Source organism: Xanthomonas sp. F14 (assembly GCF_014199865.1).
Window position 1 is genome coordinate 346,030 of the sequence record NZ_JACHOM010000004.1, and the last position, 110,988, is coordinate 457,017.

Genomic DNA, 110,988 nt, shown 5'->3' on the forward strand with positions numbered 1-110,988 from the left:
AGGCCGGCGCAGCGGCCGAAGCGGCGCATGGCGGTGAGCACGCCGCGTCCATGGTCACCGAAGCGGCGGCCACCACCACCGCCACCGCCGAGCTCAAGCCGACCAAGGGCAGCGACGTCAAAGGCACGGTGAGCTTCAAGATCGTCGACGGCGCGCTGCGCGTCACCGGCCAGCTCAGTGGCCTCAAGCCCGACAGCGAACACGGCTTCCATATCCACGAAAAGGGCGATTGCAGCGCACCGGACGGCAGCAGCGCCGGCGGCCACTTCAACCCGGCCCAGTCCGATCACGGCGCCGTCAGTGCCGATCCGCACCACGGCGGCGACATGCCCAACATCAAGGCCGATGCGCAGGGCAATGCCAGCATCGATGGCCCGGTGTCGAGCAACGTCAATCTGGGCAAGGCCGACCAGTTCGATATCGCCGGCCACGCGGTGATCGTGCACGCCGATGCCGACGACTACAAAACCCAGCCCACCGGCAACGCCGGCGGCCGTCTGGCCTGCGGTGTGATCACCACCGACAACGCCCCAGCTGCAGCCAAGTAAGCAGGACAGGCCAGCAGCCAGGCAAAACGCCGCGGTGATCGATTACCGCGGCGTTGTTGTTTCTGGGCTACGGTGGGGGAGCGATCCGGTCCTGCGGCGTGCCGACGCTAGTGCATCCGGCACGCCGCATGTCGCGCGCTGCATGCTTCCTGTTGAATTGTCGGTACATCTCAAACCGTCGATACACCGCACACCGGGCGCACCGCACAGGCGACCAACGTCGATCGCTTGCGCAAGACCCGCGTCATCGGCACTCAGTAATTCGGCCACAGCCCCGGCGTCGCCAGCTCCAGCAGATGCGCATCCGGATCGCGGAAGTACAGGCTGTGCCCGCCGCCCGGCCATTGCGTGCGGCCCTCGATAGGCACGTCGCAGGCCTGCAGATGTGCCTCCCATCCAGCCAGCGCATCGGTGGCGATGGCAAATGCGAAATGCGCGCGCCCGCTGCCATCGTGCGGCGGAATCGTGCCGCCCAGCAGCGTGACCGTGGCGGCGGTGCTGCCCTGCAGGAACAGCAGCAGCACCTGCCCGGGTGCGATTGCGTACGCGGCCATGCGCGTGTCGCGATACATGGCTGCCAGTCCCAGTACGCGGGCATAGAACGCGCATGCGCGTTCCAGGTCTGCCACATACACGCCGGTTTCCAGTACGCCCTGCAACGCCGGCGCTGTGGAAGCCGGCGTCTGGCTCACGCGGCCAATGCCTGGCGCGGATCCTGGCCCGGTTCCACATGCACGTACAATACCGGCAGGCCATGCGCTTCCAGCACTGCGGCCATCTGTCGCTGACGCGAGAGGAATTGTTCGTAGACGCCGCGCAGGCGCTCGCAATTCTCGCGGTCGTGCGCGTAGTAATCGCACCAGCCGGCCGGGTCGAACAGCGCGATGCGCACTTCGCCCTCGACATAGCGCAGCACCGGCTCGGGCGGCTGTTCCAGCCACTCTTCGGTATGCGGCGCCAGCAGGGCGGCTTCGATCAGCGGCCACAACGGGGCCAGGCCCTGGTTGTCGTACTGCATGGAAATCATCGCCGCCAGATCGTTCGCGGTGAGATACCGCGCGTGTTCGATGCGTGCGCCGAAGCTTTCCTGCGCCAGCAGCGCGGTATCGGCCTGCGCCATGCCCTGGGCCAGCAGCACTTCTTCCATCGCATCGGCCACCGTCGCCACGATCTGCGGATCGCCGGAGAGCAGGAACGGCAGCACGCGCAGGCCGCCGCCGGTCAGCTGTGCGTCGGCCTGGAAGGGCAGGGGGATCTCGCCCTGCGCATCGGCGCCGAACGCCAGCACGCGCGGGCCCTGGTCGCGCCCGGGGGCGCGCGCATGCAGCTCGTCCAGCCGGCGATGCAGCGGCCAGCCCGGCCGCAGCACTTCGGCCGGGTCGAAGTGCGCCATTGCCACGCTGAGCTCGAGCGCGCGGACTTCGGGGATCCACTGCGCCAGGTCGCGGCCGATGCGTTCGGCCAGCATGCCGGCTTGCTCGGGCGCCAGGGCGCCGCGCTCGGGGGCGGTGCCGCCCGTCAATTCCAGCGCCATCACACCCATGGCGGTCACGCCGTGTTCGGTCTTGCTCATGATTCGCGGTTGGCCCATCACGGGGTCGAAGCTACACTGCGGCCATTATGCCTGCCGGCCCTGTGCAGGCCATGTCCCCGAGTCCTCCATGCCAGGTCAACCGATGCCCGCAGCCCGTCCCGTCGCCATTCTGGGCGGCGTTCGTATCCCGTTCTGTCGTCAGAACACCGCTTATGCGGACGTGGGCAACCTGGGCATGTCGGTGCGCACGCTGGGCGCGCTGGTCGAGCGCTTCGGGCTGCACGGGCAGCAACTGGGCGAAGTGGCGATGGGGGCGGTGATCAAGCATTCCTCGGACTGGAACCTGGCCCGCGAGGCGGCGCTGTCGTCCGGGCTATCGCCGCTGACGCCGGGCATCACCCTGCAGCGTGCCTGCGGCACCAGCCTGGATTCGGTGATCACCATCGCCAACAAGATCGCGCTGGGCCAGATCGATTCGGGCATCGGCGGCGGCTCGGACACCACCTCCGAAGTGCCGATCGTCTACGGCAAGAAGCTGCGCGCGCGGCTGATGGCCGCCAACCGCGCCAAGGCCACCGGTGACAAGCTCAAGGCCCTGCTGCGCGGCTTCAAGCTGAGCGAGCTCAAGCCTGAATTCCCCGGCGTGGCCGAGCCGCGCACCGGCAAGAGCATGGGCGACCACTGCGAGGACATGGCCAAGGAATGGAACATCTCGCGTGATTCGCAGGACGAATGGGCGGTGTCCTCGCACCACAAGCTGGCCGCTGCCTATGAGCGCGGCTTCTTCGACACGCTGATCGCGCCGTTCCGCGGCGTCTCGCGCGACAACATCCTGCGCGCCGACACCTCGCTGGAAAAGCTGGCCACGCTGCGTCCGGCCTTCGACAAGACCTCCGGCCGCGGTACGCTGACCGCGGCCAATTCCACCCCGCTCACCGATGGCGCGGCCGCGGTGCTGCTGTCCAGCGAAGCCTGGGCGCTGGCGCATGGCCACACTCCGATGGCCTATCTGCGCGATGCGCAGGTGGCGGCGGTGGATTTCGTGCATGGCGAAGGCCTGTTGATGGCGCCGACCATTGCGGTGCCGCAGATGCTGGCGCGTCAGGGCCTGACCCTGCAGGACTTCGACATCTACGAAATCCACGAGGCCTTCGCCGCGCAGGTGCTGTGCACGCTGCGCGCCTGGGAAAGCGAGGATTACTGCCGCAATCGCCTGGGGCTGGAAGCGCCGCTGGGCCGTATCGACCCGGACAAGATCAACCCGCTGGGCTCGTCGCTGGCCACCGGCCACCCCTTCGCCGCCACCGGCGCACGCGTGGTGGCCACCGCCGCCAAGCAACTGGAAGAACGTGGCGGCGGCCGTGCATTGATTTCGATCTGCACCGCTGGCGGCATGGGCGTGGTGGCCATCGTCGAGCGCTGACGCTGCTGCGCAGCGTGGGATTGGGCATTCGGGATTGGGGATTCGCAAAAGCAGCTGCGGACTCCTGATTTTACGAATCCCCAATTCCCAATCCCGAATCCCCAACCTGCAAGGACGCATGGATGTCGAACGTTGATTCACACGAGCCCCCTACGCTTTATCTGCCTCCGACGCACGGCGCCGTGTGGCGCGAGGGCGATGTGCTGGTGTGCACGCCGGGCGCCGATCTGCCGCCGCGTTGCGTCAAGTGCAATGCGGCGGCGGACATCTCGCCGCGCCGCTACATCTTCCATTGGCATCACCCGGCGATCTATCTGACCCTATTGATGGGGGTGCTGCCGTATCTGATCCTGGCCATCGTGCTGCGCAAGCGCAGTGCGCACGTGCTGAGCCTGTGCGCGTGGCATGAGCGCCGCCGCGTGCGGTGTGTCGCCATCGCGATGGCGTCGATCGTGCCGTTGCTGGTGAGGGTGCTGTGGATCGGTGGTGCGACAGGCTGGCTGACCGGTGCCGGTGTGATGGCGGCGATGCTGTTGATCGGCAGGCGCGGTTCGCGCGTGCTGTCGGCGCAATCGGTCGATCACGAGCAGGCACGTTATTTCGGTGCCTGTGACGCGTTTTTGCGCGCATTGCCAGCGCCGCCCCGGGAATCGCGCGATGGGTGATCTGCGCCGCTATGTTTGCAGATAGCTTTGTAACGTCCATGCGTTGCCATCCCCGCGGACGTGAGGACGGGCCGGCAAACGTTGCCGGCGGCGCTTCTGCCCTGATCTAGAAAACCAAAAGCCCCGGACATGCCGGGGCTGATGGTGAGTCCACGCATCGCCGCAACGGCGATCAGACCTTAGGTCAAAGCACGCGATCGTCCGGTGCGAGCGGATCGGCCGGCGGCGTGGCATACGCCGAGACGATCGGCCCGTGCAGCGATTGCTGCGGCAAGCCCTCGTGCACCGGCTCGCCGCGTGCGGCGCGCAGGGCGTTGGCGTAGCAATGCTGTGCAGACAGCAGATCCCCCGCGGCGGCAAAGCCGTGGCCGAGTTCTTCCCAGGCCTCGCTGCCCGCGCCATTGGCCACCGCGCGATGCAGGAACTCTTCGGCCTGCGACCACTGCTGCTGGTGACGGGCCAGGCGCGCCAGGGTCAGCAACAGGCCCGGGCTGTCCGGGTACTGGGCCAGCCAACGCTGCGCACTGGCGCGGCGCGAATCGTATTTTTCCAACGCCAGCACGCCGTACAGGCGCACCAGCGATTCGTCCCACTGCGTGTCCAGCGCCTGCTCCAGGCTGTGCACTGCCGCGTCGTCCCAATGCAGCGCCGCGGCGCGCTGTGCATAGGCGCCTACCACCGCAGGATAGGTACGCAGCGGTTTGGGCAGCGCTTCCCAGCGTTCGGCCAGGGCATTGGCATCGCCGGCCTGCAACAGCGTCTGCTCGGCCAGCGTCGCTTCCAGGGCGCTGTAGGCCTCCGGTGCCAGTACCGCCTGCTGACGCAATGCGCCCAGCTGGCCGTAAGCCTCGTCGGCGCGGCCGATCTGCGCCAGGGCGTGCGTGCGCAGCAGCAGGCCGCGCGCCGGCAGCGGCTGGGCGTTGGCATGATCGAGCGCATTGATGGCCTCGACCGGGCGTTGCCGCGCCAGATGCCGCTCGCCCTGCAGCAACGCATGCGCGGTGGGGTCGCGCTCTGCCAATTGCTGGGCCAGCGCGTTCGCCGCCACTTCGTCGCCGCGTGCATCGGCGACCCGCACTGCGCTGGCCAGGGCGATGCCGCTGACCTCCGCATCCTCGCTGGCGTTGACCAACAGGCGCTCGGCACGCTGCCACTGGCCGTGATCGGCTGCGCGCAGGCCTTCGATCAGGCGGGCGCGGCCCTTCCTGCGGCGGTACTTGCCCCAGACCCGGAACGGCAGGCTGACCAGCGTCCACACCAGCCACAGCACCAGCAGCGCGATGACCAGGATCAGCAGCGCCTGCGGCATGGCGGCGCGGTAGTCGTTGCCGCCGACGCTGACCACCACATTGCCCAGGTCGTAACTGGTCTGATGCGACAGCCATTGCGCACCGAGCACGCCCAGCGCCACGGCAACCAACAGGATCAAGACGGTACGCAACACTTTCATTGGGTGGATCTCCCTTCACGCATGGCCTGCAGTTGCAGCAGGGTGGTGCCCAGTTCCGGCAGGCGCGGACGCAGTGGCGCTTGTTGCAGCGTGCGCAGGCGGGTACGTGCCTGGCGACGTTGTGGTGAATCCGGCCACAGCCGGGTGGTCCAGGTGTCCACCCGGCGCAGCGATTGCGCAAAGCCGGCGGCATCGCCGCGCTCGGCCGCAGCGCGGGCCAGGCTGACCTCGATCTGCAAGGCGTCGCGCGCGGCGTGGCGATCGCCGCCGGTCAGCAGCGCATCGCCACGGCTGGGACGGATGTCCACCAGCGGTGTGAGTGCTTTCTGCCACCACGGCTGCGCTGCTTCGCTCTCTTGAGCGGTCTGTTCGGGCAGGCGCAGCAGGTCGCCGGCCAACTGGTCCAGGGTGTGGCCCGCCTGCGCCTGCGGACCGGCGCCCAGGCGATCCAGCGCGTCGCGTTCCTGTACCAGCGCCTGGCGCAGGTTGAGATAGCCGGGATCGTCGATGCCATTGAGCGCGGCATTGGCCAGTGCGTAGGCGCGGCGCGCACCGTCGGCGTCGCCGGCGATGCTCAGCCGCTGCTGGCCCAGCCGCAGCAGCAGTTCCACTTCATCCAGCCGCAGCGCCTGTGCACCGTGGCGGTTGGGATCGGCAAGCTTTTGCACGGTTTCTTCGAGCAAGGCGCTGCGTTGGCTCAGGCCCAGCATCTCGTCGCGCAGCACGCGGTTGGTGGCTGCCGCATCCGCCAGGCGTTCGTTGGCCAGGCGTTGGTCGCGGCGCAAGGTCTCCAGCATCTGCTGCGTGCCATCCCAGCGCTGCTGCTGCGCCTCGGCGGCCTGCAGCTGCGCACTTTGATAGCCCTGCCATGCGCGCCAACCGAAGAACAGCGCCACGCCCACGGCGGCCAGGGCGACGACGAGCAGCAGCCATGCCAAGGGAAAGCGTCGCGTGGAAGCGGGCATTTCGGTCATTCGTCCATCCTCGCGCGGTCACGACGGGTGCAGGTGCCGCAGTCATCTGCCACAGCATGGCGTGCAGCGGCAGACAGCCGCAAGCCGTGCTTGAGTTCGAAGTTCAGCAAGGTCGCGATGGTGTCACGATCGCGGCGGCGGCAGCGGCCAATTGCTCGGGTAAGGGACCCGCAGCGCGCACCGCATGCTGGAAGCCGGCGGCGTGTGCGGCTTGCAGCATGCGCTCGCTGGAGGCCACCAGCGGGCGTTGCCGCAAGGCGTCGATCAGCGGTCCGGGCAGTTGCTGCAGCACCAGCGTCAGCGCTTCGGCGCTGCTCAGCGCCAGCACACTAGCGGGCAGCGCGTTCGCCAGGGCACGCACTGCCGATGCGCGCAGGCGCAACGGCACTCGCTGATAGACATCGGCGCGCAGGATGCGGGCGCCCCGCTGCTCCAGGGCCGGCGCCAGCATGCCGCGCCCGCCCGGGGCGGTGATCAGCCCAACGGCCTGCAGCGATTGCCGGAACAGCGGCAATGCGAGCAGGCCCTCGCTGTCCATGCGCGCGGGGCGTATCACCGTGTCGATGCCGCAGGCCTGCAGCGCGCGCGCAGTGCCGTCTCCCACGCTCACCCACTGCGCCTGCGCCGGCCGCTGCAGCGGCGCCAGGCGATGCGCCGCGTGCACTGCGGCCGGGCTGGTGAACACCGCGATCGGCGCATGCAAGGCCTGCCGCAATGCAGCGCGTGCCTGCGGGGTGTCGTTGGTCTGCAGCCGCCACGGCGACAGCGCCAGCAGCCGTCCGCCGTGCCGCGTGGCGGCCCGCCGCAGCGGCGCGTGTTCACCGCTGGGCCGCAGCGAAATCAGGGTCCAGACGTTGGCAGCTGGGGTGGGAGGTGTCATCCAGTGATTATGCGAGAGCCGTGCGTTATCGGGGGCGGGTGTTGCGCGCTGCGCTGGCGCTGGCAGCGATTCGATCCTCGCGCGCTGTCTGGCCTTTGCGTGCCTGCTCGACGCCATGCCTGCGTTTCTGCGGCCAGAACCTCGTCCCCGGGTCTGTGCCGATGACCGCTACCGCCCACGATCCGCCACGACGATCGAGCTGGAGTGGCGCCGTGATCAAGTCCTACCTCATCAACATGCAGCGCAGCGGCGAGCGCCTGCAGGCGATGTCGACGCGGTTCCACGCGCTGGGCCTGCCGTTCGAGCGGATTCCCGCAGTCGATGGCGCCACCCTGACGCCTGCGCAGATTGCCGATTTCGCACGCGAGCGGCCGCTGGAAGGCTCCGGGGATGCCTTCAGCACCGGCCCGCGCAAGTGGACCGCCTCCAACATCGGGTGCTTCCTGAGCCATCAGGCCGCGTGGCGCATCGCAGCCGACTCCGACGACGCCTACACCGCCATCTTCGAAGACGACATGCATCTGTCCGACGCGCTGCCGGCGCTGCTGCGCAGCAGCGAGTGGCTGCCGGGCGGCAACAGCATCGTGCGGCTGGAGCCGTCCTACAACCGCATCAAGCTCGATGCCGAGGTCGCCGAGGTCGGTGGCCGGCAGCTGCGCCTGGTGCGTCCCTCGACCCACCAACACTGCTGGCCGGTCTGCGCCGGAGCGCTGATTCTCAGCCGCGATGCGGCGCGCCTGCTGCTCGCGGCCGACGCACGCTCGCACACCATGGCGGACATTTTCCTGTTCGGCTGGAATGAATCGCCGGTCGCACAGCAGCTGTCCACCTATCAGCTGGCGCCGGCGGCCTGCATCCAGGACAAGTTCTTCCACGCCGCTCCGGAGCAGATCGTGTTCACCAGCACCATCGATGCGCCGTTGACGCACGTGCAGAGGCAGCGCAGCGCGCATTGGAAGGCCAAGGCCACCGCGTTGCTGCGGGTGGCGCAGGGTTATCGCAAGGTCGTGTTCGCGCCCTGAGCCGGGCGAGACCCAGGCGTGCGGCGACGCGATGCCGTACGCGTTCACCATGCGGTACCGCATGTCATTCCAGTGCACAAGACGCTCGCGGAACATTGCGGCATGATGCCGCCCTTCGCCGTCTTTCAGCCTTCGCCGATGACTCCTTCGTGCACGCTCGCATCCGCCCTGCAGTCGCTGCAGCAACAGTTCGTCGCCATGCCGCCGGTCCTGTCGATGGGCATTGCCGTCGACGGCTTGCATGACGGCGCATTGCGCTTGCGTGCGCCGCTGCAGGCCAACGTCAACGACAAGGCCAATGCGTTCGGCGGCAGCCTGGCCTCGTTGATGACGCTGGCCAGCTGGGGCTGGCTGACGCTGCAACTGCAACTGGCTGGGCACAGCGCCGATGTCTACGTGGCCGACAGCCAGCTGCGCTACGTCGCCCCGGTCTACGAGGACCTAGTGGCCAATGCCGAGCCGTCCGAACTCGGCAGCTGGGAGGCATTCCTGGCCACCTTCCGGCAACGCGGCAAGGCGCGCATCGGCATGCGTGCGCAGATCGCGCTGGGGTCCGGGGCGGCGGCGGCCACCCTGAGCGGGCGCTTCGTGGCGTTTCCAAAACGGTAGGATGCGCGCTGGACTTGGGGGAATGCGCATGCGTGCAGTGATCGGGGCAATGCTGTTGCTCGGGCTGGCGATCGTCAGCGGGGTGGCGTCTGCCGGCAGCCGTGCCCAGGCACGCGCGCTGGAAACCACTCAGGCCGCCTACACCGCTGCCGTGCGCTGGAGCGATTTCGATGCCGCGCAGGGCTTTGTCGAGCCGACCTACGCCCAGGCGCATCCGCTCAGCGATCTGGAACGCTCGCGCTACGAACAGGTGCAGATCTCCGGCTACCGCGAGCTGCGGGTGGGCGAGGATGGCAACGGCGACTTGCGCCGAGAGGTCGAGTTGCGGGTGATCAACCGCAATACCCAGGCCGAGCGGCTGGTGCGCAGCATCGAGCTGTGGCGCTGGGACGCCGAGCGCAAACGCTGGTGGCTGGCCAGCGGCCTGCCCGATCTGTGGCAGGGCCAGTAGCCCGTGCCGCCGGTGCCTGGCCGTCGCACGCGCCAGCTGTGCGACAATTCCCGCCCGCTTGACTGACCCTGACCCCGTGAATTTCGAAGAGCTGCAGGCCTTTGTCGGCCGCAACCCCATGTTGTCACTGGCCCTGGTGGGCCTGACCATCGCCCTGATCGTCACCGAGGTCGCGCGCCTGTTCCGTGGGTATCGCGCACTCAAGCCGGCCGAGCTGACCCGTTTGATCAACAGCGAGAACGCGTTGGTGATCGACCTGTCGCCGACCGCCGATTTCGAAAAAGGCCACATCGCCGGCAGCCGCAACGTGGCGCTGGCCAAGTTCGACCCGGCCGGCAAGCTGCTCGCCAACGCCAAGTCCTCGCCCGTGGTGGTGGTGTGCCGCAACGGCAATGCCTCCGCAGGCGCGGCCAAGACGCTGAAGAAAGCCGGTTTCGAGCAGGTCTACTGGCTCGATGGCGGCGTGGCCGCCTGGCAAATGGCCGAACTGCCGCTGGTCAAGGGCCGCGCCTGACCGCACCTTGTGAGGCGCCGGGCAAGTCCCCATTGCTGGCGTGAGAGACTCGCACTTTCACGTCTGCATCATTCAACGCTGCATCCACCGAACCGTTTCTGGAGTTAGGAATGTCCGACGAAATCATCAACGGCGCGGTTGCGCCGGCCGACGCCGCTGCTGGCCCCGCTTTCACCATCGAGAAGATTTACGTCAAGGACGTTTCCTTCGAATCGCCGAACGCGCCGTCCGTCTTCAATGACGCCAACCAGCCCGAGCTGCAGCTGAACCTCAACCAGAAGGTGCAGCGCCTCAACGACAACGCCTTCGAAGTGGTGCTGGCCGTGACCCTGACCTGCACCGCCGGTGGCAAGACCGCCTACGTGGCCGAAGTGCAGCAGGCCGGCGTGTTCGGCCTGGTCGGCCTGGAGCCGCAGGCGATCGACGTGCTGCTCGGCACCCAGTGCCCGAACATCCTGTTCCCGTACGTGCGCACCCTGGTCAGCGACCTGATCCAGGCCGGCGGCTTCCCGCCGTTCTACCTGCAGCCGATCAACTTCGAAGCGCTGTATGCAGAGACCCTGCGCCAGCGTTCGCAGGGCGAAGGCACCTCGCTGGCCGATTCCGAGCCGGCTGGCAACGCCTAAGCCTTGCGTGCGCCGATGAGCGATTCGACGCAGAAGATCGCCGTTCTCGGCGCCGGCTCCTGGGGCACGGCCCTGGCCGCGCTGCTCGCCAGGCACGGTCACCCGACCGTGCTCTGGGGACGCGATGCGGCGATGGTGGATACCATCGACCGCACCCACGAAAACGCACGTTATCTGCCGGGGATTGCACTGCCCGAGAGCCTGCGCGCGACCACCGACCTGCAACTGGCCATTGCCGATGCTGGCTGGATCCTGGTCGTGGTGCCCTCGCATGCATTCACCGAGACGATCCGGTTGATCGCCCCGTTGCGTCCGGCCGGTGCCGGCGTTGCGTGGGCGACCAAGGGCTTCGAGCCCGGTTCCGGGCGGTTCCTGCACGAAGTGGCGCGCGACATCCTCGGTCCCGGCGTTCCGCTGGCCGTGGTGACCGGGCCGTCCTTCGCCAAGGAAGTCACGCTCGGCCTGCCGACCGCCATCACCGTGCATGGCGACGATGCGGCCTTTGCGCAGGTCGTGGCCGATGCCATGCATGGCCCCACCTTCCGCGCCTACACGGGCGATGACATGGTGGGCGCCGAGCTCGGTGGTGCGATGAAGAACGTGCTGGCGGTGGCCACCGGCGTGGCCGATGGCATGCAGCTGGGCCTCAACGCCCGTGCCGGCCTGATCACGCGCGGCTTGAACGAGATGCTGCGCCTGGCGGCGGCGATCGGTGCGCGGCCGGAGACATTGATGGGCCTGGCGGGTCTGGGCGATCTGGTGCTCACCTGCACCGGTGACCTGTCGCGCAACCGACGGCTGGGGTTGGCCTTGGGACGCGGACAGAGCCTGAACGATGCGATCCGCGAGATTGGCCAGGTGGTGGAATCGGTGCAGACCGCCGATGAAGTCATGCGTCAGGCCGAGCATCACGGCATCGAGCTGCCGATCTCCAACGCCGTGCGTGCGGTATTGCATGGCGAGATCACCCCGGAAGCAGGCCTGAAGGAATTGCTGGCACGCGAGCGCAAGCCCGAGTACCCGCAGACCTTGTTCACCTGATCGTGGTATCGCGCGTTGACGCGCTGCGTAGACACCAACAAAAAGCCCGGCATTGCCGGGCTTCTTGTTGCTGCCGATCGCAAAGGTTGGCGGCAAGCTGTAGCCGCTCGAGCGCGCGGGACCGTGCTTCTACAGCAGCCGCATCGCGCACATGCCGCTATAGCGCGATGTGCGCAGCGCCAGCCGATCGCCCAAAAGAAAGAAGCCCGGTCGGGGGACCGGGCTTCCAATGCAACGCGGGAGAGAGAGTCGCGTTGCAGTCAAACGTGCGGCTTACCAGCTGAAGCGCGGGCCGACCGACCATTCCTTGTTGCCGTCGCCATCCATACGGATGTCGCCGTTGATGCCCCAGTTCTGGTTCAACTTGACCTGGGCGCCGAGGCGGCCGTAGAAGTTGTCGCCGATGTCGATGCCGCGCTTCTTGGAGAAGTCTTCGTAGCCAGCCAGGGCGTAGACTTCGAAGTGCTCGCCGAAGGCGTTACGCAGGCCGGCTTCAACGCTGTAACCGTCGAAGCTGATGTTCGGGGTGTCCAGGTCCAGCTTGCGGTAGGCAACGCGGGCAACGAAGTCGGTGCTGGTGGCGATTTCCTGGTTGTAACCCACGCCGACGCCCCACTGCTGGAAGTCGGAGTTGGAGCTTTCGAACACGTTGTCGTTGTCGTCAGCGTTCTGCTTGCTGTAATCGCCGAACACGTGGAAGTTCGGAGCGACGGCGTAGGACGCCTTCACGCCCCAACCATCAGCGTCGCGGCCTTCGGTCGGGGTGCGCACGTAGTCACCTTCGACGAAGTTGTAGGAGAGGTTTTCAGCAGCGGAGGCCGCAAACGGCAGGGCTGCGAGAAGGCCGAGGGCCAGCAGGGAATTCTTCATGATCGATACCTGTACTTATGGTTTGGGCCGGCGCTGAGGCGGATGCCGTTCGCTGCCGAGATGTAAATTCTCCGTTATTCGATGGAACGCGACATGAATTTTGGACTGACTGGTCCATGAATCATCGCGCCCAGTTCAGCTCCGCTTCCTTGTCATCAAATTGCAATGCGCGTAGCGCACGCGCAAAGCGTGATGCACTGGCGGTTACATCGCGTGGATGTGATGCGCATGTATAGGAATGGCTGTTTTCCAGTGATTTCTACGCGTTCGCGGCGTGCAAGCACATTGCGCTGACACTGTGACTGGGAGCATGCCAGGCTTGTCGAACAAGCGTGGAGCTGCATCGTGGCGAAGAAAAAGACGTTGGCGCGGTTTCTGGCCGAGACGCTGCAGAGCGCGGGGGTGGAGCGGATCTGGGGGTTGACCGGCGACAGCCTCAACGGCCTGACCGATGCCTTGCGCGAGATGCAGACGATCGAATGGATGCACGTGCGCCACGAAGAGGTGGCCGCGTTCGCTGCCGGTGCCGAAGCGGCGGTGACCGGCAAGCTGGCGGTGTGTGCGGGTAGCTGCGGGCCGGGCAACCTGCACTTGATCAACGGGCTGTTCGATTGTCATCGCAGCCGCCAGCCGGTGCTGGCGATCGCCGCGCATATCCCCTCGTCCGAGATCGGGCTGAACTATTTTCAGGAGACGCATCCACAGGAACTGTTCCGCGAGTGCAGTCACTTTGTGGAATTGGTAACCAATCCGGCGCAGCTGCCGGAGGTGCTGCACCGCGCGATGCGTGCGGCCATCCTGCAGCAAGGCGTGGCGGTGGTGGTGATCCCCGGCGATATCGCACTGCTGGAAGTGGACAAGCACATCCCCACGGCCTGGCCGCAACTGCGCCAACCGCGCGTGCTGCCGGCTCCCGAAGATGTGCAGCAACTGGCCGCGCTGCTGCAGCAGAGCGAAGCGATCACGCTGTTGTGCGGCAGCGGCTGCGCGGGCGCACACGATGCGGTGGTGGCATTGGCCGACACCCTGGGCGCGCCGATCGTGCATGCCTTGCGCGGCAAGGAACACGTGGAGTGGGAGAACCCGTTCGATGTCGGCATGACCGGCCTGATCGGTTTCAGCTCCGGCTACCACGCAATGCTCAACTGCGACACCTTGATCATGCTGGGCACGGATTTCCCGTATCGGCAGTTCTACCCGAAGGACGCGACCATCGTGCAGGTGGACCGCGACCCGAGCGCGCTGGGGCGGCGTACGCCGTTGCAGCTGGGCATCGCAGCGGATGTGGGCGAAACCATCGCCGCCTTGCTGCCGCAGCTGCAGCGACGCGAGAAACGCGACTTCCTGGACAAGGCGCTGGCGCACTATCGCAAGGCGCGCGAGGGACTGGACGATCTGGCGGTGCCGGCCGATCCAGGCGAGCCGCTGCATCCGCAATTCGTGGCGCGCATGATCAGCCAGATCGCCGACCAGGATGCGGTATTCACCTGCGATGTCGGCACGCCGACGGTGTGGGCCGCGCGCTACCTGCGCATGAACGGACAACGCCGCTTGCTCGGTTCGTTCAACCACGGCTCGATGGCCAATGCGATGCCGCAGGCGCTGGGTGCGCAGTCGGCGTATCCGGGCCGTCAGGTGATTGCGCTGTCCGGCGATGGCGGTTTTGCGATGCTGATGGGCGATTTCATCTCGCTGGCGCAGCTGCGCCTGCCGGTGAAGATCGTGGTGTTCAACAACGCCTCGCTGGGATTTGTGGCGATGGAAATGAAGGCCGCCGGCTATCTGGACACCGGCACCGAGTTGCGCAATCCGGACTTCGCAGCGATGAGCAATGCGATGGGCATCCTGGGCATCCGGGTCGATGAGTCCGCGCAACTGGAGCGGGCGTTGCGGCAGGCCTTCGCGCATTCGGGTCCGGCGCTGGTGGATGTGCGCATCGCCACGCAGGAACTGGCGGTGCCGCCGGCAATCAAGCTGGAACAGGCCAAGGGCATGGGCCTGTATCTGCTCAAGGCAGTGATGAGCGGGCGTGGCGACGAGGTGATCGATCTGGTCAAGACCAACATGCGCTGACACAGTTACCGCGTTCTGAAACTGCACGTCTTTACCGGACCCTCGCATGCCTCGTTCGTTGTTACGCCAGTTGCTGCTGATCTGGGTGGTGATCCTGGCTGCCTGCGTGGGCGTGGCCACGATGTTGTATGGCCTGTACCGACAGACCGAAGGCGTGCGACTGGACGATGCGCGCCAGCAATTGACCGCGCAATGCGCACGCATCGTGCAGCGCTACGCCGGCGCGAGCGAGGCGGCGCGCAGCGGCGACAACGGCGCCGGGTTGGCCGCGGTGGTGGTGCAACTGGTGCTGGCCGATGCGCCCGGTGTGGAGGGCGGGGTGTGGAACCTCGACAAGGGATTCGTTGCCTACGCCTATCCCACCTACGACGGCAGCGATCACAAGACCGATATCCCGGCCGCCGAGTGGACCACGATCGTCAGTACCGCGCGGCAGAGTGCGGTGGGCAACAAGGCCGTGGATTTTCGTCGCGACGGCAGCCGCGAAGTGGTGTTGATCAGTGCCTGCCCATTGGCCGCGGGAACCGCCGCTTGGACCATGTCGCGGGTGCCGGCCAGCACCTCCGATGCCTGGCGGCCACTGGCGATCGGCATGCTGCTGATCTTCGCCATGGTGGCAATGTCGGCGATTGCCCTGGGCGTGGTGGTGCGGCGCTGGAGTCAGCGCCTGCAGCGCATCCAGCAGGCGCTGGCCGCCGATACCGAACTTCCGCAGATTCCGGTCACCGGCGCACCCGAGCTGGACCGGCTGGGCGCTGCGGTCAGCGATTACGCACAGCGCAATGCGCAGGCCTTGGCGCAGACGCGGCGGCTGGCCGACGAGCTGGCACGGCACGAGCGGCTGGCCGCACTCGGGCGCCTGACCGCCACGGTGGCGCATGAGATTCGCAACCCCATCGCCACGATGCGCCTGGCCGTGGAGAACGAAATCGCCACGCGCCAGGGCACGCCGGACGATGCCGCGCACGCTGAGCTGATGCTGGGGCAGATCCGTCGCCTGGATGGGGTGGTCGAAAGCCTGCTCGGCATGGTGCAGCCGATCCGGCTGCAGCTGGAGACGGTGGTGGTGCAGGACTGGCTGGCGAGCTTGCTCGATCCTGCCATGCTGCCGCCGGGCGCGCCGGCGCCACAGCTGCGCGTCCCGGACGCGCAGCTGCAGTGGATGCTCGATCCGCAGCAGCTCGGCCGTGCCGTACACAATCTGCTGCGCAACGCGCTCCAGCACGCCGATGCAGGCAGCGCGGTGACACTGGAGGCCAGCGCCAGCGATGGGTTGCTGCAGCTACGGGTGAGCAATCGTGGCGCGGCCATCGCCGATGCCATCGCTTCGCAATTGTTCGAGCCGTTCGTCAGCGGTCGCGCCGACGGCAATGGCCTGGGGCTTGCGCTGGTGCGCGAGATCGCCCGTGCACATGGCGGGCAGGTGCGTTATGCACACGCCGACGGTATGACCCATTTCATTCTGGAGCTGCCATGGCGCGCATCCTGATCATTGACGACGATGCGGCGTTTCTGGCCACCTTGCAGGCAACGCTGCGCTCGCTCGGCCATACGGTGGTCGCGGTCGACAACGGCGCCGATGGTTTGCTGCGCCTGAACGAGGGCGGCATCGACCTGGCGTTCGTGGACTTCCGCATGCCCGGCATGGACGGAATCCAGGTGCTGCGTGCGCGTGCGGACGATCCCCGCGCGCGCCAGGTGCCGCTGGTGATGCTCACCGCGTACGCCTCCAGCGGCAACACCATCGAAGCGATGACGCTGGGTGCGTTCGATCACCTGGTCAAGCCGGTGGGGCGTGCGGATATCGTCGAGGTGGTGGAGCGTGCATTGGCGAGTCGCGCCGATGCCGATGCCGATGCCGATGCCGCAGCGAGCGGACCACCCGACGACGACGACGGCCTGGTCGGCCACAGTCCGGCGATGCGTACCGTGCATAAACGCATCGGGCTGGCGGCAGCTTCCGATCTGCCGGTGTTGATCACCGGCGAAACCGGTACCGGCAAGGAGCTGGTCGCGCGCGCCCTGCATCGCGCCAGCGCACGCGCAGATGCGGCGTTCGTGGCAGTCAATTGTGCGGCGATCCCGTTGGAGTTGATGGAAAGCGAATTGTTCGGCCATCGCAAGGGCGCCTTTTCCGGGGCGACCAGCGACCGCATCGGCCTGATTCGCGAGGCCGATGGCGGCACGTTGTTCCTGGACGAGATCGGCGACATGCCGCTGCCGATGCAGGCCAAGTTGTTGCGCTTCCTGCAGGAAGGCGAAGTGACGCCGCTGGGCGGGCGCGGCGCGCAGAAGGTGGATGTGCGCGTGCTGGCGGCCACGCATCGCGATCTGGCGGCGTGGGTGGCGGCAGGACAGTTCCGCAGCGATCTGCGCTATCGCCTCAATGTGGTGCCGATCGAACTGCCGCCGCTGCGCGAACGCGGGCAGGACATCGTGCTGCTTGCGCAGTATTTCCTGCGCAGCGGCGAAGGCGCGGCGCGCGCGCTGTCGGCGGACGCGCAAGCGCGGCTGCTGGCCTACCCGTGGCCCGGTAACGTGCGCGAGCTGCGTAACGTCATGCAACGCAGCCAGCTGCTGGTGCGCGGCCACAGCATCGTTGCCGCGGATCTGGACGACGCGCTCGAGTACGATGCCGAGCAGCACACGACGACAGCGCCACCGGAAGGCAGCTTGCCCGAGGCGGTGGCGCGGCTGGAAAAGCAAATGATCCAGGACGCCTTGGCGCACAGTGGCGGCAACCGCGCCGAAGCCGCGCGCCGGCTCGGCATTCATCGCCAGCTGCTGTACCGCAAGCTCGATGAGTACGGCCTGCAGTAGGCGCAGCGATCACCGGACGCGATGTCTGCAGGCTGCCGCTTCGGTCACGACGCAATACGCGCACAGCAGCACGTGCACCTGTTGTCATGCGCACCTGTTGGTTGCATGTCGCCGCTGCCACTCGCAGCATTGGCTACGGCCTTCCACCAGCAACCGGCGCAGCCGGAAAGCGCAGCACCACGCGTTCGAAATCCAGCCCGGACATCGGCACGCGCACCCCGCCGACGAGCGTGCCCGGCACATTCTTGTCTTGCAGGGTCGGACGCACAACCGAGCTGCAAAGTGTCTGCAAAGCGGACAGTGGTGGATGAAACGCAGACGACTGTCCGCGCGCGTGCAGACACAAAACCCTTGTAAAACAACGGATTCGCTGTTGGCACGATTGCTGCTTTATCTCCAGGGCGAGCGGCGCTCCTGCCGCGTTGGAGACATCGCATGATTCGTCAGACCGCACTTGCTTTCGCACTGGCCTGCAGCGTGGCGACCGCTGCCGCGCAGGCTCCCACACCGCCGGCAGCACCGTTGGCGCCGCGCGCGCCGGTCGGCACGCCACCGCCGGCCCCGCCGGTGCCGCCCGCACCGCCCGCGCCGTTGGCCGCCACCCCGGTGCGCATCACCGGCACGGTCGAGCGCTTCATGCTCAATCCCAATGGCGAGGTCGACGGCCTGTGGTTGCGCGATGGCACCCAGGTGGCATTTGCACCGCATCTGTCCGCACAGTTGCAGGCTGCGGTGCGCCGGGGCGATACGGTGAGCGTGCAGGGCTATCGCCTGGGCAGCCTGCCGGTGCTGCGCGCCAGCAGCATCCGCTCCAATCGTGGTGGGCGCGAAGTGGTCGACCAGCCGCCGGCGGGCGCCATGCCGCCGGCGCCGCCAGCGCCTGCTGCGTTGAAGCCGTTGCAGGCGGAAGGACGCATCGAGCGCTTGGTCTACGGCCCGGGTGGCGAGACCAATGGCGCGTTGCTGAGCGATGGCACGCTGGTGCGGATGCCGCCGCATCTGGCGCTGCAGTTCGGTGATCTGCTGCGGGCCGGCGCGCCATTGAGCGTGAGCGGCTTCGGGGTTGCCACCGCCAACGGCCGCGCCATCGAAGCCACCCAACTGGGCCGCGATCGCGCCTCGCAGCGTGCGCTGTTCAGCCCGCCACGCCCGGACGGCCCGGTGCCGCCCGCACCACCGGCCCCGCCTGTCCCGCCGGCTGCACCGCCAGCGCCGGCTCCGGCGCCGCGTTGATCCAGGGCGCCGCCGCCCACGCGGCGGCGCTTACCCGTCGCGTTCCCCTCTACGCGCCTGTTCACACGCCGCATGCGTGGCGACGGGCGCGGCTTGCCGGCATCGGCCGGTTCTCACTTCTCTGGAGTTTTTCATGCATTGGGTCGACCCTGATTTCCTTCCCGAAACCCGCGGCACGCTGGCGCGCTTTCTGCTCAACCCCAAGGCCGATATCGACGGCCTGCTGCTGACCGACGGCACCGAGGTGCACACGCCGCCGCACCTGTCCGCCGCCTTGCTCAAGGCACTCAAGCCCGGCAGCACCTTGAGCGTGCGTGGCCTCAAGCCGCGCGATGTGGACATGCTGGTGGCCCTGGCGATCGATCCGGAAGGCGGCAAGCGCATCGTCGATGAGGGCCCGCACGGGCCGCATGCCAAGCCCAAGCCCAAACCGCCCGCCGGCAAGCCGCCCAAGCCGCAGCTCACCCAGCACAGCGGCACCATCGCGCGCCTGCTGCACGGCCCGCACGGGCAGGTGCATGGCGTGTTGCTGGACGACGAGGTCACGGTGCGGTTCCCACCGCATGCCGGAGAGGACTTCGCCAAGCAGTTGGTGGTCGGCAAGACGCTGGTGGCCGAAGGCGATACCAGGACGACCCCCCACGGGGTGCTGGTCCACGCGCATGCCTTGGGCGCCAAGGCCGCGTCGCTGAAGCAGATCGAGCATCCGCATGGTCCGGGTGCGCATAAGCCGAAGCCGAAGCCGAAGCCGAAGCACTAGCAGCCTGCAATGCGACTGCCGTGCTGGCGCCGTGCGACCGCAATTGGGTCGCACATGCCGCCCAGCATGCGCAGTCGCCTTTCATCGTTTCGTGGAGAGCGCCGATGCGCATGAGCACACCGCGTCCCCGTGGCAGCCGCGCACTGGAGGCGCTGCATTTCAGCGTGGCCGATGTGCAGGACGGGCTGGGGCCATTTCTCAGCGTGTTCCTGCAATCCAGGGGCTGGTCGGTGGCGGCGATCGGCACGGTGATGAGCGTGGGCGGCATCGCCGGCATGCTCGCCACCACCCCGGCCGGTGCACTGGTCGATAGCACCCGGCGCAAGCGCGCCGTGGTGGTGGTGGGCTGCCTGGCGATCCTGTTGGCCACGGCGCTGATCTGGCTGCATCCGACTTCCTCCGGTGTGGTCACCGCGCAGATCGTCTCGGCGTTGGCGGCAGCCGGCATCGGCCCGGCACTCACCGGCATCACCTTGGGGCTGGTGCACGCGCGCGGATTCGATCATCAACTGGCGCGCAATCAGGTCGCCAACCACGCCGGCAACATGCTGGCCGCGGTGCTGGCCGGCTGGCTGGGCTGGCGCTACGGGTTTGCGGCGGTGTTCGTGCTCACCGCCGCGTTCGGTGTGCTGGCGATCGCGGCGGTGCTGCTGATTCCGTCTGCGGCCATCGACCATCGCGCAGCGCGCGGCCTGGGCCACGCCGACGGCGCGGACACCCTCAGCGGCTGGCGGGTGTTGTTGACCTGCCGGCCACTGGCCTTGCTGGCCATCACCCTGGGGCTGTTCCACCTGGGCAATGCGGCGATGCTGCCGCTCTACGGCATGGCCATCGTGGCTGCGCATGCGGGCGATGCGAGTGCGCTGACGGCGACCACCATCGTGGTCGCGCAGGCCACGATGGTGGTGGTGGCGTTGCTGGCGATGCGCTGGATCCGCGTGCACGGGCATTGGTGGGTGCTGCTGGTGGCCTTCATGGCCTTGCCGCTGCGTGCATTGGTGGCAGCGTCGCTGATCCATGGCTGGGGCGTGTTTCCGGTGCAGATCCTCGACGGACTCGGCGCCGGCCTGCAGGCCGTGGTGGTGCCGGCACTGGTGGCGCGATTGCTGCAGGGCACCGGGCGCGTCAATGTCGGCCAGGGCGCGGTGATGACGGTGCAAGGTGTGGGCGCGGCGCTGAGCCCGGCCTTGGGCGGCTGGCTGGCGCACGCCTTCGGCTATCGCATCGCGTTTCTGGCGCTGGGCGCCATCGCCTTGCTGGCGGTGGCGCTCTGGGCAGGCTGCCGCGGCATGCTGCAGGCAGCGACCGATGCCCAGGCGATGCAATGAGGTCATCGCAGCGGCGCGGAGCAGCACGCAAACGGCAACGCCCGCGACTGACATAAGCGCGGAGCACGCGTTGAGTGACAGACCGGTATGGGAACCATGCAGCGGGCCGGGATCGGGGCGGACGGTGCCGCAGTCAGCCAGCCGTCTGCATCGCCACGGTTATCGGCCGCCGCTGAAGTCCCACTGACGCCAGGCTTCGAACACCATCACCGCAACAGTGTTGGACAGATTGAGGCTGCGGTTGTCCGGGCGCATCGGCAGGCGCAGCCGGTGCTGTGGCGGGATCGACTCCAGCACGTCGGCGGGCAAGCCGCGTGTCTCCGGGCCAAACAGGAAGGCATCGCCATCGGCAAATTGCGGTGTGTCGTAACGCACGGTGCTGCGCGTACTCAGTGCAAACACGCGCTTGGGCGCGATCGCGGCCAGGGCGGTGGGCAGGTCGGCATGCACCTGCAGGCTTGCGTATTCGTGATAGTCCAGGCCGGCGCGTTTGAGCTGCTTGTCGCTGAGGTCGAAGCCGAGCGGCTCGATCAGGTGCAGGCGCGCGCCGGTGTTGGCGCACAGGCGAATCACATTGCCCGTATTGGGCGGAATTTCCGGCTGAAACAGGATGACATCGAGGACGGGGGCTGACATGCGCGCAGTGTAGCTGCGCGCGTGCTCAAAGGCGGATGGCGGCGTTGACAAGCGCTTCCAGTTCGACCGGCGACGGCTGCAGCTGCGGCACCGGCAGGTTGACGATGACCTGGCCCATCAGCGCGCCGATGGCGGCAGCAGCCTGGCCGGAGGTGCTCTGCACGCTGGCAGCGGCGTTGCGGGTCACCAGGTCGGCGCGCTGGTCGGCGGACGGACGCACCTGCACCGCAGCGAGGGTGAGGATGCGCGGGCCGGCCTGCTCGGCGGCGAGGGCGGCCAGCTGCTCGGCCGACGGACGCACCTGCACGGCGGCCAGGGTAGGGATGTCGCTGTTGCGCTCCAGCGCCTGCTGGGCGATCTGGTCGGCCGACGGGCGGACCTGCACGGTGTCCAGCGTGGTCAGGCTGGCGGCCTGGGCGAAACCGGCCAGGGCGGTACCGGCAAACAGGGCGGCGGAGAGGGCGATGCGCAGGGTCTGGGTATTCATGGCGAGGTCTCTTGGTGTGGGTGATCAGTGGTGTGGTAGTAAGGTAGTACACCGTTTCGGTAAGTGCAATCACTTTCGCGGCGCAGTTTTATTTATTCAGCTGGCAGTCATTTTCATTGATCGAGGTCGCTTCCCGCTGCTTGCCCATGCCATGCAGCAAACCGCGTGCCAGTTACAGTGGATTGTTTTTAAAGGGATTTATGCGCCGCAGCGGTGTCCGCGTCCGGACACCCGGACGCGGTTGCGGGCGCCGGACACCTGCCGAAGCGAGAGAACACGACGATCTGCTTGGTGTTCAGCGCGCTGAATGCGTGGCATGCGGCGGCGCAGCGCACGCCGATCGCCGCCCGGCAACTGCGGCACAATCCGGCTTCGTCCTCAGGTGTCTAAGACTTATGCGCGTGCTGATGCTGTCTGTTCTGGTTGCCACCACTGCCACGGCCTGCACCTGGGTGCCGATCGAGCAAAGCGGCAAAGGCGTGCAGGTGCTGCCCGCAGGCCCTGTGCCAGCTGGCTGTCAGCAGCAGGGCGAGGTGGTGGTGTCGGTCAAGAGCAAGGTCGGCTTCTACAACCGCAACCCATTGCGGGTGCAGGAAGAGCTGGAAACGCTGGCACGCAACGAGGCGCCGGGCGCCAATGCCAATACGGTCCAGGCGCAGGGTCAGCCGGCCGATGGCAGCCAGCGCTTCAACGCCTTCCGCTGCCCGCCGCGCTGAACCGTTGGGCTGGGGCGCGGCCGCTGCAATTGTAAAGATGCGGTAAAACCAGCCAGCGGCTAGACTAGCGCCCCCTCGCCTGACGCCATGGCGCTACTTCGATGCTCTTCCAGAATGTCTCCATCGCGGGACTGGCGCATATTGATGCGCCGCACACGCTGACTTCCAAGGAAATCAACGAGCGCCTGCAACCGACCTACGACCGCCTCGGGATCAGAACCGACGTGTTGGGCGACGTTGCCGGCATCCATGCACGGCGCTTGTGGGACCAGGATGTCCAGGCCTCGGACGCCGCCACCCAGGCTGCGCGCAAGGCACTGCTCGACGCCGGCATCGGCATCGAGAAGATCGGCCTGCTGGTCAACACCTCGGTGAGCCGCGACTACCTGGAGCCGTCCACCGCCTCCATCGTGTCCGGCAACCTCGGGGTCGGCGACCATTGCGTCACCTTTGACGTCGCCAACGCCTGTCTTGCCTTCATCAACGGCATGGACATCGCCGCCCGCATGCTTGAGCGCGGCGAGATCGACTATGCGCTGGTCGTCGATGGCGAAACCGCCAACCTGGTGTACGAAAAGACCCTCGAGCGCATGACCTCGCCCGACGTCACCGAAGAAGAGTTCCGCAATGAACTCGCCGCGCTGACCCTGGGCTGCGGTGCCGCAGCGATGGTGATGGCGCGCACCGAGCTGGTGCCCGACGCCCCGCGTTACAAGGGTGGCGTGACCCGCTCGGCCACCGAGTGGAACAAGCTGTGCCGCGGCAACCTGGACCGCATGGTCACCGACACCCGCCTGCTGCTGATCGAAGGCATCAAGCTGGCGCAGAAGACCTTCCTGGCCGCCAAGCAGGCGATGGGCTGGGCAGTGGACGAGCTGGACCAGTTCGTCATCCACCAGGTCAGCCGCCCGCATACCGCCTCGTTCGTGAAGTCGTTCGGCATCGACCCGGCCAAGGTCATGACCATTTTCGGCGAACACGGCAACATCGGCCCGGCTTCAGTCCCGATCGTGCTGAGCAAGCTCAAGGAGCTCGGCCGCTTGAAGAAGGGCGACCGCATCGCGTTGATGGGGATTGGTTCTGGCCTGAACTGCTCGATGGCGGAAGTGGTCTGGTAATGCGCGTGATAGTGCCCGGCCGATGCTTTTGCACGCCGGGCAATATCGCTGCTTAAGTAAAAAAGTGGTATCTAAGTTTCCTTGCAGGAACAGTTGCGGTCTGTAAGGAAAGACGATGGCTCAGCGCATTACTGGACACTATGTTGCTGGCGCTCTCGCAGGGAGCCGTTACCAGGCGTTCGTCCCTAATCCGTTGCCGCCAGCGCCGGCACTGGATTTCGCACAGGCCGAACTGGTGGCGCGCAAAGAGCGCGCCGACCAGGCATTGGGGCGACTGGACGGCATCACGCTGATGCTGCCGGACCCGGAGCTGTTTCTCTATCAGTACATCCGCAAGGAAGCCTTGCTGTCGTCCCAGATCGAAGGAACCCAGTCATCGCTCTCGGACCTGTTGCTGTTCGAGATGGATGCGGCACCGGGCGTGCCTGTCGACGATGTCGAAGAAGTGTCCAACTATGTCGCCGCCCTCAACCATGGTTTGCGGCGCCTGCGCGAGGACGATTTCCCGCTGTCGCTGCGTTTGATTCGCGAGATGCATGCGCTATTGCTGCAGGGCGGGCGTGGAGCCGGCAAGCAGCCAGGTGAATTCCGCCGGAGTCAGGTGTGGGTAGGCGGGGCCTCGCCTGCACTTGCACACTTTGTTCCGCCACCGCCAGATGCATTGCCCGACGCGCTGTCGGCACTCGAACAGTTTCTGCATACGCCGCAGGGGCAGATGCCGCCGTTGGTGAAGGCGGCGCTTGCCCACGTGCAGTTCGAAACCATCCATCCTTTCAGCGATGGCAATGGGCGCCTGGGACGGCTGTTGATTACCTTGATCCTGTGCAGCGAAGGCGTGCTGCGGGAGCCCAGCCTGTATCTGAGCCTGTATTTCAAGCGCCGTCGTGCCGATTACTACGATCGCCTCAATGCAGTGCGACTCAACGGTGACTGGGAAGGATGGCTGGGTTTCTTTCTGGATGGTGTGGCAGAGACCGCGCAACAAGCCGTCGACACCGCGCAGCGCCTGCTGGCACTGTTGGCACGTGATCGGGCCCGCATTGCGGCTTTGGGCCAGCGAGCAGGTAACGTCGGCCTGGTGTTTGAGCAGTTCGCGCGGCGCGTGGTATTGGCGGTGCCGCAGGTGGCGCCCGCCCTGTCGTTGAGTGCGCCCACCATCCGTGCTGCGGTACGCACCCTGCAGGAGCTGGAAATCGTCAACGAACTCACCGGCCAGCAGCGGCATCGTATTTTTGCCTATCACGCCTATCTCGACATCCTCAGCGAAGGGGCGCAGCCGCTGTGAGCGATGCGTTTGCGCACGGCTGTTGCCGACGATGCAGAGACATCCAGCGTATTTTCGATACTGTCGTGGCGATGTAGCTGGCGACTTGCCACGCACCCAGCCCAAGCTTCAGCAAATAGAGAGATCCATGAACTACCCCGGCTATCCCTTCACTCCCCAGCGCCTTGAGGTGCGTCCCGGCATTGCGATGTCGTATCTAGACGAAGGTCCGCGCGATGGCGAGGTGGTCGTGATGCTGCACGGCAATCCGTCGTGGAGCTATCTGTGGCGGCACCTGGTCAGTGGCCTGTCGGATCGTTACCGCTGCATCGTGCCGGACCATATCGGCATGGGGCTGTCCGACAAGCCGGACGATGCGCCCGACGCGCAGCCGCGTTACGACTACACGCTGCAGTCGCGCGTGGATGATCTGGACACGTTGCTGCGGCATCTGGGCATCACCGGTCCGGTCACGCTGGCGGTGCACGACTGGGGCGGCATGATCGGGTTCGGCTGGGCGTTGTCGCACCATGCGCAGGTCAAGCGGCTGGTGATCACCAACACCGCTGCGTTCCCGTTGCCGCCGGAAAAGCCGATGCCGTGGCAGATCGCAATGGGGCGGCATTGGGGACCGGGCGAATGGTTCATCCGCACGTTCAATGCGTTTTCCTCCGGCGCATCCTGGTTCGGGGTGTCGCGGCGGATGCCGGCGGAGGCGCGTCGCGCCTATGTGGCGCCCTACAACAATTGGCGCAATCGCATCTCCACCATTCGCTTCATGCAGGATATTCCGCTGTCGCCCGCCGACCAGGCCTGGTCACTGCTGGAGCGCTCGGCGCAGGCATTGCCGTCGTTCGCCGATCGCCCGGCGTTCATCGCCTGGGGCCTGCGCGATATCTGCTTCGACAAGCACTTCCTGGCCGGCTTCCGCAAGGCATTGCCGAATGCCGAGGTCACCGCGTTCGACGATGCCAATCACTACGTGCTGGAAGACAAGCATGAAGTGCTGGTGCCGGTGATCCGTGCGTTTCTGGAGCGCAACCCGCTGTAAGCGCTGCTGGCATGGCCACGCAGGCGCTCGCTAGATGAGTGCCTGTTGCATGCAGAACGCGGATGCACGAACGATGGGATCGGCCATGCCGTCGTTCTGTTGGCCGTTGCGTGGGGATGCCGCGCTCACTCGCAGCGATGGCCGTTACAACGGTGGCAGCGGATTGCGTTGCGCCTCGTCCACGCCCAGCCAGTCGGCCTCGGTCAGTGCGTGCAGGCCGTGCGCCAGCCGGGATTTGTCGCACTGCGCGCTGCGCTGGCCGAATTCCAGCGAGGCCGGCACGGCAGCACAGGAGGAGGGCCGACGATCATGGATGCTGCAACGGCTGTAGCGGCCGATGTCCGCGTCCAGTGCGATGCAGCGCGGCTGCGATTGCGAGGTGCCGCGCATGACGCGTTCGTGGGTGCGCAGCGCATCGGTCAGCTCGATCGGCACCCTGCCGCCCAATGCGGGATCGGCTTCGCTCCAGTGGAAACTGACGCGGAAGTAGGCGCAGCAAGCGCCGCAGGTGAGGCAGGGATGTGCCATGGAATGCCGGGCCTTGCGCGGCGAAACAACGTGGTGAGCGCGGCATTCTGACCGAACCACGCTGCGATACAAGTGGCGCGGCCGTGCGCCGGTTAGCGGTTCATCTGCGTCGCTCGACGCAGCGCGTGTGTGCAAGGCGCTGCGCCTTGCGCGGGCAGGCACCTCGCGCGCGAGCACTGCGCGGTGTTGTTATGGCCCGACGACGCGCAATCGCCGCGTCAGCCATCGCTGCGTTGGGAGCACGCACCAGCGCAGCTGACCTGAGCGCGGTCAAGCGGCCAGCACCGTCGGCGCATGGGTGATAATGCGGCAATGACTACGACGACTCTCTGCAATATCGCCGCCACCCTGCCGGAACTCGCGCGCGAGCGCCCCGAGCAGATCGCCATCCGTTGCCCGGGCCGGCGCGCCGCCAACGGGTTTGCCGCCTACGATGTGACCTTGAGCTATGCCGAGCTGGACGCGCGCAGCGATGCGATCGCTGCCGGCCTGGCCCTGCACGGCATCGGACGCGGCGCGCGCGCGGTGGTGATGGTGCGCCCGTCGCCGGAATTCTTCCTGCTGATGTTTGCCTTGTTCAAGGCCGGTGCGGTGCCGGTGCTGGTGGATCCGGGCATCGACAAGCGCGCGCTCAAGCAATGCCTGGACGAAGCGCAGCCGCAGGCGTTCATCGGCATTCCGCTTGCGCAGCTGGCGCGTCGTCTGCTGCGGTGGGCGCGCTCTGCAAAGCAGATCGTCAGCGTCGGTGGCCGTTACGGCTGGGGCGGGGTGACACTGGCGCGCTTGGAGCGCGATGGCGCCGGTGCCGGCAGTCAGCTGGCCAACACCGGGCCGGACGATGTGGCCGCCATCCTGTTCACCAGCGGCTCGACCGGCGTGCCCAAGGGCGTGGTGTACCGCCACCGGCATTTCGTCGGCCAGATCGAATTGCTGCGCAATGCCTTCGGCATGCAGCCCGGTGGCGTGGATCTGCCGACGTTTCCGCCGTTTGCCCTGTTCGATCCGGCACTGGGGCTGACCTCGGTGATTCCGGACATGGATCCGACCCGCCCGGCCACTGCCGATCCGCGCAAGCTGCATGATGCGATCGACCGCTTCGGAGTCACGCAGTTGTTCGGCTCGCCGGCATTGATGCGCGTATTGGCCGACTACGGCCAGCCCTTGCCAAACGTGCGCCTGGCCACCTCGGCCGGTGCGCCGGTGCCGCCGGACGTGGTGGCCAAGATCCGCGCGCTGTTGCCGGAAGATGCGCAATTCTGGACGCCGTATGGCGCCACCGAATGCCTGCCGGTGGCAGCGATTGAAGGGCGTACGCTGGACGCCACCCGCGCGGCCACCGAGGCCGGTGCCGGCACCTGCGTCGGTCAGGTCGTCGCGCCGAACGAGGTGCGCATCATCGCCATCGACGATGCGGCCATTCCCGAGTGGAGCGGCGCGCGCGTGCTGGCGGCGGGCGAGGTGGGCGAGATTACCGTCGCTGGCCCCACCACCACCGACACCTACTTCAACCGCGACGCGGCCACGCGGATTGCCAAGATCCGCGAGCGCAACGCGGATGGCAGCGAACGCATTGTGCATCGCATGGGCGATGTGGGCTACTTCGATGCCGAAGGGCGCTTGTGGTTCTGCGGGCGCAAGACCCACCGCGTGGAAACCGCCACCGGCCCGCTCTACACCGAGCAGGTGGAGCCGGTCTTCAACGTGCATCCGCAAGTGCGGCGCACCGCCTTGGTCGGTGTCGGCGCACCCGGACAGCAGCAGCCGGTGCTATGCGTGGAATTGCAGCCTGGCGTGGTGGCATCGGCATTTGCGCAAGTGGAAACCGCATTGCGCGCGCTGGGCGCTGCGCACCCGCACACGGCTGGAATTACGCGTTTCCTGCGCCATTCCGGATTTCCGGTGGATATTCGCCACAACGCCAAGATCGGCCGCGAAACGCTGGCGATCTGGGCGGCGCAGCAACGTGGCTGACCTGTCGATGCGTATCGCGCACGCAGCTGGCCGCATCGCCAATTCCGGCCGCGCCCGTTATCGTGTGCGTCCTTGCGATGGAGGTGATGCGTGCGCATCCTGGTAACCGGTGGTGGTGGCTTTCTTGGCCAGGCGTTGTGCCGCGGCTTGATCGCGCGTGGGCATGAGGTGGTGAGTTTCCAGCGCGGCGATTATCCGGTGCTGCAGAGTTTGGGCGTGGGCCAGATCCGTGGCGACCTGGCCGATCCGCAGGCGGTGCGGCACGCCTTCGCCGGCATCGATGCGGTCTTCCATAACGCCGCCAAGGCCGGTGCGTGGGGCAGCTATGACAGCTACCACCAGGCCAATGTGGTGGGCACGCAAAACGTGCTCGACGCATGTCGGGCCAACGGTGTGTCGCGCCTGATCTATACCTCCACGCCCAGCGTGACCCATCGCGCCACCAATCCGGTGGAAGGCCTGGGTGCCGACGAAGTGCCCTATGGCGAGGACCTGCGCGCGGCGTACGCGGCAACCAAGGCGATCGCCGAGCGCGCGGTGCTGGCGGCCAACGATGCGCAACTGGCGACGGTGGCCTTGCGCCCGCGCCTGATCTGGGGCCCGGGCGACAATCATCTGTTGCCGCGCCTGGCCGCGCGTGCGCGCGCCAGCCGCTTGCGCATGGTCGGCGACGGCAGCAACCTGGTGGACAGCACCTACATCGACAACGCCGCGCAGGCGCATTTCGATGCGTTTGCGCATCTCGCTGCAGGTGCCGCGTGTGCGGGCAAGGCGTATTTCATCTCCAACGGCGAGCCCTTGCCGATGCGCGAGTTGCTCAATCGCCTGCTGGCTGCGGTGGATGCACCCGCGGTGACGCGTTCGTTGTCGTTCAAGACCGCGTACAGAATCGGTGCAATCTGCGAGACCATGTGGCCACTGTTGCGTCTGCCTGGCGAAGTGCCGTTGACGCGTTTTCTGGTGGAACAGCTGTGCACGCCGCACTGGTACAGCATGGAGCCGGCACGTCGCGACTTCGGCTATGTGCCGCAGGTCAGCATCGAAGAGGGGCTGCAACGGCTGCGATCCTCATCTTCCAACGACATCGCCATCACTCGATAAAGACCGCCGCATCTTCAGGATACGTCTGCGCCGATTCGGCACGACAACTTCTGGAATCCTTGCCATGCTGCATTACGCCATCATCTTCTTCGTCATCGCCATCATTGCCGCCGTGCTGGGCTTCAGCGGCATCGCCGGTGCGGCGACCAACATCGCCTGGATCCTGTTCGTGGTGTTCCTGATCCTGGCTGTGATCTCGATGTTCCGTCGCGGCAAGGTATAACGCCTAGCTGCGATACGTCACGGCAGCGGCGCTGCCGGTCGACGCTCGCATGGCCCGCTTCCGCAAGGAGGCGGGCCATGTGCGTTGTGGACGCTCCATCGTTGAATCGCTTCTGTTTCAAAGCAGTTTTTCGAGATATTGCACGTGCTTGCCGTTGCCCAGCAGCGCGTCACCGACCGGCTGGAAACCCAGCTGCAGATGCAGCGCCAGCGATGCCGGATTGGGTGGGAGCAGGTTGACCTCGCAGACCAGCCGCGGTTGCCCCGCTGCACGCGCGGCGTGGATGAGCTCGTCATACAGCTGCCTGGCAAGCCCGCGCCGCTGCGCATGCGCGGCGATCACGATACGGTCGATGTAGACAAAGCGCGCGAAGCGTTGCGCCATCCATGCAAAGTTCGGGTTGGCGTAGGCCGCGCCTTGATCCAGCGCGATCAGCAGGCCATCCGCCGGCGCGACGAGGCGTGCGTGCCACGCCAGTTGCAGCAGTGCAGCCAGCCCTTCGGCATCCAGCAGCGACAGCTCGGTGGCATGCGCATTGTTGAGCGCAAGCAGTGCGCCGTGGTCGTGCGGTTGCACCGCACATATACGGGCCTGGCTCATGCGCCTGGCTCGGCCGCGCTGCGCACTGTTCGATCGACGACGTGCCGTTGCGACACCACATCGATCTGCGCCAGCGCCTGTTCCGGCTGGGTCGGGCGCAGCTGCTGTTGCTGCGCGCCCGGCAGCAGGGCCACGCCGCGACCGCTGCGATGCAGGGCGATGCGGGCCGGGTCGTCGGCATTGAGCAGGAAGCTGTCGGGGTCGTTGACGTGCCACTGGCCCTGCTTGTCGATGCCGATCAGCACCGGCTCGAAGCGCTGCGGATCCAGCGCATCGAGAATGTTGCGCGCCGATTGCAGCGAGACCTCGTGCTCGGCCGATTTGCCGCCGAAGATGAGACCGACCCGGATCTTGCGCATTGCCTGCTCCTGCCACCTGCGTGATGAGGTCGCCAGCATGCCCGCGGCAGGCGTGCCGAAGGAAGTCCTGCATGATCGACGCACGCGGCCTGGCCACAAGGCGCCCTGCCATGATCGCCACCCCGGCCTCCGGCTTGCACGTGCCACACCACCGTCAAGCAGTGGCGACATGCGGGGACGGTAGAATGCGCCCATGCCCGGATCCCTGTTCAACTCACTCAAGCCGCTCGCCGGCCAGGCCCTGCAAGCCGCGCTCAACCGCGCGCTGGCACTGGACCCCGATACCCGTGATGCGCTGCTGCCACTGGAAGGCCAACGCATCGCACTGACCCTGGAGGCGCCTGCGCTGGCCCTGCAGATCCGCGTGCACGAGCGCCGCTTGCTGGTCGGCCCGGTGGACCAGGCGCAGGAGCCGGACCTGGCCGTGCGCAGCAGCCTGGCCGGCTTGCTCGGCCAGCTGCCGTTCCTGGCCAACGCGCGCCGCAGCGGCGCACCGGCCGGGCGGCTCAAGGTCTCCGGCGATGCCGAGCTGGCGCGCCAGCTGCAGCAACTGGCCGGCCGCTTCGATCCGGATTGGCAGCTGCCGTTCGTGGCGGTGTTCGGCGAGATCCTCGGCGTGCAGATCGCCAATGCGGTGCGTGCAGCGCTGCAGCAGGCACGCCGCAGCGCGGTGGATCTGGCGCATAGCGCGGCAGAATTCGTGACCGAGGAATCGCGCGACGTGGTGCCGCGTGCCGAACTGGACGCCTTTCACGACGATGTCGACGAACTGCGCGACGACGTCGAACGGCTGGCCGCACGCGTGGCGCGCCTGCGCGCGGCCGGAGGTGCGGCATGAAGGCGCTGCTGCGGGCCAGCCGCATCGGCCGGGTGATCCTGCGCTACCGCCTGGACGACCTGTTGCAGGACACGCCGGCCGAGCGCTGGCTGCGCCTGGCCAAGCCGTTCGTGCCGCGCGCCAGTGCCGAGATCGCCGCGCAATCGCGCGGTGCGCGGCTGCGGCTGGCGTTGCAGGAACTGGGGCCGATCTTCGTCAAGTTCGGGCAGATCCTGTCGACCCGGCGCGACCTGATCCCGGCCGACGTGGCCGATGAACTGACCCTGCTGCAGGACCGCGTCAAACCCTTCGACGGCGAAGCGGCGCGGCTGATCGTCGAGCGCGCGCTGGGCCTGCCGGTGAGCGTGGCGTTTGCCGCGTTCGACACCGTGCCGCTGGCCTCGGCTTCGATCGCGCAGGTGCACGCGGCCACCTTGCCGCCGGATGCCAACGGCGTGCGCCGCGAGGTGGTGGTCAAGGTGCTGCGCCCGGATATCGAGCGCCAGATCGATGCCGATATCGCGTTGCTGCAGTCGCTGGCCACGCTGGTCGAACGCACCCACCCGCGCGCTGACAAGATCCGGCCCCGCGAAGTGGTGGCCGAGATCGAAGGCACCCTGTCGGCCGAACTCGACCTGCAGCGCGAAGGCGCCAACGCCAGCGTGCTGCGCCGGTTCTGGGAAGGCTCGGACGATCTGTACGTGCCCGAGGTGATCTGGTCGCACACCGCCGAGCGTGCACTCACGCTGGAGCGCGTGTACGGCATTCCGTCCGACGACATCGCCAAGCTCGATGCGGCCGGTATCGACCGCAAGGCACTGGCGGCCAAGGGCGTGCGGGTGTTCTACACGCAGGTGTTCCGCGACAACTTCTTCCATGCCGATGCGCACGCCGGCAACATCTGGGTCGACAGCGACCCGGAGCGCCGGCTCAATCCGCGTTTCATTGCGCTGGATTTCGGCATCATGGGCCAGCTCTCGCAGGAAGATCAGTACTACCTGGCGGAGAACTTCATGGCGATCTTCCACAAGGATTACCGCCGCATGGCCGAGCTGCACGTGGAGGCGGGCTGGATGCCCGACAACGTGCGCATCGACGAACTGGAAGCGGCCGCGCGCTCGGTGTGCGAACCGTACTTCACCCGCCCGTTGTCGGAGATTTCGCTGGCCGAAGTGCTGATCAAGCTGTTCCGCGTCGCGCAGCGCTACGAACTGACGCTGCAGCCACAGCTGATCCTGTTGCAGAAGACCTTGCTCAACATCGAAGGCGTCGGCCGCCAGCTCGACCCCAGGCTGGATATCTGGGCAGTGGCGCGGCCGGTGCTGGAACGCATCCTGCGCGAGCGTTACAGCCCGCGCCGCGTACTCGGCGAGTTGCGCAAGCGCCTGCCGGAAATCATGACCCATGCGCCGGACATGCCGCGCCTGGTGCACAGCTGGTTGAAGCAGCAGGTGGAAGGCCGCCACCAGATCGACATCCGCTCGGCCGAGCTGCGCGCGCTGGACCTGAGCCTGCGCAAGCTGCAGACGCGCGTGGTCACTGCCATCACCGGCAGTGGCCTGCTGGTGGTGGCTGCCGTGCTGTATGGCCTGCACCCGGATGGCTGGTACCTGGGCACGGTGCCGGTATGGAGCTGGGTCAGCGGCGGCGCCGGCTCGGTGGCCCTGCTGGTCGCCTGGCTGCGGCGCTGAAGCACTAAGACACTGCGACAGGCGGCCTGCTGCATCCGGCTGGGTAGCGGCAGCGCCTGCAGCGGCACGATGACGAAGCCGTCCCCGGCGAGGTAGTGATGATCGATCTGCAGGCGTTGAAGGACGAACTGGCGCGGTTCGGTAGCGACAACGATGCGCACCAGCCGGAGCGTGGCCGGCGCATGCTCAACATCACGCCCGACACCGGGCAATTGCTGGCCGTGCTGGTACGCGCCACCACTGCGCGGCGCGTGCTGGAAATCGGCACCTCCAACGGTTATTCGACGCTGTGGCTGGCCGAAGCGGCCGCCGCAATCGGTGGGCACGTCACCACGGTGGAGCTTGCGGCCGACAAGGTGGCCCTGGCGCAGGCCACGCTTGCACGCAGCGGCCTGGCCGCGTCGGTGGATGTGGTGCACGGCGACGGCGGCGCGTGGCTGACCCAGGCCGCCAGCGCCAGTATCGATCTGGTCTTCCTGGATTCGGCGCGCGGCGAGTACGTGCGCTGGTGGCCGGCACTGCGCCGCGTGCTGCGCGGCGGCGGCCTGCTGGTGGTCGACAATGCGCTGTCGCATGCCGACGAACTGGCGCCGTTCACCGCGCTGCTGGCTGACGATCCGGCAGTCACCTGCAGCGTGGTGCCGGTGGGCAAGGGCGAATTGCTGGCGGTGTGCGGCGCAGCCTGAGCGTGCGCCGCCGAGCTGCCACGCCCTCAGGCCTCGATGCGCGTGGTCGGCATGCGCCATAGGGCGCGGCGGCGCAGTGGCATGCGGTGTCGACGATGCGGATAATCCGCCGGTGAGCACATCCCCCAAGCACTTGCAGATTCTCTTCCAGGACGAGCTCCTGGCCGTCGTCGACAAACCCGCCGGGCTGATGGTCCACGACAGCAAGCTGGCGCGCGGGGAGGACGACTTCCTGGCCGACCGCCTGCGCGAACAGCTGGGCCGGCCAATCTTTCTGGTGCACCGGCTCGACCGCGCAACCAGCGGCTGCCTGCTGCTGGCGTTCGACCGCGAGGCCGCCAGCGCGCTGGGCAAGGCCTTGATGGCCGGCGAGTTGGAGAAGGACTATCTGACCGTCTGCCGCGGCTGGCCGGCCGAGGAGCGCTTCATCGTCGACCACGATCTGGACGGGGGCCCCGGCAAGCCGGTCAAGAAGCCGGCGGTGACGCACTTCCAGCGCCTGGCGACCGGCGAGCTGGAGATCCCGTCCACCGGTTTTGCCACCTCGCGCTATGCGCTGCTGCGCTGCCAGCCGCAGACCGGGCGGTTCCGGCAGATCCGCCGGCACATGAAACACCTGTCGCACCACATGATCGGCGACACCAGCCACGGCGATGGCCGGCACAACCGCAGCTTCCGCATGCTCGGCATCCACCGCATGCTGCTGCACGCCGAGCGGCTGGGGTTTCCGCATCCGGGCGACGGGCGGCGCATCAGCGTCACTGCGCCGCTGGATGTGGAATTTTCCAAGGCCTGCGCATTGCTCGGGTGGGAGACGGCCGCGCTGGGAGCGGTGCAGACGGCTTGATGCGGTGCGCGCGGCTAACGGTCAACACGCCCACACGATCTGCTGGAAATCCGCACAACCGTACCTCACCCCAACCCCTCTCCCGCAGGAGAGGGGCCAAGCGCTCCCTCGCCGCATGGGACAAGCGGGTTGGCGCAATCATCGTCAACGCCCTCAACGCCACCGTCGCAAGCAGCAACCGCCGCAGCAGGCACGCTGTTCCGATTCCCCAATCCCGATTCCCCCATCCCCGCCCTTCAGGGCTTCTGCGGCGCCGCCGCCGGCGTATTGACGATCTTCTCCAGATCCTTCTGCAGGTCGGCAAACAGCGGCAGCATCTTCTGCTGGATCGCGCCCATCAGGTTCTGGGTCAGTGCCGGGGTCTTGTCCAGCAAGCTCTGGCCGGCCGAGCTCTCGTAGAACTCGGCCATGGCCAGCACGTCCTCGCGTGAGAACGAGCGCTTGTAGATGTCCACATACATCGGCCGCAGCTCCGACCACGACAGCGCCTTGCGCACGGTCTGGCGGGTGCGCTCCTGGATGCGCTGCAGCTGGGCCTGCTGGTCGGCGTCGAGCTGGCGCTGGGCGGTGAGCTGGGCGAACTGTTGCTGCTGCATCGCTTCGATCTGCGGCAGCATCGTGTCCAGCATGGTCTGCGCGCGCGAGGCGGCCAGCAGGCGGTTGATGTCGGCATCGCTGGGTGCCTGCGCAAACGCGGCGGGCGTGGCCAGTGCCAGCGCGGCCAGCACGATCAGGCGGCGTGCCAAGGCGCGGGCGGCGGCAACGGAACGGGGCGGTGTCATCGGAGCATCCTGCACAGTCGGGGAACCGGCCGCAGCATACGGGAAGCCGGCGTTCGCGCGCGCGTCCATGCCGGTGCCGATACAATCGGCCCGATGGCCAGCGACCCGATCCAGATCACCCCCAGCCTGACGATCCCGCCCTGCGAGATCGTCGAGCGCTTCGTGCGCGCCAGCGGCGCGGGCGGGCAGAACGTCAACAAGGTCTCCACCGCGGTGGAACTGCGTTTCGACGTGGCCGGGTCGCCGTCGCTGCCCGAACCCCTGCGCGCGCGGCTGCTGTCGCGGCGCGACCGGCGCATGACCGCCGATGGGGTGCTGGTGATCGACGCGCAGCGCTTCCGCACCCAGGACCGCAACCGCGAGGATGCGCGCGAGCGGCTGGTCGAGATCATCAGTGCCTGCCTGTCGGTGCCCAAGCGCCGGGTCGCCACCAAACCGAGTCATGGTGCCAAGCTGCGGCGGCTGGATGCCAAGCGTGAGCGCAGCCATATCAAGCGTGGACGCTCTGCGTCCCACTGGGAGTAAGCGTGAGTCACACCGACCCGTCGTTGCCACCGGTAACACAGGCCAACATCCTGCTGCAGCCCTCTCCACCCAGAATGCCACGTGCGCACGGCCGCTTCGGCCGCTGGCTGGGGCGCACCGCACTGCGTCTGACCGGCTGGCGCCTGCTCGGGCGGCTGCCCGACGAACCCAAGCTGGTGATGATCGTCGCCCCGCATTCGTCCAACTGGGACGGCTTCCTGGGCTTTGCGGCCAAGTTCGCGTTGGGCTTCGACGTGCGCGTGCTGGGCAAGGCGCAGCTGTTCTGGTGGCCGCTGGGCCCGCTGCTGCGCAAGCTCGGCGCCATCCCGCTGGACCGCAGCTCGCCGCAGGGCACCATCGGCCAGGCGGTGCGGCTGATCCGCAATTCCGAACAGATGTGGTACGTGATTACCCCCGAGGGCACCCGCAAGCGGGTGGAGCACTGGAAGGCCGGCTTCTGGAAGATTGCCTCCGATTCCAAGGTGCCGATCCTGCCGGTGTATTTCGACTACCCCAGCAAGACCGTGGGCATCGGCGAGCCGTTCTGGACCGGCACCGACATGGCCGCCGATATCGCCGCCATCCGCACCTGGTACCGGCCGTGGCGCGGCAAGCATCGCGATACGCTGTGAGAATGCGGCCGCGCGCTTGAAAGGTTTTTGTCGCTGCCGGTCGCCTGCATTTATGACCGGCGCCGCCGGGCACCCTCGCTGCCTCCACCGAGGAAACACCATGATGGGCTTGTCCGCACGCGCACTGTGTTTGTCGCTTTCCCTCCTGCTTGCTGCCGGCCCGGTGCTGGCGGCCACGCCGATGCTGGTGATCCACGGCGGCGCCGGAGTGGAGAAATCCAGCCTTTCCAGCGAGGAACAGGCGCAGGCGCGCGAGGCGATGCAACGCGCACTGCGTGCCGGGCACGCGGTGCTGCAAGGTGGCGGCAGTGCGGTGGATGCGGTGGCCGCCACCATCTCCGTGCTGGAGGATGCGCCGCAGTTCAACGCCGGGCGCGGTGCGGTGTTCACCCATGACGGCAAGAACGAACTGGATGCCGCGATCATGGACGGCGTCACTGGCAAGGCCGGCGCGATTGCCGGCGTGCACACGGTCAGGAACCCGATCCAGCTGGCGCGCAGCGTCATGGACCATTCCAAACACGTGATGCTGGTCGGCGACGGCGCCGAACAATTCGCGCGCGAGCAGGGCGTCACGTTGGTCGACCCGGGTTATTTCCGTACCGACAAGCGCTGGCAGCAGCTGCAGAAAGCGCGCAAGGCCGAAGCCGGCGACCGCCAGGCGCAGGCCGAACTGGACCTGGAAACCGGCAAGCATTTCGGCACGGTGGGCGCGCTGGCGCTGGATCGCGCGGGACACCTGGCCGCCGGCACCTCCACCGGCGGCATGACCAACAAGCGCTACGGCCGCGTCGGCGATGCGCCGATCATCGGCGCCGGCACCTATGCCAACAGCCAGTGCGCGGTGTCCGGCACCGGATGGGGCGAGTTCTACATCCGCGCGGTGGCGGCCTACGACATCTGCGCACGCATGAAATACGCCGGGCAGTCGTTGCAACAGGCCGCCGACACGGTGATCGACCAGGAGATTCCCAAGGCCGGCGGCGACGGGGGTGCCATCGCGCTGGATGCGCAGGGCAACGCCGCATTCCCGTTCAATACCGAAGGCATGTACCGCGGCTGGATCGGCGCCGACGGCAGCCCGCATGTGGCGATCTTCAAGGATGAGACGCTGTAGCGCGCATCCTCAATCGCACCCATCTTCCCAATCCAACGGCACATGCCGACGCTGCGCAAACCCGCTAGCGTGACCGGCTGCGCTACCCACTCAGGAATCACACGCCATGTCGCGTACCGTCGTTCTGGCCGCTGCCATCACCCTGGCACTGGCTGCTTGTTCTGGAAAAGATTCGTCCGGTAAGGAGTCCACCACCGTGCCCGAAAAGACCGCCACCACCCCGGCCGCGGATGCTGCGCCGAACCCGCTGCTGACCGCCAGCACGCTGCCGTTCCAGGCGCCGCCGTTCGACAAGATCAAGGACGCCGATTACCTGCCGGCCTTCGAAGAAGGCATGCGCCTGCACCTGGCCGACATCCGCAAGATCGCCGACAACCCCGAGCCGCCCAGCTTCGACAACACCATCGAGGCGATGGAGCGCAGCGGCGAAACGCTCACACGCGTGTCGCGCATCTTCTTCGGGCTGGTGCAGGCCGATACCAGCGATGCACGCCAGAAGATCCAGGAAGAGATCGCGCCCAAGCTGGCTGCGCACCAGGACGAGATCAATCTCGACCCGAAGCTGTTCGCACGCGTCAAGACGATCTACGACCAGCGCGACACGCTGAACCTGGAGCCGGAGCAGAAGCGTCTGGTCGAGCGCGACTACGAAGAGCTGGTGCGTGCCGGTGCGCAGCTGTCGGAGGCCGACAAGGCGAGCCTGCGCAAGCTCAATATCGAAGAAACCACGCTCTCCACCCAGTTCCATACCCGTCTGGTGGCCGCCTCGGCCGCCGGTGCGGTGGTGGTGGACGACAAGGCCAGGCTCGACGGCCTGAGCGAGGGCGACATTGCCGCTGCCGCCGATGCGGCCAAGGCGCGCAAGCTCGATGGCAAGTATCTGCTGACCCTGCAGAACACCACCCAGCAGCCGGTGCTGGCCTCGCTGAAGGACCGCCAGCTGCGCGCCGACGTGCTCAAGGCCTCGGAAACGCGCGCGGAAAAGGGCGATGCCAACGACACCCGCCAGACCATCCAGCGCCTGGCGCAGCTGCGCGCACAGAAGGCCAAGCTGCTCGGCTTCGACAATTACGCCGCCTACAGCCTGGGCGACCAGATGGCCAAGAGCCCGGACGCCGCACTCAAGCTGCTGACCGACACCGTGCCGGCCGCCACTGCCAAGGCGCGCCGCGAAGTGGCCGAGATGCAGAAGGTGATCGACGCGCAGAAGGGAGACTTCAAACTCGCCGCCTCCGATTGGGACTTCTACGCCGAGCAGGTGCGCAAGGCCAAGTACGACCTGGACGAGGCGCAGATCAAGCCGTATTTCGAGCTGGACAACGTGCTGCAGAACGGCGTCTTCTACGCGGCCACGCAGTTGTACGGCATCACCTTCAAGCAGCGCACCGACATCCCGACCTATCACGCGGACATGAAGGTGTATGAAGTGTTCGACGCGGACGGCACCTCGATGGCGCTGTTCTACACCGACTACTTCAAGCGCGACAGCAAGTCCGGCGGCGCCTGGATGGACGTGTTCGTCGAGCAGGACGGTCTCACCGGCGCCAAGCCGGTGGTCTACAACGTCTGCAACTTCACCAAGCCGGCCGCCGGCCAGCCGGCGCTGCTGAGCTTCGACGACGTCACCACGCTGTTCCATGAGTTCGGCCACGCGCTGCACGGCATGTTCTCCAAGGTGAAGTACCCCTCGATCGCCGGCACCAGCACCTCGCGCGACTTTGTCGAGTTCCCCTCGCAGTTCAACGAGCACTGGGCGTCCGATCCCAAGGTCTTCGCCAATTACGCCAGGCACTACCAGACTGGCGCGGCGATGCCGGCCGAGCTGGTGGAGAAGATCAAGAAGGCCAAGACCTTCAACAGCGGCTACGCCACCACCGAGTACCTGTCGGCCGCGTTGCTCGATCTGGCCTGGCACACCCAGCCGGCCGATGCGCCGCTGCAGGACGTGAGCAAGTTCGAAGCCGACGCCCTGAAGCGCTTCAAGGTGGACCTGGCCGAAGTGCCGCCACGTTATCGCAGCAGCTATTTCGACCACATCTGGGGCGGCGGTTATTCGGCCGGGTACTACGCGTATTTCTGGTCGGAAGTGCTCGACGACGACGCGTTCGAATGGTTCAAGGAAAACGGCGGCTTGAACCGCAAGAATGGCGACACCTTCCGCGCCAAGATCCTTTCGCGCGGCAATACCGTCGACCTGGCCACGTTGTATCGCGATTTCCGCGGCAAGGATCCCAGCGTCAAGGCGCTGCTGGAAAATCGTGGTCTGACGGAGTGAGCGACTGGATGACGCGCCTGCGTCGTTGGCGCATGCGTGTGCAGTAGCTGCAACAGCAATCGAAACGGGATGGCCACGCGCCATCCCGTTTTTGTTTGTGGATGGTGCACCGCACTGGCTAGCGCGGCGCCACCAGGCCATCCGATGCCTGAGTCGCAGCATCCTGTCGCCACCAACGCAGGCGATTGCCGGGCGCATTCAGATCCACCCGCTCGCCCATGCGCGGCGTCGCCAGTGCAACGCCGGCGCTGTCGGCCAAGGCCACGATCCGGTCCAGCGGTTCCTGCCACGCGTGCATGGCCAGGTCGAAGGTGCCGTTGTGGATCGGCAGCAGGGTCTGCCCGCCGACGTCCAGGTAGGCCTGCAGGCTCTGCTCCGGCTGCATATGCACATGCGGCCACTGCTGGTCGTAGGCGCCGTTTTCGATCAGCGCCACGTCGAACGGACCGAGCTGTTGGCCGATGGTCTTGAAGTGCGGGCCATAGCCGCCGTCGCCGCTGAAGAACACGCGCAGTTCGCGCTCCTGGATCGCCCAGGAGCACCACAGCGAACGACCACTATCGAACAGGCCGCGCCCGGAAAAATGCTGCGACGGGGTGGCGGTAAGTTGCAGGCCATCGATGTTGATCGTGTCCCACCAGTCCAGCTGGCGCACCTTGGCCGGGTCCACGCCCCAGCGCACCAGCAGATCGCCCACGCCCAGGGGCGCGACGAACACGCCGACGCGGTCGGCCAGGGCACGGATGCTGGCGCGGTCGAGGTGGTCGTAATGGTTGTGCGACAGGATCACCCCGGCCAGCGGCGGCAGCTCGTCCAGCGCGATCGGGGGCGCATGGAAGCGCTTGGGTCCGGCGAACGGCACCGGCGAGGCGCGCCTGGAGAACACCGGGTCGGTCAGCCACAGGCCACCGGCCAGCTTCATCAGCACGGTGGAATGGCCCAAGCGATACAGGCTGCGATCGGGCGCGGCAAGCAGTTGCGCGCGTGTCAGCGGCTGTACCGGCAGCGGCGCGGACGGCACCGTGGTGCTGGGCTTGTCGAAGAGGAAGGTCCAGATCAGGCCGATCTGCTTGCGCAGGCTGAGCGCGGTGGTCGGCAGCGGCAACGCATTGCGGAACCGGCCGCCGCGAAACTGCGGCGAATCGGCATACGGGGAAGGGCGAGAGGAAGCCATGGGGAGTCCGATCGGGAGCAAGGAACGACAGCAGGAGGAAATTACACTGAGCAGTGTAGTTTCATTCCGCTGAAAGTAAACTGTCGGGTGTAAAATGATCCGATGTCGAGCGCATCTTCCCCCCGGCCCGCGCCGCAGCGGCTGACCGACCGCAAGCGCCACGCCATCGTCGAGGCGGCCATTGTCGAGTTCCGCCAGCATGGCTTCGAGGCCACCAGCATGGACCGCGTGGCGGCCACTGCGGGCGTGTCCAAGCGTACCGTCTACAACCATTTCCCCAGCAAGGACGCGCTGTTCGGCGAGATCCTGCGCGGGCTGTGGCAACGCAGCGCCGACGCGGTGAATCTTGTCTACCGGCCCGACCAGCCGCTGCGCGCGCAGCTGATCCAGCTGCTGCAGCAGAAACTGCACCTGCTCGACGACCCTGCGTTTATCGACCTGTCGCGTGTCGCCATTGCCGAAGGCATCCATTCGCCCGAGCGCGCGCGTGCGCTGATCGCGCAATTGGGCAGCAAGGAAGAAGGCACCACCACCTGGGTGCGCGCCGCACTGGCCGACGGCCGGCTGGCGGGCGTGGAGCCGGAGGTCGGCGCGCAGCAACTGCAGGCGTTGATCAAGGGCTTTGCGTTCTGGCCGCAGATCGCCATGGGCCAGCCGCCGCTGTCGCCGCAGCAACGCGCCCAGGTGGCCGAATCGACGGTGGCGATGTTCCTGGGTTTGTACGGGCGCGAGTGACGGTCTGCGATGCGCGTGCCAGCGCAGCGCCGCCCGCATCGCAGGCCGGATCTTCCTCGCATTGCAGGTCGACCGCAGCGCTGCAGGGCAAGGACTGCGTCTTGCGCCGCGCTGTCTGTGCAACCCATGCCGCTGCAGCCTGCGCATGTTGCGCGCTTAGTCCTTCGACCACACCGCCAGCGCATAGCCATGCGGATCGGTGAAATGAAAACGTCGCCCGCCGGGAAACGCAAAGACCGGCCTGGTGATGTGCCCGCCCGCCGCTTCGATACGTGCCTGGCTGTAGGCGAGGTCGTCGGAGGCCAGGACCACCAGCGCACCACCGGGCTGGGCGAGGCCGTGGAAGAAGCCACCGCTCAGCCGGCCGTCGCGGAATTCGCAGTAATCTGGGCCGTAATCCTGAAACGTCCAGTCGAAGGCCTGCCCGTAAAAAGCCTTGGCGACGGCGATCGAGTTGACGGCGAATTCGAGGTAGTCGATGCGGTGCTGCGGCGTGTTGTCGATCATGGCGTGGTGTCCTCCGCGAGTGGAGGTACAGCATGCAGTCGGCGCGTATGACTGGCTTGGCGAAAACGGCCAACTCAGCGTGCGTGGCGCCGTACCAACACGCGCGGGCTCAGGCCGGTGAGCTGGCGCGCATCGCGCACCAGGTGCGGCGCATCGCCGTAACCGGCATCCAGCGCGGCGTCGGTCAGACTGCGGTGCTGGCCGGCGATACGCAAAAAGCGCTGCAGGCGCAGTACCCGCTCCAGCGTCTTGCTGCCATAGCCGAACGCATCCTGGCAGCGGCGGCGCAACGAGCGCTCGCTGAGGCCCAGCGCCTGGGTCAATTCGCTCAGCCGGGCGGGGGTGCCGGCACTCAATCGATCGAACAGCCACGCCATCTGGCGGTCTTGCGATGTGCCGTGCTGTCGGCACAGCGCCTGTAAGGTGTGTAGCGGGTCGGCGCCGTCTTCCAGGCGGTGTTGCCAGGTGCGCCCTTGCACGCCCCACAGCGATTCCAGTGCAACGCGTTGGTCGGCAATGGCATGTAGTGGGAGCTTCAGCAGGCCGGCTGCCGCACCCGCTGCCAGGCGCACCCCGCTCAGCGCACTGCCCGGTGCCAGCGCTGCCAAGGCGGCGGTGCGATCGGGCCCGGCAACCAACAGCAGCGTGCCATCCCAGATCAGATCGACGCTGCCATCGGGCAAGACCAGCACGGGGTCCGTTGCGGCCGTGCCCTGGCGAAACCGCCAACTGCACTGCAGCTGCGCGTGTAACGCCGGCGGTGCCGGGCTTTCGGCATAACAGGACTCGGAGAGTTCGGACATCAGTGTGTTGTGCGAAGAGGTGGATGCCGTGCGGCTCGGTGGCCGCGGCGATGAGAGTGCATGGCGTCGACCGCATTCGGTCGACATCGCAGGCCCGCGCCGACGCAACCATCGTGGCCGCATCCGGCAGCCTGGCGCTGCCTCGTCAATGCGGGCGGTTGCCCGCGCCCAGCACGTTGGCGGTGACGGCGTGCCGGCCGCGTTGCAACCAGGCCACCATCGGCGAGGCCATCACCGTGGTCACCAAGGTCATGCCAAACAGCAGGGTGAACAGGTCCGGCCCGATCACGCCGCTGTCCAGGCCGATCTTGATCACCACCAGTTCCATCAGGCCGCGTGCGTTCATCAGCGAACCCACGCTCAGGCTATCGCGCCAATCGTGGCCGCTCAGGCGCGCGCCCAGGGTGCAGCCGAGCAGCTTGCCGGTGACCGCCACGCCGACCACCAGCGCAAAGCCGGCCACACCTGCGCCGACGAACACGCCGGGGCTGGTGGCCTGGCCGGCGACCGCAAACAGCACCGGCATCAGCAGGGTGATCGCCAGGGGTTCGATGCGCCCGGCCAGGTGTTCCAGCAGGCGGTCATCGCGCGGTACGCAGATGCCGAACAGGAATGCGCCGAAGATCGCATGCAGGCCGATCCATTCGGCCGCTGCGGCGCAGGCCAGCACACCGATCAGCACCCACACCAGCGCAGTCGGCGCATAGCTTCCATCGCTTGCGCGCGGCTTTAGCACTCGCGCATACACCGGCTTCAACACGCCGAACACCACCGCAATCAGCACCACCGCACCGGCCGCAGTGAACGCAATGCCGCCATGGCTGTTGCCGCGGGTCAGGGTGAGCACGATCGCCAGGAACATCCACACCGTGGCATCGTCGATCACCGCCGCGCCCAGGGCCAGGCGGCCGGCCGGCGTACGGGTCATGTTGCGGTCCTTGAGGATGCGCGCCAGCACCGGAAACGCAGTCACCGACATCGCTGCGGCAATGAACAAGGCGAAGGGCCAGAAGCCGATGCCCTGCGGAGCAAAGCGCGCAAATAACCATGGTGCGGCGGCCAGCCCCAGCAGCAACGGCAGCACGATACCGGACAGCCCCACCAGTACTGACGCGCGCACCTGCGCAGCGGTGCCTTCCGGCGCACGCAACTCCACGCCGACGATGAACATGAAAAGCACCACGCCGATGTTGGCCAGGCCCGATAGTGGCGGCAAGCTGCTGGAGGCGAACAACACGCCATGCAACTCCGGCAGCCACGCGCCGAATGCGATCGGCCCCAGCAGCAGGCCGGCGGCCATTTCGCCGATCACCGGCGGCTGCCCGAAGCGTTGCAGCAGCGCACCGCATGCACGCGCCGCGCCCAGGATCAGCGCCAACTGCACCAGCAACAGCATGGTCGGATTCATTGCGTCAGCCTTGGTTGGTTGAGTCGGCTCGCCCCTGCAGTGCGGGACGGCTGCGCATCTGGTCAGTTGTTTCCCCGGACTGATCAGCGGTGACATGCCGTCCCCACAGCATCGGCCTAGTCTATGACGACAACCGCCGTGCCGTTGCATCGAGCCGACATGCTGCGGCAATGTGGCGTGGTTCGCGCTGCAGGCGGGAACCGTCGTCGGTGCTGCTTGTGTGCGCTTGCACGGCTTGATCGAACGACGCCGTCAACGGCAACCCGCATGTCGCACACGGGATCGCAGATGGAGAGCGCGTGGCGGCCTCATGCGCGGTGCCTGGCGAGCAAGCTCAGGCGCGATGCGAACTCACGCGCGCACAGCCGGCAGCAGACTCACCGCTCCGAATCGCCACTCTCGTCATACCCGCGCGGGGTAAACAGGTCCGGCTGGATCAGCTCGATAAAGGCACGCGCCTGCGGCGACAGATACTTGCCCTTGCGCACCACCACGCCGTAACTGCGGGTGGGGAAGTAGTCCTTGAGCGAGCGGGTGGCGAGTTTGTCGCGGTCTGCATCGGTGACGCAGATCGCGGTGACGATGGAGATGCCCATGTCCATCGCCACGTATTGCTTGATCACTTCCCAGCCGCCCACCTCCAACGCCACGGTGTAGGGCACGCGTGCCTGCTGGAAGATCAGATCGACCAAGCGATAGGTCACCTGCCGGCGCGGCGGCAGGATCAGCGGATACGGCGACAGATCCTGCAGCGTGACCGTGGACCTGCTGGCCAAGGGGTGGTCGGGCGGGGTGATCAGCAGCTGTTCGAAGCGATACACCGGCGCGTAGTTGAGGTCGGCCGGCACGTCCAGCATCGAGCCGATCGCCAGGTCCACCGCGTCCTCGCGCAGCAGGTCGGTGCCGTCGGCGCTGATGGCGTTGTGCAGGGTCAGCCGCACGTCTGGGTGGCGCGCGCGGAAGTTCGCCACGATGCGCGGCAGCAGGTACAGGATGGTGGAGCTGTTGGCGGCGATATTGAGCTCGCCCGCATCCAGCCCGCGCACCTTCTCGCGAAAGCTCGCTTCCAGCCCATCCAGGCTCTCCACCAGCGGCAGCGCCATGTCGTAGAGCAGCTGGCCCTCGCGGCTGGGTGCCATGCGGCGCCCCGAGCGCTCGAACAGGGCCACCCCCAGGTCGCGTTCCAGCGCCTGCAGCTGCAGGGTCACTGCCGGCTGGCTCACATACAGCGCCTCAGCTGCCCGTGAGACAGACCCTAGACGCACCGTCTGGCAGAACGCACGCAGGGGCTTGAGCCGGTCGGATTTGTAGGAAAATCGCGGGGTTGGCGACATCTGGGTGTGTTCTGAAACCCAATATAAGTCAGGCTTATTTACAGCATTGATAAAACTGCTTTGTCAAATAATTTCCGTCGGCGCACGGTACAGGTCCGGATGCACAAGGACTCCCCGACATGTCTGCCACCGCTTTTGCCCCACGTCCCACCGAACGCGCAACGCCCGGGCTGTCGCTGACCACGCAGATCGCAGGCCAGGCAGAACTGCTGCCGGCCGCCGCGCTGGCCTTGCTGGTGTCGTTGCACCGCGCGATCGAACCCGGCCGCCAGCAGCGCCTGGCCCAGCGGCGCGCCCGCCAGGCCGAGTTCGATGCCGGCCAGCTGCCGGATTTCCGCCCCGACACCCGCGCCATCCGCGATGGCGACTGGCGCGTCGCCGCACTGCCGTCGGCGCTGCAGGACCGCCGGGTGGAGATCACCGGCCCCACCGATCCGAAGATGGTCATCAACGCGCTGAACTCCGGCGCCAAGGTGTTCATGGCCGACTTCGAGGATTCCACCGCGCCGACCTGGCGCAACCTGCTGGCCGGCCAGCGCACGCTGGCCGCTGCGGTGCGCGGCGATCTCAGCTTCGATGCGCCCAACGGCAAGCATTACGCGTTGCGCCCGGAAGCCGAGCGCGCCGTGTTGATCGTGCGCCCGCGCGGCTGGCATCTGGATGAGAAGCACGTGCTCATCGATGGGCAGCCGCTGGCTGGCGGCCTGTTCGATGCGGCGGTGTTCGCCTTCCATAACGGTCGCGCGCTACTGGCCAAGGACCGTGGCCCGTATCTGTACCTGCCCAAGTTGCAGAGCATGGAAGAAGCCGCGCTGTGGGAGACCGCGCTGGCGCATATCGAAGCGATGCTGGGCCTGCCGCACGGGCAGATCAAGGTGACCGTGCTGATCGAAACGCTGCCGGCCGTATTCGAGATGGACGAGATCCTGCACGCGCTGCGCGAGCGCATCGTCGGGCTCAATTGCGGCCGCTGGGATTACATCTTTTCGTATCTGAAAACCTTCCGCGCGCATCGCGACCGCGTGTTGCCCGAACGTGGCCAGGTCACCATGACCCAGCCCTTCCTCAAGGCGTATTCGGAACTGTTGATCAAGACCTGCCATCGCCGCGGCGCCCATGCGATGGGCGGCATGGCGGCGCAGATTCCGATCAATCACGACGAGGCCGCCAACGAGCAGGCGATGGCGCGCGTGCGTGCCGACAAGCTGCGCGAAGTCAGCGCCGGCCACGATGGCACCTGGGTGGCGCATCCGGCGTTGATTCCGGTAGCGATGAAGATCTTCGACGAGCACATGCCCACCGCGCATCAGCAGCATGTCTTGCGCAACGACGTGCAGGTGACGCGCGACATGCTGATCGCGCCTTCGCCAGGCACCGTCACCCGCGCCGGGTTCGAAGGCAATGTCGAAGTCTGCGTGCGTTATCTGGCGGCCTGGCTGGACGGTAATGGATGCGTGCCCATCCACAACCTGATGGAAGACGCCGCCACTGCCGAAATCAGCCGCGCGCAGCTGTGGCAGTGGTTGCATCACGGCCAGCACCTGGACGACGGCACTGCGATCGATCAGCCCCTGTTGCAGGCCACGTTGCGTGCGTTGCCGGCACGCCTGGGTGCGACCGATGCACTGCCCGGCGCCGCACGCATCGACGACGCCATTGCACTGCTGGACACACTCAGCCGTGCCGATGCGCTGGCCGACTTCCTCACCGTGCCGGCGTATCGCCTGATCGATTGAGCCAACGCTGCAGCGGCACGCCGGCGCACGCGCGCTGTCGCTGCAATCCATCCGCGTCATGCACCACACCGCCGGTTGCGCCCACGCGCGCAACGACGGCCTTGCCATGCCCGGCGCGTATCAATGCGCCCCTTCCTTTCTCGTTGCATCCGTCGTATCCCTGCCAGGAGAACGCACCATGAGCAGCACACTGCAGACCGCCGAACAGATCCAGCAAGACTGGGCCAGCAACCCGCGCTGGGCCGGCATCACCCGCAACTACACCGCCGCCGACGTGGTGCGCTTGCGTGGCACCGTGCATGTCGAGCATTCGCTGGCGCGGCTGGGCGCGGACAAGTTGTGGAATGCATTGCACGCCACGCCGTTCGTCAATGCGCTGGGCGCGTTGACCGGCAACCAGGCGATGCAGCAGGTCAAGGCCGGGTTGAAGGCGATCTACCTATCTGGCTGGCAGGTTGCCGCCGATGCGAACCTGGCCGGGCAGATGTATCCGGACCAGTCGCTGTATCCGGCCGACTCGGTGCCGGCGGTGGTCAAGCGCATCAACAACACCTTGTTGCGCGCCGATCAACTGCATCACGCCGAAGGCAATGACGAGATCGACTTCCTGCAGCCGATCGTGGCTGATGCCGAAGCCGGCTTTGGCGGCGTGCTCAACGCCTTCGAGTTGATGAAGGCGATGATCGAGGCCGGCGCGGCCGGGGTGCACTTCGAGGATCAACTGGCATCGGTGAAGAAATGCGGCCACATGGGCGGCAAGGTGTTGGTACCCACGCGCGAGGCAATCGAAAAATTGAATGCCGCGCGTCTGGCGGCCGATGTGCTGGGTGTGCCCACGCTGCTGATCGCGCGCACCGATGCCGAGGCGGCCGATCTGATCACCAGCGACGTGGATGCCAACGACCAGCCGTTCACCACCGGGCAGCGCACCGTCGAAGGCTTCTTCAAGACCCGCAACGGGCTGGATCAGGCGATCAGCCGCGGGCTGGCCTACGCGCCGTACGCCGATCTGATCTGGTGCGAGACCGGCAAGCCGGATCTGGAATTTGCGCGCGCCTTTGCGCAAGCCATCCATGCCAGATTCCCCGGCAAATTGCTGGCCTACAACTGCTCGCCGAGCTTCAACTGGAAGAAGAACCTGGATGACGCCACCATCGCCAAATTCCAGACCGAGTTGGCGAGCTACGGCTATAAATTCCAGTTCATCACCCTGGCCGGCTTCCACGCCCTGAACTACGGCATGTTCAACCTGGCGCATGGCTACGCACGCCGCCAGATGAGCGCCTTCGTCGAGTTGCAGCAGGCCGAGTTCGCGGCGGCCGAGATGGGCTTTACCGCAGTCAAGCATCAGCGCGAGGTGGGCACCGGCTATTTCGACGCGGTGACGCAAGCGATCCAGCAGGGCCAGTCGTCCACCACCGCGCTGCGTGGCTCGACCGAGGAAGAGCAGTTTCACGGCGAAAAGGCCGCATAAGCCAGCGCGCAGGCGCCGCGACCGCGTGCCGGCCGGCCGACGGGTGAAACGGAGCAGCGGGCTTCGCCCACCGCCAAGCCCCCGCTAGCACCGCAGAGCAACGCTGGGGGTGGTGGTGGCCTGTTGAAGAGGATGGCGGGCTCTGCTGGGAGCAGGGGAGAAGGGCTCGGGAAACCGAGCCCGATTTTTTTTGCCAATACCCGTCATTTCGTCTCAAGCTCAATGAGAGGGAGTGTGACCTGGTGCTGAACAAAACGCTCCTGTACGATGCTGAGGCAGGCCGGCGCTGCAGGTCGGTCTAAGGGATTTTGGGATGACGTGCCATAACACTGCCGGCGCAGTGGAGCCGACGGGGAGCGTTGCAAAGACGCTGTCGGACGGGCTGCATGCGCTCATGACTGCCGAAGAGCTGGGGTTTTTCGCCCGCTTTGGCCGCGCCCGCGAATTGGCCGCCGGCCAGGCGCTGTTCGAGCGCGGTGCAGTGGGCACGCAGATGTTCATTGTGGTCAGTGGCCAGATCGATCTGGATTTCGGCGAAGACCTGATGCTCAAGCACCTGGGCCCGGGCGAATTCTTCGGCGAACTTGGCCTGTTGATCGGCGACCATGCGCGCAGTGCCGGCGCCAGCGCATCCACCGACACCCGTTTGATCGAACTGGCGCACGAGGACTTCCAGCGCCTGGTCGATCACGACCCGTCGATGGTGGCGCATTTCCTGCGCCGCTCCATTGTGCGAGTGGTCAACAACGAGCAGTTGCTGATCCGCCAGTTGCGCCGGCGCAACCACGATCTGGAAGCGGCGCTGGACAACCTCTACGTCACCTCGCACCAGCTCAACCACACCGAAGAACTCAGCCGCACCGACGAACTCACCGGCCTGCACAACCGCCGCGGGCTCGCCCTGCATCTGCAGGAATGCCGGCGCGCCGGTCGCGTGCCCGGGGTGGGTCTGATCCTGATCGATTGCGACCGTTTCAAGCGCATCAACGACGAATTCGGCCATCTCGCTGGCGACCGCGTGTTGCAGAACGTCGCCCACGCGCTGCGTTCGGTGATCGCCGACGGTGACCTGGCCTGCCGGCTCGGCGGCGACGAATTCTGCGTGCTGGTCGCGCAGGGCACCCGGGAGCTGCTGCACCACATCGGCGAATGCATCGTGCGCGCAGTGGAAGCGCGGCTGTGCAATGGCCAGAGCGAGCAGGGCTGCTCGGTCAGCCTGGGCCTGTGCATGATCGATGCCGACGCGGCATGGAACGATTGGTACACGCTGGCCGACAGCGCGCTGTACGAAGCAAAGCGGCAAGGCGGCAATGTGCTGTGCATGCATGAAGCGCTGGGGTCGGGCAGCACGCAGCCACCCGGCAACGCAGCCACGTCGGACAATCGCTGAGCAATGAGCGCCCGCACCCACGCACGCAAGGATGCGTCGTCGGAAGCGATCCAGGCGCCGCGCTTGCGCACCTTGCTGCTGACCGACCTGTGCGACTCGACCGCGCTGGTCGAGCGCATCGGTGACAACGTCGCCGCTGCGCTGTTTCGCGAGCACGACCGGCTAGTGGTCAAACTGCAGCAGCAATGGCGTGGCCGGCTGATCGACCGCTCGGACGGATTGTTGCTGTTGTTCGACCGCCCCATCGACGGCCTGGGCTTTGCGCTGGATTACGCCCGTGGCCTCAAGGCGATGGGCGATGCCCGTGCGCTCACGCTGTGCGCGCGGCAGGGCCTGCACGTCGGCGAAGTGCTGACCTGGCGCAATAGCGACGAAGCGGTCAGCATCGGTGCCAAACCGCTGGAAGTCGAAGGCCTGGCCAAGCCCACCGCCGCGCGCCTGATGTCGATGGCGCGGCCCGGGCAGATCCTGTTGTCGGCAGTGGCCGAGTCGTTGACCCACCGCGCCGCACGCGAACTGGGCGACCGCGGCGAACGCATCCTGTGGAAATCCCACGGCCGCTGGCGCTTCAAGGGCGTGCCCACGCCGATGGAGATCTATGAGGTCGGCGAGATCGATGTCACGCCATTGCGCGCGCCGAAACATTCGCCGAAGGCATGGCGGGATATTCCGCTGTGGCGGCGGCCGGCGGCACTGTTGGCAGAAACTGCCTTGGTCGTCGCCGTGTGCGTGTCGGCGTGGTTTTTCACCCGTTCCGAGCCAGCCATTGCGTTCTCCGAACGTGGGTGGGTGGTGGTCGGAGATCTACGTAATCTCACCGGCAATACGTTGCTCGACAGTTCGCTCGACCAGGCGCTGCGCATCAGCCTGGAGCAGTCGCGCTACGTCAATGTCCTGAGTGAGATGAAAGTGCGCGACACCATGGCGCGGATGAAGCGCGATCCTGATCGCGTAATCGTCGATCGCGCGATCGCCTCGGAAGTGGCGCTGCGCGATGGTGCAAGCGCTGTGCTGCTGCCGACTGTCGCGGAGATTGGCGGCAAGCTTCGGTTCAGCGTTGAGTTGGTTGATCCGCGGACCCAGACCACTGTCTACTCGGAGTTTGTGCAAGGCGATGGCTTGCCATCGGCACTGTCCTCGGTGGATCAGGTGACCCGCAAGCTCAGGCAGGGCCTGGGTGAGGTGGTGGCCTCGATCGACAAGAATTCCGTGCCGTTACCCGCCGTGACCACGTCAAGCCTGGATGCGCTGCGGGCTTATGCCTTGGGGGTCGACGCGACGGCGAAAGGCCAATGGAAAGAAGGGTTGGAACTGTTCGAGCGCGCGGTGGCCATCGATCCGGAATTTGCGCTCGCGTATCTGGGGGCGGCACGCATCAAGGTGGCGGTCTCCGATCGCCGTGGGGCGCTTCCGTACCTGGAGAAGGCAATTCGTTTCCGTCAGCGTTTGCCTGAGCGTGACCAGTTGTACATGGATGCATGGGCAGCTGAGTTGCTAGCACCCGACAAGGCATTGACGCTATGGAGAACGCTGGCCTCGCTCTACCCGGACAATTTTGCCGGCACCGCGAACGCATCGTGGCACCTGTTCGTTGCCAATCGTTTTGCCGACGCGTTGCCATACGCGCAGGCGGCCGATGTTCCGCAGGATCCGCTGCGCGCGATCGCGACTGATCGGGTTGGACGCATTCTGCTGGCACAGGGAAAGGCCGAAGCGGCACTGCAGCGTTTTTCCATTCCCGGTGATGCCGATCGTGCCGGCCCGCTTCGGCGCCAGGCGAACGCGCTGGCCGTGTTGAACCGCCATGTCGAAGCGAAGCAAACGCTCGACAGGATCGTCGAGAAAGGCTACGCCAACGACGATGTGGTGCCATTGATCGATCGCACCAGCATCGCAATCGATCAGGCCGACTGGACCGCTGCGCGCGCAGCGATCACACAAGGTCTGGCGCGCAGCAAGCAAGGCGACGATTTCAACCATCGCCAGTTCTCGGTCATTGCGGTGACGAGCGATGCTTTGGTCGATCCATCCCTGGCGACGGCGGCAGCGCTCAAGCCGACGTTCGATCGGCTGGTGTCTGCTGTCATTGACGATGGATCGGCAACGGTAAACCTGCAGGACAATGCCGCGATGGTGCTGATCCTCGCAAGCCAGGCGCAGCGGAGCGGCGATGACAGCCTCACCGCCCGCGCACTTGCAGCGATCAAGCCGGCGCTTGTGCATGAAACGCCGGTGCTTGCCGACCTGCGCGCCATTGTCGAAGCCCAGCAGTTGGCGTTGTCGGGCGACCGTGCGGCAGCCATCGCACGCCTGCCGGTCAGCGATGGTGATCTTTTTCAGACACGCGTAACGCTCTACACGCTACTGCACGAGAGCGGTCGGCACGCTGAGGCGTTGCAACAGGCACGTTGGCTGCTTCTCCATCGCGGGCGTGCTTACATCGAAGCAAATGCGTCGCAAACGCTGCAGCCGCTCAATGTTGCCGATGCGCGTCTGGCCCAGCTCTGGATGGCCGAGTCGCTGCACGCACTCGGCCGTACCCAGGAGGCGCGCGAACAGGCGCAGGCGTTTGCGCGCGCCTGGCCTTTACCGAATCTGCCTGCTTATTTACGCAGCAGGGTGGAACGCATGCTGTCCGACTCGAAGGCGAAGATCACGGTGTGATTGGCCTTTTCGGTCAGGTAGCTTTGCAGCTCGGCACGAGCCGCTGCAATGTCCTGCTTGGATGCGAGCTGATTAGTGTTCATGCAGTAATAAGCCTCTCCCACGCCGGGGACGGCGTTGTCCGCACTCACGCCAGGTGCACCGATCTGGGCAAGCGCCTGCGCCGGATTGCATTGAAAGCAGTCGCGGAAGTCGTCGTCGGTTGCCAGTAGCTCCAGCAGCTTGTCGGCTGTGGATGCATCAAACGGAAGATGGGTGTTATTGGCTGCGTCGGTCATGGTGTGGCTTACCTGGAGAGTGAGGGAGTGTGCTGTCGTATGACGTGGGACCTGACACAATATCGACCGTGCTCATGCGTCCTTGAGATGTTCCTATGCAAATTCGTCGCTGTACCACGTTGTTTTTTGAACTGCGCGACGATTCGGTGTTTGATCTTGCACGATTGCTTGCCGGGGGCGATGGCCTGCGTCGCCGCACACGATGGCTGGCGCTCGCGCCTCATCTTGAGGCGGAGGTGGAGGTTTCAAAGGAAGAGCGTGAATGGTTGGGCGAGTTGAGTCCCTCGCGCTTGCAGTCCATCGATCAGATGCAGCCGTTGCCAATCTGGACGGAGCGTTTGATCGAGCAAGGTCTTGTGATCAGCGATCAACCACAACATGTTCAGCACCGCCGCAACGACGAGTGCGTGCAGCAGCAGCGCTGGTGGCCATTGGCCGCGTTGTGGCATCGATCTGCACGCTGGAGCGGCGAAGACAGTGTGGCCACCATGGAAGCGCATGGCCTGACAACTGCAGAAGGCATGGTCGGCCGACTGGGCGCCCCCCCGGCAGAAATCGTAGACCGAGGCGAGGGTGGCATCGAAGCGCGCATTGCCCTGCCGCGGTCAACCCCGGGCACGTTCGATGAGCTGCTGTCGCGTCGCGTCACCTGTCGCAATTTCGATAGGCAGCGTCCACTGTCACCCATCTTGCTTGGCCAGATGCTTGAGCGCAGCGTCATGGCAAGCGCGCGCATCGAAGTGGGGCACGACACCGCGTTCTTGAAGAAGCCGGTACCGTCAGGGGGCAGTCTCCATCCCACCGAAACCTATCTGCTGGTCCAGCGTGTCGAGGGAATGACGAGCGGTCTCTATCACTATCGCCCTGTCGATCATGCTTTGCAGCCATTGCAGTCGCCACCGCAGCCGCTGGTGGACTTCGCGCGTCGTGCCGTGTCCGGGCAGCACTGGTTTGCCGATGCGCCGGTGCTGGTGATCCTGGTGCCGCGGTTTTTACGCAGTTTCTGGAAGTATCGAAACCACGCCAAGGCCTACCGCGCAATGATTCTGGATGTCGGCCATATCGCGCAGACGCTTTATCTGAGCGCAACCGACCTGGGGCTGGGAGCGTTTGTCACCTCGGCGATCAACGAGGTGGATATCGAACAGGCGCTTGGCCTGGACGGCCTGCAGGACGGCCCACTGGCCATCTGCGGATTCGGTTGGCGTGGCGAGGAAATGAACAATACCGAGCTGGATCCCGGCGGGGCAGTGTGGCCGGCTGGTCGTGATCCAGAGGCGGCCAAGGACATCGGATCCCATTAGCGAGAGACCATCACACATCTCTCGATCTGGACCGCTTGGCGAGGGAAGTCAGGCATGCCGGCTAGTTGGAGAACCTCGCTACAACCGTCAGCGCTCGTCGTTGCAGGCGAACGCTGACGTCGATCCAAAGCAAGCACTTCGCAATGGCGTTACCGCCGAATCGCCTGCGTATGCGTCTTCAATGCATCGCTCAGACCGTTCACCTTATCGGCGCCTTCCGGCACGGTGATGCTGGAGCCGGTCAGGTCGTCGCCGATCGGTTGCACGCGGCCGCCCAGGCACTGGCCCAGGAACCCTTCGGTCACCGCGTTGAAGGCCTTGCTGTTTTCCGGGCGGCGGAAGCCGTGGCCTTCGTCGGGGAACAGCACGTAGGTGACCGGAATGTTCTTGGCCTTCATCGCGTTGACGATCTGGTCGCTCTCGGCCTGCTTGACGCGCGGGTCGTTGGCACCCTGGCCGATCAGCAGCGGCTTGCTGATCTTGTCGACATGGCTGAGCGGGGAGCGCTCGGTCAGCCACTGCTTGCCGGCCTCGGTGGCCGGGTCGCCCATGCGTTTGGTCAGCTGCTTGTAGAAGCTGGCCCAGTACGGCGGCACGGTGCCGAGCAAGGTGTTGAGGTTGGCCGGGCCAACGATGTCCACGCCGCACTTGAACGCGTCCGGGGTGAAGGTCAGCCCGACCAGCGTGGCGTAGCCGCCATAGCTGCCGCCCATGATCGCCACGTCCTCGGGCCTGGTCACACCTTGCTTGACCGCCCACTGCACGGCGTCGAGCAGGTCGTCGTGCATCTTGCCGGCCCACTCGCCGTTGCCGGCATTGGTGAAGGCCTTGCCGAAGCCGGTGGAGCCACGGAAATTCACCGCCAACACCGCATAGCCGCGATTGGCCAGCCACTGCTCATACGGCCCGTAGCCGTAGCTGTCGCGCGCCCACGGGCCACCATGCACGAACAGCACCAGCGGCACCGGCTTGTCGGCCTTGCCATCGTGATTGGCGTCTGCCTCGGCGGGCAGGGTGAGGTAGCTGACCAGCTTGAGGCCGTCGCGCGCGGTCAGTTCCTGCGACCACATCGGGACCAGCGGTTTGCCGTCGAGCGCGGGGCGGGCGGAGAACAGTTTGGTCAGCTTGCCGCCGTCTGCACGGTCGTAGCGGTAGTAGCTCAGCGGTGTCTCTGCCGCCGAATACCCCACGATCCAGATGCGATCGTCGAGCGTGCGTGCGGCAACGCTGGCATCACCGCTGCCGAGTGACTTGAGCTTTTGCAGGTCGGCGGCAATGCCGTTGTCCAGCGCCTTCCATTCCTCGCGCAGATAGTCGGTGGACACGGCCTGCACCACGCCGGTCCTGGGGTCGTTCAAGGTGGCGCCGACATCGGTGCGCGGGTTTTCGAACAGCAGCGTCCGCGCATTGCTGACGGTGTCGATGGCATACAGTGCCGCGGTGTCGCGATTGCGCGAATCGTGCATGTACAGCGTCTTGCCGTCGTCGGTCAGTCCGTCGGGCGAGGTGTTGCTGACGTCCTCGAACGGGATGCGGTCCACGCGCTTCCAGCGCTTGCCGTCTGGCACCAGCAGCTCTCTGCCGGCATCGTCGGTGGCGCGCGTGGCGTAGCGCAGCTGGTAGTTGCCGTCGAGCAGATAGGAATCCAGGCTGTCGGTGTTCTGCTGCACCAGGCTGCGCTTGCCCGAGGCCAGGTCCACCCGATACAGGTCATGCCATTTGGGATCGCGGTCGTTCATGCCGACCATGATCGACTCGGGGTGCTGCGCGCTGACGCGATACACCTCGGCGTTGGTCTTCTTGAACGGGGTGAGGTCCTTGCTGCTGCCATCGCTCAGATTCACCGAGAACAGATGGAAGTCTTCGTCGCCGCCGTTGTCGCGCAGGTACAGCAGCGTGTTGGGTTGATAGGTCCAGAAATAAGTGCGGATGCCGCGTGCGGTGTCCTTGGTGATCGCGCGCGCCTGATCCGGTGCATCCACCGGGGCGACCCAGACATTGAGCACGCCCTCGAGCGGCGCGACCCAGCTGAGGTACTTGCCATCCGGACTGATGCTCACGTTCGCCCGTTCCGGGTTGCCGAACAGCGCATCGCGGGTGATCAGTTCGGGTGGCGCCGCGGGTGCTTGCGCAGCGGCCGGGGCTGGCGTGGCAGCCTTGTCGGTGGTGGGCGCGGCGTTGTCGCTGCAGGCGGTCAGCGCGAGCAGCATGCTGGAAACAAGAAGCAGGCGTTGCATGGACGTCTCCGGTCTGGGGCGCGGCCACTCCGGCCGCTTTCCCCCACGCTAGGGTCAGGGCCGGCCCCTGCGGACGTGCCGTTGGTCACGCCACCAGGCGCCGCTACGCAGACGCGGACACAAATTCCACCAACGCGACACCCTCGGCGACCAGCTCGCCCTCGGCCACCAGGTACGCCGCCACCGTGCCGTCGCCGGGCGCGTGCAAGGTGTGCTCCATCTTCATCGCTTCCAGCACCACCAGGGCCTGCCCGCGGGTGACCGACTGCCCCACCGGGGCGACCAGCGACACGATGCGGCCCGGCATCGGTGCGGTCAGGCCACCGGTGTCGTGCGCGGGCTGATCGGCTTCGGCCAGTGTGTCATGGTGGCGGAAGGTCGCCCGCTGCGTGGCACCGCGCAATGTCAGGGTGTCGCCGTCGCGCAGGACCTGCATGCGCCATTGTCGGCCATCCATTTCCACGCGCAGTGCATCGCCCTGCAGGTGGTAGCGCAGCGTGTGGGTATCGCCTGCAGTCGTGACCTGCCAGCCATCGCCAAGCGGGCGCACGCCGAACTGGCGGCGCTCGCCTGCGGCCTCTAGCGTCATGGCGTGCGTGGCATGCGCACCGATGCGCCAGCCATCGGTGTGTTGCCATGGCGAAAACGGGTCGGCCGGATCGGCAGCGGCCTTCGGCAACGCGTCGGCAATCAACGCCGCTGCCAGGCACCACCAGGCATTGGCCGGACTGACCGCATCGGGAAACAACACGGCCTGCTCGCGTTCGATCAGCGCGGTATCCAGATCGGCAGATGCAAACGACGCGGTGCCGATCAGGCGCGCAAGGAACGCGCTGTTGGTGGTGACGCCCACCGCATGGAATTGCGCCAGCGCCTCGCGCATGCGTGCCAATGCGGCGGGGCGATCCACATCCCATACGATCAGCTTGGCGATCATCGGGTCGTAGTAAGGGCTGATGCTGTCGCCTTGCTCCACCCCGGCATCGATGCGTACATGCGCACCGGCTGCGGGAAACTGCAGTTGCCGCAGCATGCCGGTCGACGGCAGAAAGCCGCGGTCGGCATCTTCGGCATACAGGCGCGCTTCCAGCGCGTGGCCATGGATGCGCAGGTCCTGCTGACGCAGCGGCAACGGCTCGCCCGCGGCGACATGCAGTTGCCACTCGACCAAGTCGGTGCCGGTGATCAACTCGGTGACTGGGTGCTCGACCTGCAGCCGGGTGTTCATTTCCATGAAATAGAAATCGCCATCCGGGCCGGCGATGAACTCCACCGTGCCGGCACCGACATAACCCACGGCGCGCGCGGCATCCACGGCTGCCTTGCCCATGGCGGCGCGGCGTTGTTCGCTCATGCCGGGAGCAGGCGCTTCTTCCAGCACTTTCTGATGCCGGCGCTGCACCGAACAATCGCGTTCGAACAGATAGACCACCTCGCCCCGGGTATCACCAAACACCTGGATCTCGATATGGCGCGGCCGCTCGACGTATTTTTCCACCAGCACCTGCGCATTGCCGAAAGCCGATTGCGCTTCGCGCTGGCAGCTGGCCAAGGCCTCTTCGAAGGCCGCGCTGGTATCCACCCGGCGCATGCCCTTGCCGCCACCGCCTGCGCTGGCCTTGATCAGCACCGGATAGCCGATCGCATCGGCCTGCGCGCGCAGGAAGGCCGGCGCCTGTTCGTCGCCATGGTAGCCCGGCGTCAGCGGCACGCCGGCGCGTTGCATCAGCGCCTTGGCCGCACTCTTGTCGCCCATCGCGCGGATGGCGGCCGCTGGCGGGCCGATGAACACGATGCCAGCCTGCGCGCAGGCATCGGCAAACGCCGCGTTTTCCGACAGGAAGCCATAGCCCGGATGGATCGCCTGCGCGCCGCTTGCGCGTGCCGCCTCCAGGATCGCATCGCCACGCAGATAACTCTGCTGCGCCGGTGCGGCGCCGAGATGGATCGCTTCATCGGCCAGCCGCACATGCCGCGCATCGCGGTCGGCATCCGAATACACCGCCACGGTCGCGATACCGAGCTTGCGACAGGTGGCGATGACCCGGCACGCGATCTCGCCGCGATTGGCAATCAGGATCTTGTCGAAATAGGGCGGTCTTGCTGCGGTGGTGAGTTCGCGCTGGGTCATGACGAAGTTCTCTGCACGCCGCCATGCTGGCGGGCGCTGCGATGGAAAGACGGTTGCATGGATTGCGCCACACGCCGTGCGATGACAGCTGACGCCGCTGCGCCCCCGCGCGATGCGCTGCTCGACGCAGGCAACGCGTGCGCACTCATGCAATGCTCCAGGCGTCACGCAACGCCTTGCGTGCAGGTGTGTGTACACCGCAAGACAGCCAAGAGCAGCACCTGCAGACGGACATCACCACCTCACATCCGGAACACGCCAAAGCGTGTCGTCTCGATCGGTGCATTCAATGCCGCCGACAGTCCCAGCCCCAGCACGCGACGGGTATCGGCCGGGTCGATGATGCCGTCGTCCCACAGGCGTGCGCTGGCGTAATACGGATGCCCTTGCTGCTCGAACTGCGCACGGATCGGCGCCTTGAATGCAGCTTCCTCTTCGCCCGACCAGGCGCCACCCTTGGCTTCGATCCCGTCGCGGCGCACGGTGGCCAAGACGCTGGCGGCCTGCTCGCCGCCCATCACGCCGATGCGCGCATTCGGCCACATCCACAGGAAGTTCGGCGAGTAGGCGCGACCGCACATGCCGTAATTGCCGGCACCGAACGAGCCGCCGATCACCACGGTGAACTTGGGCACCTTGGCGCAGGCCACCGCCATCACCAGCTTGGCCCCGTCCTTGGCGATGCCGCCATGTTCGTATTTGCGCCCGACCATGAAGCCGGTGATGTTCTGCAGGAACACCAGCGGAATGCCACGCTGCGTGCACAGCTCGATGAAGTGCGCGCCCTTGAGCGCGGACTCGGAAAACAGGATGCCGTTGTTGGCGATGATGCCCACCGGATAGCCATGCAGATGCGCAAAGCCGGTGACCAGGGTGCTGCCGTAGCGCGGCTTGAATTCGTCCAGCTGCGAGTCGTCGACGATGCGGGCGATCACCTCGCGCACATCGAAGGGCTTGCGCGTGTCGGCAGGAATCACGCCATACAGTTCGTCGGCGATGTAGCGCGGCGGCAGCGGTGCCTGCAGTGCCAACGATGCAGCCGGCTTGCGCCAGTTGAGCTGCGCGATGATGGCGCGCACGCGCGCCAGGGCCTGCAGGTCGTTGTCGGCAAAGTGGTCGGCCACGCCGGAGATGCGCGTGTGCACATCGGCACCGCCGAGTTCTTCGGCACTGACTTCTTCGCCGGTGGCCGCCTTGACCAGGGGTGGACCGCCGAGAAAGATCGTGCCCTGCTCGCGCACGATCACCGTTTCATCGCTCATCGCCGGCACGTAGGCGCCGCCAGCGGTGCACGAGCCCATCACGCAGGCGATCTGCGGGATGCCGTTGGCCGACAGGTTGGCCTGGTTGTAGAAGATGCGCCCGAAGTGATCGCGGTCGGGAAACACTTCATCCTGCAGCGGCAGGAACGCACCGCCGGAATCGACCAGGTAGATACATGGCAAGCGGTTCTGCTGCGCGATTTCCTGCGCGCGCAGATGCTTCTTCACCGTCATCGGGTAATAGGTGCCGCCCTTGACTGTGGCATCGTTGGCCACGATCACGCACTCCACCCCGGACACGCGCCCGATGCCGGCCACCACACCGGCGCACGGCACCTGATCGTCGTACATGCCGTGCGCGGCCAATGGCGCGATCTCCAGCAAGGCGCTGCCCGGATCCAGCAAGGCATCGATACGCTCGCGTACCAGCAACTTGCCACGTGCGCTGTGCTTGGCACGCGCAGCCTCACTGCCGCCCAGCGCGGTCTGCGCCAGCGTGCGGCGCAGATCCTCGACCACGGTGCGCATCGCAGCAGCGTTTTGTTGGAAGCTCTCGCCGCTGACCTGCAGCTGGCTGGTGATCGCGCTCATGGTGGCTCCGTCAGGCGGTGCGTTCGAACAGCTCGCGGCCGATCAACATGCGTCGGATCTCCGAGGTGCCCGCGCCGATTTCGTACAGCTTGGCATCGCGCCACAGGCGCCCGGTGGGGTAGTCGTTGATGTAGCCGTTGCCGCCCAGCACCTGGATCGCCTGGCCGGTGAGCCAGGTGGCTTTTTCGGCCGCGTAGAGAATCGCGCCGGCCGCATCCTGGCGCGTGGTCAGCCCGGCATCGCAGGCGCGCGCCACCGCATAGACGTACGCGCGGCAGGCGTTGAGCCCGACGTACATGTCGGCCAGCTTGGCCTGCATCAACTGGAAGGTGCCGATCGGCGCGCCGAACTGCTTGCGCTCGTGCACGTACGGCAGCACCACGTCCATCGCCGCAGCCATCAAGCCCAACGGGCCGCCGGCCAGCACCACACGTTCGAAATCCAGCCCGGACATCAGCACGCGCACGCCGCCGTTGAGCGTGCCCAGCACGTTCTCGGCCGGCACTTCGCAATCGGTGAACACCAGCTCGCAGGTGTTGGAGCCGCGCATGCCCAGCTTGTCGAGCTTCTGCGCGGTGGAGAATCCCGGCATGCCCTTTTCGACGATGAAGGCGGTGATGCCGCGTGCGCCGGCATCCGGGTCGGTCTTGGCGTACACCACCAGCACATCGGCGTCCGGGCCGTTGGTGATCCACATCTTGCTGCCGTTGAGCACATAGCGGTCGCCGCGCGCATCGGCGCGCAGCTTCATCGACACCACATCCGAGCCGGAGCCGGCCTCGCTCATCGCCAGCGCGCCGACATGCTCGCCGGTGCACAGCCTGGGCAGGTAACGCTGCTTCTGTTCCGGCGTGGCGTTCTTGCGCAGCTGGTTGAGGCACAGGTTGGAATGCGCGCCGTACGACAGGCCGATGGCCCCGCCGGCCCGCGAGATCTCTTCCATCGCCACCACATGCGCCAGGTAGCCCATGCCGCTGCCGCCGTACTCTTCTTCCACGGTCAGCCCGAGCAGGCCCTGCTCGCCGAACAGGCGCCACAGCTGGGCAGGGAAGACATTGTCCTGGTCGGCCGCGGCGGCGAGCGGGGCAATATGGTGGCTGGCGAAGGCCGCCACGCTTTCGCGCAGCAGATCGATGTCTTCGCCAAGCGCAAAATTCAGGGACGGCACGTGCATGGAGCGACTCCGCAGGGATCGGGATGTGCCGGGTGGGAGCGGGCAGGCCGCACGGCGTTTGTGCGCAGCCTAGCGGTCCGCAATGAAAAAGTGAACTAAAATTCAACTATTGAACCCAGAATCACACCATGGCTTATCGACGCTCCGCCCTGATGGAAGAACGCCTGGCCGGCAATCGCGAACGCATCCTGCACGCGGCCCGCGCCCTGATCGCCGAAGGCGGCTACCGCAATGCGCCGGTGACCGCCGTCGCCGCTGCCGCTGGCGTGTCCACCGGGCAGATTTACCGACACTTCCCTTCCAAGGCCGAGCTTTTCGTGGAAGTTCTCAATGCGGCGGTGCAGCGCGAGATGACCATCCTGCGCGCCATCACCACCACCCAGGCCAGCGCTGCCGAGCGCCTGCGCAACGCGATCGCCACTTTTGTGCGGCGCGCGCTGGCCGGCCCGGCGTTGGCGTACGCCTTCATCGCCGAGCCGGTGGAAAGCGAGGTGGATGCCGAGCGCATCCGTGGCCGACGCCTGTTCGGCGAAGTGTTCCGTCAGTTGCTTGCCGAAGGCGTGGCGGCTGGCGAGTTCCCGCCGCAATCGCTGGACGCGGCGGCGGCCTGCATCGTCGGCGCCTTCACCGAGGCGCTGGTGGGACCGATCGCCCCCAGTCGCGGCGATCCGCAGCAGGGCGAGCAACTGGTCGAGGCGATCTGCGGGTTCTGCCTGCGCGCGGTCGGCGCGCCCCAGCCGGCCGGCTGACAGTGCACTGACTGAGCCTCTAACTGGGCTGTATGAACGCTTCTGACTGTGCATATACTGTGCACTCGTCCTGCTGGAGTCGTGCGATGGTCGCCGTTCTCAATCCCCTGGCCCTGACCGAACGCCTGCGCGTACCGGATCGCACCATCCTGTCGCCCTCGGCCATGGCCGGCCTGCTGGATCTGTCGCAGCAGGAGCTGGCCGAGCTGGCCGGTGTGCATCGCAACAGCCTGCGCGTGCATCCGGAAAGCCCGCGCGTGCAGGACCTGCTACGCAACCTGTCGCGCCTGCTGGTGGCGATGACGCAGCTCCAGCCGGACGAACGCCAGGTGGTGTTCCACCTCAAGAACACCCCGATCCCCGCGTTTGAATTCGCCACCTTGCTGGAAGTGGTCAAACAGGGCCGCACCGACGATGCGTTGACCTATCTGCGCACCGTCGCCTCGGGGGCCGCCGGTTGAAGCTGAGCGCCCCGGCGCACTGCACGCTGTATCGCGCCTTCACCCCACGCTGGGCCGCCGAACCGCTGAGCGGCGCCGGTGCGGCACGCTCGGGCGGGCGCTTCAATCGTTTCGGGCAGCCGGCGCTGTATCTATCGCTGCAGCTGGAAACCGCTGCCGCCGAATACGCGCAGGCCGCGCTGTTCCTGCCGCCACTGACCCTGGTCAGTTACGCCGCCGAGCTGCCGGCGTTGGCCGATCTGCGCCTGCTCGATGCAAGCTGGGATCCGCTCTGGGCCGATTGGACCGAGGACTGGCGCAAGGCCCTGGTCAACAAGATCGAACCGGTGAGCTGGGTGCTCGGCGACATGCTGCGCGAGGCGGAGATCCCTGGCGTAATCTTTCCCAGCATGGCGTTGCCGGAGGGCATCAACGTGGTGCTGTTTCTGGACATGCTGCAGCCCAAAGACGTGTTGCGCGTGCTCGACGATGGCCGCCTGCCGCGCGACGGGCGTAGCTGGGGCGATCCGCCGATCGAGGCGTAGCGAGGTCCTTCAACCCAGCAACAGCTGCAGCGCACCCGCCAGCACCGGCGCGGCCACAGCCGTGGGCAGAATCAATCCACGCCGATACGGCAGCAGCCACAGCGACAGCAGCGCGGCAGCGCCGGTCAATGTGCCCAGCCACAACACCGGGCCGATGCCCCAGCCTTGCGCGTGTACCGCCAGGCCGAAGGTGAGCAGCAACAACAACCAACCCAGCACGCGCAGTTGCCGCGAACGTGCGGCGCCCAGCGTGCGGCCACGCACTTCCTGCTGATGCTTGTCCATCGCCAGGCACAGTGCGGCGAATCCGGAAAAATTCAGCGCCAGCAATAGCCACACGCTCATGCGCTCTCCTGCATCGGCACGCTGCCTTGCGCAGGCGCAGGCGCAGGCGCAGGCGCAGCCGCAGTGGCGCGCGCACGTCGTGCCGATGCCGGTTGCGGCGCCTTCCAGTGTTGCAGGCGCCATCCCGCGATCCCCAGGGACACGCCAAGGAACAAGCAGACCAGATCGACCCCGGCCAGCGTCCATTGCCCGGCTGGCAATGTCACGCCCAGATGCACATCGGTGGTGATCACATTGACCACCGGCACCAACGCGAACAAGCCCGCACCCAGATACAGCTGCCAGCTCCACATCGCACGCCGTGGCCACACGAATGCGGCCAGCAATGCGGCGGCCCATGCGACGAAGAACAGATTGGCTTCCATCGCCGCGCGCCCCTCCAGGCCCACCGGCAACAAGCGGTTGGCCCAGAAGAAACTGGCAAAGGCGATCGGCAGGCCGGCGACCGTGCCGATGTTGAGCGCATCCACCAACCGCAGCCCAAAGCCGATGCGCCCGGCCTTCAGGTGTTTGGGGCGTTCCTTCACTGCCCACATCACCACGCCGCTGGCCACCATCAGGCAACCAAGCAAGCCGGAGCCGAAGAACAGCGCGCGCATCCACGGCCCGGCGAAGTGGGCGATATGCAGGCCCACCATCACCCCACGCGTCTGGCTGGCACCGCCCGGCGGCCCGCTGCGCTGCAGGCGCTGTCCATTGATTGCATCGAACAGGATGGACGGCGCATCGGTGGAGAGGTTGCCAGCGCGCTGAGTGACGCCGACCGCCGCATGCGCGTCGTTGGGAAGCGACACCGCCACGTTGCCCACCTCGCCGCCACGCCAGTCGCTGCGCGCACGCGCCACGAATTGTTCCAGCGGCAGCATGCGCGCCGGCGTGCCGGAGGCGCCTCGCGTATCGGCCACCCGGTTGGCGGACTCTTCGTAGAAACGCATTTCGTTGTCGGGGTACTGCGCCTTGATGCCCCACGGCAGGTACATGAACATCAAGGTCACGATGCCGGTGTAGGTGATCATCGCGTGGTACGGCAACGCGGTCACCGCGCTGACGTTGTGGAAATCCAGCCACGAGCGCAGGCCCTTGCCCGGGCGAAAGGTGAAGAAATCCTTGAAGATCTTCTTGTGCGTGATCACGCCGCTGATGATCGCCACCAGCATGAACATCGCGCAGAAACCGACGATATAGCGCGACCACATCACCGGCAGATAATGCAGGTCGAAATGCAGCCGGTAGAAGAATTCGCCGCCCAGGGTGTCGCGTGCGGCGATTTCCCTGCCGGTGGCCGGGTCGATGATGGCGGTGCCGTACATCTGCCGGCGGCTGGCCGGTTTGCCATCGGCTGGCGCAGGGTTTTGCCAGTACATGCTGACTACCGGATTGCGCGTGTCCGGCAAGGTGATGTTCCAGCTCTGCGCATCGGCTGCATGCGTCTGCAGATACTGCTCGGCACTGCGCAGCGCGGTTGCGTTGCTCACCGTGGTGGTGGGCAATTCCGGGCGCATCCAGCGGCTGATTTCGTCGCGGTAATAACTCGCCGTGCCGCCCATGAAGATCAACAGCAGCACCCAGCCGACCAGCAGACCGGTCCAGGTGTGCAGCCACGCCATCGACTGGCGGAATCCCTGCTTCATGCCACGCCCCGTTGCAGCCATGCGGCCAGTGCGAACATCAGCGCCGCCGGCACCGCGATGCCGGCCCAGGCGCGCCACACGCTGGCGGTGGCGAAGGCCCATAGCGGCGCGCAGGCGCACACCACGATGCCGACCAGCATGCTGGTCAACACCGCCTCGCTGCGTGGCATCGGCAGCACCAGCGCCAGCAGCAGATTGGTGGCGCTGGCGAGTGCATAGCCGCCAAACATCGCCGCCAGCGTGCGCCCAAGCACGCCCAGCCAGGGACGCCTGAACCAGGGAAGCGGCAGCGGCGGTGCGGTGGACATCGGATCAGCCAGGCGTGCGGCCGACTTACTCGGCCAGGAAGGTCAACGTGCTGATGTGATGGATCATCGACACCTGCTTGCCGGCGATCTCACGCTTCACCGGCTCCTTGTTGGTGGCGACCAGGATGTGCCGGCCAGCGCGCAGCATGGGCAGGGTCACCTGGCCCTTGGCGTCGGAGGTCAGCGTCTTCTGCCACTTCTGCGGGTCGATCACCGTCACCTCGACCTTGGGCAGCGGCTTGTTGCGATAGAGCACGGTCAGCGTGTTGCTGTTGGCGGCGGTGGGCACCAGTTCGAAATCGAGCTTGGCCGAGGGCGTGGCGCGCCCGGCGCGTGCGTAGTAGCTCACGGTCTCGAAGCCGCCGGCCTCGCCCTTCCACGGCTCGAACACGCTGTCATCGCTCAGCCAGGCATCGCCGGTGCCGGACAACGGCGCGGTGAGGAATTCGCTGCCGCGCTGCAGGGCGCCAGCCTTGCCGGCGCTGCCGAACACGGTCGGCTTGACCACGCGCTTGATCTCGTCTTCGCCGTGATCCAGGGCCTCCTGCGCCGGCTCGCCGAAGTAGATGCGCACCGGACCGCTGCCGTCGCGCTCGATCCAGATCTCGTGGGCCTGGGCAGACAGACTGATGCTGGCTAAGGCCAGGCAGGACAGCAGGAAGGACTTCATCGCGGCGACTCCTCGTCAGCGGGACCGGGCGAGGCGAGGACCGCATCACCGTGGATTGATGGGAATGATACGCAATTCCCTCAAGCGCGACCAACGTCTCATGCGGCATTGCGGCAATTCATCGGGCTGCGCGGACCGGTGTGCCTGCAAGACCCATAGCGCGCCAGGGCGCAGCGCACACCGCTGCAATCACGGTCATGCACACTGGCCAGACGGGCGCGAACTGTGCTCTATACTCCGGCGCTAGCAGAGGTCTTCGACCAACAGCCAGGGGTGAGCGCGTGCGGAATTACGACCTCGAGTTCCTGAAGAAATTCTCGATGGTGATCGGACTACTGGTGGTGATCACCCTGGGCCTGATTGCCCTGGCAGCCTATTTGCAACGCGCCATTCCCGACGAAGTCTCGCCCACTGCGGCCAAGCGCGTGCAGCAACGCATCGCCCCGGCCGGCGCGGTCTATGCCGGCACCACCGGTGCGTCCGCACAGGCCGCAGCCCAGGCGGCAGCGCTCGCCAAGGCCGCCTCGCAGTCCGCCTACGGCGGCAGCACCGACGGCAAGACCATCTTCGACAATCTGTGCACCGCCTGCCACACCACCGGCGTGGGCAAGGCGCCGACGCTGGACCACGCGCATTGGGACGCGCGCATCGCCCAGGGCAAGGACACCTTGTACAAGCACGCGATCGAGGGCTACACCGGCCCGGATGGCGGCATCATGCCGCCCAAGGGCGGCAACCCGGCGTTGACCGAAGAACAGGTGCGGGCCACGGTCGACTGGATGCTGAGCAATCTGAAGTAAGCGCCTGCAGCGCAGTAGGCGGCTGACACAAGCGGTCGGTGTGCGGCCAGGTGGCAGCGCGCGCTGTGCGCGGGTGCGTCGACCGGTCAATCGCCAGGCTTGCACGCGCTGGAGCACGCTTTAGCTTTTGTAGGCCAGCACCCATTGCGCGAGCGTTTGCACTCGCTGCACGACGTGCTAGCACGATGACGTCAGCCTTGGACGCCCGGGCCGGCGCAAGTGCTTCGGGGAATGCCTGCAGTTACCGGCATCTGTAGATCGGCCACGCTACCCACGCAGCAGCTGGTCGCCACTCGCAACGTTTTGCTAGCCTGTCGCGGTTCTCACGCGCCGCCTTCGGGGCGGCGCTTGCATGTGGTCTACGTCTTTCTGGAGTGTGTCGATGTCGCGTTGCTCGCTGGTTGTGCTCGGTGTGATCGGTCTGTTGGCGCCACTGCTGGGCAGTGCCGCCGAGGGCGCGCCGCAACGTCTGTCGATCGCCGACGTGCAAGGCGAAGACACCCGTAGCCCCTACGACGGCCGTGTGGTCGACGTGGAGGGCATTGTCACCGCCGATACGCGTGCCGGTCTGGCCGGGCTGTTCGTGCAGCAGCCCGGCTTCGAGCCGCGGCGCTCGCACGGTCTGTTCGTTACCGGTGCCGGCAATGCCGAGGTGGCGGTGGGCGACCGCGTGCGCATCGTCGGCACCGTGCGCGAGGTGTCGGCAGGCGGCGAGGCGAGCCTGACCACGGTGGATGCCAGCAGTATCGAGCGACTGGCCAGCGGCCAGCCGGTGCCGGTGCGCATGCTCAGCGGGCCGCCGGTCAACTGGGAAGCGCTGGAAGGCGAGCACGTGCGCATCGCTGCGCTGACGCTCAACGGCAGCGATCGTCTGGACACCTATGGCGAGCTGGTCGTCGCGTTCGGCGGGCGCTTGTGGCAGCCCAGCGAAGTGGCCGCCGCCGGCACCCCGGCCTTCGCACAGGTGCAGGCCGACAACGCCCGTCGCCAGGTGTTGCTGGACGACGCGCGCAATGGCCGCAGCCCCAAGACGGTGGCCTATCTGCCGGCCGATCCGGTGCTGCGTAGTGGCAGCCTGCTCAAGTCGGTCGACGGCATCGTCGACCAGCGCTACGACGGCAACTACCGCATCCAGGTGCTGAGTCCGTTGACGCTGCCGGCCATGCCGGCCGCGGTGGCGCCACAGGTGGGCGGCGACCTGCGTATTGCCTCGTTCAATCTGGAGAACTTCTTCAACGGCAATGGCCGCGGCGGCGGCTTTCCGACCAAGCGCGGTGCGCGCACGCACGAGCAGTTCCAGGCGCAGCTGACCAAGCTGGTGTCCACCATCGTGCCGTTGCACGCCGATGTGGCTGCGTTGATGGAGCTGGAAAACGATGGCAATGACGCCGATGCGGCGGTGGCGCAACTGGTCGCCGCGCTCAACGCGGCCGACAAGGACAAGGACTGGCAGTTCGTCGACACCGGCAGCGGCCCGGGCGATGACGCGATCCGGGTCGGCATCGTGTACCGCAGTTCGCAGGTCACGCCGGTCGGCAAGCCGGCCACGTTGACCGGCGGGCCGTTCGACAGCCACAGCCGTGTGCCGCTGGCGCAGGCGTTTCGCAGCACCCGCGGGGCAACCTTCGTGGTGGTCGCCAATCACTTCAAGTCCAAGGGCTGCGGCAGCGCCAGCGGCGCCGATGCCGACCAGCGCGACGGCCAGGCCTGCTGGAACGCCACCCGCACCGAATCGGCCAAGCGCCTGCACCAGTGGCTGCAGACCGACCCCACCGGCGCGCAGACCAAGCTGGCCGTATTGCTGGGCGATTTCAACGCCTACGCGATGGAAACGCCGATGCGCAGCCTGCGCGCCAGCGGCTGGCAGGACGCCTTTGCGGTGGCCGGTGTGAAGCAGCCCTACAGCTACGTCTACGATGGCATGAGCGGGCGGCTCGACCACGCCCTGCTCAGCCCGGCGATGGCCAAGCAACTGCGCGGCGCGGTGGAATGGCATATCAACGCCGATGTCATGGACGATGCCGGCTATGCCAAGCGCAATCTGCCCGGCCCGTGGCGCAGTTCCGACCACGACCCGGTGCTGCTGGGTTTTTCGCTATAGCGCGCTAGCTGGCGCACGTCCCGGCGCGGCGGCGCAGCCGCAGGTTGAGCAGGTGCGTGCTGGCCAGCAGCAGGCTGCCGGTCACCGTGATCGGGGTTTCCCAACTGCCGCCGGCAAGCCCGCTGGCGCCCAGCACCAGGCCGGCTAGGCCGAAGACCGCCAGCGCCCACACCGGCGCGGGCAGTGCATGCCGGCGATGACTGCTCCACAGCGCGTAGCCGCTCAGCGGCACGGCAGCCGTGGCGAACACCACATGCACCCATTCGGCCCGGCTCCAGGCACCCAGCAGCGGCAGTGCAGCGGCCAGCAATGGCAGCGCTAGGCAGTGCAGCAGGCACAGGCTGGATAAGGCGATGGCCGAGTTGTCCAGTACAGAAGCGGTAACGCGCATCGGGGGTGTCCTGTCGAGCTAGTGTTATATAGTAACACTTCCATTCCAGCCAGGCCCTCAGGATGTCCCTGTCCCCCAAGCGCGATTCACGCCTGCCCGTCACCGTGTTGTCCGGCTTTCTCGGCGCCGGCAAGACCACCCTGCTCAACCGCATCCTGCATAACCGCGACGGCCTGCGCGTGGCGGTGATCGTCAACGACATGAGCGAGGTCAACATCGACGCGCAGCTGCTGCGCGAGGGCGGCGCGGCCTTGCGACGCACCGAAGAGACATTGGTGGAATTCAGCAACGGCTGCATCTGCTGCACGTTGCGCGACGATCTGCTGCAGGAGGTACGCAAGCTGGCCGAACAGAAGCGCTACGACTATCTGTTGATCGAATCGACCGGCATCGCCGAGCCGATGCCGGTGGCGGCCACCTTCGCGGTGCGCGATGCCGACGGCTTCAGCCTGGCCGACATCGCCCGGCTCGACACCATGGTGACGGTGGTGGACGGCAGCCGCTTCCTGCAGGACTTCGGCTCGGCCGCCACGCTGGCCGAACTCGGCCAGCAGGCCGGCCCGGACGATAGCCGCGGGCTGGTGCAGTTGCTGGGCGAACAGGTGGAGTTTGCCGACGTGCTGGTGATCAGCAAGTGCGATCAGATCGATGCACAGCAGCTGCAACGCCTGCGCGCGGTGTTGCGTGCGCTCAATCGCGAGGCGGCGATCGTCGACGCGGTGCATGGCGAAGTGCCACTGCGCCAGTTGCTAGACACCGGCCGCTTCGATTTCACCCGTGCGCAGCTGGCGCCGGGCTGGATGCAGGAACTGCGCGGCCAGCACACGCCGGAGACCGAGGAATACGGCATCAGCAGCTTCGTCTATCGCGCCCGCCGGCCGTTTCACCCGCAGCGTTTTGCGCGCATGGTGCAAGGCGGGCTGCCGCAGGTGATACGTAGCAAGGGATTTTTCTGGCTGGCCAGCCGCATGGATTGGGTCGGCGAATTGTCCAGCGTGGGTGGCGCGACCCAGACCAATGCAGCGGGCTTCTGGTTTGCCGCACGCCATCGCGTGGATGCGCATGCCATCGGCGAGCCGCTACAGACCAGCATCACGCCATTGCCGTATACCGATATCGGCTGGCAGCGTCAGCAGACGCAATGCTGGACCGCGCCGCTGCCGCAACCGCACGAGGTTGGCGATGCCAGCGAATACGCCGCGATGCAGCGGCTGTGGCACCCACTGTGGGGCGACCGTCGCCAGGAGCTGGCGGTGATCGGCGTGGACATGGACGCGCCTCGCACGCGCGCTGCGCTGGATGCCTGCCTGCTCAGCGATCACGAGCTACGCCAGGGCCCGGCGCAATGGCAACTGCTGGACGATCCGTTTCCGCACTGGCAGCGCTGATGGCGGCCTGGATCGCGCTGTCGACATCCGTTCGCGCCTGGTTCCGGATGCAATCTGCCGCAGGCTTGCATCTGCAGTGCGGCGTGCGGATGTGCCGCCACGTGGCGGTGTATCGCATGCCTCACCCGCGGCCGCCGGACAGCGCGCACAGGCAACGGCGCTGTCCGGATCTTCCGCGGTAGCCGTTGTCGCTTGCCTTGCGATGTGCTCTTGCTTTTTCGGCAGACTGGCAACGAGAGCCGTCGTCCAGGCCGGCGACGTGAGGAGGGCGGCGACGGATCTAGGCGCCGAAGTGAGCACACCGCGACGCGATGACGGCTGCCAAACAACTGACCCATGCGCCTCACAGTCCCCCTTGGGTCACTGCACGCATGATCTCCAGCGCTGCCCCTTCGAGGCGGGTGGCGAACCGGCGTCGCGCCGGCCGAATGCCGCCATCAGCCCAGCCGCATGCCCCAGGCGATCGCTGCGATTGCCGGCGCCGCCAGCAACAGCCCCACCCAGCCGCGGCGGCCGATGCGTTCGCCGAACCCCAGCTTGCCGACGAGCGCTCCCAGGATGACCACGCCCAGGTTCATGCTGGCGAAGACGGTGGCCGGGCTGTGTGGCAGCAGCTGATGGGCGCGCACGTAGCACAGGATGTTGCCGAAATTGAGCGCGCCCAGGAGCACGCCGGCGAGCAGGTTGCGAAAGCTCAGGCGCGCGACACCGCCCCGGCGAACGACTTGCAGGCCAAGCATCAGCACACCTGCCAGGGCAAAGCACAGCGTCAATGACGTCAATGAAGGCGTACCGGCCTGTGCGATGTGCTTGAGCAACAGATCGATCAGGGCAAAGCCCATCCACACGCCTGCCAGCCACGGCCATCCGATCGAGGTCGGGGCCGAATCCGCACCGGCAGCCTGACGTGGCCGTTGCAGGATGCAGACGATGGCCAGCAGACCCAGGCCCAGTCCCGCCAGCTTCCAGGCATTGACCGGTTCACCGAAGAGCGTGAAAGCCGCCGCCAGCGAGAGCAGAAGCGACAGGCGTTGGGCAATGTCGGTACGGACGATGCCGGCGGTGGCGACCGCGCGTGCCAGCAGCATGAAGATCGAGGGCAGCGCCACCGCCAATGCAAACAGTGCCAGCCAGGGCGTGGTCGGCGCGCGCAGCGTGTCCAGTGACGGATGCAGGGTCAGCCACGCCAGCAGCGCAGCGGTGGCGTAGTTCCAGGTGATCGCCTGCGCAGCATCCAGGCGATAGCGCGGCAGCAGCTTGAGAACCACCGACACCAGGACACTGCAAACGACGGCAAACAGCAGAAAATGCATGGGCAACGCAACGAAGTGTGCAGGCAGGGCGATGAACGCGGCCGGCGGGGCGGCTATTATGACGGTATGTCCAATCCCTTATTCCCCACCGAATCGGCTGCGCTGACGTTGGATGGGCCGGTCGGCCCGCTCGATGTCGCGGTCGATCTGCCCGAGCCGGACGTTGCCGTGCAACCGGTCACCGCCATCGTCTGCCACCCGCTCTCCACCGAGGGCGGCAGCATGCACAACAAGGTCGTCACCATGGCTGCGCGCGCGCTGCGCGAGTTGGGGATCACCGTGGTGCGCTTCAATTTCCGCAGTGTCGGCAACTCGGCCGGTGCGTTCGATCATGGCGATGGCGAGCAGGACGACCTGCGTGCGGTCGCCGCATGGGTGCGCAGCCAGCGCCCGGGCGACACGCTGTGGCTGGCCGGTTTCAGCTTCGGGGCGTATGTATCGCTGCGCGCCGCCGGCTCGCTCGAGCCGCAGGTGCTGATCTCGATCGCGCCGCCGGCCGGGCGCTGGGATTTCAGCAACATGCAGCCGCCGGCGCAGTGGCTGGTGGTGCAGGGCGATGCCGACGAAATCGTCGACCCGCAGGCGGTGTATGACTGGCTGGAGACCCTGGAGCAGCAGCCCGAGCTGGTACGCATGCCCGACACCAGCCACTTCTTCCACCGCAAGTTGATCGATCTGCGCGGTGCGATCCAGCATGGTGTCCGGCGCTGGTTGCCGGCCGCCGTCTGACCGCGGCAGGGCCCATGCGTATCGCCCGGCGATGCGCCGTTGAGCGGGCAAGGCAGCAGCCGGCCCGCGGAGAACACGATGAGTGAGATGACCCCGTCGCAGCGCTACGCCGCCGGCGTGCAACGCGGCGACTGGCGCGCCGACCCCGCGCAGCAGGCGGCCCTGGCCGAGCTGGACCGTATCCACGAGGCATTGGTGGACAGCGCGCAGGACGGCTGGCTGGATCGGCTGTCGGCGTTCTGGAAAAAGCCCGAGCCGGTGCGCGGCCTGTATTTCTGGGGCGGGGTGGGGCGCGGCAAGACCTTCCTGGTCGACCTGTTCTACGACGGGTTGCCGATCAAGCAGAAGTACCGCACGCACTTCCATCGCTTCATGCGCGGGGTGCATGAGCAACTGCGCGAGCACGCCGGGCAAAGCGATCCGCTGGCCAAGATCGCGCAGCAGTGGCGCGAGAATTTGCGCGTGCTGGTGCTGGACGAATTCTTCGTCACCGACATCGGCGATGCGATGTTGCTGGCGCGCCTGCTGGAACGCCTGTTCGCCGAAGGCGTGACCCTGGTGACCACCTCCAACACCGCACCGGAAAACCTCTACGCCAACGGCCTGCAGCGCGATAGCTTCATGCCGGCGATCGGTCTGCTGCAGAAATTCTGCGTGGAACTCTATGCAGAAGGCACCGAGGATTACCGCATGCGCGCGCTGACGCGTTCACCGGTGTATCGCGCGCCCCTGGATGCGCAGGCCGATGCGTGGCTGACGCAGCGCTGGGGCGAGCTGAGCGGAAATTCCGAGCCGCGCAGCGGCAACATCGAAATCGAGGCGCGCAAGATTGCCGTGCGTGCGCGCGGCAAGAGCATCGCCTGGTTCGATTTCGCCGCGCTGTGCGAAGGCCCGCGTGGCCCGGGCGATTACATCGAGATCGCGCGCGAATTCACCACCGTGTTGCTGGGCGGCATCCCGCACTTCGATCGCATGAACGAGGACGCCGCGCGCCGCTTCGTCAATCTGATCGACGAGCTGTACGACCGCCACGTCAACCTGGTCTGCACCGCGCAGGACGCTCCGCCCGCGTTGTACAGCGGCCAGCGCCTGGCCGGCGCCTTCGAGCGCACCGCCTCGCGCCTGATCGAGATGCAGAGCGCCGAGTATCTGGCCACCGCACATCGGGCCTAGACATGCAGACGCGGCCCGGCCCCGGACTGCACAAGATCTTGTGACCGATCAGGACGGCGGCCTGGGCCAGTTCGGCGGCGGTGCCTGGTTGCACGACGGATCAAAAAATCGCTTGCAATTAAATAGTGCGCTATGTAAATTGCAGCCATGGACACCGCCACAGCCACCACCGCCCGGACCAACGCGCTGCTGCAGCTCGACAACCAGCTGTGCTTTGCGCTGTATTCGGCCAACCTGGCGATGCACAAGCTCTACCGCGGGCTGCTGAAGACGCTGGACCTGACCTATCCGCAATATCTGGTGCTGCTGGTGTTATGGGAAACCGACGGCCGCAGCGTGTCGGAGATCGGCGAGCGCCTGTACCTGGACTCGGCCACGCTGACCCCGCTGCTCAAGCGGCTGCAGGCTGCCGGACTGGTCACTCGCACGCGCGCCGCCAGCGACGAGCGTCAGGTGATCATTGCGCTGACCGATGCCGGCCGCGCACTGCGCGCCAAGGCCGGCGCGGTGCCGGAGCAGGTGCTGTGCGCCTCGGCATGTTCGTTGGACGAATTGCGTCAACTCAAACAGCAGCTGGAAACGCTGCGCTCAAACCTCGGCACGGGGTGAGCCGGCCCCGCAAGGTCCGCACGTCTTTGCAACATGTCGTACACGATTCAATCGTCAACTATTCATCTACATCACGCGCTGACAGCGCTCATTCTGGAGAACCACCATGGCCTCACCTGAAAAAGTCCTCTACACAGCCCATGCCACTGCCACCGGCGGCCGCGAAGGCCGCGCCGTGTCTTCCGACAAGGCGCTGGACGCCAAGCTGTCCACCCCGCGCGAGCTGGGCGGCGCCGGCGGCGACGGTACCAACCCGGAGCAGCTGTTCGCTGCCGGCTACGCCGCCTGCTTCATCGGCGCTATGAAGGCTGTCGCGGCGCAGGACAAGCTCAAGCTGCCGGGCGAAGTGAGCATCGACAGCAGCGTCGGCATCGGCCAGATTCCGGGCGGCTTCGGCATTGCCGTGGAGCTGCGCATCGCAGTGCCGGGCATGGACCAGGCCGAACTGCAGGCGCTGGTCGATAAGGCCCACCAGGTCTGCCCGTACTCCAACGCGACCCGCGGCAACATCGACGTCACCCTGACCCTGGCCTGATCCACGCCAGCACCACGCGTCACACGTGGTGGAGTCAGAAACGGCCCGGCGCCTGCGTCGGGCCGTTTTTGTTGCAGCAGCAGCGCTGCCCTGAAGAACACAGGCAGCCGGCGTCGCGGTGTCAGCGCGACCTGGCATGGACGCAAGACACGCCAACGAGGCGATGCACCCGCGCCCGGGTGCGCACGCACGCGCTGGCGATGGGCGTCACCGCGCGGCACACTGTTGCGATGACAGTGCCTGCTTCTGCGATCCCGATCGGACTTTGCTGCGCATGAGCGCAACGCGTCCCACCTTGTTGCTGCTCCCCGGTCTGCTCAACGATGCGCAGCTGTGGCAGGCACAGCGCGTGGCCCTGGCCGAGCTTGCCGACTGCGTGGTCGGCGACATCACCCAGGGCGAGAGCATGCGCGCGCTGGCAACACAGCTGCTGGCGCAGATGCCTCCGCGGTTTGCACTGGCAGGGTTTTCCTTGGGTGGCTATGTCGCGCAGGAAATCCTGCGTATCGCGCCGGAGCGTGTGGAGCGGCTGGCCTTGCTGGATACCTCTGCACGTGCCGATTCGCCCGAGCGTGCGGCGCAACGGCGCGCGCAGGAAGCGAGTGTGCGTGGCGCCAGTGCCTTCCACGGATTCGGCGAACGGCTGCTGCGGCACTACGTGCATCCCTCGCGCTGGCAGGACGAGGCCTTGCTGGAGCGGGTGCGTGGCATGACCCAGCGGCTGGGCGTGGAGGTGTTTCTGCGGCAGAACCGGCTGGAGCGGGAAGACGGCCGCGCGCTGCTGCGCGCCTATGCCGGCCCGCTGCTGGTGCTGTGCGGCCAGGACGATGCGATCACCCCGCCGGCATTGCACGAGGAAATGGCCGCACTCGCAGTGCACGCGCGTCTGGTGCAGGTGCCTGCGTGTGGCCATCTGTCGCCGCTGGAACAGCCGCAGGCGGTGTCGGATGCACTGCGGCAATGGCTGCTCGCCTGATACCGCAATGACCGAGCCGACCCAGCCATGCCTGCCGCCGTGCGATCGCCGTGGGGTGGCATCAACCAGCGTGCGATGAGGTGCTCCGAACCAGCGGTAGTTGGGGAGCAAGCATCAGCACGCCGTCGGCTGATACGTAATGCGTGCATTCCTGCACGCACGGTGTCGTACCTGGTCACGGTAGCCATCCGGCCGAAGCGAATCGTTGGGCCGCCGCAAGGCGCGCAAGTCCGCTTGCGCTGCACCGCCACCGTCACCGCGTGGCCGTCGTCGGCCAGCGCCTGTTCCCGGCGGCCACGCCCCAGCGTGACATCGACCTGTGGCAGGACGTCGGGGCGCCGTAGCGGCGTCTGGGCCTCGCCACGTAAAACGTGAACCGGGTCGAGCATCGTTGCGCCGACATCCTGCAAACGTTTGGCTCACTTGATTCTCACGGTGTATGGTGTGAATTATGTTGCACAGCAGCATCGGAGCTCAGCAATGCTCGACTCACGCATCGAAAAGGTTGATCTGGCACTCACCGAGATTGCCAAGGACCCATCGGAGAAGGTGGCGCTGTGGCAGTGGGCGTGCCGCGAGATGCTGCACGAGACGCTGATCGGCATGCACCAGCTCTCGCACCTGGCCGGCATTTCCCAGCAGGTTGCCAACGACTGGCGCGCGCCGGTGGATGTGATAGCACCCGAGAAGCCCTATCTGGCCCCCTCCGCGCTGGCCGATCGCCGTCTGCCGCAGGTGCTCGACGGCCTGGGCAATACGCACGACGACAACGACCGCGCCACGCTGTGGCGGCTGCGCTATGCCAGCCTGATCGCCGCCACCCTGCAGGGTATGCAGGCACTGGCCGACAAGCACCGCATCGACCGCCAGGCGATGGCACTGGGACAGTGAGCTGACAGCGCCGCGCGGCCGCACGGGCTGTGTGATCGTCCGAGCGCTGGCTTCTTGTCAGAAGGCTTGCTTCTCAGAACGCCTGCTTCAATGCCGGACGGCGGCCTCTTCCAGATGCCGCCAGGCATGCCGCACGATCCAGCGCGCCTGGTCCCAGGGCACCGACAGCAGCGGTTGATAGTGGTAATAGCCGTCCTGCAGCACGCGATACAGCTGCGCTTCGGTCGCGCGCGGATAGGCCAGATAGATGTCGTAGCCGAGCGTGAGTAGCCGGGCGTAATCGGCAAAGGCATAGCCCCCCAGATGGCCTTCGGCGTGGACACCGCGCCAGTAGGCGATCTCGGTGTCGAGATCGACGCTGCGGCGGGTCAAGACGGATGCGCTGTGCATGGGTAGGACTCCGTTGCCGAGACTACCCCCTGTGCCCGGCACCGTAGCAGCGCCTGCCGCGTGCAACCAGCACGCGACGACGAGCGGTCGTCGCGGTGGCGATGCCACGGGCCGGATAGTGCCGACCCGTGGCAGCCGGGACCTCAATCCCAGTCGGGTGCGATGGCCTTCGGGTTGGCCAGCCGCTGCCCGCGGTCCAGTGCGGCGATCTCGGCCATGTCCTGCTCGCTCAGCCGCAGCGTCTGGGCCTTGAGATTGCTCTCCAGATTGTCGCGCTTGGTCGAAGACGGAATCACCGAATAGCCCTGCTGCAGCGCCCAGGCCAGGGTGACCTGCGCCGGGGTGGCGTCATGGCGTGCGGCGATCGCCTGGATCACCGGGTCCTTCAGCACCTCGCCCACCGCCAGCGTCATGTACGAGGTGACATGGATGCCTTGCTCGCGCAGGAACGCGATCAGGCTGCGGTTCTGCAGGTACGGATGCACTTCGATCTGATTGGTGGCGATGGCCTCGGCGCCCAGGATCTCGATGGCCTGCTTGATCAGCGCGATGGTGAAGTTGGAGACGCCGATCGCGCGGGTCAGGCCCTGCTGCCGGGCCTCGTTCAAGGCTTCCAGGTAGTCGCGCATCGGCACCTGATCCTTGGGCGAAGGCCAGTGGATCAGGGTCAGGTCGACGTCGTCGGTGCCCAGTTTGCGCAGGCTTTCCTGCAGGCTGGGCAGCAAGGCGCTGCGGTCGAACTTGTCGACCCAGATCTTGGTGGTCAGATACAGCTGATCGCGCGGCAGGCCGGATGCAGCGATGGCCTGGCCGACCTGTTCTTCGTTGTCATAGATCTGCGCGGTATCGACGGCGCGGTAGCCCAACTCCAGTGCATTGCGCACCGAGTCGATGACGACCTGGTCCTTGAGACGGAAGGTGCCGAGGCCGAATGCGGGGACTGTCATTGTGTTCCTTTGGTAATCGGGAATGGGGAATCGTGCATCGCAAAAGCTGATGTCGTGGGGGCGCTGTGAGCCATTAGTCCAGTGCGACGACGGCCTTGCCGAAGTTCTCGCCGCGCAGCAGGCTGATCAGGCCCTGCGGGGCGCTGTCCAGCCCGTGCAGGACGTGTTCGCGGTACTGGATCTGGCCGTCGCGCAGCCACTGGCCCATCTCGCGCAGGAAGGCGGGCATCAGGCGGATGAAATCGTGCTGGATGAAGCCGCGCACGGTCAGCCGCTTGCGCAGCACCTGGCCCATGAACTCGGGCAGGCGATCTGGCCCCGGCAAGGCCTGGCCGCGGCTGTTGTAGGTGGCGATCACGCCGCATACCGGGATGCGCGCGAAGTCGTTCAATTGCGGCAATACCGCGTCGAAGACCTTGCCGCCGACGTTCTCGAAATAGATGTCGATCCCGTCCGGAGTGGCCGCGCGCAGCTGCTCGGCAAAGTCGTCGGCGCGATGGTCCAGCGCCACATCCACGCGCAGCACCTCGCGCAGGTAGCGCACCTTTTCCTCGCCACCGGCAATGGCGACCACGCGCAATCCCTGCAGACGCGCCAGCTGGGCTACGGTGGCGCCGACCGGCCCGCTGGCTGCTGCCACCACCAGGGTTTCGCCGGCCTGCGGCTTGCCGATTTCGTGCAGGCCGGCGTAGGCGGTGAAGCCGGGCATGCCGTACACGCCGAGCGCGGTGCTCAGTGGCAGGGCATCGTCCTTGGGCAGCTTGCGCAACGGCGCGGTGGGCGTGAGCAGGCTATGGCTCTGCCAACCGCCGGGCAGCACCAGCAGATCGCCTGGCTGATAGCCGGCATGGTGCGACTCGAGCACCTCGCCGACGGTGCCACCTTCCATCACCGCGTCGATCTCCACCGGTGCGGCGTAGGACGGGCCTGCGTCCATGCGTCCGCGCATGTACGGGTCCAGCGACAGGAAGCGGTTGCGCACCAGAATCTGGTCGTGCCCGGTGGGCGGCAAGGCGACGTCTTCACTGCGGAAGTTGTCGGCGCTCGGCTCGCCGTGCGGGCGTGAGGCCAGCACGATGCGGCGATTGGTGATCGATGTCATGGGGGATTCCTTGCGGAAAGGGCCGCGCGTACGCGACCGGGGGAGCGCAGCCGCAATGGCGGCTGCGCGCGGAAAGACGCGCGTGGTCGACTGCGTGCGTGATGCAAGCCGATGCGTCAGGCTGCGTCGGCCGGCTCGGGGGCGCTTGCGGCATCGAGCTGTGCAATCTGATCGGCGCTCAACGACAGCTGCGCGGCGGCCAGCACATCGTGCAACTGGGTCACGCTGGTAGCGCTGACGATCGGTGCGGTCAGGCCGGGGCGTGCGATCAACCAGGCCAGTGCGATCTGTGCCGGTGTGGCGCGGTGGGTGGCCGCCAGATCGTCCAGCGCCTGCAGAATGCGCAGGCCGCGCGGATTGACGTATTGCTTGACCACCGAGGCACCGCGCGCGCTGCTCTTGCCGGCGTCGTCGGCGCTGCGGTATTTGCCGGTCAGAAAACCGCTGGCCAGCGAGTAGTAGCTGATCACGCCGAGTTCGCGTTCGCGCACCAGCGGCTCCAGCTCGGCTTCATAGCCGGCGCGGTCGTAGAGGTTGTATTCCGGTTGCAGGCTTTCGTAACGCGGCAACTTGTACTGCTCGGAGATATCCAGGGCATCGCGCAGGCGTGCGGCGCTGTAGTTGGACGCGCCGATCGCGCGCACCTTGCCCTGTTCGATCAAGCGGCCGAACGCGGCCAGCGTGGCTTCCAGCGGAATCGATTCGTCGTCTTCGTGCGCCTGGTACAGATCGATCACATCGGTCTGCAGGCGGGTGAGCGAATCTTCCACCGCGGCGGCGATGTTCTCCGGCGACAGGCCCGGATGCTCGCTCCATTTGGCCACCTTGGTGGCGATCAGCACCTTGTCGCGCTTGCCGCTGCGTGCGAGCCAGCGCCCGATGATGGTTTCCGACTCGCCACCGCGATTGCCCGGCACCCAGCCGGAGTACGCATCGGCGGTGTCGATCAGGTTGAAGCCGGCATCGACGAAGGCATCGAGCAACGCGAACGAGGTCGCCTCGTCGGCGCTCCAACCAAACACATTGCCACCGAACACGATCGGTTGAACCTGCAGGCCGGAGCGGCCTAGCGCGCGGGAGTGGGTCATCACGGTTGCTCCTGATTCGAACTGCCCACAGGATAGTCATGCGTGCCGATGTTGCGTGTGACACCTGCGTGGATTCAGCGTTCCGCAGATCGCCCTCATCGACTCACGTCGTCTGAACATGTCGCCCGCCGCGCCTGGTGCGGCGCGTCATGCGGCGCACGGATCCGTGCACATGGCAGGCTTCGGGCCGCATGCTAGGCTCGCGCTACTTTTTCCCGCAAAGGGCGCTGCGATGATCCGCAACAAGCTGGTGTGTGCATGTGTGGTGGGGATGGCAGTGGCGATGAGCGCGCCACTGGCAATGGCAATCAAACCGGCCGATAGCGCCAGCTTGCCGGCGCCCGATGCGGCGCTGCAAAAAGCCATCGACGGTAACTGGCGCGATCGCGTCTACGTGCAGCGCGATGTCTATCGTCATCCCGGCCAGACGCTGGCGTTCTTCGGCATCAAGCCGACCCAGACCGTCATCGAAATCACGCCGGGCGGCGGCTGGTATTCGGAAATCCTGGCGCCGTACCTGCGCGACAAGGGCAAGTATGTTGCCGCGGTGGTCGACCCGGCAGCGGTGCCGGAGGGGCGCGGGCGCGATTCGGCACAACGTGGGCGCGACGAGCTGGAGAAGAAGTTCGCCGCAAAGCCGGAGGTGTACGGCAAACCGTCGTTCGTTTCCTATGTGCCCAAGACGCCGTCGTTCGGCGTGGACAACTCGGCCGATCTGGTGCTGACCTTCCGTAACGTGCACAACTGGCGCATGGCCGGCAATGCCGAGGCGATGTTTGCCGGCTTCTACAAGGTGCTCAAGCCCGGCGGCGTGCTCGGCGTGGTCGAGCACCGTGCCAAGGCCGACGTGCCGGCCGACGACAAGAGCGGCTATGTCGGCCAGGCGCAGTTGATCGCGATGGCCGAGGCGGCCGGATTCAAGCTCGCCGGCAAGAGCGAGGTCAACGCCAATCCGCGCGACACCAAGGACTATGCCGGTGGCGTGTGGACCCTGCCGCCGAGCAACAACCACGACAAGGCCGACGACGCCAAGTACAAGGCGATCGGCGAGAGCGACCGCATGACCTTGAAGTTCGTCAAGCAGTGAGACGCGGCCAGCATGCCGACGCACCGCGCGTCGGCATGCGGGTCTTGGCGCTGCCCGCTACGGTGCGTCGATGCTGGCATGACGCGCGGCATGCGATGACTGCGCAATCGGCTGCACGACCGTAAGGACGGCGCGGGCAGCGCAACGATGGCCAGTTGGACCAACGCTGCGCTGGTTTGCATGCGGCAGGCCACTGATGCACAACTGCCCCGCGCAGCGATGCGGCGGCGTCAGCGTGCAACGCGGCTTCGGGCAGCAGCGCACCGCTTGCTGCCGGTAGCGCGACCTCTTCAACCCGGTGCACGACTCACGCGCCACGCGCGTGGCCGGCAACGACCTTGCGCAACAGGATTGGCATGTTGGTGTTGTTGAACAAACCCTATGGCGTGCTGTCGCAATTCAGCGACCGCTCGCAGCCGCCCAAGCGCACGCTGGCCGAATTCGGCCTGCCGGCCGACGTCTATGCAGCCGGTCGCCTGGATCACGACAGCGAAGGCCTGTTGCTGCTGACCGACGATGGCGCACTGGCGCATCGCTTGACCGACCCGCGCCACAAGCAACCCAAGACTTACTGGGTGCAGGTGGAAGGCGACCCGGAGCCTGCGCAACTGCAGGCCTTGCGCGATGGCGTGCTGCTCAACGACGGCCCGACCCGCCCGGCCGAAGTGCGCAGGCTCGATCCGGCACCGCAGCTGTGGCCGCGCGATCCGCCTGTGCGCATGCGCAAGACCGTGCCCGATGCCTGGCTGGAGCTGCAGATCACCGAAGGCCGTAATCGGCAGGTGCGGCGCATGACCGCCTCGGTGGGCCTTCCGACCTTGCGTCTGATCCGCGTGGCGATCGGCGACTGGACACTGGATGCGCTGGCGCCGGGCCAGTGGCGCATCGAACAAACGCGCGGCGCGCGTCCAAGTAGGACGCGACGCGGAGCCTGATGCATCCGGGACAGCGGTCGCTGCACCGCACGCGGCGCTGAGCTCGATGCATTTTGGACGGCGCTGCTTACAGAACCGCTTATGCGGCATGAGCAGCAGGATTGGTAATGCGAGCTCAGACGCAACGGTTGCGTGCCTGCGTGGCCGATCCACCCTGCGATCCGGCAATACGGCGCGGGTCAGGACAGGCGCGGTAATGACAAGGGTGCGGCCATGGCAAGCAACGCGGTCACGCGCGATCGTTAATCGCTACGGCCCCGCACATGTAGTGCCGCATTCTTCGACCACACGAGTGGGTGTCGATGACTTGGCGATTTAACGGTGGCATCGATCGTGGTCCACAAACAAAAACGCCACGGCGCAGGACCGTGGCGTCATGTTTTGTGCCTGGAACGATGGCTTACTCGATGCCGTCGCTCGGAGTCACTGCACCGCGACGCTGGTAGGCGGCGCGACGTGCGCTGGCATTGCTGGCGTGTTCGCGGTCCAGACGGTGGACATTACCGCCGAGCACCTGCTGGTCACGCTGGCGCTTGCGATACACGGCATAACCGATCAGGCCCAGGCCGGCGACGGCAGCAGCCACGGTGACGGCCGGGTTGCGCTTGACCACTTTGCTGACGACCTTGCCGCCGGTGCGCACGGCACCCAGAGCAGCACCGGTCTTCAGCCATTCGCTGGCGCCTGGACCGAAATGACGCAGGCTGCTGCCTGCATGACGGGCCTGATCGCCAGCGTTGGAGGCGGCGTGACGCAGATGGTCGCCCGCATTGCCAGCCAGTTCCAGGGCACGCTCCAGGGCGCGTTCGGTGATCACAGTCAGCTTGCTCATTGGAGGCGTTTCCTTTCTGAGTACGTGGGCCGCAGTGTGTGGGCTGCTGCGTATAGACGGTGTTAGCGGTGGCAGGGCTTGTTTGGGTTGCGGTTAAGTAATGATGCGGGGCGATGCTGTGATCGGTGCCTTACCTGGATTCGGTGTTTACCTGGGTGCGACAGAAGCCTGCCCTGGCCGGTGTTGACGTCGACTCCCTTCTCCCGCCGGGAGAAGGTGCCCTGCAGGAGCGGATGAGGGGACGGCCGAAGCCACGTGCGCTTGAGCAGCGCGTGGGCTTCGCCCCGTACCCGCACCCCAACTCCTCCCCCGAGAGGAGAGGGGCTCACATCAGGTGCCGCGCGGCTTTGCTCTATGGGTTGCAGTCGCGGTCCATGGATCTTCCGGCCACGGATGTCTGGGATACCGTCCCTTCATCTCCTTTCTGACATCTGGATAGGTCGTGACCCAGAAGCTCTTCAAATCCTGCGTGACCTGCAACGGGCGTCCGCCGGGCGAGAGCAGATGCAGGGTCAGCGGGATGCGGCCGTCGGCGATGCGCGGGGTTTCGGCCAGGCCGAACAGTTCCTGCAGCTTGACCGCCAGCACCGGCGGCAACGGTTGCTCGGCGTGGTCGAGGGCGTAAACGATTTGCCGCTCCATGCCCGAGGGCACGCTGATGCGGTTGGGTGCGTGTCGGTCGATCAGCTGGCGGCGGTCCCACGGCAGGGCGGCCTTGAGCGCTTCGCCCAGATTGGCCTCGTCCAGCGCATCCAGGCGGGTCTTGCCGGCGAAGGCCGGGCGCAGCCAAGTGTCCAGTGTCTCCAGCAACGCGGTGTCGGACAGGTCGGGCAGCGCAAGCTCGGGCATCCAGGCACGCAACGACTGCAGGCGGGCCCGCCATTGGCGCAGGCCGTCGGTCCACGGCAAGGCATCCAGGCCGAGCTGCCGCACCGCCTCGGTCAGCGCACCGGCGGCTTGCGCCGGATCGACGCGGCCGGCCGGGCGGCTGTCGAGCACGATGCGGTCGAAGCTGGATTGCCGACGCGCGACTAGGGCGCGCTTGTCCGCGTCCCACTGCACCAGATCCTGCTGCACGAAGCGCTCGGGCACGCTGCGGCGCAGATAGCCTTCGTCCACCGGCGCGGCGCGTAACAGCAGCGCGTCCTTGGCTTCGTAACGCAGCTCGCTGGCAACCAGCCAGGGTTCGCCGCGCAGGTCGCTGTGGTCGAACAGGCGCGCGCTGCGGCCGTTGGCCAGCAGGTAGCGCAACGGGTCGTTGGGGTGGCGTGCGGCAATGCGGTCGGGGAAGGCGTGCGAGAGCAGGTCACCGAGCGCGTGCGCCTCCACGCTGGTGGGCGGAGCGCTGTCGCAGCGCAGCCGGCGGCGCCATTGTTTGGTGGCGCTGTCGATCGTGGCCAGGCCGCCGCGGTTGGCATCGTGCGCGCTGCGGCCTTGCCGGAATGCGGCCAGTGCGCGCCAGCGCGCAGCCAGTCCATCGCCGCCCTGACGCAGCGGGTCGCGCGCTTCCAGCAAGGCGGCCAGGTCGCAAGCCAGCGCCACGCGTGTCGCGTCGCCAGCCTGCGCCAGCATCGCGGCCAGACGCGGATGGGTGCCCAGCGCGAGCATGCGCCGGCCCAGTGCGGTGATGCCGCCGCTGCCGGTGAGCGCGCCCAGCCGCTGCAGCAATTCGTGCGCGGCGGCCAGCGCACCGGCCGGCGGGGCATCGACGAAGCGCAGCGCAGCGCTGCCCCAGGCGGCCAGTTCCAGTGCCAGGCCGGCCAGCTCCACCTGGGTGATCTCCGCGCGCCGCTGCGGTTCCAGCCGCTGCGATTGCGGCCACAACCGGTACGCCCAGCCGCTGGCCACACGCCCGGCACGGCCGGCGCGCTGGTCGGCCGAAGCCTGCGCGATGGTGGTGATGTCCAGGCGCGAGAAGCCGCTGTTGGGATCGTAATGCGGCTCGCGCGCCAGTCCGCTGTCGATGACCACGCGCACGCCGGGCAGGGTGACCGAGGACTCGGCGACGTTGGTCGCCAGCACAACGCGGCGGCGCCCGGACGGGTCGGGTTGCAGCACCTGGCTTTGCGCCTCGACCGCCAGCTCGCCGTGCAGCGGCAGCACCTGCACCGCCGGATCCAGCACGTCCTGCAGCGCGCTGTGCACGCGTGCGATCTCGCGCTGGCCGGGCAGGAACACCAGCACATCGCCCGGGTGGGTGGACAAGGCGTGTTCCACCGCGCGCCGGGTCTGCGGCTCCAGCGCTTCGTCGCGGCGCGCGGGAAAGTGCGCGATCTCCACCGGGAAACTGCGCCCGGCGCTGCTCAGGCGCGGCGCGTCGAGAAAGCCGGCCAGGCGCTCGCCATCCAGCGTGGCCGACATCGCCACGATGCGCAGGTCCTCGCGTACCTGCGCCTGCACGTCCAGCGCCAGCGCCAGGCCTAGGTCGCCGGCCAGATGGCGCTCGTGGAATTCGTCGAACAGCAACGCGCCGATGTGCTCCAGCATCGGGTCATCCTGGATCAGCCGGGTCAGGATGCCCTCGGTGACGACCTCGATGCGGGTACGCGCGGAGGTCTTGTTCTCGAAGCGGATGCGGTAGCCCACCGTCTCGCCGACCGGCTCGCCCAACTGGCGCGCCATGAACACGGCGGCGCTGCGGGCGGCCACGCGCCGCGGTTCCAGCATCACGATCTTGCGGCCGGCCAGCCAGGGTGCGTCCAGCAAGGCCAGCGGTACCTGGGTGGTCTTGCCGGCGCCGGGCGGGGCTTCCAGCACCAGCCGCGGATGGGCGGCCAGGCTGTCGCACAGCTGCGGCAGCAGGGGGGAGATCGGAAAGGCAGGCTCGGTCATGCGCGGGAAGGATACGGGCACGTCACAGATGGCGCGACGGTCGGGCCGTCGGGTGAAGCCTGTCGGGGAATCCGGAAGTGATATTACCTTTTGGGCATTCAAGGCTGACTTTGGCGCCGGCGCTGCTTCAGGCCGGCAGCGTGCCTGTCGATAACCGCTGTACTCCCTGATTTGGACGCCCCATGTCTGCTGCCACCCCGAAATTCGTCAGCCTGCAAAGCAAGCTGCTCGGCGCGCTCGCGCTGGGTCTGTCGGTCATCCTGCTGTGTGCCCTGGGCGGTCTGGGCACGGCGTGGCTGAGTCTGTCGGGCAAGGTGCCGCCGGAGGTGGCGCAGGCTTCCAGCAGCGAAGAGATCACCCGCGATTTCCGCCTGCAGGTGCAGGAATGGAAGAACGTGCTGATCCGCGGGCGCGATCCGGCGCTGCTGGACAAGCACCTGAGCGCCTTCCGCGAGCAGGGCAGGAAGGTGCAGGCCAGCACCGAGGCGCTGGCCAAGGCAACCCAGGACCCGCAGGCACGCACGCTGGCGCAGGACTTTGCCAAGGCGCATCTGGGTTTGCAGCGCAATTACGAAGCGGCGCTGGGCAAGTTTGCCGAGGCCGGCTACGACACCCAGGTGGGCGACCAGCTGGTCAAGGGCCAGGACCGCGCGCCCAGCCACACCCTCGAAGAACTGGTGAAGCGCAGCAAGACCCTGGCCGATGCGGCGGTGCTGGCCAGTTCGCAATCGGCGCAGCACAAGCTGGTGCTGTCGGCGGTGGCCACGATCGCCGCGGCGCTGTGCCTGGTGGCAGTGCTGGGCTGGTGGATCCGTCGCTCGATCGTGCGCCCGATCGAAAACGTCGCGCGTGCGGCACGCCAGGTGGCGGCCGGCGATCTGTCGGCGCGTGCGGCGGTCAGCACGCGCGATGAAATCGGTCTGCTCGGCCAGGCCATGGGCCAGGTGGTCAACACGCTCACCGACGTCTCCACCGCGCAGGCCGACATGGCGCAGCGCCACGAAGCCGGGCAGATGAGTTACCGCATGGACGCGCAGGCCTTCCCGGGCGCATACGGCCGCATGGTCGACGACACCAATGGCTTGATCGGCGCGCAGGTCGGTCTGATCGGCGACATGCTGCAGGTGATGCAGCATTACGCGGTCGGCGACATGTCGGTGGACATGCCGCGCCTGCCGGGCGAGAAAGCGCAGATCACCGAGGCGATGGACACCACCAAGCGCAACCTGGCGGCGATCAATGGCGAAATCCGTGGCCTGGTCGACGCAGCTGCGGCCGGCGACTTCGCCACGCGCGGCAATGCCGAGGCCTACCAGTTCGAATTCCGCGCCATGGTCAGCGGCGTCAACGGCCTGATGCAGAACGTGGACCAGAATCTGGCCGAACTGTCGCAGCTGCTCAAGGCGATCGCCGATGGCAACCTGACCGCGCGCATGCACGGCAACCAGCAAGGCGTGTTCGCACGCATGCGCGACGATGCCAATGCCACCGTGCAGCGCCTGACCGATATCGTCGGCGACATCACCGTGGCCGCGCAGACCATTCGCACCGCCTCGGCAGAGATTGCCGCCGGCAACAACGACCTGGCCCAGCGCACCGAACAGCAGGCTGCCAACCTGGAAGAAACCGCCGCCTCGATGGAAGAACTCACCTCCACCGTGCGGCAGAACGCCGACACCGCGCAGCAGGCCAGCCGCGGCGCGCAGGCGGCCGCGGAGATCGCCGGCCGTGGCGGCGAGATGGTGGCCAGCGTGGTCGACACCATGGGCGAGATCGAGGTGTCGTCCAAGAAGATCGCCGAGATCATCAGCGTCATCGACGGCATCGCCTTCCAGACCAACATCCTGGCGCTGAACGCGGCAGTGGAAGCGGCGCGTGCCGGCGAACAGGGCCGCGGCTTTGCCGTGGTCGCCTCGGAAGTGCGCGCGCTGGCACAGCGTTCGGCCGGCGCGGCCAAGGAGGTCAAGCAGCTGATCGACGCCTCGGTGGACAGCGTGGAGCGCGGCAGCGCGCGCGTGGATCAGGCCGGGCAGACGATGCAGCAGATCGTGCAGTCGGTGCAGCAGGTGACCACGCTGATTGCGGAGATTTCCGCCGCATCGCGCGAACAATCCTCCGGTATCGAGCAGGTCGCCCGCACCGTCAACGACATGGACGAAACCACCCAGCGCAATGCCGCACTGGTCGAAGAAGCCTCTGCCGCAGCACGTGCGATGGAAGAGCAGGCGGTGGAACTGAGCGAAGCGGTATCGGTGTTCCGCCTGGACGCACGCCGGCCAAGCCTGGCGGCTGCGGCTTGATTGCGTGAGGCGTTGTAGCGGCCCAGGTGCAGCTGCTTGAATCAAAAGCCCGGTGCGTCGAGGGCGCGGTGCCCTCGCCACCTGCGGGACACGCCGTGCATCCGTCCGTGGAGGCTCCTTGGCGGCCTCCATGCCGCCAAGGGTCCCGCAAGCGGCGGGGACGCCGCACCGAGCGTTGGTCGGTGGCCCGGTCAAAACCTGTGTTTGCTTTGGAGTTCGAGATCGCCTTGTTCATGGCTTGCCTGTTGCTCGAATTCGATTGAGGGGCTAACTGGGCTCCCACAATCCGAACAACGCACATCGTGCATTGCTTGCACCAAGCACACCGACCATCTCGCTTGGTCCTTGCCCGCCTACCGTCGCGGGACCTTACGCGGCATGGATGCCGCGTAAGAGCCTACACGGACGTACTTGCGGCGTGTCCTGCGATGGTGGGCGGGCAAGGACCCTGCAACCAAGCCGCAGATCGACCGCTCCACGATCGATCCACCGACACCATCCAGTCACTTCGAGACACACGAAAACTGCGCTAAAAACCTGCGGATTCAAGTCGCAGCGTCGTCGGACGACCAAGCCAAGCCAAACCAGTCAGACCTCAGTATCCGGTCATCAACCCGCTTCGCGCATCCGCGCGGTCAGGCCCTTGAGGAAGGCGCGCAGCAACTGGTCGCCGCAGGGGCGAAAATTCTTGTGGCCGGGCTGGCGGAACAGCGCGGACAGTTCCGGCTTGGACAGCGGGAAGCCGGCGCTGGCGAAGATGGCGTGCATGTCCACGTCTTTCAGCTCGAAGGCCACGCGCAGTTTCTTCAGCACCAGGTTGTTGCCGACGCGGGTTTCCAGCGGGCGCACCGGCTGGCTCTCGTCGCGGCCGCGAAAACGCAGCACCAGGCCATCGAGGAAGCGCGCCAGCATCGCGTCGGTGCAGGGCTCGAAACCGGGCTCGTCTTCCTTCTTCAGCCAGGCCTGTACCTGCGGCTTGTCGAGCGCGAACTCCGGGTCGGCCAGGTGGGTGATCTCCACCACCTTGTCGTCGCTGAGGTCGAGCATGTAGCGGATGCTGCGCAGTACATCGTTGTGGATCATGACAATTCCGGGGCCCCGGCCTGTCGCCGGAAAGGCGCCATTCTACGGGGCCGACGCGGAACGCGGCGTGTGCCCCGCCGATCCATTGCCGAACCGGCGGCCGCTCAGCTGCCGCGATAGGTGGAATACCCGTACGGCGAGAGCAGCAGCGGCACGTGGTAATGGCCGTCGTCGGCAATGCCGAACGCGATCGGCACCTGTTCCAGGAAGGGCGGGTCGGGCAGCGCGGTGCCGGCGGCGCGCCAATAGCCGGCCACCTCGAATTCCAGCCGGTAGCGGCCGGGTTGCAGCGTGAGTGCGGCCAGTTCGGGGCAGCGCCCGTCCTGGTTGGTGACCCCGTCGAAGTGCAGCGTGGCGCCGGCGAACAGGCGCAAGGCGATACCGGCGGCGGGGCGGCCCGTGGCCGTATCCAGCACATGGGTGGAGAGCGTGCTCATGCCACCGCCTGGGTCGGTTGCGGCCATTGGCCGACGAACTCGGGCTGGTCGTAAGCCAGATAGCTGTCGACGATGGCCTGGCGGTCGTCCAGGAACAGCTGGTCGGCCACCGCGCGGGCCAGCCGCGGCAGCGCGACCTTGAGCCCGGACAACGCCGCCGCCGACGGGCCGTGGTTGATCAGCGCCGAATAGTTGAAGGCGAACAAGCCGTGCAGCAGTGCGGCATCGTCAGGCGTGCGCGGCAGCAGTTCGAAGCCCGGCCCCAGGTAGGGATGCGCATCCAGCACCGGATTGGCTTGGCCCGGCGGCGGCTGGTAGCGGTCGCCCCAGCAGGCGATGCGCCCGGACAGCGCGGCCAGTTCCGGGCGTAGTTGCGGGTCGGTGACCAGGCCGGTGGCAACGGCCAGAAAATCGAAGCGGTGCTCTCCCTGCGGCGTGCGCACCACCACCTCGCCATCGCGCTCGGCCACCTCCAGCCAGGGCGCGCCCAGGTGCAGCGCGAAGCCGGCATGCGCGCAGGCACGCTGGAAGGTGTCGTTGGTCGGCGGCTGGTTGTGTGCGAAGAAGCTGGCCATCATCCGGTACTTGTCCGCATCCGGCAGCGTCAGAAAGCGCGGGATGATGCCGGCCTGTTCCATGTGGCGGAATGGGTTGATGCGCGGCAATGCGCTGCGGCGCACGAACACCTCGGCACTGGCGACGCCTTGATCCAGCGCGAAACAGGCGTTGTCGAACGCGGAGGCGCCACCGCCCAGGATGCCCACGCGCTTGCCGGCCAGCGCGGCGAAGTTGATGTGGCCGGAGGTATGCGCATAGCGCTGTGCGGGCAGGGCGCCGCTGATCCAGTCCGGCACCATCCACTGGCCGCCGCCCTGGATGCCGGTGGCCAGGATCAGCTTGCGCGTCAGCAGCGGCGCACCCATCGCCAGATGCAGGCGATGGATGCCCGGCGCCACGTCCGGTTCCACCCGCGCCAGCCGCGTGGCATTGCGCACCGGCAGACGCAGCACCGCGCGGTACCAGCGCAGGTAGTCCATCCAGCTGCCGCGCGGGATCTTGTCCAGCGCGTCCCAGCCGGCGCCGCCGTGTTGCGCCTCCCACCAGGCGCGAAAGGTCAGCGATGGCACGCCCAGGTCGATCGAGGTGATCTGCTTGGGCGTGCGCAAGGTCTGCATGCGCGCGTAGGTCACCCACGGGCCTTCCTGCCCAGCCGGGTTCTCATCGATGACCAGCAGGTTGTGCACGCGCTCGCGTTGCAGTGCGAACGCCGCGCCCAGGCCGCTCTGGCCGGCGCCGACGATGACCACGTCATACACATGCCCTGCCGGATGCACGCGCGGCTGCGTCCAGGCATCGCCGCCATGTGCCAGGCGTTGCAGGTCGTGGTGGAGCTCGCGTTCGAGTTGGGCCAGGCTCATGGCAGTGCCTCCAGGCGCAGTTGCACGATCTTGCCGATCTCGGCGAGGGCGGTGGACAGTTCTTCGCTGCGCGAGGCATCCAGCCGGCGTTCTAGCGCGGCAAGGATGCCGGCCTTGTCGTGCAGCCGCACGCAGATCACGAACGGAAATCCGAAGCGATGGCGATAGGCCTGATTGAGCGCGTGGAAGCGCTTGAATTCGGCTTCGCTGAGCCGGTCCAATCCGGCCGAGGCCTGCTCGGCGGCCGACGCGGCGGTGAGCGTGCGGTCGATCGCCGCCTTGCCCGCCAGCTCCGGATGCGCGCGGATCAACGCAACCTGGTCTTCCTGCGACGCGTCGAACACCACCTGCATCAGCCCGCGGTACACATCGGCGAACGGACGCCGCCGTGCAGCGCGTTCGACCACCCACGGCGAATGCTCGAACAGCTCGCGGTAGCGCGCCACGAAGGCGGCATCGTCCAGCACGCTGTCGTCGATCACGCTCATGCATGCGTCCCCTGCAGCGAGACATGCGCAGCCACCACTTTCCAGCCGTCGGCAAAACGCACCCAGCTCTGGCTCTGGCGGCCGCGCGCGCTGCTGCCGTCGCGGATAAATTCTGCGTGCGTGGTGGCGAAGTCGTGGCCGAAGCCATGCACCTGCACATGCACAAGCTGGCGTTGCGGCGAGCCGCCGCGGCCGATGCGGAAGGCGCGGATCGCCTCGATGCCGTACAGCACCTCGCCCACGCCATAGCGCACCGTGCTGGGTGCGGGGTGGAACAGCGCATCCATTGCGGCGATGTCGTCGTCCATCAGGGCCTGTTCGTAGGCATGGAAGGCGGCGGTCACTTGCGCGATCACCTCGGGCAGGTCGATGTCGGCGGTGTCGATGCTCATGCCGGATGGACCTGCAGCCAATGCCGCGCAATATCGATGCGGCGCGCAATCCAGGCATCGCCGCTGGCCAGCACGTGATCGACGAAACGTGCCAGGGCCGCCGCGCGCGCCGGCTTGCCGACGATGCGCCCATGCAGGCCGACCGACAGCATGCGCCCGCCTTCGCTGCGCAACTGCTCGAAGCCATCGCGCAGATAGCGGAAGAACGGCTCGCCATCGGCAAAGCCGTTGTAGGCGACGAATTTCATGTCGTTGGCGTCCAGCGTGTACGGCACGATCAACTGCGCACGGCCATGCCGATGGTCGTAGTACGGCACATCGTCGGCGTAGCTGTCGGCGTCGTAGACAAAGCCGCCTTCCTCGGCGACCAGCCGCGCGGTGTTGGGGCTGGTGCGGCCCTGGTACCAGCCGAGCGGGCGGCTGCCGGTGGCGCGGGTGTGCACGGCGATGGCTTCGGCGATATGCGCACGCTCGGTGGCTTCATCCACATGCTGGTAATCGATCCAGCGCAGGCCGTGGCTGGCGATCTCCCAGTCGGCGGCCTGCATCGCGGCGACTGCCTCGGGATTGGAGGCCAGCGCGTGCGCCACGCCGAATACGGTCACCGGCAAATTGCGCGCAGTGAACAGCCGGTGCAGCCGCCAGAAGCCGGCACGGCTGCCGTATTCGTACAGGCTCTCCATCGCCATGGCGCGCGCGCCGGGCTGTGCTTGCGTGCCGACCATCTCCGATAGGAAGGCTTCCGAGCCGGCATCGCCGTTGAGCACGCAGTTTTCCGCGCCCTCTTCGTAATTGATGACGAACTGCACCGCGATGCGCGCGCCACCGGGCCACTGCGCTGCAGGCGGGGTGGCGCCATAGCCGACCAGGTCGCGCGCTGTGCTCATGCCTGCGGCTCCGCGTGCCAGGCCGCCAGTGCGGCTTCCACCGCCAGCCCTGGTGTGCAGGCGTAGCCTTCGGCGCGCAGCACCGCTTCCAGCGCGGCCAGGGTGATCAGCACCTTGTGCTTCATCGCGTTGTAGCCCATCGCGCCGATGCGCCAGATCCTGCCCTGCAGTGGCCCGAACGCGGTGCCGATCTCGATCTCGAAATCCTCGCGCATGCGCCGGCGCACCGCATCGCTGTCGATGCCGTGCGGAATCACCACGCCGGTGACATTGGTCATGCGGTGCGCATCGTCGCCGAACACCTCCAGCCCCAGCGCGCGGATGCCGGCACTCACCGCACGCCCGGCGGCGGCGTGACGGGCGAAGCGGGCGTCCAGGCCTTCCTGCAGCGCCACGCGCGCGCATTCGCGGGCGCCGTACAACATGGTGGTGGCCTCGGTGTGGTGATTGAGGCGCTTGTCCGACCAGTAATCCATGATCATCGCCAGATCGAAATAATTCGAGGCGATGCGCGGCCCGCTGCCGTTGACGATGTCCTCGCGCACGATGCCGCGCTCGACATGGCGACGCGCGAAGATCGCCTCGGCCGCCGTGTCGGAGACGGTGATCGGCGCCGAGCCGGATGGCCCGCCCAGGCATTTCTGCAGGCCGCCGGTGACCACGTCCACGTCCCAGCGATCGCTGGCGATGGGCATGCCGCCGATGGTGGCGGTGGCATCCACGTAACTCAGCGCGCCGGCCGCGCGGCACAGCGCACCGAGGCCATCTAGCGGCTGGGCAATGGTGGTGGAGGTGTCGCCGTGCACCGTAGCGACCAATTTGGGTGCCACGCGCTCGATCGCCTCGGCGATTGCAGCAAGCGGCACCACCTCGCCCCATGGCGCATCCACGGTGTGCACGTCGGCACCGAGCCGGCCCAGGATCTCGGTGAGCAGCAGGCCGAAGCGGCCGAAGTTGATCACCAGCACGCGGTCGCCCGGGCTGACCAGCGACACCAGCGCCGCCTCGATGCCGGCGCGCGCGGTGCCGTCGACCAGAAACGTCCAGCGATTCTCGGTGCCGAACAGCGGCCGGTACAGCGCCATCACCTCGTTCATGTAGGTGGTCATTTCCGGATCGAACTGGCCGAGCAGATCGGCGGCCATCGCGCGCAGCACGCGCGGATGCGCATTGACCGGGCCCGGGCCCATCAACAGCCGTTGCGGGGGATCGAGCTCGCCGAAGGTGTGCAGGTGACGCAGATCAGGTGACAAGGGGATCTCCCAGGTGTTCGATGAAGTGGCGCATGACCGCCAGTGCGAGCTCGGCATCGGCCGGGGCCACGTGTTCGTCCGGATGATGGCTGATGCCGCCGGCGCAGCGCACGAACAGCATCGCGGTGGGGCAGAGCGCGGCCATCACCATCGCATCGTGGCCGGCGCCGGACACCAACTGGCGCGGCGCGATGCCTTGTGCGGCGACTGCGTGTTGCAAACGGGTCATCAGTGCCGGTGCGCAGGGGCTGGCGGCCAGCGTCTGCAACGGGTCGATGGCGATGGCGATGTTGCGGGTTTTGCTGATACGGGCCAGTGCGCGTTCGATCTCCAGCACTGCCGCATCGCGCGTTGCATCGTCGCCGGCACGCACGTCCAGCGTGCAGTCCACTCGGCCGGGCACCACGTTGGTGGTGCCGGGTGCGACCTGCAGCTTGCCGACCGTGGCGACCAGGTCGTCGCTGCCGGCGCGTGCAATCCCTTCGATCGCCAGCAGGGCCTCGGCAGCGGCGCTCAATGCATCGCGACGCAAGGCCATGGTGGTGGTGCCGGCGTGGCCGGCGCGGCCGTCGAAGCGCAGGGCAAAGCGCCGCTGCGCGGCGATCGCGGTGACGATGCCGACCGGCAGGCCTTCGGCTTCCAGCACCGGGCCTTGTTCGATATGGGTTTCCAGATAGGCCAGCACGCTGCCGGGCGCGCGTGCGGCGTGTTGTAGGTGCGCGATGTCCAGATCCCAGTCGGCCAGCGCGCTGGCCACGTCGGTGCCGGCCGCGTCGGTGACCGCCAGCGTGGCGGGGTCGAGCGTGCCGGCGACGGCGCGGCTGCAGAACATCGAGGCAGGAAAGCGCGACCCTTCCTCATCGCCGAAGGCGATCACCTCGATCGCGAACGGCAGGCGCCGCCCTTGGGCGTGCAGCGCGGCGACGCATTCGATGCCGAGCAGGATGCCGAGCGGGCCGTCATAGCGCCCGGCATCGCGCACGCTGTCCAGATGGCTGCCGATCAGCAGCGCCGGTGCGTCGGCATGCGCGCCTTCGTAACGCCCGATCAGGTTGGCCGCGGCGTCCAGACGCACCTGCATGCCGGCCTGGCGCATCCATTCGCCCACCTGTGCGACGGCGGCGCGATGCGCCGGGCTGAGCCAGGCGCGGAACAGCCCGCCGGGTGTGTCGCTGTAGGGCGTAACACCCAGGGCGTCGCAGCGGTCGACCGCGCGTGCGCCCGAGCTGTGGACGGGTGAGCGGCGTTGTGCGCTCAGCATGGGGCGCCGTGCGGGGGTGTTGTTTTAACGCAGCTGCCAGAACCGCGATGCGACAGGGACTGATGCATGGAGCCTCCGCAGGCGGTGTGGAAAGGGGGCGGGTATCGCCAACGTTGGTCGCCTCGCAGCAATGGCATCAGGTGCTTGCGCGGCCGGCGGCGGCCGTCGAATCGACTATACGAACCGGCCCCGTCGCCCCAAAGCGGTTTTTTTAGGGTCGGGCGTTGCAAAAAATGCGACGGGAAGCTTGTGGCCGGCGTTGTTCCTTCTCCCTCCGGGAGAAGCTGCCCGAATGGCGGATGCGGGTGCGGCAGCGTCGAGAGAGCTGAGCAGCCGTACCCTCACCCCAACTCCTCTCCCGCAAGAGCGGGGCTTCGGGATTCCTTTTTCACCGGCTGCTACAGTCAGGCGGATTCCATGAAAGAGATTCACCAATGGCGCGCGACAACTTCAAGGACCTGCTGGCGCTGATCGCCATCGTTCGCGAGGGCAGCTTTACCCGCGCTGCCGCCAAGCTGGGCGTTTCGCAGTCGGCGCTGAGTCACACCATCCGCGGGCTGGAAGCGACGCTGGGTCTGCGCCTGCTGACCCGCACCACGCGCAGCGTGGCGCCCACAGAAGCCGGCGAGCGGCTGATCCAGACGGTGGCGCCGCGCTTTGCCGAAATCGAGGAGGCGCTGTCTGCGCTCGGCGAAATGCGCGACACGCCCGCAGGCACCGTGCGCATCACCGCCACCGACTACGCCGCGCGCGCGATTCTGTGGCCCAAGCTGTCCAGGCTGCTGCGCGACTACCCGGAGATCAAGGTCGAGATCGTGGTCGACAACGGCCTGACCGACATCGTTGCCGACCGTTACGACCTGGGTGTGCGGCTGGGCGACCAGGTCGAAAAGGACATGATCGCCGCGCGCATCGCACCGGACATGCGCATGGCCATCGTCGCCGCGCCGTCCTATTTCGCGCGTCGGCCCATCCCCAAGACGCCGCAGGATCTCACCGCGCACAGCTGCATCAACCTGCGCATGAAGACCGCCGGTGGCATCTACGCCTGGGAGCTGGAAAAGGACGGCCGCGAGGTCATCGTGCGCGTGGATGGCCAGCTGACCTTCAACGGCACCTACGAAGCGCTGGACGCGGCGGTGGATGGCTTCGGCATCGCGTTCGTGCAGGAGGATCTGGCGCGCCCGCATATCAAGGCCGGACGGCTGCGCTGGGTGATGAAGGACTGGTCGCCGACCTGGCCGGGCTTGCACGCGTTCTATCCCAGCCGCCGCCATTCCTCGTCCGCCTTCAACCTCGTCGTGGATGCGCTGCGCTACAAGGGTTGAGGGTCCGCGCCAGGCAGAGGCGCTCGACGCAGGCAAGTGGTTGATGAGCGGGCTTCATAAGCCCGTGCGCATCCGCCATCTTTATCGCTGTTCACGGCCTGCGTAAGCTGCAGCACATCCAGACACGCACACGCCCGAGCCGCAGCGCCCGTTGCTGCATTGCGCCCGTCGTGCGTCGCTGCGCTGACAGGTCGATGCAGTGCATCGCTGCCTGCGGCGCATCCCCTCCGAACACCAGGTTCGCGATCGAGCGCGGCGTCAGCGCGCTTGCGGCGTGGCGTTCGTCTCGCATTCCACTTCGCACAAAGGCTCCACATGCAAGCCAGTTCGCTCGCTACCGATCCATCCTCGCGCGCCGCACCCGCCGCAACCCGCCAGACCTGGAGCGCGGTCGGCTCGATGTCGCTCTGCGTTGCGCTGCTGATCGCCTCCGAGTTCATGCCGGTCAGCCTGCTCACGCCGATCGCCGCCGATCTGCACGCCAGTGCCGGCATGGCCGGCCAGGCGATCTCGATCTCCGGCCTGTTCGCGGTGGTCGCCAGCCTGCTGATCGCACCGCTGTCGTCGCGCTTCAACCGGCGCCATGTGTTGATCGCCCTGACCGGGGTGATGCTGTTGTCGCTGCTGTTGATCGCCAATGCGCACAGCTTCGGCATGTTGATGGTGGCGCGTGCGCTGCTCGGCATCACCATCGGCGGCTTCTGGGCATTGTCCACCGCCACGGTGATGCGCATCATGCCCGAGCATGCGGTGCCCAAGGCCTTGGGCATCATATTTATTGGTAACGCAGTCGCTGCTGCATTCGCCGCGCCATTGGGCAGCTATCTGGGCGCCACCATCGGCTGGCGCGGGGTGTTCTGGGGCATGTTGCCGTTGGTGGCGCTGACCATCGCCTGGCAATGGCGCAGCCTGCCGTCGATGCCCGCACAGGGCGCCACTTCGCTGGGTGGCATCGTCACCTTGTTGAAGCGTCGCTATGTGGCGCGCGCCATGCTCGCGGTAATGCTCGGATTTGCCGGTGCGTTTTCTGCGTTCACCTACTTTCGCCCGTTTCTGGAAACCGTTGCGCAGGTCGATGTGTCGCAACTGTCGTTGCTGCTGCTCGGCCTGGGCCTGGCCGGATTCGTCGGTACCTATGCCGCCACCGCGTTGGTGCCGAAGCGCTTGTTCACCCTGCTCAGCGTACTGCCGGTCGCACTGGGTGTGGCGACCATCGGCATGCTGCTGGCAGGTCACCTGGTGTGGGCCGTGGCCGTGGCGATGATTGCCTGGGGCACGCTCAACGCGGCGATGCCGGTGGCCTGGTCCACCTGGTTGAGCCGCTGCGTCAAGGACGCACCGGAAAGCGGCGGCGGCCTGATGGTTGCCGCAATCCAGCTTTCCATCATGCTGGGTGGCGCCGCAGGCGGCGTGCTGCTGGATCATGTGTCGATCGGCGCCACCTTTGTCGGTGCCAGCGTGTTGCTGCTGGCCTCGTCACTGGTTGCAGGGCGTGGCGATCGCTTACAGCCGTGAGGGATGGCGATCGCACGATGCGGCGCGCATTGCGCGGACGTCGGCCCGTGCCAGGCAACGACGCCAGAGGCAGTGCTTGGCTCCCTCTCGCGGCGCACACCCAAGGTGTCTGCGTAGGTATTGCCGCATGGCCGGTGCTGCTGCCATCGAGCAGCGCCGGTCCGATGCCGAGAGACAACGGAAGACGTTGGCGAGCGCACCGTTGTCAGCAAGCGCAAGCGCGTGTGGCTGTTGTGCCGTCGTGACGGACTCCTGGCGTTATCTCCAACAGTCCGATGTGAGATGACGAGCACCTCACACCAACGCGGAACTTGTCAGGCTCAATCGGCCGACAGCGATCCCAGGGTGAAGCCGGACACGGCATTGACCTTGCCGCGCCAGAGCACACCACGGTTGCTGGGCAGGGGCTGGCCGCCGGGCGAGAAGCAACGCGAGTCGATCAGGTGAATGAACTGCGGCGGCCGGCTGCTTTGCTGCGCATCTTCCTCGGTGTCGTAAATGCTGGCGTGGCTGGCAAACGCACGACGGATATCCTCTTTTTCCTCGGCATCGCCGGGGTAGGCGGCAGAGAATTCCTGCGCAAACGCCTCAAAGTACTGCTTGCCGCTGACCAGCTGGCCGGACACGATGATGCCCTCGACAAACAGCGTGATGCCGAACTGCACGTTCGAGCTGTTGACGGTTGCGACCAGCTTCTGCAGATACCAATCCAGGCTCTGGCCGTCGAACGCCAGCTTGACGTCTTCCAGGCTGGGTTGGTTGTCTTCTTGCTCTGTCATATGGCTCTCCTTGGTGGAAGGGTTGATGCGTCTGTCGAAATAAGCACGGCGACGTAGCTTACCCATCGCCATGCATGCCCAAGAAAGCAGGTGCGTCCTGTCCGGTGAACGGCGTGGTTGAGTCCGCCATCGTCGCCTTGGAGAGCATGCCCAGAGTCTATGACATGTTCACCTTGTCGGCCTGCAACTGGCTGGAGTCTCGGTCCTGCGCGCTAGCCGGTGCTGGCGTGCAAGCACGCTCTGACCCGATCGCTTGATTGGCGGGCAGGGATGTCTGCCCGTCACCACGCAGGCGCAGCAAGCATCATCACGCCCCAACCATCACCACCCAGCCACCGCACCATCGGATCGCGGATCGCTTGCTCCGCTGATCACGCCATCGGCCTCGCGCACCAGCGCGCCTGCGTGTCCCATCACCGAGCTGTAGGCGGGCAACAGGTCCACCGCATGCCCGGCATCGCGCAGTGCCTGCACCAGTGCCGGATCAAAACGGTCTTCCAGCTTGAGTGATGTGCTCTCTTCGCCCCAGGTGCGTCCCAACAGCCAGCGTGGTGCGGTGATGGCCTGTTGCAGCGGCACGCCGAAACGCGCGTAGCGGGAGAAGATCGCCGCCTGGGTTTGTGGCTGGCCTTCGCCACCCATGGTGCCGTAGGCCATGACGCGGCCGTCGTCGAAGGTGGCCAGTGCCGGGTTGAGGGTGTGGAAGGGTTTGCGGCCCGGGGCGAGCGCGTTCCAACCGTCGGGGGCAAGGCGGAAACTGCAGCCGCGGTTTTGCCAGGTGATGCCGGTGCGCGGCAGCACCAGGCCGGAGCCGAATTCGAAATAGGTGGACTGGATGCAACTGACCGCGCGGCCGTGCGCGTCGATGGCGCCGAACCAGACGGTGTCGCCGGCCTGCGAGGGCTGCGGCCAGGGCAGCGCGCTGTGCATGTCGATGCGTGCGGCGAGCGCATCCAGTGCGCCACTGTCATCGAGCAGCGCCTGTGCGTCCAGCGTCATCCAGTCGGGGTCGCCGAGGTGTGCGTCGCGGATCAGGAAGGCCTGTTTGCTGGCTTCGACCAGGCCGTGGAGGTGCGCATAGCTGTCGGGCTGTGCGACCTGCAGGCGATCGAACAGGGCAAGGATCAGCAGCGAGGCCAGGCCTTGCGTGGGCGGTGCGTGGTTGTAGAGGCGTGCACCGTGGATGGCGACCGAGAGCGGTACGCTGGCGTCGGCACGGTGGCTAGCAAGATCGTGCGCACGCAGCGGGCTGCCGAGCGCCTGCAGGTCGGCGGCGATGTCGTCGGCCAGTGCGCCGCGATAGAAACTGTCCAGGCCGTCGTCGGCCAGCCGTTGCAGGGCGTGTGCGAGCTGCGCCTGATACAGCAGTGCGCCTTCGTGCAGCGGCGTGCCGTGGGGTTCGAAGATGCTGGCGTAGGCACCGGGTTGCACGCGCAGCTCGGCCCCCTTGCTGGCAGCGATGTGCGCACCGCCCAGCGTCACCGGCACGCCGGCGCTGGCGTGGTGGATGGCGTCCTGCAACAGGCGCTGCAGCGACAGGCCGCCGCCTGCGTGCTGCAGAGCGAGCGCCCAGCCGGCGACGGTGCCGGCGACGGTATTGGCCGCGCCCGGGCCGCGCCACGGAATGCTGCTGTGGCCGCGATAGAACTCCAGTGTTGCAGCCTGTGCGGCACGGCCGCAGGCGTCGATGGCGTGCACGCGGCCGTCGGGGTCGTGGATCAGCCAGAAGCCGTCGCCACCGATACCGGTCATGTGCGGGTAGACCACGGCCAGGCAGGCGGCAGTGGCGACGGCGGCTTCAATGGCATTGCCGCCGTCGCGCAGCACATCGCGCCCGGCCTGTGCGGCCAGATGGTGCGGGGCCACGACCATGCCGCGGCGTGCGCGCAAGGTGTGCAGCATCAGCGTGTCTCCGCCGGTGGGCTGAAGGCCAGCAGGCCGTCGCGTTCGAGTTGCGCGGCGAGCGCGAACAGGCGGTCTTCGCGGCCGGGTGCGGCAATCAGCTGCACGCCCAGCGGCAGGCGACCGGGGCGCGGCAACGGCGCGGCCAGCACCGGGCAGGCGGCCAGGCCGAGCGGCTGGGTGAAGATTCCCAGGTTGGCGCGCGCGGACACCGGCAGGCCGTCGATCTGGATGGTGTCCTGGTCGATGCGCGGCGCCACGCAGGGTGTGGCTGGCGCGATCAACACATCCACCTCGTCCCAGAGCCGTTGCATGGCGGCGCCGAACCACTGCGCGAAGCGGTGCGCATCGGCCACCGCGCTGGCGGGCAGCTGCAGGCCGGCGAGCAGGCGGTCGCGGGTGGCCGGGTCGAACCGCTCGGCCTGCGTGCTCAGGCCGGCGCGATGGCGGTGGCCGCCCTCGGCAGCGGTGAGCACGAAGGCGGCGGCGCGGGCGCGTTCTGCTTCGGGTAATTCGATGAGGGTGCTGCTGTCGCAGGCGGTGAGCAATGCGCTAAGGCCGGCATCCAGTTCGGGATCGAGATTGCGCTGGAACCAGCCGCCCAGGCGGGCGATGCGCAGGCTGCCGGCATTGCACGACGCCAGCGGCTGACCAAGCATGACTTCATGGACGCGGCGCAGGTCGGCGATGGAGCTGGCGAACGGCCCGACCACATCCAGCGCATCGACGAAGCCGAACACGCCATCCAGCGGCAATGCGCCGTGCGTGGGGCGCAGGCCGTATACGCCGCATAGCGCGGCCGGGACGCGGATGGAGCCGTTGGTGTCCGAGCCCAGCGCGAACGGCACCAGCCCGGCGGCCACCGCGGCGGCTGAACCGCCCGACGAGCCACCGGCCAGATGACGGTGATGGTGCGGGTTGGCGGTGGTGCCGTAGTGCGCGTTGACGGTGGCGAAGCCGTAGGCGAATTCGTCCATGTTGGCGGTGCCGACCAGCACCGCGCCGGCATCGCTCAGCCGTTGCACCACGGCCGCATCGCGGCTGGCGGGCGCGCACTGCGCGCGCATGACCGCGCCAGCGGTGGTGACCTGGCCGGCGACGTCGAACAGATCCTTGACCACGAACGGCACGCCGGCCAACGCACCGCCGTCGCTGCCGCCGGCCAGCGCGGCCTGCACGCGCGCGGCATCGGCGGCGGCGCGTGCGGGCAGCAGGCGGGTGATCGCGCGCAGGCTGTCGTTGGCTTGGTTGATGCGCGTGAGCGTCTGGGTGGCAAGGCGTGCAGCCAGGGGGGGCTGGCTGCGGGTGGTGCTGACGATGGAGGCGATCAGCCCGCGCGGCGTGGTGGTGTCCGGTGCGGCGGGGCGCGGCGCGTTGAAGCTGGCGAGCAGCTGCGCGTGGCCACGCAGGACCTCGGTATTGCGATCGATGCCGGCCTGCCACTGCGCTGGGAGTTGCATGGGGTCACCTGATTGGGAGCGGGGATTCGCTCGTTGGGAGTCGGGATTGGGACGCCGCAGCCTCATCCGCGCCTCGGGCAGCTTCTCCCGAGGGGAGAGGGGGGAGCGACAGGCCGACTGCTGGTGGTTGCGGCGCGGTGAGGTGGTCTACCAGCAATTGTTCGAACGCTTCGATATCCACCGCGTGCACCACGGTCTGCGCCTGCTCGCCCAGGCCCGGCTGGTACCCCGGTGCCCACGACAGGATGTCGCCGTAGCCGGCATCGAAGGCGGTGTTGGTATCGACGTAGAGCGTCTCGGTCCGTGTCGCCAGCTCGGGCCGCAGCCATACCGCAGTGGCCAGTTCGTCCCACATCGGAAAACCCGGTTCGCGGCGGCGCAAGGCGTGGCCGATGCTGGTATCGGCCGCGCTGATGCGCGCCAGCAGGTCGGGCGTGAGTTCGGTCGCGGTCGATGGATCCACCGGCACCATGGTGATCCTGCGCCAGGGGGCGCGCATGACGATGCTGGCCGCTTCCGGATCCCAGCGGATATTGAATTCGCGGCGTGGCGAGTTGACGAATTCGCGTGCGAACTGCTGCGCGCTGATGCTGTTGCGTTGCTGGCGTGGGTTGAGGCTGCCGCCCATGTAGACCAGCTCACGTGCCAGCGTGGCGAAGGCCGGATCCAGCGATTGCGCAAGCGCCAGATTGGTCAACGGGCCGGTGGCAATGATGCTCACCTCGCCCGGATACTGGCGCACCATGCGCAGCATGAACAACGCGGCCGGCTCGTCGGACGCGCGCACCACGCTGGGATTGCCCAACGGCAGGTCGGGCACCACGTCGTGGGCGTGATAACGCGGCGCGCTTTGCACGGTGTCGCCATCCACCCAGTGCCTGGTCCAGGCACCTTTCCAGACCAGCTTGCCGTAGAGCGCTTCCCAGCGCTCGGTGGCCAGTTCGCTGTTGAGCAGCGGATGCACCGGGCCGGGCAGCACCGGGATGTCGGGGTGACCGGCCAATTCCAGCAGGCGGCAGCTATGCGCCAGCACTTCGTCGCGCCAGATGTTGCCGCTGACCGCGCTGATGCCCAGCACCTCGACCTCGGGCGACTGCAACAGCAGCAGCTGCGCGGGTGTGAAGCCGTCGATGTCGTCTTCGAGAATGACGCGGCGTCTGGATGTGGTGGCGTGCGGGTCGGTCATTGCGTTTTTGTCGTGGAAGGTTGAGTGCATTGCAGCGGCGATGGATCGAGGGCGTTGGTAGGAGCGTGCCTGCGCGCGACGGGGGGTTACCGGTAAAGCCCATTCGCGCTCTGGCGCGCTCCTACATTCAACAACGTGCGCTCGTACTGGGCCAGGTCGGTCTCCAGCTGCCATTGCAGCCGGGCCTTCTCGCTACCCTGGCGGAATACGCGACAGGCAGCATCATCGGTTTCGCGCTGCAACGCAGTGGCGCAGGCCTGCGCAGCGTTACCTTCGGCATCCCACAGGCTGGTGCCCGGCAGGAAGCTGTAGGTCAGGCCGTTGCGGGCGAGCTGTTTGAGCGTGGGGTAATCGATGCCTTGTTCCTGCATCGCGCGTTGATATTCGTGGGTCATGTCTGCGCGGGAGACGCCGGCATCGTCGGTGGACAGCACCACCGGCACGCCGGCGCGCAGATACATCGCCAGCGGATGTGCGGGGCCTTTGACGCCAAGAATCACATCGTTGCTGGTGAGGTTGATCTCCACCGCAATCTGCTGGCGGCGCATGCGCTGCAGCAGGCCGTCGGCGTCGTCTTCATAAGGCAGGTCCACGCCATGACCGATGCGGCGCGCACCAGCGTCCACCGCCTGGCGGATATGCGAGCGCAGTTGCGCCGGCGGCACCAGGCCCAGGGCCAGCTCGCCGGCGTGCAGGGACAGCGGCACGTCGGGATAGCGCGCGGCGAAGAAGCGGAACATCGCCATGTGCCGCGCGTAATCGGCCAGCGCCACCGGGTTGTCTTCGGGCGCGACGATGTTCAACGCCACCGCGCGGCTGCCGCCGGCGGCGATCAGCGCATGCGCCAGCGCCATCTGCCCGAACACCATCGGCTGCGGCAACACGCGCAGCACGTAAGGCACGTAGCGGTAGGTGACCTGGCAGCCGGGACGCGCATCGGGCTGGTCGCAGTGCAGCACGCGGCGCACCTGGGCATCGGTGTCGGCAAGCGCGCGTTGTGCGGCCTGCACCAGCGGCGGCAAGGCATCCTGCAAGGCGCGCAGGTTGGCCGTGTCGTCGTCGCCCTTCCAGGGCAAGGACTGCATCTGTTTTGCGGCCTGATCCATCTGCGGCGGATTGGCGATGATTTCCACATAGGGCACACGGTCGCGTGCGGCCTGCTCCAGCACCGCGGCCACGGTGTCGGCAACGCGCGTGCGCACCACCGCGTCGAACTTGCCGAAGGTGCCGAAGAACTGACCGTGTCCGGTGGGTTGCGACGGGCTGGGCAGGAACTTGCGCATCGACAAGGCATCCACCACCCGTCCATACAGCGCGGCATTGCGCGTTGCCAGGTCGCGTGCCGGCTCCTGGCCGTTGCCACACGGCGGCGCGCGCAGGCTCAGGTCGTCCAATTGCACGCAGGCGCCATCCTCGCTGGCCCATTGCAGGTAGTCCTCGGCATACACCGAGCCGGACAGATGGTTATGCAGGTCGCCGCCCTTGGGCATCGCCTGCAGCCAGGCACGCAGCTGCGCAGGCTGATCGGCGGCGGTGCGCAGCAGCTGCGCCACCTGCTGCTCGCGTTGCTGTGCAGGGGTGGCTTGGCTGCGTGCCTGTGCGGCGGTGGGCAACAACAGGCATAGCGCCACAATCAGACTGCGATGAACGATGGACATGCGATGGAAAGCTCGAAAAGAACGGCAATGGTGCAATCACGCCGGTAGATGCGAAGCATGCCCTGCATGCGTGGTGCACGGCCAGCACTGGAGTGGTTATTTGCTGGTGCTGAAGCTCGTATTGGTGGGCGGACACCTGGGTGAGGTTGCAAGGCTCCTTGGTGCTACATGAGGCACCGCGCCACCAGCAATGCCTGCGGATCGACGAGCGCTGCTTCGTCGCTTGCGAATCTCCCGCAGCGTCCTCCACATCGGCACACCAGGCCTGACGCGGCACATCAGCGCAGCGCAGGCAAGCGCGCTGCAGCGACCAGGCCGTTTCCGGCAGCGGGCACGCGATGTACGGGTGATGTGCTGCGGCTGCGTGCAGGTCATGACGATCGGCGGCACAACGCATCCTCATCTGCAGTGCTCACCAATCGCATCGGCAGGACCATCGGCATGGGGCAATGGCCGCACTCGCAGCAGCGCTGCACAGGCATCTGCCACACACAGGCCGCCTCAAAGATCCAGCACCAGCCGCGGCGAGCGGCTACGCGAACAACACAACGTGATCTGTCGGTTCTGCGCGTGTTCGCTGTCGCTGAGCACACTGTCGCGGTGATCGGGGGTGCCCGCCAGGACGCCGGTCAGGCAGGCGCCGCACATGCCCTGCTCGCAGGACAGCGGCACCTCGATGCCGGCGTCCAGCAGGGCGCTGGCGATGCTGCAGTCGGCCGGCACCTGCACCACGCGGCCGCTGGCGGCCAGCTCCACTTCGAAGGCGCTGTCGGCATCGTGGGCGATGCCGGGCTCGGCGGCGGCGAAGTGTTCGCGGTGTAGTTGCTCCGCCGTCCAGCCGTGCGCCCTGGCGAGCAGCGTGTAGTGGTCCATGAAGGCGGCCGGCCCGCACAGGTACAACTGGTCGCGCGCACGCGCCTGGCCCAATTCCTCGGGCACATGCACGCGCGGGCTCTCGCCGCCGTCGCTCAGATGCACCTGCACCTGGCCGTGCGCGAAGCCCTGCTGCAGCCGCTGCCCGAACGCCACGTCGGCGTGCCGGCGGGCGTAGTAGTGCAGCACGAAGGGTTCGCCGCGCGCTTCCAGCGCTTCGGCCATCGACAGCAGCGGGGTGATGCCGATGCCGGCGGCCAGCAGCACGTGGCGGTCGCCCGGATGCAGCGGAAACAGGTTGCGCGGTGTCGAGATGCGCAGGCGGTCGCCGGTGCTCAGCTGCTCGCACAGATGCCGCGAGCCGCCGCGCGAGGCGTCGGCCAGCTTCACGCACAGCAGGTAGTGGTCGCGCAGATGCGGTGCGCTGGCGATCGAGTACTGGCGGATCATGCCGTCGGGCAGATGCAGGTCCACATGCGCGCCGGCCTCGAAGGCCGGCAATTCCGCGCCGACCGGCTCCAGCCGGATCGCGCGCTGGCGATGGCCCTGGTCGAAGACCTCGGCAACGCGGACCTCGTGCAACTGCATGGCGTGCTCCTTGGCGGTCAGCGCAGGAAGAAATCGCTATAGCCCTGGCTGCGCAGGCCACGGCGGTAGGCGATCGAGCTGCGGTCGGCCGGGATATGCACTTCCAGCAGCGGGTCCAGCGGCAGGTATTCGGGGCGCTGCGCCTCGACCATGGCGCGGTCTTCCTCGAACACGCGCAGGTTGAAGGCGTGCACGTCCTCCACCGGCAGATGGGTGTCGAAGTTGCGTGCGATCGGCACCAGCAGGCGCGTCTTGTGCTTGGACACCGGGCTGGCCGCGTTCATGATCACCAGCCGCTTGCCCGGCACCGGGAAGTGGATGGTGAGCGTGGCAACGAAGGGCAGGTGTACTTCGAAATGGCGCAGCCACTGGAAATCCGGGTCCACGTCCGGCAGCGGCATGTCCACCGAATAATTGGCCACCGAGCTCAGGTAGTCGGCATTGAAGCCGGTCGGCGTCTCGGTGGTGGTGTAGGCCGGCACCTCGCGCTTGTCCGGCTGGGCAAAGGTGGCGGTGTGCACGAAGGCGAAATGCGCCACGTCGATGAAGCCCTCCAGCTGGCGCGCGGCGCTGCCGCCGATGTCGAAGGCCGGGCAGACGATCTGCTGGAAGCCGTCCTCGTCCCAGCCGGGCATCGGCGGAATCTGCACCTCGGCCGCGCTGACGCCGGCCGGTTTGGCCAGGCACACCCAGATCAACCCGTAGCGCTCGGCCACCGCGTAGGTGTGCAGGCGCATCTTGGCCGGGATGTTCTGGCTGGGACTGGCGGGGATGTGGTTGCAGCGCCCGCCCGAGCCGAAGCGCAGCCCGTGGTAGGCGCAGACCACGCCGCCGCCATCGGCGGTGCCCATGCTCAGCGGCACGCCGCGGTGCGGGCAGACATCGCGCGCGGCCACCAGTTCCTCGCCCAGCCGGTACAGCACCAGCGGCTCGTCCAGCAGGGTGGCCTTGAACGGCGCCTGCCCGACCTCGCTGCTCAGCGCCACCGCGTGCCAATGCTGGGCCAGGCGCTGCCAGTCGGCGGCCTCGAAGGTGCAGTGCAGCGGCAGGGCGGGGACGGCGACATCCATGGGTCCAGTCTCTGGCGTAGGGCGGGAGCGGTGCCGGATTGACTCTAGGAAGCTGGGGGTGTGTTATCAAACATCGATTTTCAGCCAAGCCATTGCAAAAAATGCAACGCAACCCGAGCCCCGCCGCATGCTGACCTTTTCCCGCTTCACCCGTTACTTCATCGAAGTGGCCCGCTGCGGCAGCATCCGCAAGGCCTCCGAGGTGCTGCACGTGTCGGCCTCGGCGATCGACCGGCAGATCCTCAAGGCCGAGGAGGAACTGGGTGCGCAGCTGTTCGAGCGCCTGCCCGGCCGGCTGCGGCTGACCGCCGCTGGCGAGCTGCTGCTGGTGGACGTGCGCGGCTGGGAGAAGGCCTACGCCCGCACCCTGGAGCGCTTCGACGAGCTCAAGGGGCTGCGCCGCGGGCACGTGGAGATCGCCATGATCGACGCGCTCAGCGAGGGCGTGGTGCCGGAGGCGGTGGCGGCGCTGGTGCAGGAGTACCCCGGCATCACCTTCAACCTGTCCACCGCGCGCAACCAGCGGGTGATGGAAATGGTGACCTCGGCCGATGTGGACATCGGCCTGCTGCTGGACCCGGTGAGCAGCGTGGACCTGGAGGTGCGCGCCTTTGCCGACATCCCGCTGGGGATTGCGATGCCGGTCGGCCACCCGCTCAGCACCCGCACCGAGCTGCAGCTGAGCGAAACGCTGGAACACCGCCTGCTGCTGCCGGCCGCCCCGCTGATCGTCGGCGAGCATGCCAAGGTGCTGTACCAACGCCAGCACATCGACGTGAAGCGGCTGACCCACTGCAACGATGTGCGCACCCTGCGCGGGCTGGTGCGCGCCGGTGCCGGCGTGGGCCTGATGTCGTGGCTGGATGCCGCGCCGGATGTGGCCGACGGCCGCCTGGCGTTCGTGCCGTTCCGCCGCCACCTGACCAAGCCGATGACGCTGGCGCTGTGCGTGGCCCCGCAGCGGCAGCTGTCGCGCTCGGCGCTGCTGACGATCCAGGCGCTGGCGGCGAAGATCGATGCGATGGTGGTGCCGGTGGTTGGTTGAACCCCTCTCTCTCCTGGAAGAAGGGAGCAAAGCCCCTCGCCTGCGGGAGAGGGGTTGGGGTGAGGGGACCGGGCGACGTCACATTGGGTGGTTGGTCATGCGAGGCTCCGCTCGCACCCGCATACGGCGCTGCGCGCCAGCTTCTCCCGGCGGAAGAAGAGATGCGAAGCGCTAAGCGCACACAACCCCCACTCGTTACACTTGCCACGCTCTCCCCACACGACACCGCAGCATGCAGTTGATCGATATCGGCGCCAACCTCACCCATGACTCCTTCGACCGCGACCGCGACGCCGTGCTGCAACGCGCACGCGAGGCAGGCGTTGCGCAATTGGTGATCACCGGTGCCAGTCGCGAGCATTCGCCGGTGGCCTTGCAGCTGGCCCAGCAGCATCCCGGATTCCTCTACGCCACCGCCGGCGTGCACCCGCACCACGCAGTGGAGTTCACCGCCGAATGCGAGGCCGAAATGCGCACGCTGCAGGCGCACCCGCAGGTGGTGGCGGTGGGCGAATGCGGGCTGGATTATTTCCGCGATTTCGCCCCGCGTCCGGCCCAGCACAAGGCCTTCGAGCGCCAGCTGCAACTGGCTGCCGACAACGGCAAGCCGCTGTTCCTGCATCAGCGCGAGGCGCACGACGATTTCCTGTCGATCATGCGCAGCTTCGATGGCCGCCTTGGCCCGGCGGTGGTGCATTGCTTCACCGGCAGCCGCGAAGAACTGTTCGACTACCTGGACCGCGATTACTACATCGGCATCACCGGCTGGCTGTGCGACGAGCGCCGCGGCCTGCATCTGCGCGAGCTGG

At 66.9% G+C, this 110,988-nt stretch carries 104 protein-coding genes and 1 pseudogene (2 of these 105 cut by a window edge); 55 read left to right on the forward strand and 50 right to left on the reverse strand.

Annotated elements, in window-relative coordinates; all coding sequences use genetic code 11:
- Nucleotides 1-548, forward strand: partial view of a superoxide dismutase family protein gene (locus GGR73_RS15545; protein WP_024940497.1) — the 3' portion only. It extends 100 nt beyond the left edge of the window; only the last 548 of its 648 coding nucleotides appear in the window; its start codon lies off the left edge, out of view; the stop codon is at nt 546-548.
- Between the two features lie 254 nt (nt 549-802).
- On the opposite strand, the gene GGR73_RS15550 is transcribed toward GGR73_RS15545, so the two are convergent.
- Together GGR73_RS15550 and GGR73_RS15555 are read right to left on the reverse strand one after the other, a co-directional pair.
- Nucleotides 803-1,240, reverse strand: coding sequence for a VOC family protein (locus tag GGR73_RS15550; RefSeq protein ID WP_184457758.1), 438 nt, complete (start codon nt 1,238-1,240; stop codon nt 803-805).
- On the reverse strand, nt 1,237-2,121 hold the full coding sequence (locus tag GGR73_RS15555; protein WP_184457760.1) for a hypothetical protein: 885 nt from the start codon (nt 2,119-2,121) through the stop codon (nt 1,237-1,239). The genes GGR73_RS15550 and GGR73_RS15555 overlap by 4 nt, the downstream gene beginning before the upstream one ends.
- 88 nt (nt 2,122-2,209) lie before the next feature.
- Here GGR73_RS15555 and GGR73_RS15560 point away from each other — a divergent pair, with 88 nt between their 5' ends.
- Together GGR73_RS15560 and GGR73_RS15565 are read left to right on the forward strand one after the other, a co-directional pair.
- Nucleotides 2,210-3,505 (forward strand): acetyl-CoA C-acetyltransferase, encoded by a 1,296-nt coding sequence (locus tag GGR73_RS15560; RefSeq protein WP_024940494.1) that lies wholly within the window; start codon nt 2,210-2,212, stop codon nt 3,503-3,505.
- Nucleotides 3,506-3,627: 122 nt separating this feature from the next.
- Complete coding sequence (locus GGR73_RS15565; protein ID WP_184457762.1) at nt 3,628-4,170, forward strand: hypothetical protein; 543 nt, start codon at nt 3,628-3,630, stop codon at nt 4,168-4,170.
- Between the two features lie 184 nt (nt 4,171-4,354).
- On the opposite strand, the gene GGR73_RS15570 is transcribed toward GGR73_RS15565, so the two are convergent.
- From GGR73_RS15570 to GGR73_RS15580, 3 genes are all read right to left on the reverse strand, one after another.
- Nucleotides 4,355-5,620 carry a heme biosynthesis protein HemY gene (locus GGR73_RS15570; RefSeq protein WP_104569296.1) on the reverse strand — a complete coding sequence of 422 codons (1,266 nt, stop codon included), beginning with the start codon at nt 5,618-5,620 and terminating at the stop codon, nt 4,355-4,357.
- Nucleotides 5,617-6,594 (reverse strand): uroporphyrinogen-III C-methyltransferase, encoded by a 978-nt coding sequence (locus GGR73_RS15575; RefSeq protein WP_102580133.1) that lies wholly within the window; start codon nt 6,592-6,594, stop codon nt 5,617-5,619. The genes GGR73_RS15570 and GGR73_RS15575 overlap by 4 nt, the downstream gene beginning before the upstream one ends.
- Nucleotides 6,595-6,697: 103 nt before the next feature.
- The gene (locus tag GGR73_RS15580) at nt 6,698-7,591 is read right to left on the reverse strand and encodes a uroporphyrinogen-III synthase (protein ID WP_102250749.1); all 894 of its coding nucleotides are present in this window, start codon (nt 7,589-7,591) and stop codon (nt 6,698-6,700) included.
- Between the two features lie 95 nt (nt 7,592-7,686).
- Here GGR73_RS15580 and GGR73_RS15585 point away from each other — a divergent pair, with 95 nt between their 5' ends.
- From GGR73_RS15585 to GGR73_RS15610, 6 genes are all read left to right on the forward strand, one after another.
- Nucleotides 7,687-8,496 carry a glycosyltransferase family 25 protein gene (locus tag GGR73_RS15585; RefSeq protein ID WP_184457764.1) on the forward strand — a complete coding sequence of 270 codons (810 nt, stop codon included), beginning with the start codon at nt 7,687-7,689 and terminating at the stop codon, nt 8,494-8,496.
- A gap of 138 nt (nt 8,497-8,634) precedes the next feature.
- Nucleotides 8,635-9,105: a YiiD C-terminal domain-containing protein gene (locus GGR73_RS15590; RefSeq protein WP_024940488.1), complete on the forward strand. Its 471-nt coding sequence runs from the start codon at nt 8,635-8,637 to the stop codon at nt 9,103-9,105.
- 28 nt (nt 9,106-9,133) lie between these two features.
- Nucleotides 9,134-9,556 (forward strand): hypothetical protein, encoded by a 423-nt coding sequence (locus GGR73_RS15595; RefSeq protein ID WP_184457969.1) that lies wholly within the window; start codon nt 9,134-9,136, stop codon nt 9,554-9,556.
- A gap of 76 nt (nt 9,557-9,632) precedes the next feature.
- Nucleotides 9,633-10,070, forward strand: a complete 438-nt coding sequence (locus GGR73_RS15600) for a rhodanese-like domain-containing protein (protein WP_016903395.1) — start codon at nt 9,633-9,635, stop codon at nt 10,068-10,070.
- Between the two features lie 110 nt (nt 10,071-10,180).
- The gene (gene secB / locus GGR73_RS15605) at nt 10,181-10,696 is read left to right on the forward strand and encodes a protein-export chaperone SecB (protein ID WP_016903394.1); all 516 of its coding nucleotides are present in this window, start codon (nt 10,181-10,183) and stop codon (nt 10,694-10,696) included.
- A 15-nt stretch (nt 10,697-10,711) separates the two neighbouring features.
- On the forward strand, nt 10,712-11,737 hold the full coding sequence (locus tag GGR73_RS15610; RefSeq protein WP_026064544.1) for an NAD(P)H-dependent glycerol-3-phosphate dehydrogenase: 1,026 nt from the start codon (nt 10,712-10,714) through the stop codon (nt 11,735-11,737).
- A 273-nt stretch (nt 11,738-12,010) separates the two neighbouring features.
- Here GGR73_RS15610 and GGR73_RS15615 read toward each other — a convergent pair whose 3' ends face one another.
- The gene (locus GGR73_RS15615) at nt 12,011-12,607 is read right to left on the reverse strand and encodes an OmpO family porin (RefSeq protein ID WP_016904049.1); all 597 of its coding nucleotides are present in this window, start codon (nt 12,605-12,607) and stop codon (nt 12,011-12,013) included.
- A 363-nt stretch (nt 12,608-12,970) separates the two neighbouring features.
- Here GGR73_RS15615 and poxB point away from each other — a divergent pair, with 363 nt between their 5' ends.
- Genes poxB through GGR73_RS15630 form a run of 3 tightly spaced genes read left to right on the forward strand, consistent with a single transcriptional unit; the run spans nt 12,971 to nt 17,500 of the window.
- Nucleotides 12,971-14,680 (forward strand): ubiquinone-dependent pyruvate dehydrogenase, encoded by a 1,710-nt coding sequence (gene poxB, locus GGR73_RS15620; RefSeq protein ID WP_181100850.1) that lies wholly within the window; start codon nt 12,971-12,973, stop codon nt 14,678-14,680.
- Nucleotides 14,681-14,726: 46 nt separating this feature from the next.
- Nucleotides 14,727-16,169 (forward strand): sensor histidine kinase, encoded by a 1,443-nt coding sequence (locus GGR73_RS15625; protein WP_054592045.1) that lies wholly within the window; start codon nt 14,727-14,729, stop codon nt 16,167-16,169.
- Nucleotides 16,154-17,500 (forward strand): sigma-54-dependent transcriptional regulator, encoded by a 1,347-nt coding sequence (locus GGR73_RS15630; RefSeq protein WP_184457766.1) that lies wholly within the window; start codon nt 16,154-16,156, stop codon nt 17,498-17,500. Before GGR73_RS15625 ends, GGR73_RS15630 begins: the two co-directional genes overlap by 16 nt.
- A gap of 133 nt (nt 17,501-17,633) precedes the next feature.
- Here the strand turns inward: GGR73_RS15630 and GGR73_RS20370 are convergent, their stop codons facing one another.
- Nucleotides 17,634-17,768, reverse strand: a complete 135-nt coding sequence (locus GGR73_RS20370; protein WP_257998493.1) for a hypothetical protein — start codon at nt 17,766-17,768, stop codon at nt 17,634-17,636.
- Nucleotides 17,769-17,935: 167 nt separating this feature from the next.
- Between GGR73_RS20370 and GGR73_RS15635 the strand changes: the two genes are divergently transcribed.
- The 3 genes from GGR73_RS15635 to GGR73_RS15645 all read left to right on the forward strand — a co-directional run bounded on the left by GGR73_RS15635 (nt 17,936) and on the right by GGR73_RS15645 (nt 20,821).
- Nucleotides 17,936-18,733 (forward strand): hypothetical protein, encoded by a 798-nt coding sequence (locus GGR73_RS15635; RefSeq protein WP_184457768.1) that lies wholly within the window; start codon nt 17,936-17,938, stop codon nt 18,731-18,733.
- Nucleotides 18,734-18,866: 133 nt separating this feature from the next.
- Nucleotides 18,867-19,493 carry a hypothetical protein gene (locus GGR73_RS15640; protein ID WP_039529072.1) on the forward strand — a complete coding sequence of 209 codons (627 nt, stop codon included), beginning with the start codon at nt 18,867-18,869 and terminating at the stop codon, nt 19,491-19,493.
- Between the two features lie 104 nt (nt 19,494-19,597).
- Nucleotides 19,598-20,821: an MFS transporter gene (locus GGR73_RS15645; RefSeq protein ID WP_065033150.1), complete on the forward strand. Its 1,224-nt coding sequence runs from the start codon at nt 19,598-19,600 to the stop codon at nt 20,819-20,821.
- 159 nt (nt 20,822-20,980) lie between these two features.
- Here the strand turns inward: GGR73_RS15645 and GGR73_RS15650 are convergent, their stop codons facing one another.
- On the reverse strand, nt 20,981-21,457 hold the full coding sequence (locus GGR73_RS15650) for a tRNA (cytidine(34)-2'-O)-methyltransferase (protein ID WP_039517704.1): 477 nt from the start codon (nt 21,455-21,457) through the stop codon (nt 20,981-20,983).
- Between the two features lie 25 nt (nt 21,458-21,482).
- Entirely contained in the window at nt 21,483-21,944 is a 462-nt protein-coding gene (locus GGR73_RS15655) for an XAC0231 family protein (protein WP_184457771.1), read from the reverse strand.
- Between the two features lie 395 nt (nt 21,945-22,339).
- Between GGR73_RS15655 and GGR73_RS15660 the strand changes: the two genes are divergently transcribed.
- From GGR73_RS15660 to GGR73_RS15675, 4 genes are all read left to right on the forward strand, one after another.
- Complete coding sequence (locus GGR73_RS15660; RefSeq protein ID WP_016903993.1) at nt 22,340-22,660, forward strand: DUF4156 domain-containing protein; 321 nt, start codon at nt 22,340-22,342, stop codon at nt 22,658-22,660.
- 101 nt (nt 22,661-22,761) lie between these two features.
- The gene (locus tag GGR73_RS15665) at nt 22,762-23,778 is read left to right on the forward strand and encodes a 3-oxoacyl-ACP synthase III (RefSeq protein WP_016903994.1); all 1,017 of its coding nucleotides are present in this window, start codon (nt 22,762-22,764) and stop codon (nt 23,776-23,778) included.
- A gap of 115 nt (nt 23,779-23,893) precedes the next feature.
- Nucleotides 23,894-25,063 carry a Fic family protein gene (locus GGR73_RS15670; protein ID WP_184457773.1) on the forward strand — a complete coding sequence of 390 codons (1,170 nt, stop codon included), beginning with the start codon at nt 23,894-23,896 and terminating at the stop codon, nt 25,061-25,063.
- 127 nt (nt 25,064-25,190) lie between these two features.
- Nucleotides 25,191-26,093, forward strand: a complete 903-nt coding sequence (locus tag GGR73_RS15675) for an alpha/beta fold hydrolase (RefSeq protein ID WP_184457775.1) — start codon at nt 25,191-25,193, stop codon at nt 26,091-26,093.
- Nucleotides 26,094-26,237: 144 nt separating this feature from the next.
- Here the strand turns inward: GGR73_RS15675 and GGR73_RS15680 are convergent, their stop codons facing one another.
- Nucleotides 26,238-26,621, reverse strand: a complete 384-nt coding sequence (locus tag GGR73_RS15680; RefSeq protein WP_024939040.1) for a YkgJ family cysteine cluster protein — start codon at nt 26,619-26,621, stop codon at nt 26,238-26,240.
- Between the two features lie 312 nt (nt 26,622-26,933).
- Here GGR73_RS15680 and oleC point away from each other — a divergent pair, with 312 nt between their 5' ends.
- The 3 genes from oleC (at nt 26,934) to GGR73_RS15695 (ending at nt 29,916) form a co-directional block, all read left to right on the forward strand.
- The gene (gene oleC, locus GGR73_RS15685; RefSeq protein WP_184457776.1) at nt 26,934-28,592 is read left to right on the forward strand and encodes an olefin beta-lactone synthetase; all 1,659 of its coding nucleotides are present in this window, start codon (nt 26,934-26,936) and stop codon (nt 28,590-28,592) included.
- A gap of 90 nt (nt 28,593-28,682) precedes the next feature.
- Complete coding sequence (gene oleD, locus GGR73_RS15690; RefSeq protein ID WP_184457778.1) at nt 28,683-29,693, forward strand: 2-alkyl-3-oxoalkanoate reductase; 1,011 nt, start codon at nt 28,683-28,685, stop codon at nt 29,691-29,693.
- Between the two features lie 64 nt (nt 29,694-29,757).
- Entirely contained in the window at nt 29,758-29,916 is a 159-nt protein-coding gene (locus GGR73_RS15695; protein ID WP_003468167.1) for a DUF1328 domain-containing protein, read from the forward strand.
- Nucleotides 29,917-30,033: 117 nt separating this feature from the next.
- Here the strand turns inward: GGR73_RS15695 and GGR73_RS15700 are convergent, their stop codons facing one another.
- A complete protein-coding gene (locus GGR73_RS15700) occupies nt 30,034-30,516 on the reverse strand; it encodes a GNAT family N-acetyltransferase (protein WP_184457780.1) in 483 nt (160 codons plus the stop codon).
- A 53-nt stretch (nt 30,517-30,569) separates the two neighbouring features.
- Nucleotides 30,570-30,875, reverse strand: a pseudogene (locus GGR73_RS15705) (D-alanine--D-alanine ligase A); the annotation flags it as partial.
- Nucleotides 30,876-31,068: 193 nt separating this feature from the next.
- On the opposite strand from GGR73_RS15705, the gene GGR73_RS15710 reads away from it, so the two are divergent.
- The 4 genes from GGR73_RS15710 to GGR73_RS15725 all read left to right on the forward strand — a co-directional run bounded on the left by GGR73_RS15710 (nt 31,069) and on the right by GGR73_RS15725 (nt 34,916).
- Nucleotides 31,069-31,713 (forward strand): ubiquinone biosynthesis accessory factor UbiJ, encoded by a 645-nt coding sequence (locus GGR73_RS15710; RefSeq protein WP_046345336.1) that lies wholly within the window; start codon nt 31,069-31,071, stop codon nt 31,711-31,713.
- Nucleotides 31,710-33,383: a ubiquinone biosynthesis regulatory protein kinase UbiB gene (ubiB, locus tag GGR73_RS15715; RefSeq protein WP_102580145.1), complete on the forward strand. Its 1,674-nt coding sequence runs from the start codon at nt 31,710-31,712 to the stop codon at nt 33,381-33,383. Before GGR73_RS15710 ends, ubiB begins: the two co-directional genes overlap by 4 nt.
- 98 nt (nt 33,384-33,481) lie before the next feature.
- On the forward strand, nt 33,482-34,069 hold the full coding sequence (locus GGR73_RS15720; RefSeq protein ID WP_184380861.1) for an O-methyltransferase: 588 nt from the start codon (nt 33,482-33,484) through the stop codon (nt 34,067-34,069).
- Nucleotides 34,070-34,145: 76 nt separating this feature from the next.
- Nucleotides 34,146-34,916, forward strand: coding sequence for a pseudouridine synthase (locus GGR73_RS15725; RefSeq protein WP_184457782.1), 771 nt, complete (start codon nt 34,146-34,148; stop codon nt 34,914-34,916).
- Between the two features lie 236 nt (nt 34,917-35,152).
- On the opposite strand, the gene GGR73_RS15730 is transcribed toward GGR73_RS15725, so the two are convergent.
- Nucleotides 35,153-35,698 carry a DUF2059 domain-containing protein gene (locus GGR73_RS15730; RefSeq protein ID WP_047126714.1) on the reverse strand — a complete coding sequence of 182 codons (546 nt, stop codon included), beginning with the start codon at nt 35,696-35,698 and terminating at the stop codon, nt 35,153-35,155.
- 93 nt (nt 35,699-35,791) lie between these two features.
- Here GGR73_RS15730 and arfB point away from each other — a divergent pair, with 93 nt between their 5' ends.
- The 4 genes from arfB (at nt 35,792) to dcp (ending at nt 40,247) form a co-directional block, all read left to right on the forward strand.
- A complete protein-coding gene (gene arfB / locus GGR73_RS15735; RefSeq protein WP_184457784.1) occupies nt 35,792-36,223 on the forward strand; it encodes an alternative ribosome rescue aminoacyl-tRNA hydrolase ArfB in 432 nt (143 codons plus the stop codon).
- Between the two features lie 2 nt (nt 36,224-36,225).
- Entirely contained in the window at nt 36,226-36,855 is a 630-nt protein-coding gene (locus tag GGR73_RS15740) for a lysophosphatidylcholine acyltransferase (protein ID WP_024939028.1), read from the forward strand.
- A 100-nt stretch (nt 36,856-36,955) separates the two neighbouring features.
- A complete protein-coding gene (locus tag GGR73_RS15745) occupies nt 36,956-37,972 on the forward strand; it encodes an isoaspartyl peptidase/L-asparaginase (protein ID WP_184457786.1) in 1,017 nt (338 codons plus the stop codon).
- Nucleotides 37,973-38,078: 106 nt separating this feature from the next.
- Nucleotides 38,079-40,247, forward strand: a complete 2,169-nt coding sequence (gene dcp, locus GGR73_RS15750) for a peptidyl-dipeptidase Dcp (protein WP_184457788.1) — start codon at nt 38,079-38,081, stop codon at nt 40,245-40,247.
- Between the two features lie 118 nt (nt 40,248-40,365).
- Here dcp and GGR73_RS15755 read toward each other — a convergent pair whose 3' ends face one another.
- A complete protein-coding gene (locus GGR73_RS15755) occupies nt 40,366-41,421 on the reverse strand; it encodes an MBL fold metallo-hydrolase (RefSeq protein WP_184457790.1) in 1,056 nt (351 codons plus the stop codon).
- Between the two features lie 102 nt (nt 41,422-41,523).
- On the opposite strand from GGR73_RS15755, the gene GGR73_RS15760 reads away from it, so the two are divergent.
- A complete protein-coding gene (locus GGR73_RS15760) occupies nt 41,524-42,156 on the forward strand; it encodes a TetR/AcrR family transcriptional regulator (protein WP_039529027.1) in 633 nt (210 codons plus the stop codon).
- Between the two features lie 156 nt (nt 42,157-42,312).
- On the opposite strand, the gene GGR73_RS15765 is transcribed toward GGR73_RS15760, so the two are convergent.
- The 4 genes from GGR73_RS15765 to GGR73_RS15780 form a co-directional block, all read right to left on the reverse strand.
- Nucleotides 42,313-42,660: a VOC family protein gene (locus tag GGR73_RS15765; protein WP_184457971.1), complete on the reverse strand. Its 348-nt coding sequence runs from the start codon at nt 42,658-42,660 to the stop codon at nt 42,313-42,315.
- A gap of 77 nt (nt 42,661-42,737) precedes the next feature.
- Nucleotides 42,738-43,466, reverse strand: coding sequence for a helix-turn-helix domain-containing protein (locus GGR73_RS15770; protein ID WP_184457792.1), 729 nt, complete (start codon nt 43,464-43,466; stop codon nt 42,738-42,740).
- 145 nt (nt 43,467-43,611) lie between these two features.
- Nucleotides 43,612-44,874, reverse strand: a complete 1,263-nt coding sequence (locus GGR73_RS15775) for a cation:proton antiporter (protein ID WP_184457794.1) — start codon at nt 44,872-44,874, stop codon at nt 43,612-43,614.
- Between the two features lie 377 nt (nt 44,875-45,251).
- Complete coding sequence (locus GGR73_RS15780; protein WP_046345344.1) at nt 45,252-46,208, reverse strand: LysR family transcriptional regulator; 957 nt, start codon at nt 46,206-46,208, stop codon at nt 45,252-45,254.
- 119 nt (nt 46,209-46,327) lie between these two features.
- Here GGR73_RS15780 and aceB point away from each other — a divergent pair, with 119 nt between their 5' ends.
- The 4 genes from aceB (at nt 46,328) to GGR73_RS15800 (ending at nt 53,472) form a co-directional block, all read left to right on the forward strand.
- Nucleotides 46,328-47,944 (forward strand): malate synthase A, encoded by a 1,617-nt coding sequence (gene aceB / locus GGR73_RS15785; protein WP_065033136.1) that lies wholly within the window; start codon nt 46,328-46,330, stop codon nt 47,942-47,944.
- Between the two features lie 178 nt (nt 47,945-48,122).
- On the forward strand, nt 48,123-49,418 hold the full coding sequence (gene aceA, locus GGR73_RS15790) for an isocitrate lyase (protein WP_046345346.1): 1,296 nt from the start codon (nt 48,123-48,125) through the stop codon (nt 49,416-49,418).
- Between the two features lie 313 nt (nt 49,419-49,731).
- The gene (locus GGR73_RS15795) at nt 49,732-50,808 is read left to right on the forward strand and encodes a GGDEF domain-containing protein (protein WP_039517644.1); all 1,077 of its coding nucleotides are present in this window, start codon (nt 49,732-49,734) and stop codon (nt 50,806-50,808) included.
- A 3-nt stretch (nt 50,809-50,811) separates the two neighbouring features.
- Entirely contained in the window at nt 50,812-53,472 is a 2,661-nt protein-coding gene (locus tag GGR73_RS15800) for a putative peptide modification system cyclase (protein WP_184457796.1), read from the forward strand.
- Here the strand turns inward: GGR73_RS15800 and GGR73_RS15805 are convergent.
- Complete coding sequence (locus tag GGR73_RS15805) at nt 53,412-53,750, reverse strand: NHLP-related RiPP peptide (protein ID WP_053051116.1); 339 nt, start codon at nt 53,748-53,750, stop codon at nt 53,412-53,414. The genes GGR73_RS15800 and GGR73_RS15805 overlap by 61 nt on opposite strands.
- A 95-nt stretch (nt 53,751-53,845) precedes the next feature.
- On the opposite strand from GGR73_RS15805, the gene GGR73_RS15810 reads away from it, so the two are divergent.
- Nucleotides 53,846-55,054 carry a putative peptide maturation dehydrogenase gene (locus tag GGR73_RS15810; protein WP_104593702.1) on the forward strand — a complete coding sequence of 403 codons (1,209 nt, stop codon included), beginning with the start codon at nt 53,846-53,848 and terminating at the stop codon, nt 55,052-55,054.
- A 149-nt stretch (nt 55,055-55,203) separates the two neighbouring features.
- On the opposite strand, the gene GGR73_RS15815 is transcribed toward GGR73_RS15810, so the two are convergent.
- The 4 genes from GGR73_RS15815 to GGR73_RS15830 form a co-directional block, all read right to left on the reverse strand.
- Nucleotides 55,204-57,291, reverse strand: coding sequence for an alpha/beta hydrolase family protein (locus GGR73_RS15815; RefSeq protein WP_184457798.1), 2,088 nt, complete (start codon nt 57,289-57,291; stop codon nt 55,204-55,206).
- A gap of 103 nt (nt 57,292-57,394) precedes the next feature.
- On the reverse strand, nt 57,395-59,422 hold the full coding sequence (locus GGR73_RS15820; RefSeq protein ID WP_184457800.1) for an acetyl-CoA carboxylase biotin carboxylase subunit: 2,028 nt from the start codon (nt 59,420-59,422) through the stop codon (nt 57,395-57,397).
- A 242-nt stretch (nt 59,423-59,664) separates the two neighbouring features.
- Nucleotides 59,665-61,275: a carboxyl transferase domain-containing protein gene (locus tag GGR73_RS15825; protein WP_179464384.1), complete on the reverse strand. Its 1,611-nt coding sequence runs from the start codon at nt 61,273-61,275 to the stop codon at nt 59,665-59,667.
- Between the two features lie 10 nt (nt 61,276-61,285).
- Nucleotides 61,286-62,449 (reverse strand): isovaleryl-CoA dehydrogenase, encoded by a 1,164-nt coding sequence (locus GGR73_RS15830; protein WP_054592067.1) that lies wholly within the window; start codon nt 62,447-62,449, stop codon nt 61,286-61,288.
- A 128-nt stretch (nt 62,450-62,577) separates the two neighbouring features.
- On the opposite strand from GGR73_RS15830, the gene GGR73_RS15835 reads away from it, so the two are divergent.
- From GGR73_RS15835 to GGR73_RS15845, 3 genes are all read left to right on the forward strand, one after another.
- Nucleotides 62,578-63,198, forward strand: coding sequence for a TetR/AcrR family transcriptional regulator (locus GGR73_RS15835; RefSeq protein ID WP_054592068.1), 621 nt, complete (start codon nt 62,578-62,580; stop codon nt 63,196-63,198).
- A gap of 86 nt (nt 63,199-63,284) precedes the next feature.
- On the forward strand, nt 63,285-63,659 hold the full coding sequence (locus GGR73_RS15840) for a hypothetical protein (protein WP_016902050.1): 375 nt from the start codon (nt 63,285-63,287) through the stop codon (nt 63,657-63,659).
- Complete coding sequence (locus GGR73_RS15845) at nt 63,656-64,183, forward strand: RES family NAD+ phosphorylase (RefSeq protein ID WP_054592069.1); 528 nt, start codon at nt 63,656-63,658, stop codon at nt 64,181-64,183. Before GGR73_RS15840 ends, GGR73_RS15845 begins: the two co-directional genes overlap by 4 nt.
- A 9-nt stretch (nt 64,184-64,192) precedes the next feature.
- Here the strand turns inward: GGR73_RS15845 and GGR73_RS15850 are convergent, their stop codons facing one another.
- From GGR73_RS15850 to GGR73_RS15865, 4 genes are read right to left on the reverse strand one after another with little or no spacing between them, the layout of a single operon-like run.
- The gene (locus GGR73_RS15850; RefSeq protein ID WP_016902052.1) at nt 64,193-64,528 is read right to left on the reverse strand and encodes a DUF3325 domain-containing protein; all 336 of its coding nucleotides are present in this window, start codon (nt 64,526-64,528) and stop codon (nt 64,193-64,195) included.
- The gene (locus GGR73_RS15855) at nt 64,525-66,159 is read right to left on the reverse strand and encodes a PepSY-associated TM helix domain-containing protein (RefSeq protein ID WP_184457802.1); all 1,635 of its coding nucleotides are present in this window, start codon (nt 66,157-66,159) and stop codon (nt 64,525-64,527) included. The genes GGR73_RS15850 and GGR73_RS15855 overlap by 4 nt, the downstream gene beginning before the upstream one ends.
- Entirely contained in the window at nt 66,156-66,467 is a 312-nt protein-coding gene (locus GGR73_RS15860; protein WP_054592072.1) for a DUF3649 domain-containing protein, read from the reverse strand. The genes GGR73_RS15855 and GGR73_RS15860 overlap by 4 nt, the downstream gene beginning before the upstream one ends.
- A gap of 25 nt (nt 66,468-66,492) precedes the next feature.
- On the reverse strand, nt 66,493-67,137 hold the full coding sequence (locus tag GGR73_RS15865; RefSeq protein WP_167708218.1) for a DUF4198 domain-containing protein: 645 nt from the start codon (nt 67,135-67,137) through the stop codon (nt 66,493-66,495).
- A gap of 281 nt (nt 67,138-67,418) precedes the next feature.
- On the opposite strand from GGR73_RS15865, the gene GGR73_RS15870 reads away from it, so the two are divergent.
- Both GGR73_RS15870 and GGR73_RS15875 read left to right on the forward strand, forming a co-directional pair.
- Nucleotides 67,419-67,937 carry a c-type cytochrome gene (locus tag GGR73_RS15870; RefSeq protein ID WP_016902056.1) on the forward strand — a complete coding sequence of 173 codons (519 nt, stop codon included), beginning with the start codon at nt 67,419-67,421 and terminating at the stop codon, nt 67,935-67,937.
- 382 nt (nt 67,938-68,319) lie between these two features.
- Nucleotides 68,320-70,038 carry an ExeM/NucH family extracellular endonuclease gene (locus GGR73_RS15875; RefSeq protein WP_184457804.1) on the forward strand — a complete coding sequence of 573 codons (1,719 nt, stop codon included), beginning with the start codon at nt 68,320-68,322 and terminating at the stop codon, nt 70,036-70,038.
- Between the two features lie 4 nt (nt 70,039-70,042).
- On the opposite strand, the gene GGR73_RS15880 is transcribed toward GGR73_RS15875, so the two are convergent.
- Entirely contained in the window at nt 70,043-70,429 is a 387-nt protein-coding gene (locus GGR73_RS15880) for a MerC domain-containing protein (RefSeq protein WP_026064212.1), read from the reverse strand.
- A 62-nt stretch (nt 70,430-70,491) separates the two neighbouring features.
- Between GGR73_RS15880 and GGR73_RS15885 the strand changes: the two genes are divergently transcribed.
- Nucleotides 70,492-71,817: a GTP-binding protein gene (locus GGR73_RS15885; protein ID WP_102255407.1), complete on the forward strand. Its 1,326-nt coding sequence runs from the start codon at nt 70,492-70,494 to the stop codon at nt 71,815-71,817.
- Nucleotides 71,818-72,254: 437 nt separating this feature from the next.
- Here GGR73_RS15885 and GGR73_RS15890 read toward each other — a convergent pair whose 3' ends face one another.
- A complete protein-coding gene (locus GGR73_RS15890) occupies nt 72,255-73,130 on the reverse strand; it encodes an EamA family transporter (RefSeq protein WP_184457806.1) in 876 nt (291 codons plus the stop codon).
- A gap of 66 nt (nt 73,131-73,196) precedes the next feature.
- Here GGR73_RS15890 and GGR73_RS15895 point away from each other — a divergent pair, with 66 nt between their 5' ends.
- The 6 genes from GGR73_RS15895 (at nt 73,197) to GGR73_RS15920 (ending at nt 78,043) form a co-directional block, all read left to right on the forward strand.
- Entirely contained in the window at nt 73,197-73,859 is a 663-nt protein-coding gene (locus tag GGR73_RS15895) for an alpha/beta hydrolase (RefSeq protein WP_184457808.1), read from the forward strand.
- A 78-nt stretch (nt 73,860-73,937) separates the two neighbouring features.
- Entirely contained in the window at nt 73,938-75,032 is a 1,095-nt protein-coding gene (gene zapE, locus GGR73_RS15900) for a cell division protein ZapE (protein WP_026064606.1), read from the forward strand.
- 147 nt (nt 75,033-75,179) lie between these two features.
- Nucleotides 75,180-75,641, forward strand: coding sequence for a MarR family winged helix-turn-helix transcriptional regulator (locus GGR73_RS15905; RefSeq protein ID WP_184457810.1), 462 nt, complete (start codon nt 75,180-75,182; stop codon nt 75,639-75,641).
- Between the two features lie 106 nt (nt 75,642-75,747).
- Nucleotides 75,748-76,176 (forward strand): organic hydroperoxide resistance protein, encoded by a 429-nt coding sequence (locus tag GGR73_RS15910; protein ID WP_039515670.1) that lies wholly within the window; start codon nt 75,748-75,750, stop codon nt 76,174-76,176.
- A gap of 274 nt (nt 76,177-76,450) precedes the next feature.
- The gene (locus tag GGR73_RS15915; RefSeq protein WP_184432496.1) at nt 76,451-77,152 is read left to right on the forward strand and encodes an alpha/beta fold hydrolase; all 702 of its coding nucleotides are present in this window, start codon (nt 76,451-76,453) and stop codon (nt 77,150-77,152) included.
- A 480-nt stretch (nt 77,153-77,632) separates the two neighbouring features.
- Complete coding sequence (locus GGR73_RS15920) at nt 77,633-78,043, forward strand: hypothetical protein (RefSeq protein WP_047124556.1); 411 nt, start codon at nt 77,633-77,635, stop codon at nt 78,041-78,043.
- 87 nt (nt 78,044-78,130) lie between these two features.
- Here the strand turns inward: GGR73_RS15920 and GGR73_RS15925 are convergent, their stop codons facing one another.
- From GGR73_RS15925 to GGR73_RS15940, 4 genes are all read right to left on the reverse strand, one after another.
- Entirely contained in the window at nt 78,131-78,433 is a 303-nt protein-coding gene (locus GGR73_RS15925; protein ID WP_024938997.1) for a hypothetical protein, read from the reverse strand.
- 143 nt (nt 78,434-78,576) lie between these two features.
- A complete protein-coding gene (gene dkgB / locus GGR73_RS15930; RefSeq protein WP_053051118.1) occupies nt 78,577-79,380 on the reverse strand; it encodes a 2,5-didehydrogluconate reductase DkgB in 804 nt (267 codons plus the stop codon).
- Nucleotides 79,381-79,453: 73 nt separating this feature from the next.
- Nucleotides 79,454-80,482 carry an NADP-dependent oxidoreductase gene (locus GGR73_RS15935; RefSeq protein WP_184457813.1) on the reverse strand — a complete coding sequence of 343 codons (1,029 nt, stop codon included), beginning with the start codon at nt 80,480-80,482 and terminating at the stop codon, nt 79,454-79,456.
- A gap of 116 nt (nt 80,483-80,598) precedes the next feature.
- Nucleotides 80,599-81,570, reverse strand: a complete 972-nt coding sequence (locus tag GGR73_RS15940) for an aldo/keto reductase (protein WP_024938994.1) — start codon at nt 81,568-81,570, stop codon at nt 80,599-80,601.
- A 232-nt stretch (nt 81,571-81,802) separates the two neighbouring features.
- Between GGR73_RS15940 and GGR73_RS15945 the strand changes: the two genes are divergently transcribed.
- Together GGR73_RS15945 and GGR73_RS15950 are read left to right on the forward strand one after the other, a co-directional pair.
- On the forward strand, nt 81,803-82,657 hold the full coding sequence (locus tag GGR73_RS15945) for a class I SAM-dependent methyltransferase (RefSeq protein ID WP_024938993.1): 855 nt from the start codon (nt 81,803-81,805) through the stop codon (nt 82,655-82,657).
- Nucleotides 82,658-83,013: 356 nt separating this feature from the next.
- Nucleotides 83,014-83,592 (forward strand): pseudouridine synthase, encoded by a 579-nt coding sequence (locus GGR73_RS15950; RefSeq protein WP_184457816.1) that lies wholly within the window; start codon nt 83,014-83,016, stop codon nt 83,590-83,592.
- A 400-nt stretch (nt 83,593-83,992) separates the two neighbouring features.
- On the opposite strand, the gene GGR73_RS15955 is transcribed toward GGR73_RS15950, so the two are convergent.
- The gene (locus tag GGR73_RS15955; RefSeq protein WP_016903604.1) at nt 83,993-84,424 is read right to left on the reverse strand and encodes a hypothetical protein; all 432 of its coding nucleotides are present in this window, start codon (nt 84,422-84,424) and stop codon (nt 83,993-83,995) included.
- Nucleotides 84,425-84,754: 330 nt separating this feature from the next.
- Nucleotides 84,755-87,256 carry an ATP-dependent helicase HrpB gene (gene hrpB / locus GGR73_RS15960; RefSeq protein ID WP_184457818.1) on the reverse strand — a complete coding sequence of 834 codons (2,502 nt, stop codon included), beginning with the start codon at nt 87,254-87,256 and terminating at the stop codon, nt 84,755-84,757.
- Nucleotides 87,257-87,438: 182 nt separating this feature from the next.
- Between hrpB and GGR73_RS15965 the strand changes: the two genes are divergently transcribed.
- Nucleotides 87,439-89,556, forward strand: coding sequence for a methyl-accepting chemotaxis protein (locus GGR73_RS15965; protein WP_184457820.1), 2,118 nt, complete (start codon nt 87,439-87,441; stop codon nt 89,554-89,556).
- Nucleotides 89,557-90,165: 609 nt separating this feature from the next.
- Here the strand turns inward: GGR73_RS15965 and GGR73_RS15970 are convergent.
- The 8 genes from GGR73_RS15970 to GGR73_RS16005 all read right to left on the reverse strand — a co-directional run bounded on the left by GGR73_RS15970 (nt 90,166) and on the right by GGR73_RS16005 (nt 96,775).
- Nucleotides 90,166-90,639 (reverse strand): YehS family protein, encoded by a 474-nt coding sequence (locus GGR73_RS15970; RefSeq protein WP_016901421.1) that lies wholly within the window; start codon nt 90,637-90,639, stop codon nt 90,166-90,168.
- Between the two features lie 104 nt (nt 90,640-90,743).
- Complete coding sequence (uraH, locus tag GGR73_RS15975) at nt 90,744-91,103, reverse strand: hydroxyisourate hydrolase (protein WP_016901422.1); 360 nt, start codon at nt 91,101-91,103, stop codon at nt 90,744-90,746.
- Nucleotides 91,073-92,494 carry an FAD-dependent urate hydroxylase HpyO gene (hpyO, locus tag GGR73_RS15980; protein WP_184457823.1) on the reverse strand — a complete coding sequence of 474 codons (1,422 nt, stop codon included), beginning with the start codon at nt 92,492-92,494 and terminating at the stop codon, nt 91,073-91,075. Before hpyO ends, uraH begins: the two co-directional genes overlap by 31 nt.
- The gene (gene uraD / locus GGR73_RS15985; RefSeq protein WP_016901424.1) at nt 92,491-92,982 is read right to left on the reverse strand and encodes a 2-oxo-4-hydroxy-4-carboxy-5-ureidoimidazoline decarboxylase; all 492 of its coding nucleotides are present in this window, start codon (nt 92,980-92,982) and stop codon (nt 92,491-92,493) included. The genes hpyO and uraD overlap by 4 nt, the downstream gene beginning before the upstream one ends.
- A complete protein-coding gene (gene hpxZ, locus GGR73_RS15990; protein WP_102255416.1) occupies nt 92,979-93,374 on the reverse strand; it encodes an oxalurate catabolism protein HpxZ in 396 nt (131 codons plus the stop codon). Before hpxZ ends, uraD begins: the two co-directional genes overlap by 4 nt.
- Nucleotides 93,371-94,261, reverse strand: a complete 891-nt coding sequence (gene puuE / locus GGR73_RS15995) for an allantoinase PuuE (protein WP_184457825.1) — start codon at nt 94,259-94,261, stop codon at nt 93,371-93,373. Before puuE ends, hpxZ begins: the two co-directional genes overlap by 4 nt.
- Nucleotides 94,258-95,514 carry a pyridoxal-phosphate-dependent aminotransferase family protein gene (locus tag GGR73_RS16000; protein WP_184457827.1) on the reverse strand — a complete coding sequence of 419 codons (1,257 nt, stop codon included), beginning with the start codon at nt 95,512-95,514 and terminating at the stop codon, nt 94,258-94,260. Before GGR73_RS16000 ends, puuE begins: the two co-directional genes overlap by 4 nt.
- Entirely contained in the window at nt 95,504-96,775 is a 1,272-nt protein-coding gene (locus GGR73_RS16005; protein ID WP_184457829.1) for an allantoate amidohydrolase, read from the reverse strand. The genes GGR73_RS16000 and GGR73_RS16005 overlap by 11 nt, the downstream gene beginning before the upstream one ends.
- Before the next feature lie 434 nt (nt 96,776-97,209).
- Here GGR73_RS16005 and GGR73_RS16010 point away from each other — a divergent pair, with 434 nt between their 5' ends.
- Nucleotides 97,210-98,103 carry a LysR family transcriptional regulator gene (locus tag GGR73_RS16010; protein ID WP_024939822.1) on the forward strand — a complete coding sequence of 298 codons (894 nt, stop codon included), beginning with the start codon at nt 97,210-97,212 and terminating at the stop codon, nt 98,101-98,103.
- A 315-nt stretch (nt 98,104-98,418) separates the two neighbouring features.
- Nucleotides 98,419-99,618: an MFS transporter gene (locus GGR73_RS16015; RefSeq protein ID WP_184457831.1), complete on the forward strand. Its 1,200-nt coding sequence runs from the start codon at nt 98,419-98,421 to the stop codon at nt 99,616-99,618.
- A 320-nt stretch (nt 99,619-99,938) separates the two neighbouring features.
- Here the strand turns inward: GGR73_RS16015 and gvpU are convergent, their stop codons facing one another.
- The 7 genes from gvpU to GGR73_RS16050 form a co-directional block, all read right to left on the reverse strand.
- Nucleotides 99,939-100,397 (reverse strand): gas vesicle accessory protein GvpU, encoded by a 459-nt coding sequence (gvpU, locus tag GGR73_RS16020; RefSeq protein WP_024939820.1) that lies wholly within the window; start codon nt 100,395-100,397, stop codon nt 99,939-99,941.
- A gap of 321 nt (nt 100,398-100,718) precedes the next feature.
- Nucleotides 100,719-102,299 carry a gamma-glutamyltransferase family protein gene (locus GGR73_RS16025; protein ID WP_184457833.1) on the reverse strand — a complete coding sequence of 527 codons (1,581 nt, stop codon included), beginning with the start codon at nt 102,297-102,299 and terminating at the stop codon, nt 100,719-100,721.
- A complete protein-coding gene (locus GGR73_RS16030) occupies nt 102,299-103,759 on the reverse strand; it encodes an AtzE family amidohydrolase (RefSeq protein ID WP_184457835.1) in 1,461 nt (486 codons plus the stop codon). The genes GGR73_RS16025 and GGR73_RS16030 overlap by 1 nt, the downstream gene beginning before the upstream one ends.
- Nucleotides 103,760-103,763: 4 nt before the next feature.
- Nucleotides 103,764-104,945 carry a nucleoside hydrolase gene (locus tag GGR73_RS16035; RefSeq protein ID WP_184457837.1) on the reverse strand — a complete coding sequence of 394 codons (1,182 nt, stop codon included), beginning with the start codon at nt 104,943-104,945 and terminating at the stop codon, nt 103,764-103,766.
- Between the two features lie 86 nt (nt 104,946-105,031).
- Nucleotides 105,032-106,603: an adenosine deaminase gene (locus GGR73_RS16040; protein ID WP_184457839.1), complete on the reverse strand. Its 1,572-nt coding sequence runs from the start codon at nt 106,601-106,603 to the stop codon at nt 105,032-105,034.
- A 501-nt stretch (nt 106,604-107,104) separates the two neighbouring features.
- Nucleotides 107,105-108,064, reverse strand: coding sequence for a PDR/VanB family oxidoreductase (locus GGR73_RS16045; RefSeq protein WP_184457841.1), 960 nt, complete (start codon nt 108,062-108,064; stop codon nt 107,105-107,107).
- 17 nt (nt 108,065-108,081) lie between these two features.
- A complete protein-coding gene (locus GGR73_RS16050) occupies nt 108,082-109,134 on the reverse strand; it encodes an aromatic ring-hydroxylating oxygenase subunit alpha (protein ID WP_104569255.1) in 1,053 nt (350 codons plus the stop codon).
- Nucleotides 109,135-109,261: 127 nt separating this feature from the next.
- On the opposite strand from GGR73_RS16050, the gene GGR73_RS16055 reads away from it, so the two are divergent.
- Together GGR73_RS16055 and GGR73_RS16060 are read left to right on the forward strand one after the other, a co-directional pair.
- Nucleotides 109,262-110,179 (forward strand): LysR family transcriptional regulator, encoded by a 918-nt coding sequence (locus tag GGR73_RS16055; RefSeq protein WP_024939813.1) that lies wholly within the window; start codon nt 109,262-109,264, stop codon nt 110,177-110,179.
- A gap of 232 nt (nt 110,180-110,411) precedes the next feature.
- Nucleotides 110,412-110,988, forward strand: partial view of a TatD family hydrolase gene (locus GGR73_RS16060; protein ID WP_184457843.1) — the 5' portion only. The gene runs 230 nt beyond the window's last position; the window shows 577 of its 807 coding nt (coding positions 1-577); the start codon lies at nt 110,412-110,414; the stop codon falls past the right edge of the window.

What these genes read in the sequence shown, in the direction of transcription:
- GGR73_RS15815 (WP_184457798.1), bottom strand. Translation starts at nt 57,291, where the DNA reads ATGCAACGCCTGCTTCTTGTTTCCAGCATGCTGCTCGCGCTGACCGCC.
- hpxZ (WP_102255416.1), bottom strand. Translation starts at nt 93,374, where the DNA reads ATGAGCATCGACACCGCCGACATCGACCTGCCCGAGGTGATCGCGCAA.
- GGR73_RS15665 (WP_016903994.1), top strand. Translation starts at nt 22,762, where the DNA reads ATGCTCTTCCAGAATGTCTCCATCGCGGGACTGGCGCATATTGATGCG.
- GGR73_RS15680 (WP_024939040.1), bottom strand. Translation starts at nt 26,621, where the DNA reads ATGGCACATCCCTGCCTCACCTGCGGCGCTTGCTGCGCCTACTTCCGC.
- GGR73_RS15855 (WP_184457802.1), bottom strand. Translation starts at nt 66,159, where the DNA reads ATGAAGCAGGGATTCCGCCAGTCGATGGCGTGGCTGCACACCTGGACC.
- GGR73_RS15630 (WP_184457766.1), top strand. Translation starts at nt 16,154, where the DNA reads ATGGCGCGCATCCTGATCATTGACGACGATGCGGCGTTTCTGGCCACC.
- GGR73_RS15610 (WP_026064544.1), top strand. Translation starts at nt 10,712, where the DNA reads ATGAGCGATTCGACGCAGAAGATCGCCGTTCTCGGCGCCGGCTCCTGG.
- aceA (WP_046345346.1), top strand. Translation starts at nt 48,123, where the DNA reads ATGAGCAGCACACTGCAGACCGCCGAACAGATCCAGCAAGACTGGGCC.
- GGR73_RS15555 (WP_184457760.1), bottom strand. Translation starts at nt 2,121, where the DNA reads ATGAGCAAGACCGAACACGGCGTGACCGCCATGGGTGTGATGGCGCTG.
- GGR73_RS15955 (WP_016903604.1), bottom strand. Translation starts at nt 84,424, where the DNA reads ATGAGCAAGCTGACTGTGATCACCGAACGCGCCCTGGAGCGTGCCCTG.
- GGR73_RS15645 (WP_065033150.1), top strand. Translation starts at nt 19,598, where the DNA reads ATGCGCATGAGCACACCGCGTCCCCGTGGCAGCCGCGCACTGGAGGCG.
- GGR73_RS15945 (WP_024938993.1), top strand. Translation starts at nt 81,803, where the DNA reads ATGATCCGCAACAAGCTGGTGTGTGCATGTGTGGTGGGGATGGCAGTG.
- ubiB (WP_102580145.1), top strand. Translation starts at nt 31,710, where the DNA reads ATGAAGGCGCTGCTGCGGGCCAGCCGCATCGGCCGGGTGATCCTGCGC.
- GGR73_RS15625 (WP_054592045.1), top strand. Translation starts at nt 14,727, where the DNA reads ATGCCTCGTTCGTTGTTACGCCAGTTGCTGCTGATCTGGGTGGTGATC.
- GGR73_RS15640 (WP_039529072.1), top strand. Translation starts at nt 18,867, where the DNA reads ATGCATTGGGTCGACCCTGATTTCCTTCCCGAAACCCGCGGCACGCTG.
- GGR73_RS15695 (WP_003468167.1), top strand. Translation starts at nt 29,758, where the DNA reads ATGCTGCATTACGCCATCATCTTCTTCGTCATCGCCATCATTGCCGCC.
- GGR73_RS15795 (WP_039517644.1), top strand. Translation starts at nt 49,732, where the DNA reads ATGACGTGCCATAACACTGCCGGCGCAGTGGAGCCGACGGGGAGCGTT.
- GGR73_RS15910 (WP_039515670.1), top strand. Translation starts at nt 75,748, where the DNA reads ATGGCCTCACCTGAAAAAGTCCTCTACACAGCCCATGCCACTGCCACC.
- GGR73_RS15915 (WP_184432496.1), top strand. Translation starts at nt 76,451, where the DNA reads ATGAGCGCAACGCGTCCCACCTTGTTGCTGCTCCCCGGTCTGCTCAAC.
- GGR73_RS16015 (WP_184457831.1), top strand. Translation starts at nt 98,419, where the DNA reads ATGCAAGCCAGTTCGCTCGCTACCGATCCATCCTCGCGCGCCGCACCC.
- GGR73_RS16025 (WP_184457833.1), bottom strand. Translation starts at nt 102,299, where the DNA reads ATGCTGCACACCTTGCGCGCACGCCGCGGCATGGTCGTGGCCCCGCAC.
- GGR73_RS15655 (WP_184457771.1), bottom strand. Translation starts at nt 21,944, where the DNA reads ATGAATACCCAGACCCTGCGCATCGCCCTCTCCGCCGCCCTGTTTGCC.
- gvpU (WP_024939820.1), bottom strand. Translation starts at nt 100,397, where the DNA reads ATGACAGAGCAAGAAGACAACCAACCCAGCCTGGAAGACGTCAAGCTG.
- GGR73_RS15940 (WP_024938994.1), bottom strand. Translation starts at nt 81,570, where the DNA reads ATGACCCACTCCCGCGCGCTAGGCCGCTCCGGCCTGCAGGTTCAACCG.
- GGR73_RS15575 (WP_102580133.1), bottom strand. Translation starts at nt 6,594, where the DNA reads ATGACCGAAATGCCCGCTTCCACGCGACGCTTTCCCTTGGCATGGCTG.
- GGR73_RS15570 (WP_104569296.1), bottom strand. Translation starts at nt 5,620, where the DNA reads ATGAAAGTGTTGCGTACCGTCTTGATCCTGTTGGTTGCCGTGGCGCTG.
- GGR73_RS15770 (WP_184457792.1), bottom strand. Translation starts at nt 43,466, where the DNA reads ATGTCCGAACTCTCCGAGTCCTGTTATGCCGAAAGCCCGGCACCGCCG.
- GGR73_RS15720 (WP_184380861.1), top strand. Translation starts at nt 33,482, where the DNA reads ATGATCGATCTGCAGGCGTTGAAGGACGAACTGGCGCGGTTCGGTAGC.
- hpyO (WP_184457823.1), bottom strand. Translation starts at nt 92,494, where the DNA reads ATGAGCCTGGCCCAACTCGAACGCGAGCTCCACCACGACCTGCAACGC.
- GGR73_RS16030 (WP_184457835.1), bottom strand. Translation starts at nt 103,759, where the DNA reads ATGCAACTCCCAGCGCAGTGGCAGGCCGGCATCGATCGCAATACCGAG.
- arfB (WP_184457784.1), top strand. Translation starts at nt 35,792, where the DNA reads ATGGCCAGCGACCCGATCCAGATCACCCCCAGCCTGACGATCCCGCCC.
- GGR73_RS15730 (WP_047126714.1), bottom strand. Translation starts at nt 35,698, where the DNA reads ATGACACCGCCCCGTTCCGTTGCCGCCGCCCGCGCCTTGGCACGCCGC.
- GGR73_RS16040 (WP_184457839.1), bottom strand. Translation starts at nt 106,603, where the DNA reads ATGTCCATCGTTCATCGCAGTCTGATTGTGGCGCTATGCCTGTTGTTG.
- GGR73_RS15775 (WP_184457794.1), bottom strand. Translation starts at nt 44,874, where the DNA reads ATGAATCCGACCATGCTGTTGCTGGTGCAGTTGGCGCTGATCCTGGGC.
- GGR73_RS15965 (WP_184457820.1), top strand. Translation starts at nt 87,439, where the DNA reads ATGTCTGCTGCCACCCCGAAATTCGTCAGCCTGCAAAGCAAGCTGCTC.
- GGR73_RS15890 (WP_184457806.1), bottom strand. Translation starts at nt 73,130, where the DNA reads ATGCATTTTCTGCTGTTTGCCGTCGTTTGCAGTGTCCTGGTGTCGGTG.
- GGR73_RS15805 (WP_053051116.1), bottom strand. Translation starts at nt 53,750, where the DNA reads ATGACCGACGCAGCCAATAACACCCATCTTCCGTTTGATGCATCCACA.
- GGR73_RS15580 (WP_102250749.1), bottom strand. Translation starts at nt 7,591, where the DNA reads ATGGCGTCGAGCAGGCACGCAAAGGCCAGACAGCGCGCGAGGATCGAA.
- aceB (WP_065033136.1), top strand. Translation starts at nt 46,328, where the DNA reads ATGTCTGCCACCGCTTTTGCCCCACGTCCCACCGAACGCGCAACGCCC.
- uraH (WP_016901422.1), bottom strand. Translation starts at nt 91,103, where the DNA reads ATGGCCGCAACCGACCCAGGCGGTGGCATGAGCACGCTCTCCACCCAT.
- GGR73_RS15650 (WP_039517704.1), bottom strand. Translation starts at nt 21,457, where the DNA reads ATGTCAGCCCCCGTCCTCGATGTCATCCTGTTTCAGCCGGAAATTCCG.
- GGR73_RS15820 (WP_184457800.1), bottom strand. Translation starts at nt 59,422, where the DNA reads ATGACCCAGCGCGAACTCACCACCGCAGCAAGACCGCCCTATTTCGAC.
- GGR73_RS15635 (WP_184457768.1), top strand. Translation starts at nt 17,936, where the DNA reads ATGATTCGTCAGACCGCACTTGCTTTCGCACTGGCCTGCAGCGTGGCG.
- GGR73_RS15670 (WP_184457773.1), top strand. Translation starts at nt 23,894, where the DNA reads ATGGCTCAGCGCATTACTGGACACTATGTTGCTGGCGCTCTCGCAGGG.
- GGR73_RS16035 (WP_184457837.1), bottom strand. Translation starts at nt 104,945, where the DNA reads ATGACCGACCCGCACGCCACCACATCCAGACGCCGCGTCATTCTCGAA.
- GGR73_RS15880 (WP_026064212.1), bottom strand. Translation starts at nt 70,429, where the DNA reads ATGCGCGTTACCGCTTCTGTACTGGACAACTCGGCCATCGCCTTATCC.
- GGR73_RS15755 (WP_184457790.1), bottom strand. Translation starts at nt 41,421, where the DNA reads ATGGCTTCCTCTCGCCCTTCCCCGTATGCCGATTCGCCGCAGTTTCGC.
- GGR73_RS15565 (WP_184457762.1), top strand. Translation starts at nt 3,628, where the DNA reads ATGTCGAACGTTGATTCACACGAGCCCCCTACGCTTTATCTGCCTCCG.
- oleC (WP_184457776.1), top strand. Translation starts at nt 26,934, where the DNA reads ATGACTACGACGACTCTCTGCAATATCGCCGCCACCCTGCCGGAACTC.
- GGR73_RS15825 (WP_179464384.1), bottom strand. Translation starts at nt 61,275, where the DNA reads ATGAGCGCGATCACCAGCCAGCTGCAGGTCAGCGGCGAGAGCTTCCAA.
- GGR73_RS15905 (WP_184457810.1), top strand. Translation starts at nt 75,180, where the DNA reads ATGGACACCGCCACAGCCACCACCGCCCGGACCAACGCGCTGCTGCAG.
- dcp (WP_184457788.1), top strand. Translation starts at nt 38,079, where the DNA reads ATGTCGCGTACCGTCGTTCTGGCCGCTGCCATCACCCTGGCACTGGCT.
- GGR73_RS15780 (WP_046345344.1), bottom strand. Translation starts at nt 46,208, where the DNA reads ATGTCGCCAACCCCGCGATTTTCCTACAAATCCGACCGGCTCAAGCCC.
- GGR73_RS15660 (WP_016903993.1), top strand. Translation starts at nt 22,340, where the DNA reads ATGCGCGTGCTGATGCTGTCTGTTCTGGTTGCCACCACTGCCACGGCC.
- GGR73_RS15885 (WP_102255407.1), top strand. Translation starts at nt 70,492, where the DNA reads ATGTCCCTGTCCCCCAAGCGCGATTCACGCCTGCCCGTCACCGTGTTG.
- GGR73_RS15895 (WP_184457808.1), top strand. Translation starts at nt 73,197, where the DNA reads ATGTCCAATCCCTTATTCCCCACCGAATCGGCTGCGCTGACGTTGGAT.
- GGR73_RS15700 (WP_184457780.1), bottom strand. Translation starts at nt 30,516, where the DNA reads ATGAGCCAGGCCCGTATATGTGCGGTGCAACCGCACGACCACGGCGCA.
- GGR73_RS15760 (WP_039529027.1), top strand. Translation starts at nt 41,524, where the DNA reads ATGTCGAGCGCATCTTCCCCCCGGCCCGCGCCGCAGCGGCTGACCGAC.
- GGR73_RS15835 (WP_054592068.1), top strand. Translation starts at nt 62,578, where the DNA reads ATGGCTTATCGACGCTCCGCCCTGATGGAAGAACGCCTGGCCGGCAAT.
- GGR73_RS15800 (WP_184457796.1), top strand. Translation starts at nt 50,812, where the DNA reads ATGAGCGCCCGCACCCACGCACGCAAGGATGCGTCGTCGGAAGCGATC.
- GGR73_RS15925 (WP_024938997.1), bottom strand. Translation starts at nt 78,433, where the DNA reads ATGCACAGCGCATCCGTCTTGACCCGCCGCAGCGTCGATCTCGACACC.
- GGR73_RS15675 (WP_184457775.1), top strand. Translation starts at nt 25,191, where the DNA reads ATGAACTACCCCGGCTATCCCTTCACTCCCCAGCGCCTTGAGGTGCGT.
- GGR73_RS15935 (WP_184457813.1), bottom strand. Translation starts at nt 80,482, where the DNA reads ATGACATCGATCACCAATCGCCGCATCGTGCTGGCCTCACGCCCGCAC.
- secB (WP_016903394.1), top strand. Translation starts at nt 10,181, where the DNA reads ATGTCCGACGAAATCATCAACGGCGCGGTTGCGCCGGCCGACGCCGCT.
- zapE (WP_026064606.1), top strand. Translation starts at nt 73,938, where the DNA reads ATGAGTGAGATGACCCCGTCGCAGCGCTACGCCGCCGGCGTGCAACGC.
- GGR73_RS15950 (WP_184457816.1), top strand. Translation starts at nt 83,014, where the DNA reads ATGTTGGTGTTGTTGAACAAACCCTATGGCGTGCTGTCGCAATTCAGC.
- uraD (WP_016901424.1), bottom strand. Translation starts at nt 92,982, where the DNA reads ATGAGCGTGATCGACGACAGCGTGCTGGACGATGCCGCCTTCGTGGCG.
- GGR73_RS16045 (WP_184457841.1), bottom strand. Translation starts at nt 108,064, where the DNA reads ATGCAGTTGCACGAGGTCCGCGTTGCCGAGGTCTTCGACCAGGGCCAT.
- GGR73_RS16055 (WP_024939813.1), top strand. Translation starts at nt 109,262, where the DNA reads ATGCTGACCTTTTCCCGCTTCACCCGTTACTTCATCGAAGTGGCCCGC.
- GGR73_RS15865 (WP_167708218.1), bottom strand. Translation starts at nt 67,137, where the DNA reads ATGAAGTCCTTCCTGCTGTCCTGCCTGGCCTTAGCCAGCATCAGTCTG.
- GGR73_RS15840 (WP_016902050.1), top strand. Translation starts at nt 63,285, where the DNA reads ATGGTCGCCGTTCTCAATCCCCTGGCCCTGACCGAACGCCTGCGCGTA.
- GGR73_RS15920 (WP_047124556.1), top strand. Translation starts at nt 77,633, where the DNA reads ATGCTCGACTCACGCATCGAAAAGGTTGATCTGGCACTCACCGAGATT.
- GGR73_RS15710 (WP_046345336.1), top strand. Translation starts at nt 31,069, where the DNA reads ATGCCCGGATCCCTGTTCAACTCACTCAAGCCGCTCGCCGGCCAGGCC.
- hrpB (WP_184457818.1), bottom strand. Translation starts at nt 87,256, where the DNA reads ATGACCGAGCCTGCCTTTCCGATCTCCCCCCTGCTGCCGCAGCTGTGC.
- puuE (WP_184457825.1), bottom strand. Translation starts at nt 94,261, where the DNA reads ATGAGCACAGCGCGCGACCTGGTCGGCTATGGCGCCACCCCGCCTGCA.
- GGR73_RS15595 (WP_184457969.1), top strand. Translation starts at nt 9,134, where the DNA reads ATGCGTGCAGTGATCGGGGCAATGCTGTTGCTCGGGCTGGCGATCGTC.
- GGR73_RS15560 (WP_024940494.1), top strand. Translation starts at nt 2,210, where the DNA reads ATGCCAGGTCAACCGATGCCCGCAGCCCGTCCCGTCGCCATTCTGGGC.
- GGR73_RS15830 (WP_054592067.1), bottom strand. Translation starts at nt 62,449, where the DNA reads ATGCACGTGCCGTCCCTGAATTTTGCGCTTGGCGAAGACATCGATCTG.
- dkgB (WP_053051118.1), bottom strand. Translation starts at nt 79,380, where the DNA reads ATGACAGTCCCCGCATTCGGCCTCGGCACCTTCCGTCTCAAGGACCAG.
- GGR73_RS15860 (WP_054592072.1), bottom strand. Translation starts at nt 66,467, where the DNA reads ATGTCCACCGCACCGCCGCTGCCGCTTCCCTGGTTCAGGCGTCCCTGG.
- GGR73_RS15590 (WP_024940488.1), top strand. Translation starts at nt 8,635, where the DNA reads ATGACTCCTTCGTGCACGCTCGCATCCGCCCTGCAGTCGCTGCAGCAA.
- GGR73_RS15745 (WP_184457786.1), top strand. Translation starts at nt 36,956, where the DNA reads ATGATGGGCTTGTCCGCACGCGCACTGTGTTTGTCGCTTTCCCTCCTG.
- GGR73_RS15970 (WP_016901421.1), bottom strand. Translation starts at nt 90,639, where the DNA reads ATGATCCACAACGATGTACTGCGCAGCATCCGCTACATGCTCGACCTC.
- GGR73_RS16050 (WP_104569255.1), bottom strand. Translation starts at nt 109,134, where the DNA reads ATGGATGTCGCCGTCCCCGCCCTGCCGCTGCACTGCACCTTCGAGGCC.
- GGR73_RS15875 (WP_184457804.1), top strand. Translation starts at nt 68,320, where the DNA reads ATGTCGCGTTGCTCGCTGGTTGTGCTCGGTGTGATCGGTCTGTTGGCG.
- GGR73_RS16005 (WP_184457829.1), bottom strand. Translation starts at nt 96,775, where the DNA reads ATGCTGAGCGCACAACGCCGCTCACCCGTCCACAGCTCGGGCGCACGC.
- GGR73_RS15615 (WP_016904049.1), bottom strand. Translation starts at nt 12,607, where the DNA reads ATGAAGAATTCCCTGCTGGCCCTCGGCCTTCTCGCAGCCCTGCCGTTT.
- GGR73_RS16010 (WP_024939822.1), top strand. Translation starts at nt 97,210, where the DNA reads ATGGCGCGCGACAACTTCAAGGACCTGCTGGCGCTGATCGCCATCGTT.
- GGR73_RS15810 (WP_104593702.1), top strand. Translation starts at nt 53,846, where the DNA reads ATGCAAATTCGTCGCTGTACCACGTTGTTTTTTGAACTGCGCGACGAT.
- GGR73_RS15850 (WP_016902052.1), bottom strand. Translation starts at nt 64,528, where the DNA reads ATGAGCGTGTGGCTATTGCTGGCGCTGAATTTTTCCGGATTCGCCGCA.